This window comes from Kitasatospora brasiliensis, assembly GCF_032654805.1.
Taxonomy (GTDB): Bacteria; Actinomycetota; Actinomycetes; order Streptomycetales; family Streptomycetaceae; genus Kitasatospora; species Kitasatospora brasiliensis.
In genome coordinates this window covers 54,860-167,736 of record NZ_JAUOOW010000007.1, presented here as the reverse complement: position 1 = coordinate 167,736, position 112,877 = coordinate 54,860, and the positions used below count along the sequence as shown (strand labels likewise).

At 72.2% G+C, this 112,877-nt stretch carries 110 protein-coding genes and 5 pseudogenes (1 of these 115 cut by a window edge); 44 read left to right on the top strand and 71 right to left on the bottom strand.

The genetic code is table 11. The features are described from left to right. Positions 1–99 precede the first annotated feature (99 nt). Entirely contained in the window at positions 100–1,722 is a 1,623-nt protein-coding gene (locus tag QWJ13_RS26730; RefSeq protein ID WP_316527608.1) for an FAD-binding oxidoreductase, read from the top strand. A 49-nt stretch (positions 1,723–1,771) separates the two neighbouring features. On the opposite strand, the gene QWJ13_RS26725 is transcribed toward QWJ13_RS26730, so the two are convergent. Beyond that, entirely contained in the window at positions 1,772–2,500 is a 729-nt protein-coding gene (locus tag QWJ13_RS26725; protein WP_316527607.1) for an ABC transporter ATP-binding protein, read from the bottom strand. Positions 2,501–2,915: 415 nt separating this feature from the next. On the opposite strand from QWJ13_RS26725, the gene QWJ13_RS26720 reads away from it, so the two are divergent. The 3 genes from QWJ13_RS26720 to QWJ13_RS26710 all read left to right on the top strand — a co-directional run bounded on the left by QWJ13_RS26720 (position 2,916) and on the right by QWJ13_RS26710 (position 10,151). Further along, the gene (locus QWJ13_RS26720; RefSeq protein ID WP_316527606.1) at positions 2,916–6,245 is read left to right on the top strand and encodes an FtsX-like permease family protein; all 3,330 of its coding nucleotides are present in this window, start codon (positions 2,916–2,918) and stop codon (positions 6,243–6,245) included. Further along, positions 6,242–9,085 (top strand): ABC transporter permease family protein, encoded by a 2,844-nt coding sequence (locus QWJ13_RS26715; protein ID WP_316527605.1) that lies wholly within the window; start codon positions 6,242–6,244, stop codon positions 9,083–9,085. The genes QWJ13_RS26720 and QWJ13_RS26715 overlap by 4 nt, the downstream gene beginning before the upstream one ends. 79 nt (positions 9,086–9,164) lie before the next feature. Then, positions 9,165–10,151, top strand: a complete 987-nt coding sequence (locus tag QWJ13_RS26710) for an ABC transporter ATP-binding protein (protein ID WP_316527604.1) — start codon at positions 9,165–9,167, stop codon at positions 10,149–10,151. Between the two features lie 43 nt (positions 10,152–10,194). Here QWJ13_RS26710 and QWJ13_RS26705 read toward each other — a convergent pair whose 3' ends face one another. Together QWJ13_RS26705 and QWJ13_RS26700 are read right to left on the bottom strand one after the other, a co-directional pair. Beyond that, positions 10,195–10,377 carry a hypothetical protein gene (locus QWJ13_RS26705; protein ID WP_316527603.1) on the bottom strand — a complete coding sequence of 61 codons (183 nt, stop codon included), beginning with the start codon at positions 10,375–10,377 and terminating at the stop codon, positions 10,195–10,197. Positions 10,378–10,542: 165 nt separating this feature from the next. Beyond that, a complete protein-coding gene (locus QWJ13_RS26700; protein WP_316527602.1) occupies positions 10,543–12,093 on the bottom strand; it encodes an AMP-binding protein in 1,551 nt (516 codons plus the stop codon). A gap of 163 nt (positions 12,094–12,256) precedes the next feature. On the opposite strand from QWJ13_RS26700, the gene QWJ13_RS26695 reads away from it, so the two are divergent. From QWJ13_RS26695 to QWJ13_RS26665, 7 genes are all read left to right on the top strand, one after another. Further along, on the top strand, positions 12,257–12,889 hold the full coding sequence (locus QWJ13_RS26695) for an AAA family ATPase (RefSeq protein WP_316527601.1): 633 nt from the start codon (positions 12,257–12,259) through the stop codon (positions 12,887–12,889). A 132-nt stretch (positions 12,890–13,021) separates the two neighbouring features. Further along, entirely contained in the window at positions 13,022–13,774 is a 753-nt protein-coding gene (locus tag QWJ13_RS26690) for a thioesterase II family protein (protein ID WP_316527600.1), read from the top strand. A gap of 136 nt (positions 13,775–13,910) precedes the next feature. Further along, positions 13,911–15,149 (top strand): styrene monooxygenase/indole monooxygenase family protein, encoded by a 1,239-nt coding sequence (locus QWJ13_RS26685; RefSeq protein ID WP_316527598.1) that lies wholly within the window; start codon positions 13,911–13,913, stop codon positions 15,147–15,149. Between the two features lie 88 nt (positions 15,150–15,237). Further along, positions 15,238–15,693 carry an archease gene (locus tag QWJ13_RS26680; protein ID WP_316527596.1) on the top strand — a complete coding sequence of 152 codons (456 nt, stop codon included), beginning with the start codon at positions 15,238–15,240 and terminating at the stop codon, positions 15,691–15,693. A gap of 50 nt (positions 15,694–15,743) precedes the next feature. After that, complete coding sequence (locus QWJ13_RS26675; protein ID WP_316527595.1) at positions 15,744–17,171, top strand: RtcB family protein; 1,428 nt, start codon at positions 15,744–15,746, stop codon at positions 17,169–17,171. A 114-nt stretch (positions 17,172–17,285) separates the two neighbouring features. Then, on the top strand, positions 17,286–18,281 hold the full coding sequence (locus tag QWJ13_RS26670) for an ABC transporter ATP-binding protein (RefSeq protein WP_316527594.1): 996 nt from the start codon (positions 17,286–17,288) through the stop codon (positions 18,279–18,281). Next, positions 18,278–19,108 (top strand): ABC transporter permease subunit, encoded by an 831-nt coding sequence (locus QWJ13_RS26665; RefSeq protein ID WP_316527593.1) that lies wholly within the window; start codon positions 18,278–18,280, stop codon positions 19,106–19,108. The genes QWJ13_RS26670 and QWJ13_RS26665 overlap by 4 nt, the downstream gene beginning before the upstream one ends. Before the next feature lie 21 nt (positions 19,109–19,129). On the opposite strand, the gene QWJ13_RS26660 is transcribed toward QWJ13_RS26665, so the two are convergent. Next, positions 19,130–20,041: a LysR family transcriptional regulator gene (locus QWJ13_RS26660; protein WP_316527590.1), complete on the bottom strand. Its 912-nt coding sequence runs from the start codon at positions 20,039–20,041 to the stop codon at positions 19,130–19,132. 209 nt (positions 20,042–20,250) lie between these two features. Here QWJ13_RS26660 and QWJ13_RS26655 point away from each other — a divergent pair, with 209 nt between their 5' ends. Then, complete coding sequence (locus QWJ13_RS26655) at positions 20,251–20,931, top strand: type 1 glutamine amidotransferase domain-containing protein (protein WP_316527589.1); 681 nt, start codon at positions 20,251–20,253, stop codon at positions 20,929–20,931. A 36-nt stretch (positions 20,932–20,967) separates the two neighbouring features. Here the strand turns inward: QWJ13_RS26655 and QWJ13_RS26650 are convergent, their stop codons facing one another. Further along, a complete protein-coding gene (locus tag QWJ13_RS26650) occupies positions 20,968–22,497 on the bottom strand; it encodes a carboxylesterase/lipase family protein (protein WP_316527588.1) in 1,530 nt (509 codons plus the stop codon). 185 nt (positions 22,498–22,682) lie between these two features. Here QWJ13_RS26650 and QWJ13_RS26645 point away from each other — a divergent pair, with 185 nt between their 5' ends. The 6 genes from QWJ13_RS26645 (at position 22,683) to QWJ13_RS26620 (ending at position 27,286) form a co-directional block, all read left to right on the top strand. Beyond that, positions 22,683–23,303, top strand: coding sequence for a TetR/AcrR family transcriptional regulator (locus QWJ13_RS26645; protein ID WP_316527586.1), 621 nt, complete (start codon positions 22,683–22,685; stop codon positions 23,301–23,303). 87 nt (positions 23,304–23,390) lie between these two features. Beyond that, on the top strand, positions 23,391–24,437 hold the full coding sequence (locus QWJ13_RS26640) for a TIGR03617 family F420-dependent LLM class oxidoreductase (RefSeq protein ID WP_316527585.1): 1,047 nt from the start codon (positions 23,391–23,393) through the stop codon (positions 24,435–24,437). Positions 24,438–24,731: 294 nt separating this feature from the next. Then, positions 24,732–25,223 (top strand): hypothetical protein, encoded by a 492-nt coding sequence (locus QWJ13_RS26635; RefSeq protein WP_316527584.1) that lies wholly within the window; start codon positions 24,732–24,734, stop codon positions 25,221–25,223. After that, complete coding sequence (locus QWJ13_RS26630; protein ID WP_316527583.1) at positions 25,220–25,837, top strand: NAD(P)-binding protein; 618 nt, start codon at positions 25,220–25,222, stop codon at positions 25,835–25,837. The genes QWJ13_RS26635 and QWJ13_RS26630 overlap by 4 nt, the downstream gene beginning before the upstream one ends. After that, positions 25,834–26,052, top strand: coding sequence for a hypothetical protein (locus tag QWJ13_RS26625; protein WP_316527581.1), 219 nt, complete (start codon positions 25,834–25,836; stop codon positions 26,050–26,052). The genes QWJ13_RS26630 and QWJ13_RS26625 overlap by 4 nt, the downstream gene beginning before the upstream one ends. A 79-nt stretch (positions 26,053–26,131) precedes the next feature. Next, positions 26,132–27,286 (top strand): tyrosine-type recombinase/integrase, encoded by a 1,155-nt coding sequence (locus QWJ13_RS26620; RefSeq protein ID WP_316527580.1) that lies wholly within the window; start codon positions 26,132–26,134, stop codon positions 27,284–27,286. Between the two features lie 54 nt (positions 27,287–27,340). Here QWJ13_RS26620 and QWJ13_RS26615 read toward each other — a convergent pair whose 3' ends face one another. Further along, positions 27,341–27,532 (bottom strand): helix-turn-helix transcriptional regulator, encoded by a 192-nt coding sequence (locus QWJ13_RS26615; RefSeq protein ID WP_316527579.1) that lies wholly within the window; start codon positions 27,530–27,532, stop codon positions 27,341–27,343. 198 nt (positions 27,533–27,730) lie between these two features. On the opposite strand from QWJ13_RS26615, the gene QWJ13_RS26610 reads away from it, so the two are divergent. Both QWJ13_RS26610 and QWJ13_RS26605 read left to right on the top strand, forming a co-directional pair. Next, on the top strand, positions 27,731–29,116 hold the full coding sequence (locus tag QWJ13_RS26610) for an MBL fold metallo-hydrolase (RefSeq protein WP_316527578.1): 1,386 nt from the start codon (positions 27,731–27,733) through the stop codon (positions 29,114–29,116). A 289-nt stretch (positions 29,117–29,405) separates the two neighbouring features. Next, on the top strand, positions 29,406–32,291 hold the full coding sequence (locus QWJ13_RS26605) for an NACHT domain-containing protein (RefSeq protein WP_316527577.1): 2,886 nt from the start codon (positions 29,406–29,408) through the stop codon (positions 32,289–32,291). Between the two features lie 391 nt (positions 32,292–32,682). Here QWJ13_RS26605 and QWJ13_RS26600 read toward each other — a convergent pair whose 3' ends face one another. The 3 genes from QWJ13_RS26600 to QWJ13_RS26590 are packed head-to-tail and all read right to left on the bottom strand — an operon-like array spanning position 32,683 to position 36,516. Beyond that, on the bottom strand, positions 32,683–33,276 hold the full coding sequence (locus QWJ13_RS26600) for a PIG-L deacetylase family protein (protein ID WP_316527576.1): 594 nt from the start codon (positions 33,274–33,276) through the stop codon (positions 32,683–32,685). A 25-nt stretch (positions 33,277–33,301) separates the two neighbouring features. Then, positions 33,302–35,536: an HAD-IA family hydrolase gene (locus QWJ13_RS26595; RefSeq protein ID WP_316527575.1), complete on the bottom strand. Its 2,235-nt coding sequence runs from the start codon at positions 35,534–35,536 to the stop codon at positions 33,302–33,304. Next, entirely contained in the window at positions 35,533–36,516 is a 984-nt protein-coding gene (locus QWJ13_RS26590; RefSeq protein WP_316527574.1) for a hypothetical protein, read from the bottom strand. The genes QWJ13_RS26595 and QWJ13_RS26590 overlap by 4 nt, the downstream gene beginning before the upstream one ends. Positions 36,517–36,662: 146 nt before the next feature. Here QWJ13_RS26590 and QWJ13_RS26585 point away from each other — a divergent pair, with 146 nt between their 5' ends. After that, positions 36,663–37,157 carry an NUDIX domain-containing protein gene (locus QWJ13_RS26585; protein ID WP_316527573.1) on the top strand — a complete coding sequence of 165 codons (495 nt, stop codon included), beginning with the start codon at positions 36,663–36,665 and terminating at the stop codon, positions 37,155–37,157. An 8-nt stretch (positions 37,158–37,165) separates the two neighbouring features. Here QWJ13_RS26585 and QWJ13_RS26580 read toward each other — a convergent pair whose 3' ends face one another. The 9 genes from QWJ13_RS26580 to QWJ13_RS26540 form a co-directional block, all read right to left on the bottom strand. Continuing rightward, positions 37,166–37,834 (bottom strand): 3'-5' exonuclease, encoded by a 669-nt coding sequence (locus tag QWJ13_RS26580; protein WP_316527572.1) that lies wholly within the window; start codon positions 37,832–37,834, stop codon positions 37,166–37,168. Next, positions 37,822–38,904, bottom strand: coding sequence for a DegT/DnrJ/EryC1/StrS family aminotransferase (locus QWJ13_RS26575; protein WP_316527571.1), 1,083 nt, complete (start codon positions 38,902–38,904; stop codon positions 37,822–37,824). The genes QWJ13_RS26580 and QWJ13_RS26575 overlap by 13 nt, the downstream gene beginning before the upstream one ends. Further along, complete coding sequence (locus QWJ13_RS26570) at positions 38,897–39,946, bottom strand: radical SAM protein (RefSeq protein ID WP_316527570.1); 1,050 nt, start codon at positions 39,944–39,946, stop codon at positions 38,897–38,899. The genes QWJ13_RS26575 and QWJ13_RS26570 overlap by 8 nt, the downstream gene beginning before the upstream one ends. Next, complete coding sequence (locus QWJ13_RS26565; protein ID WP_316527569.1) at positions 39,943–40,608, bottom strand: thymidylate kinase; 666 nt, start codon at positions 40,606–40,608, stop codon at positions 39,943–39,945. The genes QWJ13_RS26570 and QWJ13_RS26565 overlap by 4 nt, the downstream gene beginning before the upstream one ends. Next, positions 40,605–41,237 (bottom strand): GTP cyclohydrolase I, encoded by a 633-nt coding sequence (folE, locus tag QWJ13_RS26560; RefSeq protein WP_316527568.1) that lies wholly within the window; start codon positions 41,235–41,237, stop codon positions 40,605–40,607. The genes QWJ13_RS26565 and folE overlap by 4 nt, the downstream gene beginning before the upstream one ends. Positions 41,238–41,325: 88 nt before the next feature. Beyond that, positions 41,326–42,426 carry a glycosyltransferase family 4 protein gene (locus tag QWJ13_RS26555; RefSeq protein ID WP_316527567.1) on the bottom strand — a complete coding sequence of 367 codons (1,101 nt, stop codon included), beginning with the start codon at positions 42,424–42,426 and terminating at the stop codon, positions 41,326–41,328. Continuing rightward, positions 42,423–42,971 (bottom strand): phosphoribosyltransferase, encoded by a 549-nt coding sequence (locus QWJ13_RS26550; RefSeq protein WP_316527565.1) that lies wholly within the window; start codon positions 42,969–42,971, stop codon positions 42,423–42,425. The genes QWJ13_RS26555 and QWJ13_RS26550 overlap by 4 nt, the downstream gene beginning before the upstream one ends. A 49-nt stretch (positions 42,972–43,020) precedes the next feature. Then, entirely contained in the window at positions 43,021–43,755 is a 735-nt protein-coding gene (locus tag QWJ13_RS26545; RefSeq protein ID WP_316527564.1) for a 7-carboxy-7-deazaguanine synthase QueE, read from the bottom strand. Continuing rightward, positions 43,752–44,171 (bottom strand): 6-pyruvoyl trahydropterin synthase family protein, encoded by a 420-nt coding sequence (locus QWJ13_RS26540; protein WP_316527563.1) that lies wholly within the window; start codon positions 44,169–44,171, stop codon positions 43,752–43,754. Before QWJ13_RS26540 ends, QWJ13_RS26545 begins: the two co-directional genes overlap by 4 nt. A 257-nt stretch (positions 44,172–44,428) precedes the next feature. On the opposite strand from QWJ13_RS26540, the gene QWJ13_RS26535 reads away from it, so the two are divergent. Continuing rightward, a complete protein-coding gene (locus QWJ13_RS26535; RefSeq protein WP_316527561.1) occupies positions 44,429–45,727 on the top strand; it encodes a helix-turn-helix domain-containing protein in 1,299 nt (432 codons plus the stop codon). Here the strand turns inward: QWJ13_RS26535 and QWJ13_RS26530 are convergent. From QWJ13_RS26530 to QWJ13_RS26470, 13 genes are all read right to left on the bottom strand, one after another. Next, positions 45,695–46,327 (bottom strand): HAD family hydrolase, encoded by a 633-nt coding sequence (locus tag QWJ13_RS26530; protein WP_316527560.1) that lies wholly within the window; start codon positions 46,325–46,327, stop codon positions 45,695–45,697. The genes QWJ13_RS26535 and QWJ13_RS26530 overlap by 33 nt on opposite strands. 213 nt (positions 46,328–46,540) lie before the next feature. Next, on the bottom strand, positions 46,541–46,702 hold the full coding sequence (locus QWJ13_RS26525) for a hypothetical protein (RefSeq protein WP_316527559.1): 162 nt from the start codon (positions 46,700–46,702) through the stop codon (positions 46,541–46,543). Beyond that, positions 46,699–47,529 (bottom strand): hypothetical protein, encoded by an 831-nt coding sequence (locus tag QWJ13_RS26520; RefSeq protein ID WP_316527558.1) that lies wholly within the window; start codon positions 47,527–47,529, stop codon positions 46,699–46,701. Before QWJ13_RS26520 ends, QWJ13_RS26525 begins: the two co-directional genes overlap by 4 nt. Before the next feature lie 437 nt (positions 47,530–47,966). After that, entirely contained in the window at positions 47,967–49,829 is a 1,863-nt protein-coding gene (locus QWJ13_RS26515) for a glycoside hydrolase family 15 protein (protein WP_316527557.1), read from the bottom strand. A gap of 140 nt (positions 49,830–49,969) precedes the next feature. Then, complete coding sequence (locus tag QWJ13_RS26510; protein ID WP_316527556.1) at positions 49,970–51,454, bottom strand: helix-turn-helix domain-containing protein; 1,485 nt, start codon at positions 51,452–51,454, stop codon at positions 49,970–49,972. Between the two features lie 91 nt (positions 51,455–51,545). Further along, on the bottom strand, positions 51,546–52,052 hold the full coding sequence (locus tag QWJ13_RS26505) for a helix-turn-helix transcriptional regulator (RefSeq protein ID WP_316527555.1): 507 nt from the start codon (positions 52,050–52,052) through the stop codon (positions 51,546–51,548). 47 nt (positions 52,053–52,099) lie between these two features. Continuing rightward, entirely contained in the window at positions 52,100–53,563 is a 1,464-nt protein-coding gene (locus QWJ13_RS26500; RefSeq protein WP_316527554.1) for a Mur ligase domain-containing protein, read from the bottom strand. Then, the gene (locus QWJ13_RS26495) at positions 53,560–53,946 is read right to left on the bottom strand and encodes a roadblock/LC7 domain-containing protein (protein ID WP_316527553.1); all 387 of its coding nucleotides are present in this window, start codon (positions 53,944–53,946) and stop codon (positions 53,560–53,562) included. The genes QWJ13_RS26500 and QWJ13_RS26495 overlap by 4 nt, the downstream gene beginning before the upstream one ends. 297 nt (positions 53,947–54,243) lie before the next feature. Next, entirely contained in the window at positions 54,244–55,128 is an 885-nt protein-coding gene (locus QWJ13_RS26490) for a phosphotransferase enzyme family protein (protein WP_316527552.1), read from the bottom strand. Continuing rightward, on the bottom strand, positions 55,125–56,426 hold the full coding sequence (locus QWJ13_RS26485; protein WP_316527550.1) for a helix-turn-helix domain-containing protein: 1,302 nt from the start codon (positions 56,424–56,426) through the stop codon (positions 55,125–55,127). The genes QWJ13_RS26490 and QWJ13_RS26485 overlap by 4 nt, the downstream gene beginning before the upstream one ends. A 119-nt stretch (positions 56,427–56,545) precedes the next feature. Continuing rightward, on the bottom strand, positions 56,546–56,812 hold the full coding sequence (locus tag QWJ13_RS26480) for a DUF397 domain-containing protein (RefSeq protein ID WP_316527549.1): 267 nt from the start codon (positions 56,810–56,812) through the stop codon (positions 56,546–56,548). Then, on the bottom strand, positions 56,809–57,039 hold the full coding sequence (locus tag QWJ13_RS26475; RefSeq protein WP_316527548.1) for a DUF397 domain-containing protein: 231 nt from the start codon (positions 57,037–57,039) through the stop codon (positions 56,809–56,811). Before QWJ13_RS26475 ends, QWJ13_RS26480 begins: the two co-directional genes overlap by 4 nt. Next, positions 57,036–57,938: a helix-turn-helix domain-containing protein gene (locus tag QWJ13_RS26470; protein ID WP_316527546.1), complete on the bottom strand. Its 903-nt coding sequence runs from the start codon at positions 57,936–57,938 to the stop codon at positions 57,036–57,038. The genes QWJ13_RS26475 and QWJ13_RS26470 overlap by 4 nt, the downstream gene beginning before the upstream one ends. Before the next feature lie 392 nt (positions 57,939–58,330). On the opposite strand from QWJ13_RS26470, the gene QWJ13_RS26465 reads away from it, so the two are divergent. Further along, positions 58,331–60,085: an SUMF1/EgtB/PvdO family nonheme iron enzyme gene (locus QWJ13_RS26465; protein WP_316527545.1), complete on the top strand. Its 1,755-nt coding sequence runs from the start codon at positions 58,331–58,333 to the stop codon at positions 60,083–60,085. On the opposite strand, the gene QWJ13_RS26460 is transcribed toward QWJ13_RS26465, so the two are convergent. Then, positions 60,080–60,508, bottom strand: a complete 429-nt coding sequence (locus tag QWJ13_RS26460; protein WP_316527544.1) for an NUDIX domain-containing protein — start codon at positions 60,506–60,508, stop codon at positions 60,080–60,082. The genes QWJ13_RS26465 and QWJ13_RS26460 overlap by 6 nt on opposite strands. A 44-nt stretch (positions 60,509–60,552) precedes the next feature. Between QWJ13_RS26460 and QWJ13_RS26455 the strand changes: the two genes are divergently transcribed. Next, entirely contained in the window at positions 60,553–61,377 is an 825-nt protein-coding gene (locus tag QWJ13_RS26455; protein ID WP_316527543.1) for an NTP transferase domain-containing protein, read from the top strand. Between the two features lie 39 nt (positions 61,378–61,416). Here the strand turns inward: QWJ13_RS26455 and QWJ13_RS26450 are convergent, their stop codons facing one another. Continuing rightward, positions 61,417–62,229, bottom strand: coding sequence for a helix-turn-helix transcriptional regulator (locus tag QWJ13_RS26450; RefSeq protein WP_316527541.1), 813 nt, complete (start codon positions 62,227–62,229; stop codon positions 61,417–61,419). A gap of 399 nt (positions 62,230–62,628) precedes the next feature. On the opposite strand from QWJ13_RS26450, the gene fabG reads away from it, so the two are divergent. The 12 genes from fabG (at position 62,629) to QWJ13_RS26390 (ending at position 72,553) form a co-directional block, all read left to right on the top strand. Beyond that, positions 62,629–63,333, top strand: a complete 705-nt coding sequence (gene fabG, locus QWJ13_RS26445) for a 3-oxoacyl-ACP reductase FabG (RefSeq protein WP_316527540.1) — start codon at positions 62,629–62,631, stop codon at positions 63,331–63,333. A 254-nt stretch (positions 63,334–63,587) separates the two neighbouring features. Continuing rightward, complete coding sequence (locus tag QWJ13_RS26440; RefSeq protein WP_316527539.1) at positions 63,588–64,385, top strand: IclR family transcriptional regulator; 798 nt, start codon at positions 63,588–63,590, stop codon at positions 64,383–64,385. 712 nt (positions 64,386–65,097) lie between these two features. Next, positions 65,098–65,412: a transcriptional regulator gene (locus QWJ13_RS26435; RefSeq protein WP_316527538.1), complete on the top strand. Its 315-nt coding sequence runs from the start codon at positions 65,098–65,100 to the stop codon at positions 65,410–65,412. Between the two features lies 1 nt (position 65,413). After that, the gene (locus tag QWJ13_RS26430) at positions 65,414–66,463 is read left to right on the top strand and encodes a hypothetical protein (RefSeq protein WP_316527537.1); all 1,050 of its coding nucleotides are present in this window, start codon (positions 65,414–65,416) and stop codon (positions 66,461–66,463) included. Next, positions 66,463–67,170 (top strand): ATP-binding protein, encoded by a 708-nt coding sequence (locus tag QWJ13_RS26425; protein WP_316527536.1) that lies wholly within the window; start codon positions 66,463–66,465, stop codon positions 67,168–67,170. Before QWJ13_RS26430 ends, QWJ13_RS26425 begins: the two co-directional genes overlap by 1 nt. A 110-nt stretch (positions 67,171–67,280) precedes the next feature. Then, positions 67,281–67,847 carry a WhiB family transcriptional regulator gene (locus tag QWJ13_RS26420; protein WP_316527535.1) on the top strand — a complete coding sequence of 189 codons (567 nt, stop codon included), beginning with the start codon at positions 67,281–67,283 and terminating at the stop codon, positions 67,845–67,847. Beyond that, complete coding sequence (locus tag QWJ13_RS26415; RefSeq protein ID WP_316527534.1) at positions 67,844–68,806, top strand: DUF2637 domain-containing protein; 963 nt, start codon at positions 67,844–67,846, stop codon at positions 68,804–68,806. The genes QWJ13_RS26420 and QWJ13_RS26415 overlap by 4 nt, the downstream gene beginning before the upstream one ends. A gap of 84 nt (positions 68,807–68,890) precedes the next feature. After that, positions 68,891–69,115: a hypothetical protein gene (locus QWJ13_RS26410; RefSeq protein ID WP_316527532.1), complete on the top strand. Its 225-nt coding sequence runs from the start codon at positions 68,891–68,893 to the stop codon at positions 69,113–69,115. 179 nt (positions 69,116–69,294) lie between these two features. Beyond that, positions 69,295–69,720, top strand: a complete 426-nt coding sequence (locus QWJ13_RS26405) for a MobC family plasmid mobilization relaxosome protein (protein WP_316527531.1) — start codon at positions 69,295–69,297, stop codon at positions 69,718–69,720. Continuing rightward, positions 69,717–71,453: a relaxase/mobilization nuclease domain-containing protein gene (locus tag QWJ13_RS26400; RefSeq protein ID WP_316527530.1), complete on the top strand. Its 1,737-nt coding sequence runs from the start codon at positions 69,717–69,719 to the stop codon at positions 71,451–71,453. The genes QWJ13_RS26405 and QWJ13_RS26400 overlap by 4 nt, the downstream gene beginning before the upstream one ends. 94 nt (positions 71,454–71,547) lie before the next feature. Then, entirely contained in the window at positions 71,548–71,946 is a 399-nt protein-coding gene (locus QWJ13_RS26395) for a hypothetical protein (RefSeq protein ID WP_316527529.1), read from the top strand. 445 nt (positions 71,947–72,391) lie between these two features. Further along, positions 72,392–72,553, top strand: a complete 162-nt coding sequence (locus tag QWJ13_RS26390; RefSeq protein WP_316527527.1) for a hypothetical protein — start codon at positions 72,392–72,394, stop codon at positions 72,551–72,553. A 186-nt stretch (positions 72,554–72,739) separates the two neighbouring features. On the opposite strand, the gene QWJ13_RS26385 is transcribed toward QWJ13_RS26390, so the two are convergent. Then, on the bottom strand, positions 72,740–72,925 hold the full coding sequence (locus tag QWJ13_RS26385; protein WP_316527526.1) for a hypothetical protein: 186 nt from the start codon (positions 72,923–72,925) through the stop codon (positions 72,740–72,742). A 772-nt stretch (positions 72,926–73,697) separates the two neighbouring features. After that, positions 73,698–73,865 carry a hypothetical protein gene (locus QWJ13_RS26380; RefSeq protein ID WP_316527525.1) on the bottom strand — a complete coding sequence of 56 codons (168 nt, stop codon included), beginning with the start codon at positions 73,863–73,865 and terminating at the stop codon, positions 73,698–73,700. A 116-nt stretch (positions 73,866–73,981) separates the two neighbouring features. On the opposite strand from QWJ13_RS26380, the gene QWJ13_RS26375 reads away from it, so the two are divergent. Continuing rightward, a complete protein-coding gene (locus QWJ13_RS26375; protein WP_316527524.1) occupies positions 73,982–74,941 on the top strand; it encodes a hypothetical protein in 960 nt (319 codons plus the stop codon). 134 nt (positions 74,942–75,075) lie between these two features. On the opposite strand, the gene QWJ13_RS26370 is transcribed toward QWJ13_RS26375, so the two are convergent. The 3 genes from QWJ13_RS26370 to QWJ13_RS26360 all read right to left on the bottom strand — a co-directional run bounded on the left by QWJ13_RS26370 (position 75,076) and on the right by QWJ13_RS26360 (position 76,469). After that, entirely contained in the window at positions 75,076–75,453 is a 378-nt protein-coding gene (locus QWJ13_RS26370) for a hypothetical protein (protein ID WP_316527523.1), read from the bottom strand. A 43-nt stretch (positions 75,454–75,496) separates the two neighbouring features. Beyond that, positions 75,497–75,727 (bottom strand): MarR family transcriptional regulator, encoded by a 231-nt coding sequence (locus QWJ13_RS26365; protein WP_316527522.1) that lies wholly within the window; start codon positions 75,725–75,727, stop codon positions 75,497–75,499. A gap of 529 nt (positions 75,728–76,256) precedes the next feature. Then, positions 76,257–76,469, bottom strand: coding sequence for a hypothetical protein (locus QWJ13_RS26360; protein ID WP_188306326.1), 213 nt, complete (start codon positions 76,467–76,469; stop codon positions 76,257–76,259). A 581-nt stretch (positions 76,470–77,050) separates the two neighbouring features. Here QWJ13_RS26360 and QWJ13_RS26355 point away from each other — a divergent pair. Further along, positions 77,051–77,308, top strand: coding sequence for a hypothetical protein (locus QWJ13_RS26355; protein WP_316527520.1), 258 nt, complete (start codon positions 77,051–77,053; stop codon positions 77,306–77,308). 7 nt (positions 77,309–77,315) lie between these two features. Here the strand turns inward: QWJ13_RS26355 and QWJ13_RS26350 are convergent, their stop codons facing one another. The 32 genes and pseudogenes from QWJ13_RS26350 to QWJ13_RS26195 form a co-directional block, all read right to left on the bottom strand. After that, entirely contained in the window at positions 77,316–77,798 is a 483-nt protein-coding gene (locus QWJ13_RS26350; RefSeq protein WP_316527519.1) for a hypothetical protein, read from the bottom strand. A 79-nt stretch (positions 77,799–77,877) separates the two neighbouring features. Beyond that, positions 77,878–78,687 (bottom strand): winged helix-turn-helix transcriptional regulator, encoded by an 810-nt coding sequence (locus QWJ13_RS26345; protein WP_316527518.1) that lies wholly within the window; start codon positions 78,685–78,687, stop codon positions 77,878–77,880. 160 nt (positions 78,688–78,847) lie between these two features. Further along, the gene (locus tag QWJ13_RS26340; protein WP_316527516.1) at positions 78,848–79,039 is read right to left on the bottom strand and encodes a hypothetical protein; all 192 of its coding nucleotides are present in this window, start codon (positions 79,037–79,039) and stop codon (positions 78,848–78,850) included. A gap of 5 nt (positions 79,040–79,044) precedes the next feature. Then, positions 79,045–79,548 (bottom strand): hypothetical protein, encoded by a 504-nt coding sequence (locus tag QWJ13_RS26335; RefSeq protein WP_316527515.1) that lies wholly within the window; start codon positions 79,546–79,548, stop codon positions 79,045–79,047. Next, positions 79,545–80,174: a hypothetical protein gene (locus QWJ13_RS26330; RefSeq protein WP_316527514.1), complete on the bottom strand. Its 630-nt coding sequence runs from the start codon at positions 80,172–80,174 to the stop codon at positions 79,545–79,547. The genes QWJ13_RS26335 and QWJ13_RS26330 overlap by 4 nt, the downstream gene beginning before the upstream one ends. Further along, entirely contained in the window at positions 80,174–80,662 is a 489-nt protein-coding gene (locus QWJ13_RS26325) for a hypothetical protein (RefSeq protein ID WP_316527513.1), read from the bottom strand. Before QWJ13_RS26325 ends, QWJ13_RS26330 begins: the two co-directional genes overlap by 1 nt. Beyond that, positions 80,659–81,405, bottom strand: coding sequence for a glycosyl hydrolase (locus QWJ13_RS26320; protein WP_316527511.1), 747 nt, complete (start codon positions 81,403–81,405; stop codon positions 80,659–80,661). The genes QWJ13_RS26325 and QWJ13_RS26320 overlap by 4 nt, the downstream gene beginning before the upstream one ends. Beyond that, positions 81,402–81,995 carry a DUF4913 domain-containing protein gene (locus tag QWJ13_RS26315; protein ID WP_316527510.1) on the bottom strand — a complete coding sequence of 198 codons (594 nt, stop codon included), beginning with the start codon at positions 81,993–81,995 and terminating at the stop codon, positions 81,402–81,404. The genes QWJ13_RS26320 and QWJ13_RS26315 overlap by 4 nt, the downstream gene beginning before the upstream one ends. A 139-nt stretch (positions 81,996–82,134) precedes the next feature. Continuing rightward, entirely contained in the window at positions 82,135–82,848 is a 714-nt protein-coding gene (locus QWJ13_RS26310; protein ID WP_316527509.1) for an HAD family hydrolase, read from the bottom strand. Positions 82,849–82,877: 29 nt separating this feature from the next. After that, positions 82,878–84,080: an MFS transporter gene (locus tag QWJ13_RS26305; RefSeq protein WP_316527508.1), complete on the bottom strand. Its 1,203-nt coding sequence runs from the start codon at positions 84,078–84,080 to the stop codon at positions 82,878–82,880. Positions 84,081–84,236: 156 nt separating this feature from the next. Continuing rightward, positions 84,237–84,374 carry a hypothetical protein gene (locus tag QWJ13_RS26300; protein ID WP_316528069.1) on the bottom strand — a complete coding sequence of 46 codons (138 nt, stop codon included), beginning with the start codon at positions 84,372–84,374 and terminating at the stop codon, positions 84,237–84,239. Positions 84,375–84,872: 498 nt separating this feature from the next. Continuing rightward, a pseudogene (locus QWJ13_RS26295) lies at positions 84,873–85,235 on the bottom strand (DNA cytosine methyltransferase); the annotation flags it as partial. Between the two features lie 16 nt (positions 85,236–85,251). After that, positions 85,252–85,362, bottom strand: a pseudogene (locus QWJ13_RS26290) (DNA cytosine methyltransferase); the annotation flags it as partial. Positions 85,363–85,439: 77 nt separating this feature from the next. Then, positions 85,440–86,012 (bottom strand): hypothetical protein, encoded by a 573-nt coding sequence (locus tag QWJ13_RS26285; protein WP_316527507.1) that lies wholly within the window; start codon positions 86,010–86,012, stop codon positions 85,440–85,442. Beyond that, positions 86,009–87,178 carry a DnaB-like helicase N-terminal domain-containing protein gene (locus QWJ13_RS26280; RefSeq protein WP_316527506.1) on the bottom strand — a complete coding sequence of 390 codons (1,170 nt, stop codon included), beginning with the start codon at positions 87,176–87,178 and terminating at the stop codon, positions 86,009–86,011. Before QWJ13_RS26280 ends, QWJ13_RS26285 begins: the two co-directional genes overlap by 4 nt. Next, positions 87,178–87,411: a hypothetical protein gene (locus tag QWJ13_RS26275; RefSeq protein WP_316527504.1), complete on the bottom strand. Its 234-nt coding sequence runs from the start codon at positions 87,409–87,411 to the stop codon at positions 87,178–87,180. The genes QWJ13_RS26280 and QWJ13_RS26275 overlap by 1 nt, the downstream gene beginning before the upstream one ends. A gap of 26 nt (positions 87,412–87,437) precedes the next feature. Then, complete coding sequence (locus QWJ13_RS26270; protein WP_316527503.1) at positions 87,438–88,451, bottom strand: hypothetical protein; 1,014 nt, start codon at positions 88,449–88,451, stop codon at positions 87,438–87,440. Further along, complete coding sequence (locus tag QWJ13_RS26265; RefSeq protein WP_316528055.1) at positions 88,448–89,323, bottom strand: adenine nucleotide alpha hydrolase family protein; 876 nt, start codon at positions 89,321–89,323, stop codon at positions 88,448–88,450. The genes QWJ13_RS26270 and QWJ13_RS26265 overlap by 4 nt, the downstream gene beginning before the upstream one ends. Positions 89,324–89,506: 183 nt before the next feature. Next, positions 89,507–91,298 (bottom strand): annotated as a pseudogene (locus tag QWJ13_RS26260) (type IV secretory system conjugative DNA transfer family protein). Between the two features lie 103 nt (positions 91,299–91,401). After that, a complete protein-coding gene (locus QWJ13_RS26255) occupies positions 91,402–91,818 on the bottom strand; it encodes a hypothetical protein (protein ID WP_316527502.1) in 417 nt (138 codons plus the stop codon). A gap of 30 nt (positions 91,819–91,848) precedes the next feature. Continuing rightward, entirely contained in the window at positions 91,849–93,132 is a 1,284-nt protein-coding gene (locus QWJ13_RS26250; protein WP_316527501.1) for a hypothetical protein, read from the bottom strand. 46 nt (positions 93,133–93,178) lie between these two features. Continuing rightward, positions 93,179–93,682 (bottom strand): hypothetical protein, encoded by a 504-nt coding sequence (locus QWJ13_RS26245; RefSeq protein ID WP_316527500.1) that lies wholly within the window; start codon positions 93,680–93,682, stop codon positions 93,179–93,181. Positions 93,683–93,758: 76 nt separating this feature from the next. Continuing rightward, the gene (locus QWJ13_RS26240; protein WP_316527499.1) at positions 93,759–94,256 is read right to left on the bottom strand and encodes a hypothetical protein; all 498 of its coding nucleotides are present in this window, start codon (positions 94,254–94,256) and stop codon (positions 93,759–93,761) included. Positions 94,257–94,290: 34 nt separating this feature from the next. After that, positions 94,291–95,049 carry a hypothetical protein gene (locus QWJ13_RS26235; RefSeq protein ID WP_316527498.1) on the bottom strand — a complete coding sequence of 253 codons (759 nt, stop codon included), beginning with the start codon at positions 95,047–95,049 and terminating at the stop codon, positions 94,291–94,293. A 275-nt stretch (positions 95,050–95,324) separates the two neighbouring features. Then, positions 95,325–96,830: an ATP-binding protein gene (locus QWJ13_RS26230; RefSeq protein WP_316527497.1), complete on the bottom strand. Its 1,506-nt coding sequence runs from the start codon at positions 96,828–96,830 to the stop codon at positions 95,325–95,327. A gap of 22 nt (positions 96,831–96,852) precedes the next feature. Then, the gene (locus tag QWJ13_RS26225) at positions 96,853–97,302 is read right to left on the bottom strand and encodes a DUF6238 family protein (protein ID WP_316527496.1); all 450 of its coding nucleotides are present in this window, start codon (positions 97,300–97,302) and stop codon (positions 96,853–96,855) included. A gap of 34 nt (positions 97,303–97,336) precedes the next feature. Beyond that, positions 97,337–98,806 (bottom strand): SCO6880 family protein, encoded by a 1,470-nt coding sequence (locus tag QWJ13_RS26220; RefSeq protein WP_316527495.1) that lies wholly within the window; start codon positions 98,804–98,806, stop codon positions 97,337–97,339. A gap of 148 nt (positions 98,807–98,954) precedes the next feature. Further along, complete coding sequence (locus tag QWJ13_RS26215; RefSeq protein ID WP_316527494.1) at positions 98,955–100,391, bottom strand: SCO6881 family protein; 1,437 nt, start codon at positions 100,389–100,391, stop codon at positions 98,955–98,957. A gap of 14 nt (positions 100,392–100,405) precedes the next feature. Continuing rightward, positions 100,406–101,101 carry a hypothetical protein gene (locus QWJ13_RS26210; protein ID WP_316527493.1) on the bottom strand — a complete coding sequence of 232 codons (696 nt, stop codon included), beginning with the start codon at positions 101,099–101,101 and terminating at the stop codon, positions 100,406–100,408. Beyond that, positions 101,101–101,409, bottom strand: coding sequence for a DUF6112 family protein (locus tag QWJ13_RS26205; RefSeq protein ID WP_063346628.1), 309 nt, complete (start codon positions 101,407–101,409; stop codon positions 101,101–101,103). Before QWJ13_RS26205 ends, QWJ13_RS26210 begins: the two co-directional genes overlap by 1 nt. A gap of 80 nt (positions 101,410–101,489) precedes the next feature. Further along, the gene (locus tag QWJ13_RS26200; RefSeq protein ID WP_316527492.1) at positions 101,490–102,665 is read right to left on the bottom strand and encodes a C40 family peptidase; all 1,176 of its coding nucleotides are present in this window, start codon (positions 102,663–102,665) and stop codon (positions 101,490–101,492) included. A gap of 578 nt (positions 102,666–103,243) precedes the next feature. Next, on the bottom strand, positions 103,244–104,443 hold the full coding sequence (locus QWJ13_RS26195; protein ID WP_316527491.1) for an IS110 family RNA-guided transposase: 1,200 nt from the start codon (positions 104,441–104,443) through the stop codon (positions 103,244–103,246). A gap of 231 nt (positions 104,444–104,674) precedes the next feature. On the opposite strand from QWJ13_RS26195, the pseudogene QWJ13_RS26190 reads away from it, so the two are divergent. Both QWJ13_RS26190 and QWJ13_RS26185 read left to right on the top strand, forming a co-directional pair. After that, positions 104,675–105,516, top strand: a pseudogene (locus QWJ13_RS26190) (IS5 family transposase). Between the two features lie 37 nt (positions 105,517–105,553). Beyond that, positions 105,554–106,278: pseudogene (locus QWJ13_RS26185) on the top strand (DNA-methyltransferase). A gap of 86 nt (positions 106,279–106,364) precedes the next feature. On the opposite strand, the gene QWJ13_RS26180 reads toward QWJ13_RS26185, so the two are convergent. After that, a complete protein-coding gene (locus QWJ13_RS26180) occupies positions 106,365–106,640 on the bottom strand; it encodes a hypothetical protein (protein ID WP_432277610.1) in 276 nt (91 codons plus the stop codon). Between the two features lie 654 nt (positions 106,641–107,294). On the opposite strand from QWJ13_RS26180, the gene QWJ13_RS26175 reads away from it, so the two are divergent. From QWJ13_RS26175 to QWJ13_RS26160, 4 genes are all read left to right on the top strand, one after another. Further along, positions 107,295–109,337, top strand: a complete 2,043-nt coding sequence (locus QWJ13_RS26175) for a S8 family serine peptidase (protein ID WP_316527490.1) — start codon at positions 107,295–107,297, stop codon at positions 109,335–109,337. A gap of 470 nt (positions 109,338–109,807) precedes the next feature. Further along, on the top strand, positions 109,808–109,990 hold the full coding sequence (locus tag QWJ13_RS26170; protein WP_316527489.1) for a hypothetical protein: 183 nt from the start codon (positions 109,808–109,810) through the stop codon (positions 109,988–109,990). A gap of 205 nt (positions 109,991–110,195) precedes the next feature. Beyond that, entirely contained in the window at positions 110,196–110,369 is a 174-nt protein-coding gene (locus QWJ13_RS26165; RefSeq protein WP_316527487.1) for a hypothetical protein, read from the top strand. Positions 110,370–110,440: 71 nt separating this feature from the next. After that, positions 110,441–112,877: the 5' portion of a lantibiotic dehydratase gene (locus tag QWJ13_RS26160; RefSeq protein WP_316527485.1), read on the top strand. Its footprint extends 716 nt past the window's final position; only the first 2,437 of its 3,153 coding nucleotides appear in the window; the start codon lies at positions 110,441–110,443; its stop codon lies beyond the right edge, outside the window.

Genomic DNA, 112,877 nt, shown 5'->3' with positions numbered 1-112,877 from the left:
TACTGTCACACTATTCATTAAGAGATTCCCACGGTCGGAAATCCGTGTTAGCGTGCGGCCGCCAGCTGCTCGCGAGCTACGGGAAGTGGGGACCGGTCAATGCAGTTCGAATTCTCCCGGCGGGGATTCCTCGGCGGCGCCGGCGCGGCGGCCGCCGGGATCACCGCGGGTTCCGCGGGCGTGGCGGCGGCCGAGGGCGCGCATCGGGAACTGCCGAAGGGGCAGTCGGTCCTGCCGGGCGATCCGCGCTACCAGACGCTCAGTCAGGGGTTCAACCAGCGCTGGAGCAGCAGCCCCGCCTACATCCGGCTGGTGGGCAACGAGGCGGACGCGGTCGCCGAGGTGAACCGGGCGTTGGACCGCGGGCTGCGGCCGACGGTCCGCGGCGGCGGGCACTGCTACGAGGGTTTCGTCGACAACGACCGGGGCGTCATCCTCGACCTCAGCACCATGCGCGGCGTCGCCGCCTCGACCGACAAGTTCGGCCGCCCCACGTACAGCGTCGAGGGCGGCGCGACCAACTGGGACGTCTACACCACGCTGTTCCGCGAGCACGCCGTCACCCTGCCCGCCGGATCCTGCTACTCGGTCGGCGCGGGCGGGCACGTCTGCGGAGGCGGGTACGGTCTGCTCTCCCGGCGGCACGGGCTCACCGTGGACCACCTCGTCCAGGTCGACGTGGTCACCGTTCGGGGCGGCACGGCAGTGGTGACGAAGGCGCACCGCGAGGACGCGAAGGGGTCGCCCGAGCAGGACCTCTTCTGGGCCCACACCGGTGGCGGCGGCGGGAACTTCGGGGTGGTGCTGCGGTACCACTTCGCGTCGGACGTGCCCCAGCCGCCGCCGCGGGTCTGGCTCAGCAGCGTGGCCTGGCCCTGGACCGAACTGCTCCAGCGGCCCGCCGACTTCGAGACCCTGGTGAGCAACTTCGGCGCCTTCATGGCCGAGCACAGTGACCCGCAGGAGTCGGTGTACCAAGGGCTGTTCGCCATCCTCAAGCTCACCCACCACTCCAACGGCAACGTCGTCCTGCTCAGTCAGTGGGACGGTGAGGACCCGGCCCCGCTCGACGCCTTCGTGGCGGCCGTCGAACAGGGGGTGACGACGCCTTCGGTGGCGCAGACCCGGCCGGCCGGCGGGCTGTTCCTGCCCTACCCGGAGAAGCGGCGCCAGCTGCCGTGGTTCCAGGCGACCATGACGCTCAACCCTTCGGGTGACAACGAGCGCGGCAAGTACAAGTCGGCCTACCACCGGGAACCGTTCGCCCCGGCGCAGATCGCCTCTTTCTGGGACTGGCTGGTGCGGGACGTGGAGGGAGCCGACCTCTCGGACACGCTGATCCAGATCGACTCCTACGGCTGCCGGATCAACACCCGCCGCCCCGAGGAGACGGCCGTCCCGCAGCGCGACTCGATCATGAAGTTGCAGTACCAGACCTACTGGACCGATCCGGCGGAGGACGACAAGCACCTGGCCTACCTGAGCGGGCTGTACCGCGACGTCTACCGGGAGACGGGCGGTGTCCCGGAGATCGATACCGCGACGGACGGCGCCTACGTCAACTACCCGGACACCGACCTGGGCACCGTCAACCAGCCCGACCCGGCCTATCCGCGCCTCTACTACAAGGGCAACTACCCGAGGCTGCAACGCGCCAAGGCCTACTGGGATGGGGAGGAGGTGTTCCACCATGCCCAGTCGATCACCCCGGCCGCGAGCTGAGGCCTGAGGCCTGAGGCCTGGATCGGACCCCGCCCCACGCTCCGCCCCGCTACGCGGCGCGCTCCGTCCCCTCCTCGACGATCCGCCCGTCCCGGACCTCGATCACCCGGTCGGCGAGCCCCATCAGCGTCGGGTCGTGGGTGGCGACCAGCACCGTGACGCCCTCGCTGCGCACCACCGCGCGCAGCAGTTCCATGATCGAGCGCCCGGTCTCCGAGTCCAGCTGGCCGGTCGGCTCGTCGGCGATGATCAGGCTGGGTTCGTTGGCCAGCGCGCGGGCGATCGCGACGCGCTGCTGCTGTCCGCCGGAGAGCTCGCCGGGGCGCTGGTTGGCGTGGTTCGCCAGGCCGACCAGGGCGAGCAGGGCGTGCGCGCGCTCCTCGCGCTCGGCGGCCGGGGCCTTGCGCAGCCGCATGGGCACGCCGACGTTCTCGGCGGCGGTGAGCATCGGGATCAGCCCGAAGGACTGGAACACGAAGCCGATCTGCTCCCGTCGCAGGGCGAGCCGGCCGTCCTCGTCCAACTCGGCGAGGTCGACGCCGTCCAGGGCGATGGTGCCACTGGTGGGCGTGTCCAGGCCGCCGACCAGGTTGAGCAGGGTGGTCTTGCCGGAGCCGGAGCGCCCCTTGAGCGCGGCGAGCTCGCCGCGGGCCACGGTGAACGAGACGCCGCGCAGAGCGTGCACGGCCCGCTCGCCGGTGCCGAAGCTCCGGCGGAGGTCGGTCACGGCCACCATCGGTGGGGTGGTGGTTGCGGTGGCGGCCTGAGGCTGCGTCATGCGGCGTCCCCCTGTGGGCGTGGTGCCCGGTTTCTGCCGGGCCCCATCCGGTCCTACGGATATGACTGCTTTGCTGGTTCACCTTCCCGGACAAGAATCCGCGGAGACGGTGTCCCGGGCCAAAGGAGCGCGCTGAAGCCGGATTTGTGAAGTGTTCATGGCATTCAGCTGGGGCATCCCTTGGCGGGGATGCTACCAATGAAAGGAATTTGTTCACTGGTTACTTCATTCGCGCAAGTCCCTTCCGTTCCTGGATCGAATCTGACAGCATCGTCCGCTATCCGGCGACTGATTGCCGGTGATCAATGCGCCGGCGCGCTCACGATATGTCCGCCTGTGGCCGCTTTGTGCCCGGACCGGATCGATGAGCGGGGCCGGGACGCAACCGGGGACATGGTCCGGGGGAGGAACTCTGATGCTCGGCTTCGTCATGCGCCGACTGCGCGGGCGAGTGCCGCTGGCTGCCGCTGTCCTGCTCGCGGTGCTGATCACCACGTCCGTGCTGACCGCCCTGGTGGCCTTCAACAGCAGTGTCGGCGAGGCCGGCCTGCGACAGGCGCTCCAAGGGCCCGGTCACGCGCGGACCACGGTGGCGGTGACCGGCGAGCACGGACTCGGCCAGCGGACGAAGGACGAGGAGGCACTCGCCGGCTACCGGCAGAAGCTCTTCGGTGACCTGCCCGTGCACACCGACAGCCTGATGCGCAGCCGCTCCTACGGTCTGCCAGGCTCCGTCAGTCCGGTGGCCGGCAACGGCTCCGGCACCGCCGGAACCGCGGCCCCCGCAGGCGCCGCGACCCCGGCCGTTGCAGCTGGCCAGGCCCCCGGCACCCAGCTCGACCTGACACTCCTCGCCGACCTCGACCGCGGCCGGGTCCAATTGCTCGCCGGCGCCTGGCCGGGAGCCGCCACCGGGCCGGTCCAGTCCGCCGCCCCCGAAGCCGCCGTCCCGCAGAGCCTGCTGCGCCGACTCGGCCTCACCGAGCAGGCCCTGCCCGCCGAAGTCCCGCTCACCGACCGGGTCGACGGCAAGCCGCTGACCGTCCGGATCACCGGCGTCTACCGGGCCACCGACCCGACCGCCCCGTACTGGCGGATCGACCCGGTCAGCGGTCACGAGATCGAGGTCGGCGCCTTCACCACCTTCGGTCCGATGATGGTCGACCAGAGCGCCTTCACCACGGCCGGCCTGGTCCAGAGCGGCCGGAGCTGGCTGCTGGACGCCGACTTTTCCAGCGTCGGCCAGGCCTCCGCCCAGGCCATCGGCGACCGTGCCCAGCGCCTCGGCGAGGAGCTGCGGACCACCGGCACGCTCACCGCGAAGACCGAACTGCCCGACATCGTGCACGAGTTGTCCGACGGCATGGTGGTCGCCCGGTCCACGCTGCTGATCGGCGCCCTCCAACTGGCCGTGCTCGCCGCCGCGGCCCTGCTGCTGGTGGTCCACCTGATCGCCGCACGGCAGGAGTCCGAGAACGAGATGCTCGCCGCGCGCGGCGCCTCCGCCGTCAGGCTCGGCTCCTTCACCGCCCTGGAATCGCTGCTGCTGGCCCTGCCCGCGGCGCTGTTCGCGCCACTGCTGACCCCGTTCCTGGTCCGCGCGCTGGCCGGCCTCGGTGGTTCCCACCAGGTCGCCCTGGACACCGGCATCAGCTGGTCGCTCTGGCAGGTGGCCGTGGTCTGCGCGTTCGCCTGCGTCGTCCTGGCCGCCGTGCCCAGCGTGGTGCGCGGCGTCGGCGCCGCCCTGCGCCGCCGCACCGGCCGACGCCAGGCCGTGGTCTCCGGCGTCGCCCGCAACGGCGGCGACCTCGCCGTGCTCGCCCTGGCCGCGCTCGCCTACCAGCAGCTCGACCAGTACGGGGGCGGGCTGTCCACCGACTCCTCCGGCCGGCTCGACGTCGACCTGCTGCTGGTGGCCACCCCGACGCTCGCCCTGTGCGCCGGCACCCTGATCGTCCTGCGCCTGCTGCCGTTCGTGGCCCGGCTCGGCGCGCGCGCCGCCGCCCGGGGCCGCGGCCTCGGCCCCGCCCTGGTCGGCTGGCAGCTGGCCCGCCGGCCCGGCCGCGCCACCGGTCCGGTGCTGCTGCTCGTGATGGCCGTGGCCACCGGTGTCCTGGCGCTCGGCCAGCACGCCACCTGGACGGCCTCCCAGCGCGACCAGGCGACCTTCGCCACGGCCGGCGGCCTGCGCATCTTCGGCTCGCACAACTCCCCGATGGGCCAGGGCGGCCGCTACGGCAGCCTGCCCGGCGGCGACCGGCTGGTCCCGGTGGTGCGCGACGAGCAGCCCTTCCAGGACGGCAACGGCGGCCAGCTGCTGGCCGTGGACGGCGCCGCCTTCGCCGACCGCGTCCGGGTCCGCGCCGACCTGCTCGACGGCCACACGTCCGCGGACGTCTTCGGCACGCTCGCCGCGGCCGGCGGCGCCCAGTCCGGCATCCCGCTGCCCGGCCACCCGCTGCGGATCGACGCCGAGATCGCGGTGCGCCAGCAGGACGGGGACAGGAGCCCGATCCACCCGGAAGTCCGGCTGCTGCTGCGTGACCGCTTCGGCCTGGTCCACAAGGTCGTGTTCGGGGACCTCCCGCTGAACGGCCAGGTCCGCTCCTCGATCCCGCTCGGCGCGCTGGTCGACGCCCCGGTCGGCTCCGTCGCCGCCCCGCTGACCGTGATCGGCGCGACCGTCTCCTTCGGCGACAGGGGCGACGGCGACGTCACCGTGCGGAGCCTCGCCGTCTCCGAGACCGCGGACGGACCGGCCACCGTCGTTCCGGTGCCGGCCGGTGCCGGCTGGAGCCTCAAGCCCCCGGTGAACCCCATCAGCCCGAACAACTCGCCGTCGGCCGATCTCGCCTCCGAGACGGCCACCGCCGACGCGCTCTTCACGGTCCGCTACCACTCCAGCCGCGGCATCGGCAACGCGCTGCGCGCGGTGCTGATCCCGGCCGGGGCGGCCGCCCCGGCCGCCGTCAACGGTGTCGCCACCCGCGACTACCTGAAGGCCGTCGGCGCTTCCGTCGGCGACACCCTCCAGGTGCCGTTCAGCGGCATCGTCGTCCCGGTCAAGGTGACCGGCGCGGTGGAGGCGGTCCCGGTGGCCGGCCGACGGGCGCTGGTGATGGACCTGGGCTCCGTCGCCCGGGTGCTGATCGCCCAGGACCGCAACCTGCCCACCCGCACCGAGTGGTGGCTGCCCGCCACGGGGCCGGACGACCGCGCCCCGGCCGAGGCCGCCGCCGCCCTGCGCGGCGCGCCCGGAAGCCAGGACCTCGCGCTCGACGGCGAGGTCGCCGAGGGCCTCCTCGGAGACCCGATCGGCGCCGCCCCGCAGAGCGCGCTGCTGGCCATCGCGATCGTCACCGCCGTACTGGCCGCGATCGGCTTCGGCGCCTCCGTGGCCGGCTCCGCCCACGAACGCTCCCGGGACTCCGCGCTGCTGCTCGCCCTGGGCGCCCCGCGCAAGCAGGTCACCCGCACCGCCGCCGCCGAGAACGCGGTGCTGGTCGGGCTCGGCGGGGTCGTCGGCCTCGCCCTCGGTGCCCTGCTGGTCCACCTGATCGTGCCCTTCGTCGTGCTGACCCCGGCCGCCCGCCGACCGGTACCCGAGGCGCTGGTCCAGCTGCCGTTCGGTCAGTCGCTGCTGTTCGCGGCCGCGATCGCCGTCGTACCGCTGCTGTCGTCCTTCCTGATCGGACGCCGGAGTCGAGAAGTGGCCGCCCGGCTGCGCCACGTGGAGGAGATGTGACCACCAAGGACGGCACCACCGTGCCCACCTCCGCGCCGGCGCCCGCGCCCGCGCCCCCGCGCGCCCACCGCCCCGCGCCCTGGGTCCGCACCAGGCTGCGCGCGATGCCGCTGGCGGCGCTGCTCACGGCGGCCCTCGCCCTGGTCACGGTCTTCCTGGCGGCGGCCTTCCCCCGCATCGCGGACCGGGGCGCGGACACCGCGCTCCAGGAGTTCACCCGCGGCCTGGGCGCCAACGTCACCAACTTGGAGGTCACCTCCGAGGTGATCCGCGACGACAATGCCGCCAACCTCGACGGCGTGCGGAAGAAGCTCGTCGAGCAGATCGGACAGCGGCTGCCGCTGAGCTCGTCGGGCCAGGTCTTCGGCACCCGGATCAAGACCGAGCGCCAGATGTTCAACCCGGAGTACACCCGGTTCTCCGAACACGCCCCGGGGCTCAACCTGTTCTACCTGGACGGCCTCGCCGACCGGGTGACGCTGACCTCGGGCACCTGGCCGGGCCCCGCCCCGGCCGACGGCGGTCCGCTGCCGATCGTGCTGAGCCAGAAGGCCGCCGAGGCCATCAACATCAAGCTCGGCGACGTCATCGAGAGCGGCACCGACGGGCCCGTCACACTGCGCAGCACCGTGGTCGGCTTCTACCAGGTGAACGACCCCCAGGACCCGTCCTGGGAGACGCTCGGCTGTCCGGCCAGGGCCTGCCTGGGGCTCAAGGGCCTCGACGCCTGGTACTGGACCAGCGGCTTCGTCGACGGCGGCAGCCTCAGCGCGCTGGCCCGCTGGGGTTCGAGCGGCCAGAACTTCTGGCGGCTGCCCGTCGACCCCGGTTCGCTGCGCGTCGACCAGCTCGACCGGACCCGCGGGGCCCTCGGCTCGTACACCGCGGGCCCCGGCCTGACCAGCCTGATCGACACGACCCTCCGGGCCGACCTGCACGCCACCTCGCTGATGCCGGACGTCCTGAGCCGGGCCGACGCCCGCTACCAGGCCGCGGCCCCGTTGGGCGCCGTCGGGCCGGCCGGCGTGGCCGGCATCGCGGTCGTGGTGCTCTGCATGGCCGCGGCGCTCGGCACCGACCGGCGCACCACCGAGATCCGCCTGCTCCAGGCCCGCGGCGGCTCGCGCGGCGGAGTGCTGCTGCGGCTGATCGGCGAGGGCTCGGTGACGGTCGTGCCGGCCGCCGTGCTGGGGACGACCCTCGCCCTGGTGCTGCTGCCCACCCCGCGGTGGGGAAGCTCCGTGCTGCTGGCCCTCGCCGTGACGTTGCTCGCGGTGCTGGCCTTCCCGGCCCGGGCCGCCCTGCTGTGGTCGCGCCCGCGGGCGGCCGGCGGCTGGCGCCGGGCGATCGGCGAGCTCGCCGTGCTGGTCGTCACCGCCGCCGCGGTGGCCGAGGTCCGCCGCCGCGGTGTCGGCCACTCGGGCAGCGGCGTGGACCCGCTGCTGGTGGCCGCCCCGCTGCTGCTCGCCATCTCCGGGGGCCTGCTGCTGGCGCGGATCGAGCCGGTCGTGGTCGGCTGGCTGGCCGCCCTCGCCGCGCGCGGCCGCGGGCTGGTCGGCTTCCTCGGACTGGTCCGGGCCGCCCGCGACAACTCGGGACGGCGTCGGCCCTCCGCGCTGCCGCTGCTCGCCCTGCTCATCGCCGTCACGGCCACCGGCTTCGGCGCCACCGTGCTCGACACGGTGAACCACTCCCGGATGCGGGCCGCCCGGATCTCGGCCGGCGGCGACGTGTCCGTCAGCGTCCCGATCTACGCCACCCTGCCGGACGACTTCACCAAGGCCGCCGGCGAACTGCCCGGCGTCCGGGCCGCGACCGGCGCCTGGATCGAGGAGCGGGCCACCTTCATCGGCGGCGACCGGTCCACGGCCGACGCCATCCTGGTGGTGGTCGAGCCCAAGGCCTACGCGGAGATCGCCCGCACCATCGGGGTCGGCGAGTACGACCCGGCCAAGCTGGCCGACGCCCCGTCCGGCCAGGACGCCCCGGTGCCCGCGCTGTTCAGCCGGGACCTGGCCCAACGCCTGGCCGGCGGTGCGCCCCAGGTGCGCACGCCCAACGGCAGTCAGATGACCACCAGCGTCGCCGGGATCGTCGCCGCCACGCCCGCCCTGCCGGACCCGGGCAAGCCCTTCGTGGTGGTGCCGTCCGGCCCCGCCACGGAGCACCTGCCGGAGCTCAAGCGGGCGACCAAGGTGAACAAGTGGTTCGCGGTCGGCGACGTCGACCCGGACCAGGTGCGCGCGCTGCTGATGGAGCGCGGCCTCGGCGGCCGCGAACTGTCCGGCATCGTCAAGCTGGTCAACGACGAGGCCACGGCGGCGGGGAAGACCAGCTCCGGGCTGCCTCCCGGCTACGTGGTGCACAGCAGCGGCGAGAAGCTCGCCGAACTCGACGCGGACCCGGTGCAGCGCGCCGCCGGACGGCTGTTCTGGTACGCGGGCGTCGCCGCCGCCGGATTCGCCCTGCTGGCGGTGCTGCTGACGCTGCTGCGGGCCGCGCCCGACCGTACGGCGGTGCTCGCCCGGCTGCGCACCATGGGCCTGCGGCCCCGGCAGGGGCTGGTGCTGGTGATCGCCGAGGCGCTGCCGCAGACCCTGGCGGCGGCCGTCGGGGGCGGCCTGGTCGCGCTGGCGGCGGTCGCCCTGCTGGGCGGCTCCCTCGATCTCTCGGCGCTGGTCGGCGCCCCGGTGGGCAAGACCCTGGCTCCCGCGCTGATGCCGGTGCTGCTGCCCACCGCGGGTCTGGCCCTGGTGGTCTGCCTGGGCGTGGTGCTGGAGACGCTGGTCACCGGTCGGCGTCAGATCGCCACCGAACTGCGAGCGGGGGAGCGGTCATGAGGCCGGGCAGGGCATGGGCGGTCGGGACAGTGGAGAGCGGTGCGATGACGCAGACAGTCGAGACAGGAGACGAGCGGTGATGAGCACTTCCCAGGAGCGGACGGTCGCCGAGGCGCCCAGCCTCCAGGAGCTCCAGCAGCGGGCCCTCGCCGCCGCGTCGCCCAAGGCGTTCGGCGAGGGCGCGGCCATCGTGTGCGACCGGCTGGTCCGGATCTTCAGCGCGGAGGGGGTCGAGGTCCAGGCCCTCCAGGGCCTGGAGCTGACCATCCAGCAGGGCGACCTGGTCGCCCTGGTCGGCGCCTCCGGCAGCGGCAAGTCCACCCTGCTGACCATCCTGGCCGGGCTGGACGTGCCGACCGCCGGCACCGCCACGGTGGCCGGCTGCGACCTGCTGGAGATGTCCGTCAAGGAGCGGCTGCGCTACCGGCGCGAGGTGGTCGGCTTCATCTGGCAGCAGACCGCCCGCAACCTGCTGCCCTTCCTCACCGCCGCCGAGAACATCGCACTGCCGATGCAGCTGCGCGGCCGCCGTGCGGGCGCCGGCGGTGCCAAGCAGCAGGCGGGCCGGGTGACCGAGCTGTTGGAGGCGCTGGAGATCGGCGACCTCGCCCACCGCAAGCCCGGCGAGCTCTCCGGCGGCCAGCAGCAGCGGGTGGCGATCGCGGTGGCGATGGCCAACAACCCGCCGGTGCTGCTCGCCGACGAGCCCACCGGCGAGCTGGACTCGGAGACGGCCGGGAACATCTTCGAGTCCTTCCGCACCGTCAACCGCGAACTGGGCGCCACCGTCGTGATCGTGACCCATGACCCGATGGTCGCGGGCGAGGTCCGGCGCACGGTCGCCATCCGGGACGGGCGGACAGCCAGCGAGGTGCTGCGCCGCACCGTGACGGACGAGCACGGCGAGGAGTCGGTGAACGAGCGCGAGTACGTGATGCTGGACCGCAGTGGCCGGGTGCAGCTGCCGGTCAAGTTCCTGGAGTCGCTCGGGATGGAACACCGGGTGGCGGTCGACCTCGCGGCCGACCACATCGAGCTCCGGCCGGACGACCTCGCCGGGCACTGACCCCGGGGCGCTGCCCGGGAGGCCCCGTCGCCTCCCGGGCGGGTCAGCTGTCGCCGCCCATCCGCTGGAAGAGGCCGCTGCCCTCGGCGTCCGTCCGCAGGTCCGGCGGCGCCTCCTGGGCGGCGCGCTCGCCGCGGGAGGTGGCGGTGCAGAGGGCGAAGACGATCAGGGCACTGGCCGCCACGGCCAGGATGCCCAGGGCGGTCAGGACGCGAAGCCAGGTCAAGGGGTGCCTCCTGGTGGGACGGTGCGGCCCGCACTGACGTGCACGACGCCGCCGGGATGCATCGGCAGGTCGTGCCGCACGGTCGAGTGCCCACGGACGGTTCTTCCCGTCGGGTGGCGCGCGAGAGGTCGCCCGCGTGGGCGCTCGAAGCACTCGCAGGGCGCGTCAAGCCGTGTCGCGCGCCCCTGCGGTGGCGGAAGCCCGTCCGGTCCGGTCGCCCACCTGGGCCCGCAGCGCGCCGAGGTCCGGCTTCCCGAGGCCGTTCAGCGGGATCGCGGGCAGTAGCAGGAGGGTGTCCGGGGCGCACCGGCCGAGGCCGTGCGCCCGGCTCCAGCGGTGCAACTGTTCGGCCGTCAGCCGCGAGCCGGGGGTGAGGGCGACCGCGGCGTGGATTCGCTCCAGGCGGTCCGGGTCGGTGGTCGTGAACATCACCGCCTCGCGGACCTCGGGGTGGGTGCGCAGCGGTTCCTCGATCTCGCGGGGGAACACATTGTGCCCCTCGACGATCGCCATCGGGTCCCGCCGCCCGGACACCGTCAGATAGCCGGTCGCGTCCAGGCTGCCCAGGTCACCGGTGTGCAGCCAGCCGTCCCGGAGCACCCGCTCGGTCAGCTCCGGGTCGCGCCAGTAGCCGGCCATCACGGTCGGCGTGCGAACGCAGATCTCCCCGGTCCGGCCCGGCGGCAGCTCGCTGCCGTCCTCGTCCAGGACGCGCAGCCCGGTGTCGGGATACGGGCGGCCGGCGGTGGTCAGCAGCCGTGGTGCCAGGTGCTCGTCCGGGCTCAGCCGGGTGACCGGCCCGCACTCCGTCAGGCTGTAGGTCTGGTGCAGCACCCGGCCCAGCCGCCGGGTCGCCTCGGCCAGGCGCCGCGGCGAGGGCGCGCAGCCGGTGTAGCCGACCCGGCGCAGGCTGCCGGTGTCGGTCGTGGGCAGCAGCGGGTGGTCCAGCAGCCGGTACAGCAGGTGCGGCGGCAGGTAGGTCCGGGACACCCGGTGCCGTTCGACCGCCGCCAGCACGGCCCCGGCGTCGAACCCGTCCTGCATCACCACCGTGCCCCCGGCCGCCAGTGCCAGGTCCGCCGTGGTGCCGCCGCCGTGGCAGAGCGGGGTACAGAGCAGGAAGACCGAGCCGGACGGCAGCGGTGGGCGCGGCGGACGGGCGAAGCGGCGCAGGACGCCCTTGGGACGCCCGGTGGTGCCGCCGGTGAACTTCACCGCCATCACGTCCTCGGGGCGGCACCGGGGTTCGAGCGGGGCGGGGGAGCGGGCCGCGGCGAGGTCCAGCAGGTCGGTGCCGAGCCCGAGCGGTGACGGGCCCAGGGAGAGCAGAGCCGCGGAGGGCAGAGCCCGGGCGATCCCGTCGGCCGCCGCCGAGCAGCGGACCGGGTCGAAGACCAGCGCGGACGTTCCGGCGAACTCCGCCAGCGCCATCTGCTCCGCGACCGGCCCGTCCGGGAACGGCATCGCCACCCGGCAGCCCAGCAGGTTGGCGGCCAGCCGCACCAGCAGCGCCTCCGGCCGGTTCCCGGCCAGCACTGTCACCCCGTCCCCGCGCCCGAGGCCGATCCCGTCCAGTGCGCGGGCCGCTCGGTGGACCAGGTCCAGGCACTGCTGCCCGCTCCAGGCGTCGGTGCCGTACCGGATCGCCACCCGAGCGGGATCGCGCGCGAGCCCGTCCAGCACCCGCGCGGTGTACGTCGGAGCCGCCTCGGCCATGGCCCGCCCTCCTGTCTGACGGTGTGTCAGCCTAGTGGATGGGCGGTCCCGCGGACGCACTGCGGTGCACCTCGGCCCCACGGGCACCGGCGGGCGCAGCCGGGGGCGGTTGTCCGACGGTGTTGTTAGGGTTCCGGTCGGACGTGAACGGGGGTGCGGGCTGATGGGCGGTGGGGTGGACGCGGTCGTGACGCCGCGCGGCGTGGTCGATCTGCGGGGCGAGGCCGGCGCGGGGTTCGTCACCGCCTATCCGGCCGACGCCGTGGTGGTGGTGTCGGGGCTGCCGGGGGCCGGAAAGAGCACCCTGCTGCGGCGCTGGTCCGGGGCGGCGCTGCGGGCGGTGGACCCGCGGACGGTGCACGAGGCCTGCGAGGCGGTGATGCCCGCCGCCCTGCCGTACGCGGTCTACCGGCCGTGGGCCCGGCTGGAGCACTTCCGGCTGCTGCGCTCCTCGGTGCGCGGCGGCGGCCCGCTGCTGGTGCACGACTGCGGCAGCCGCGCCTGGATGCGCCGCTGGCTGGCCAGGGAGGCGGGGCGGCGGGGCCGCGAACTGCACCTGGTACTGCTCGACGTCGGCGCCGCCACCGCGCTGGACGGGCAGCGGGCCCGCGGCCGGCACGCCGCCACCCGGGTCTTCGCCCGTCACCGCCGCGGCCTGGAGCGGCTGTTGGCCGCCTTCACCCGCCATCGGCGGTCCGGCGGGCCGATGCCGACGCCGGAGGTCTCGTCCGTACTGCTGCTCGACACCGTCTCCCGCTCCCGCGCGGAGTCGGTGCGGTTCGGGCCCGCGGGCTGACCTCGCCGGCCTCGGACCGCGGCCCCCAGCCGGCCGGCCGGGATCCATGATCGTCACAACGCGCCCCCAGCCGGCCCCGGCACTGCCAGACTGGTCCGGCACAGTTCGTCACGGAGAGAGGTCACACCCCGCATGCCCAGCAGCGCCGCCGTCGACAACCCGTGGTTCCGCCGGTTCAACCCGTCCGACTCCGCGCCCGCCCGGGTCGTGATCTTCCCGCACGCCGGCGGCTCGGCCAGCTACTACCTGGAGTACTCCAACGCGCTGGCGCCGTACGCCGACGTGCTCGCCGTCCAGTACCCGGGCCGGCAGAACCGCATCGCGGAGCCGACGATCGACTCGGTGACCGGGCTCGCCGAGGAGCTCTTCCGGGAGCTGCGGGAGTGGGCGGACCGGCCGCTCGTCTTCTTCGGGCACAGCATGGGCTCGGCCGTCGCCTTCGAGACCGCCCGGCGCTTCGAGCGCGCCGGGGTGAAGGGGCCCGAGCGGTTGTTCGTCTCGGCCGGTCGCGCCCCCTCGCTGGGCCGGGAGACCGCGATCCACCGGTTGCCGGACGCGGGACTGCTCGCCAAGTTGGTCGAGCTCGGCGGCACCGACGAGCGGGTCCTCGCCATCCCCGCCCTGTGCGAGATGATCCTGCCGAGCCTGCGGGCCGACTACACGGCCATCGAGACCTACCGCTGCGCCCCGGACGCGACCGTGTCGGTGCCGATCACCGCCCTGGCGGGGGAGTCCGACAAGAGCGCCACCGTCGACCAGGTCGGCCAGTGGGAGCGGCACACCACCGGCCCCTTCGACCTGCGGGTCTTCCCGGGCGGCCACTTCTACCTGGCCGACCGGACCGCGGAGGTGGTGGAACTGCTCACCGCGCGCCTGGGTCGCTGAGTCGCCGTGGACAGGCGCCCGGTCCGGCAATCGCACCGACTTGCGGGCGGATCCGTCCGCACCCGGTGACCGGAGCGCGCCCGCTCGGCTACTGTGCCTGCTTGACGTGCCGTCAGCAGATCACCAGGAGGCAGTCGTGCGCCGGATCGCCGTCGTCGGAGCGGGCCAGGCCGGCCTCCAGCTCGCCCTCGGGCTGGTGGAGGACGGCTACCAGGTGACCCTGGTCGCCGAGCGCACCCCGGAGCAGCTGCGCGGCGGCCGGGTGCTGTCCACCCAGGCGATGTTCGGCCCGGCGCTGCGGATCGAGGCGGCGGCCGGGCTGGACCTCTGGGCGGCCGAGGCGCCGGCCGTCTCCTCGGTGGCGGCGGTCCTCGCGGCGCCCCCGGGGGTGCGGGCGCTGGAGTACACCATGACGCTGGACGATCCCGCCCAGTCCGTGGACCAGCGGCTCAAGCTGGCCGGCTGGCTGGAGCTGCTGGTCGAGCGCGGCGGCCGGGTCGAGTACCGCACGCTGGATCCGGCCGCACTGCACGAGCTGGCCCGCCGGCACGAGCTGACCGTGGTGGCGGCCGGGCGCGGCGCACTGGCCGGGATCTTCGAGCGCGACGCCGCCCGCTCGCCCTTCGACCGGCCGCAGCGGGCGCTGTCCTGCCTGTACGCGCACGGCGTCGGCTCGCCCGACCCGGCCGCCCCGCCGCAGGCCCGGATGAACGCCCTGCCGGGCCTCGGCGAGCTGTACCTGCAACCGGCGCTCACCCTGTCCGGCCCCTGCGACATCCTGCTCTGGGAGGCGCTGCCCGGCAGCCCGCTGGACGCCTTCGGCGACACCCCGCCGCCGGACGTCCAACTGGCCCGGATCCGCAAGCTGTTGGGCGAGTACCTGCCCTGGGAGGCGGAGCTCTGGACGGAGGCCGAGCCGACCGACGCCGGAGCCGGGCTGGCCGGCGCGGTCACCCCGGTGGTCCGGCGCCCGGTGGCGGAACTCGGCTCGGGCGTGGACGCCGTCCACGTCCTGGGCATCGGCGACGCGGTGGTGGTGACCGACCCGATCACCGGACAGGGAGCCAACAACGCCGCCCGGGCGGCCGAGGCCTACCGCCGGGCGATCGTCGAGCACGGCGACGCCCCGTACACGGCCGACTGGATGTGCCGCACCGCCGAGCGGTTCTGGCAGCAACAGGCCCGTCACAGTGTGGATTTCACGGCCGCGATGCTGACCGTGCCGGACTACCTCCAGGGGGTCTTCACGGCCGCCGCCGAGCACCCGGAGGTCGGCCGCCGGCTCGCCAACACCTACGCCGAGCCGAGCGACTACGCGGCCTGGCTGGCCACCCCCGAACTGGTCGACGCGTACCTGGCCTCGGTCGGCGGCTGAGGCGTCCCCGGCGACCGCACTTGCCCCCGGACGGTCCGCGGGACGACGCTGGAGTGAAGACGGCAAACCGGTGCGGGAGGCGTCGTTCGTGGACGGACGCGAGCCCGCGGGCCGGTCCGGGCGCGGCCACCGGAGCGTGCCGCACACGGCCGACCTGCGAGTCGAAGCCTGGGCGCCGACGGCCGAGGGCTGCATCGGCGAGGTGGTGCATGCCGTCGTGGGCAGCTTCGCCGACCTCGCCGGCGCACGGATCACCGGCGAGCGCGGCTGCACCGTCCTCGCGGTGAGCGACCCGGACCTGCTCGCGGGCGTCCTGGAGGAGGTCATCTACCGGATGGACGCCGACGGCGAACTGCCGGTCGCGGTGGCGGTCGCCCCGATCGAGGGCCTGGACGGAGCCCGCCGGGTGACGGTCCGCTTCCGGATGGCCGACACCGCCACCGCCGCACTGATCGGCGCCGTGCCGAAGGCCGTCTCACTGCACGACCTGGACCTCAGCGCCGGGCCGGACGGCTGGACCTGCCAGGTCACGGTGGACGTCTGAGCCCGGCCCCTGCGGCGACCGGGTGGACCTGCGGAAGCGGGGTGAACGAGGTGGAGATCGCACTGGCCGAGGCGGGCCGCCATCGCTGGCGGATCGAGCCGCACCCGCCGATGCGGGTGCCCGGCGTGGTGTTCGCGAGCGGCGCGCTGCTGCCGCAGGCCGCCGGGGACAAGGCGCTGGAGCAGGTGGCGAACGTGGCGACGCTGCCCGGCATCGTCCGCGCCTCCTACGCGATGCCCGACGTGCACTGGGGCTACGGCTTCCCGATCGGCGGGGTCGCCGCCACCGATGTCGAGCGGGGCGGGGTGGTCTCGCCCGGCGGGGTCGGCTTCGACATCTCCTGCGGCGTCCGGCTGCTGGCCGCCGGCGTCAGCCGGGACGAACTCGACCCGGAGCGGATCCGCCGCCTGATGGACCTGCTGGACCGCACCGTGCCGCGCGGCCTTGGCCGGGGCGGCCTGTGGCAGCTGTCCGGGGCGCGGGAACTGGACGAACTCCTGCTCGGCGGCGCCCGCTACGCCGTCGAGCACGGCCACGGCGTACCGCGCGACCTGGAGCGCTGCGAGGACCGCGGGGTGCTGTCCGGCGCGGCCCCCGGGGAGGTCAGCACCCGGGCCGTCGAACGCGGGCTGCAGCAGGTCGGCAGCCTCGGCTCGGCCAACCACTTCCTGGAGGTGCAGGCCGTCGACCGGGTGCCCGACGAGCGGACCGCCGCCGCCTTCGGGCTGCGGCCCGGCCAGGTCTGCGTCATGATCCACTGCGGCTCGCGCGGCCTCGGCCACCAGATCTGCACCGACCACGTCCGCGCCATGGACCGCGAGCTGCACCGCTACCGGATCGAAGTCCCGGACCGCCAGCTCGCCTGCACCCCGGTCGACTCCCCGCGCGGCCACGCCTACCTGGGCGCCATGACCGCCGCCGCCAACTACGGCCGGGCCAACCGGCAACTGCTCTCCGAGGCCGCCCGCCGGGCCTTCGCCACCGCACTCGGCGTCGGCCTGGAGCTGGTCTACGACGTCTCGCACAACCTCGCCAAGCTGGAGAGCCACGAGGTGGACGGCGTGCCCCGCACGCTGTGCGTCCACCGCAAGGGCGCCACCCGCGCGCTGCCGCCCGGCGACCCCGACCTGCCCGCCGACCTGACGGAGGCCGGGCAGCCGGTGCTGGTCCCCGGCACCATGGGCACCGCCTCGTACGTCATGGTCGGGCTGCCCGGCAACGAGGCCTTCCGCTCCGCCTCTCACGGCGCGGGGCGGGTGCTCAGCCGCCACCAGGCGCAGCGCACCGTCCGCGGCGAACGGCTGAAGAGCGAGCTGGAGGCCCGGGGCATCGCGGTGCGGCCGACCTCCTGGCGGGCGCTCGCCGAGGAGACGCCCGAGGCCTACAAGGACGTCGACGCGGTGGCCGCCGTCACCGAGGCCGCCGGGCTCGCCCGGCCGGTGGCCCGGCTGGTGCCGCTGGGCGTGTGCAAGGGGTGAACCGCGGGTACGGGCCCGGGCACGTCCCCCGACTCCTCCGGCCGGGCGCGCTTGGCTGTCGGACGCCTCCGCCGCGGCGTTCGATACAGGAAGGAACCGTCACAGGAGGTGGTCATGCCGGGGAGACCGGACCGAACCGTGGACCGCGGCGGCAGCGGAGGCGGCCCGGTGATCGAACTGCGCTCGCTCACCAAGCACTATGGCAGCACAGTGGGCATCGAACAGCTGGACGTGTCGGTGGAGGCCGGTGAGGTGTTCGGCCTGCTCGGGCCGAACGGCGCCGGCAAGACCACCACCCTGCGCTGCCTGGTCGGGCTGCTCGGCCCCACCGCCGGGCAGGTCCGGGTGCTCGGCCTGGACCCGGTGGCCGACCACGGCCGGCTCGCCCCGGCGATCGGCTACCTGCCCGGCGAACTGCGGCTCTACCCCGAACTCACCGGGCAGCAGACCCTCGACCTGCTCGCCGCCCTCCAGGGCGCCCCGGTGCCGCGCCAGCGCGAGCTGTGCGACCGGCTGAAGCTCTCCCGGGCCGACCTGGCACGCCCGGTGGGGGAGTACTCGCGCGGCATGAAGCAGAAGCTCGGGCTCGTCCAGTCGCTCCAGCACCGGCCCCCGGTGGTCGTCCTGGACGAGCCCAGCGAAGGACTGGACCCGCTGGTCCAGGAGACCTTCTACGAACTGCTCGCCGAGGAGACCGCGGCCGGGCGGACCGTACTGCTCTCCAGCCATGTGCTGCCCGAGGTGCAGCGGACCTGCGGCCGGGTCGCCATCGTCCGCCAGGGCCGGCTGGTCACCGTCCGCTCGGTGGCCGAACTGCGCCAGGCGCGGGCCCGTAGGGTCCGGCTGGTCCTCGCCGACGGGCGGGGTGCCAGGCCGCTCGGCGCCGCCGAGCGCTGGTCCCCGCGCTGGGACGGCCCACGGGTCGAGCTGCTGGTGCCGCCGGACGAGGTGGTGGAAGCGGTGCGCGCCCTGCTCGCCGCACTGCCGGTGGCCGACCTCACGGTGGAGGAGGCGGGCCTGGACGAGGCCTTCCTCGACCTCTACCGCTCCGTCGGAGCCGAGGAGAACGCCGACGGCGGCCGGCCGGCGGCGGAGGAGGAGCGGCCGTGAACCCGGGCACCGTCAACCGCCGCCTCCCGCTGGTCTGGCTGGCCCTGCACCGCCGCCGCCGGATGCTGCTCTCCCTGCTGTTCGGCATGGTCGTCTTCGAGACCCTGATCGTGGTGATCACCGCGACCATCCCGACCGGCGACCTGTTCGGCGAACGCACCCCGCCCGGCGCGTTCAAGGCCTTCAGCGGCTCCAACGGCGATGTCTCCATCGCCAGCTACCCCGGGCTGCTCGGCGCCGGGCTCACCCACCCGTTCTGGATCGCCCTCCAGCTCACCGTGATCGGCTCGCTCGGCGCCGCCGCCGTCGCGGCCGACGTCGAGTCCGGCACCATCGAGCTGCTGATGACCCGGCCGGTCTCCCGGCGCCGACTGCTCGCCGAACGGGCCGGCGCCCTGGTCGCCGCCTCGGTGCTGCTCAACGCCGCCGCCACGGTGACCCTCGCCCTCGGGGTGGCGTTCTCCGCGAAGCTGCGCGAGGCCATCCCGGAGACCGCGGTCCTCACCGCCGGACTGCTCGGCTGCGCCCTCGCGTTCTGCCTGACCGGACCGGTGCTGGCGGTCTCCGCGCTCAGTCGGCGGCGGGCCCATGTGATCGGCGCGGCCGTCGCCTTCGGCGCCGTCGGCTTCGCGCTCAACTTCGTCGCTCTGGCCTGGTCCCCGGCCCGGGCGCTGCGCTACCTCAGCCCGTTCCACTACTACGCCCCGGGCGATGTGCTGGGCCACGGCGGCGTGCCGTGGGCGGCGTTCGGGGTGCTGCTCGGGGTGGGCCTGCTCGGGCTGGTGGCGGCGTTCCGGCTGCTGGAGCGGCGGGACCTGGCCGTCTGAGACGGTGGTCGGCCCCGGACGTCAGCCCCAGGTACGGGCGGCGGCCAACAGGCGTTCGCGGACCAGGGCGACGTGCGGATTGGTGGAGCCGGTCGGACGGCGGACCAGGTAGGCGGTGTTGATCGGCGGATCGGCCGGCTCGTGCAGCAACCGCAGGGCCCCGGAGGCCAGTTCGGCCCGGCACAGATAGCCGGGCAGCACGCTCCAACCCGCGCCCGCGGTGACCGCCGAGAGCACCGCCCGCAGGTCCGGCACGGTGACCGCCGCCCGGGCGTGCAGCCGACGGTCGAAGACGTGCCGCCAGTAGCGGCGGGCGATCGGCAGGTCCTCGGCGTAGCTGAGCAGCGGCACCTCGGCCAGTGCGCCGGGCAGCTCCCGCCCGGCCAGCCGCGCGGCCCAGACCGGGGCCGCGACCAGGACGAACTCCTCGTCGGCCAGCGGCTCGGCGAGCAGCGTCCGGCCGCGCGGACGCCGGGTGGCGATCACCAGGTCGTGCCGTCCGGCGCGGAGGTCCGCCAGCAGCGGGTCGGTCAGTCCGGCGGTCACCCGCAGCCGGACGCCCTCCGCGACCAGCGGGGCCAGCTCGGCCAGCACCACCGTACCGAGGAACTCCGCCGGCCCGGCGAGGTGCACCGGCTCCGGCACCGCGCCGCTACGCCCGTCGGCGAGGCCCGCGAGCCGGTCCAGCGGTTCGGAGAGGTGGCCGGCGAGGTCGTCGGCGTACGGCAGCGGACGGACCCCGCGCGCCTGGCGTTCGAACAGCTCCCGGCCGAGCCGCTGCTCCAGTGCCCGGATCTGTGCGGTCACCGTGGACTGGGACAGGCCCAGCAACTGCGCGGCCGCGGTGAAGGTGCCCGCGCGGTGCACGGCGAGGAAGGTCCGCAGCTGGTTGAGGTCCAGCGGCCCGGAGCCGGTGGCCGGCCGATCGCTCATGCCGGGGAGCCTACGGGATCCCGATGGCTCGCCCCGGCCCGAGCGGGCAGCGGTGAGGCAGCGGTGAGGCAGCTGTGAGGCAGCGGAATTCCGATGGCTCGTATCGGATCACCCATTGGCTCCCGCGGGCCGGGCGCGTCTAGCGTCGACGGCGTGAGCGCCGCGGCAGGGCCGTCGCGGCGGAAACCGCACCCCTGGAGGCACACCCCATGGCCGACATCCTTTTCGTCCTGACCGGTTCGAAGGTCTGGACGCTGAACGACGGCACCGCCCACCCGACCGGCTTCTGGGCGGAGGAGGCGGTCGTCCCGTACCGGGCCTTCACCGAGGCCGGCCACCGGGTCACGGCCGCCACCCCGGGCGGCGTGGTCCCGGTCGCAGACGGCGCCAGCCTGACCGACCCGGAGACGGCGGAGGAACTGGCGAAGATCGCCGAGTTCCGGCAGCCGCTGGTGCTGGCCGAGGTCGACCCGGCCGACTACGACGCCGTGTTCTACCCCGGCGGCCACGGCCCGATGGAGGACCTGGCGGTCGACGCCGACTCCGGCCGGCTGCTCACCCGGGTGCTGGCCTCCGGGCGTCCGCTCGGGGTGGTCTGCCACGGCCCGGCCGCGCTGCTCGCCGCGCGGGCGGAGGAGGGCGGCTCGCCCTTCGCCGGGTACCGGGTGACCGGCTTCACCAACGCCGAGGAGACCCAGGGAGGCTTCGCCGACCGGGCGCCGTGGCTGCTCCAGGACCGGCTGGTCGAGCTCGGCGTGGACTTCGAGGAGGGCGAGCCCTGGGCGCCGCACACGGTGGTCGACCGCAACCTGGTGACCGGCCAGAACCCCGCCTCCTCGGCCCCGGTGGCCGCCGAGCTGCTGAAGCTCCTGCGGGCCTCGGCGGCGTAGCGGCCGGAGGGCGGGACCGCCTGCCCCGGTCTGCCGTCAGCGCAGGTCGTAGGCGGTGAGGGGATGTCCCGCCCAGATCCGGCTGGCAGTCTGCTCCGGGTAGCGGACGGTCTCCGAGCGGGCGTCCAGCACCCGGGTGAGCTGCCGGTCCGGATCGAAGGCGGGCCACCCCGGGTCGCCGGTGGTGGCGAACCGGACCCAGGCCTGCCGCAGCTCCGTCGAGACCAGGACCGCCTCCGGCGCGGGCGGATCCCCGAGGAACTGCCGACCCGTCGGACTGCCCAGGGTGCCGAAGGCGAGCGGCACGTCCAGGCCGTGGCAGGCGCCGAGGACACCGCCCAGGGCGGGCGCGGGCAGGGCGAGCTCGAAGAGGTACGAGCTGCCGCCGGCCGCCGCATTGGCCTCGGCCAGGCGGAGCGACGGCACCCGGAACAGGGCGTCCGAGTGGACCGCTTCGACGAGTTCGGAGGGCGTCGCCCCCCGGAGGGCGGCCCGGTAGGCGTCCGGGCCCGCCCCGGGCGGGGCGAACAGTTCGAGGGCGAGCCGGGCCTCCTCCTCGCTGAAACCACCGTGCCGCCCGCTGAGGACGCTGAACAGCCGGAACTCGTCCCGGGTGTGACCGACCAGCAGGTCGACACCGCCGTCGGTGACCGCCGACCACGGCGAGCCCGGCAGGACCTCGCCGTCGACCACCGGGACGGTGGCGATGCCGGTCTGCGCGAGCCGCCCCCAGCGCCCGAGGTGCTCCGGCAGCGCGGCGCCGAGTTCGGTGACCGCCGCGGCCAGCCGCCGGGGGCGCACCTCGGCCAGGGCGGCGGCGGTCGGGGCCGTACCGAGCAGCTTCGCCAGCTCGGCGGTGACCTCGGCGGCCAGCGCGGGGGTGCAGTGGTTGCCCGGGACGGTGTGGGCGACGGCCCGCCGGAACAGCCCGCGGGCCGCGTCCATCGCCAGCAGCGCGGCGACCGAGCCGGCGCCTGCGGACTGCCCGGCGACGGTCACCCGGGCGGGGTCGCCGCCGAAACGGGCGATGTTGCGCCGCACCCAGCGCAGGGCGGCGAGCTGGTCGAGGAAGGCCCGGTTGGCCGGGGCGCCCGCCAGCAGCATGAAGCCCTCGGCGCCGACACGGTAGTTGACGCTCACCACGACCAGTCCGGCGGACGCCAGGACGGTCGGGTCGTACAGCGGGTCGCCGGAGGTCCCCGAGATGAACCCGCCCCCGTGGATCCAGACCAGGACCGGCAGCCCGGCCGAACCCGGATCGGGCGTGCAGACGTTGAGCGTCAGCCAGTCTGTGCCCTCGGACGACTCGGCGGATTCGGTGGATTCGGCGGGCATCGGACCTGACTGCGGGACTACGGGGCCGAAGGCGGCGGCCTCGCGGACACCGTCCCAGGGCTCGGGCTCGGCGGGGGCGGCGAAGCGCAGGGCCCCGACGGGCGGCCGGGCGTAGCGGATGCCGCGGAAGACCGCGAGGCCTCGGCCCTGCGGCGGCTCCTGCGCGCGCCGCTGCTCCCAGCGGCCGCGGACGAGTCCCTCGGTGGTGCGGACGACGGGCTGTGCCGGCATGTGTCCTCCCTCGTAGGCGTTCCACGTAGGCCCTTCCACGTTATCGGTCAACTGTATTATGTCAAGTGTATTGGAACGAACCTCGCAGGGCCCGTTAGAGTTCCGACGCGTACGGACGGGGTCCGTGCGGGGTTCGTGAGGGCCCGCGCGGCTTCGTACGAGAAGAGTTCGAGGAGCCGCCGCCCATGCCCAAGCAGGTCGACCACCAGGAACGCCGCGAGACGATCGCCCGTGCGCTGTGGCGGGTCGTGGAACGGCGCGGCGCCACGCACCTGACGATGCGCGAGGTCGCCCAGGAGGCCGGCATCTCGCTCGGGCAGCTCCAGCACTACTTCGGCTCCCGGGCGCAGATGCTCTCCTTCGCGATGGACTTCGCCGGTGAGCAGAGCGGGCTGCGGGTCGGCCGGGCGCTGGGAGCGCTCGGGGAGCGGCCGCACCCGCGGGACGTGCTGCGGGCGATGCTGGTCGAGCTGCTGCCCCTGCACGCCGACGCACGGGCGACCAGCCGGATGAGCGCCGCCTATGTGCTGGAGGCACTGCACGACGAGGAGGTCCACGCGCGGGCGCGCGGCGGGCTGCTCCAGGGGCGGGCGATGGTCGAGCACGTGGTCCGGCAGGCGATCGCCGACGGACACCTGGCGGCCGACCGCGACCCGGTGGTGGAGACGGACCTGCTGCTCGCGCTCACCGGCTTCACCACGCTGCTGGAACTGGACGTGGTCGAGCCCGCCGCCGCGCTCACGGCCGTCGACCGGTACCTGGACCGGCTGTTCGGGGTGACGGGCGTCGCGGGCGTCAGTGGGTGAAGCGGTGACGGGCCGTCCGGCCGACGGGCCGGGGCGGCGTGGCAGGCTACCCGGGTAGCACCGCCGCCCTCGACCAGGAGCATCGCCATGGACCGACCCGCCGCCCTCCGCCTCGACGTCACCGCCTCCGGACATCCGGCGGGCATCCTGGACGCCGCCGAGCAGGCCGAACGCCGGGGCATGGACCGGCTGGTGGTCGCCGAGACCGCGTACGACCCGTTCCTCCAGCTCGCCCGCGCGGCCGACCGGACCGAGTCGATCGAGCTGGCCACCGGCATCGCGGTGGCCTTCGCCCGCACCCCCATGACGCTGGCCTACCAGGCCTGGGGGCTGCACGCGGCCTCCGGCGGACGGGCCGTCATCGGGCTGGGATCGCAGGTCAAGCCGCACATCGAGAAGCGCTTCGGGATGCCCTGGGACCGCCCGGCCGCCCGGATGCGGGAGTACGTCCACGCGGTGCGGGCGATCTGGCACAGCTGGCAGACCGGCGAACGGCTGCGTTTCCGGGGCGAGTTCTACACCCACACGGTGATGACGCCGGTGTTCTCGCCGGACCCGGTCCCGTCCGGGGTGCCGCGGATCCTGCTGGCGGGCGTCGGGCCGCTGATGACCCGGACCGCCGGAGCGGTGGCCGACGGCTTCCTGAGCCACCCGTTCTCCTCCACCGCCTACCTGGCCGAGCAGGTGCTGCCCGGCCTGACCGAGGAGCGGGCCCGGGCCGAGGCGGAGGGCGCCGTCTGGACGGAGCGGCCGTTCGAGATCGTCGGCAACGTGCTCACCGCCACCGGCCGTACCGAGGAGGAGCTGGCGGCCAACCGGGCGGCCACCCGCGAGCGGCTCGCCTTCTACGCCTCCACGCCGGCCTACCGCCCGGTCCTGGCGCAGCACGGCTGGGAGGGCCTCCAGGAGGAGCTGCACACCCACTCGGTGCGCGGGCGCTGGGCGGAGATGGCCGCGCTGATCGACGACGAGGTGTTCGACACCTTCGCGGTCTGCGGTTCGGTCGAGGACGTCGCCCGGGAGATCCACCGCCGCTACGCCGGCCTGGTCACCCGGCTGTCCGTCAGCCTGCCCGAGGACGCCGACCCGGCGCTGGGCCTGGACGTCCTGGCGGCGGTGCGCGCGCTGGACTGATGGGGGCCGGACGGGCGGAAACCGGATCGGCCGTCAACGGACCGGCCGGAAGCGGACACCGGGTGACCGTGGTGGGCGGCTGATCGGGCAAGGGGCGACGAAGTCCGAGCAGATTCGGGCAACGCGTTTCCGGAGGTGAGGACGGGCGGCAGGATCGCCGTGGCAGACCCGGCCGGGCGCTGCGGCCCGGCGCTCCGGACCTGCCGTGTTGTGGGGCCTGTCGCGCCGTCCGGCCGTTGCGCCGTACGGCCCGTCGGGCCCCGGCCACCCGTTGCCGATCGTGGGGGTGCCCGCGTGTCCGTGTCCGACGACCGCCCGGCCGACTACGACCTGGCGGAGTGCTGGGACCCCGTCACGAACCGGTACGTCGACGCCCTCGCCGACCTGGACGAGTTCCTGCGCGTCTGTGCCGAGCTGACCGGCTTCGACGTGCCCGAGCTGCGCGCCACCGGCATGGCGGACGAGCACCACCGCACCACGCTGGCCCACCGGGTCCGCGACGAGCATGCCCTGGTCCACCTCTGGTACGTCGGCGCCTGGCCCGGCGAGGCGCCCTCCTCGGCCCGCGCCCACGACCAGGGGCTGGTCTGGCGGACCTTCCACGCCCGCCCGCCCGGCTCCGCCGCCCCCGGCCACGGCAGCTGGGCCGAGGCGCCGCCGGGGGCGGAGACGCCGGGCGGAGCGTCGGTGCCCGCGCCGGCGGCGGGTGACCGGTCGGGCGGCACCGGGCCCGGGCCGGGGAGCGCGCTGCCGGGGAGCGCAGCACCCGGGAGCGAGGGCCGATGAGCGCGCGCCGGGACGCCGTCGTGGTCGGTGCGGGCTTCGCCGGGACGCTGGTCGCCCACCGGCTCGGCGCACAGGGCTGGCGGGTCCTCGCCCTGGAAGCCGGGCGGGCCGCGCCCACCGGAGCCCAGGCCGCCACCGCCCACCTCGCCGGCGGCGGCGGACCGCCCACCTCGCCCTACCCGCACAGCCCCGACGCCCCGTCACCCGACGTCACTGACCTCAGCGGCCTCCCGGACGGAGGCTTCACCGCCACCGGGCACCTCCGCCAGTACGGTCCGTTGCCCTACGCCAGCGGCTACCTGCGCGCCAACGGCGGCACCGGCCTGCTCTGGACCGGCGTCACCCCGCGCATGCACCCCGAGGACTCCGCACCGGCGACCTCGGCCACGGCCGCAACTGGCCGATCGGCTACCACGACCTGGAGCCCCACTACCGCGAGGCCGAACGGGAACCCCTCGCTCACCATGGCCGCCCTCGCATTACGCAGCGCCGAACGGATGCACCGCGACCTGCTGGAGCTACACCGCCCGGCGGCCGTGCCGCCACCCGCCGCCGGTACGCCCACACCTTCCTCGTCCTCTCCTTCCTCCCTCTCGCCCTCGGAGTCCTCATGACCGGCCTGCCGCTGCCGCCCGTACCGGAGCCGTACCACCTGCCCTTCCACTACGGCGCGTTGCACAACATCGGCGTCGACTACCTCGTCGACCTCGATCGGGCCCGAGAACTGCTCGCCAAGCGCCACCCCGGACTGAGCACCGCAAGATTCGACGGCGGAGCCTGTGTCTCGCTCAACTATCAGCTCTACTTCGCCCAGTTATCACGAGTCTGACGTTTCTGCCCAGCTCAGGGTCATGATCGACCATCCGGGGTCAGCAAAGGGTCAGCAAGATTCCCGGAGGAACCACCAGATGGCAACCACAGGCCTCACCCGCGGCATGGGCAGCTTCTTCAAGGAGTGCGAGCACCCGGAGTCCCGCTGGAGCAAGTGCCCGCACGAGTACAAGATCAGGTACCGCAACGCGGCGGGGCGGCAGACGGAGGAGTCCGGCTTCGCCAACCAGGACAAGGCCAAGACCCGGCTCGCCGAGGTCTACCACGCGCGGAAGAACGCGCCGCAGAGCCAGCGAAAGGCGGACCGCATCAAGCAGTACGGCGGGATGGCGTTCTCGGCCTACGCCGCCGAGTGGCGGAAAGGCCAGCGCCACCAGAGTCCGACCTCGCTGCGGAACATCGACTCCATCCTGAAGAACCACCTCCTTCCGGCCTTCGGCAGTCGCCGCATGGGCACCTTCGACCACAAGGTCGTGGAAGCGTTCATCGAGACCATGGAGCGGAACGGCGTCGGCCTGGCCGCCCAGACCAACGCCTTCGTCAGGCTGAAGGTGATCCTGTTGGACGCGCACAGGCTCGGCCTCTACGAGGACAGCCCGCTGCTCGGCGTCCAGCCTCCTCAGTACGACCCCGAGCGTGTGGTGATCCCCTCCGTCGGTCAACTTCAGGAGATCCGGAGCGCCGGCGACGACGCCTTCCGGCTGGTCGCCGAAGTCATGAGCGGCTGTGGGCTGCGCAACGGCGAGGCGTACGCCGTCAACATCAACAACATCGTCGCGGACGACGTCTACCGCGTCACCGAGCAGGTCAACCAGGCGACCAAGACCTACGCGCGCCTGAAGCACCGCAAGGCCGGCGAGTACCGCGACGTACCGCTGCCGGCGCGTACCAAGCACGCCATCGAGTGGTACGCGGACACGTACGGGACCGTGGACGGCTACCTCCTGCGCCACCCCAAGGACATCAGCCAGGCCATGCCGCACCACACCATCTACAACCAGTGGCAAAGGATCAAAGCACGTGGACACATCGACATCCCCGAGGGCATGGTGCTCTACGGGTTGCGCCACTTCTTCGCATCGAACTGCCTCAGCCGCAACATCCCGATCACCGATGTCGCGGAGTGGATGGGTCACCGCAACATCGAGATCACCTTCAAGATCTACCGCCACCTGATGCCCGGCTCGATCAGCCGCGCGGCGCAGCTCCTCGACCTCGGCCTGGCCGCGTAAAGCGCGCGAGGGGCCCGCCCTGTACCGGCGGACCCCTCGCGTGCAGGGCAGGTCTCACGGGCCGGACAGTCGCTGCTGCCTCACCCACGCCTGTACCTCGGACACCTTGAACTGAAGCTTCGCGTTCCGGCCGCTGCCGAACCGGTAGGGAACGAGTCCCACCCGCGGCGCTTCCCGGTACACCCATGCGACGGACATGTTCAGGTACTCGGCGGCCTGCTTGGCGCTCATGAACTGCTCAGACATGGGCTCCTCCTGGGGTGATCAACCGCGTTCACGGAGCCCGAATATCGGGGGAGAAGAGCGGTTCGGTCGCGCCGCCGTCGCGTGATAGGGCGCCAGAGGCGAGCGCTTCGAGCAGGTTCGTTTGTCGGAATTAATACCCCCCTGGGTATGCTGGAGTGTGTGGCCGGCTGCTCAGACCCCAACGAAGGAGACAACCCCGTGATCTTCAGCCAGTACTACCTCGACTGTCTCTCCCAGGCGTCCTACCTGATCGCCGACGAGACCAGCGGCCAGGCCGTGATCGTCGACCCCCGCCGGGACGTCGACGAGTACCTTGCTGACGCCACGGCGCGAGGCCTGACCGTCGTCGGTGTCATCAACACCCACTTCCACGCCGACTTCCTGGCCGGCCACCTCGAACTGGCGGACCGCACCGGCGCCTGGATCGGGTACGGGCAGCGGGCGGAGACCGAGTACCCCATCCGCAAGCTCGCCGACGGCGAGCGGATCGAGCTCGGCGACGTGACCCTGGAGATCATGGAGACCCCCGGGCACACCCCCGAGTCGATCAGCATCCTGGTCTTCGAGCACTCCGACGACACCGTCCCCTACGGTGTGCTGACCGGCGACGCGCTGTTCATCGGCGATGTCGGCCGCCCGGACCTGCTCGCCTCCGCCGGTGTCACCGCCGAGGAACTCGGCGCGATGCTGTACGACAGCGTGCACCGCAAGCTGATGGGCCTGCCCGACGAGACCCTGGTCTTCCCCGCCCACGGCGCCGGCTCGGCCTGCGGCAAGAACCTCTCCAGCGAGAAGAGCTCCACCATCGGCGCGCAGCGCCGCACCAACTACGCCTGCCAGCCGATGGACCAGGACACCTTCGTCCGCATCGTCACCGCCGGCCAGTCCGCCGCCCCCGCCTACTTCGGCCACGACGCCGACCTCAACCGCCGCGAGCGCGAGCTCTTCGACCGCGCCAACGCCGCCCGTCCGCTGTGCCCCGAGGGCTTCAAGGAGGCCCGCGCCGCGGGCGCCGTCGTCCTCGACGCCCGCAGCCCCGAGGACTTCGGCGCGGGACACGTCCGCGGCGCCGTCAACGTCCCCCTCGACGGCCGCTTCGCCGAACAGGCCGGCACCGTCCTCACCCCCGACAACACCCTCGCGATCATCGCCCCCCAGGACCGCGAGGACGAGGTCGTCATCCGCCTCGCCCGCATCGGCTTCGACCGCGTCGCCGGCTACCTGCGTAACCCCGCGGGCGCCCTGCCCGCCCTCGCCGACGACCTCACCCCCGCCAGCCGCCTCACCGCCGACCGGCTCCGCACCGCCCTCGCCGGCGAGCAGCCCCCCACCGTCCTGGACGTGCGCACCTGCGGCGAACGCGAAGCGGGCGCCGTCGAAGGATCCCTGCACATCGCCCTGGCCGAACTCCCCGCCCGCCTGGCCGAGATCCCCACCGACCGCCCCCTGGTCGTCCACTGCGCCGGCGGCCACCGCTCCTCCATCGCCGCCAGCCTGCTCCGCCACCACGGCCACCCCGACGTCTCCGACCTCCTCGGCGGCTACGCCGCCTGGGATGCCCTCACCCACCCCACCCGAGGCTGAGCCCGGCCGTCTCGGCCCCACCCCCGGCCGGGCGGCCGACGTTCCTCAAGGTTGCTCCCACCGCGTGCCCCCAGGACGCCAACCCCTCGGCGCCCGGGCCGGGGGCGGGGGCACGGCCGCGGCGGACGCGAACCGGCCACCCCTTCGGCCAGCGTGCCGTCGGCCGCTGCGGCGGTGACTCGGGGCGCGATGTCCAACCGGGGCTGCGTAATTCGGGACCCGTGGTGGCCAGCTTGCTGGCTGGGTTCACGACTTTGGGATGGTCGGCGGGCTCTGCCAGGATGGCGGGGTGCCTGACTATGACCTGACGCGGCTTGGTACTCGTGCTTTCGAGCAAATGGTGGTTGCGCTCGCGCGGGAGGAACTCGGCTCCGCAGTGCAGGCGTTCGGTGATGGCCGCGACGGTGGGCGCGAAGCCACCTTCGAGGGGACGATCACCTGGTCGAGGACTCATGTCGGGGAGATCGCGGAGCCGGACGCGTGGTCGGGCTTCACCGTGCTGCAGGCGAAGTTCCAGGTGAAAGCGAAGTCGTTTCCGCAGGACAATGCGATGTGGCTGCAGCAGGAGATCCGTTCGGAGATCAGCAACTGGGTCAAGGCCGCCAAGAACGGCGCCCGGACCCGTCTGCCGGACTACCTGATTTTCGTGACGAACGTCGAGCTGTCGGCCGTGGCCCGGGTTGGCGGGATCGATACGCTCACCAGTTATGTGCAGCGGAAGCTGCGCAGCAAGGATGCCGTTGAGGCTGGCCTAAGGGTCAAGGGGTTCGCGATCTGGCACGCGGACCAGCTCAGGTCGATGCTTGACGCCCACCAGGGGGTCCGGTGGGCGTTTCCGGGCCTGCTGACGGTGGGGGACGTGCTGTCGATGCTGAGCAGGGACTCGGTGCGCCTGGGGTCGCTGGAGGTCTGTGATCCGCTGCGGCAGGAGTTGTTGTTCGCGCTCAAGGCGGACCGGTGGGTGCGGCTGAGCCAGTCCGGCGGTGCCGGGGATGCGAAGCTGTGGCTGGACGACATCGCGATCGACCTGCCCGCCAAGGTCGAGGATGGCGGCGGGAGTGTGCAGGCGGTTCGGCATGTGCTGGAGATCGGGGACACGGTACTGCGGCCGCGCACGCCTGGCCGTTCGCGAATGCCGCATGTCGTGGTCGTGGGCGGACCCGGGCAGGGAAAGTCGACGATCAGTCAGCTCATAGCCCAGGCTTACCGGGCGGCGATGCTCAACGCCGTGGACCTCGGCCCGAGCACCCGGGAGATCGTAGCGGGCACCCTCGCGGCGCTGGAGCGGCTCGGGCTGTCGGTGCCGGGGAACCTGCGGTGGCCCGTGCGCATCGACCTGGCCAAGTATGCGGAGGAGTTGGCGGCCGGGTCGGATGTGACGCTGCTGCGCTGGATCTCGCAGCAGCTGTCCAAGCGCACCGAGGGGGAGGTGACGGCGCAGGAGCTTCGGGGGTGGCTGGCGGCTTGGCCGTGGGCGCTGATCCTCGACGGTCTGGACGAGGTGCCTTCGCAGGCGTCGCGCCGGGCGGTCTACGAGAAGATCGACGATCTTCTCACCCTCGCGGAGGACTCCGACGCGGACCTGCTGGTGGTGGTCACCACGCGTCCCACCGGCTATGACGAGCGCCTGCCCGCCGACGCCTTCCGTCACCTTTTCCTGCAGCGACTGCCGGCGGAGCAGGCCGCCATGTTCGCTCAGCAGATCACCGACAAGCGCTTCACCGACGACGATGAGATGCGCGCCAAGGTCGCCGAGCGGATGCGCGAGGCAGCTCAGGACCCGGTCACACAGCGTCTGATGGAGACACCTCTGCAGGTGACGATCATGTCGTTCATTGTGGAGAAGTTCCCTACCCTGCCGCCGGACAGGTTCTCCCTGTTCAACCTGTACTACCGGACGATGTTCGAGCGGGAAGTCGCCAAGGGCATTCCCATCGCCCGGTTCCTGTCTCAGCACCGCATCGACATCGACCGGCTCCATGCACTGGTGGGGCTGCACCTGCAGGCGGCTTCGGAGGAGGCCGACGGCGCTGAAGCGGTCATGAGCACCGAGGACCTTCACGCACTGGCCCGACGGCAGTTCGTGGACAAGGGCTTCGGCAGCGAGGAAGCGGGCCGGCACGCCACCGACCTGGCTCAGGCCGCTACTCACCGCTTGGTCCTCCTGGCGCCGCGTGACGGAGGCGTTGGATTCGACGTCCGTTCGCTGCAGGAGCTGATGGCCGCGCGCTCGATTACTGAAGGCGAGGACCTCCAGGTCCTGGAACGACTGCGCCTGATCGCCCATCACCCTCACTGGCGAAACACCTGGCTCCTGGCGGCCGGCCATCTCTTGGAGAGCTCGTCGCGTTTCCAGAAAAGCATTCTGTCGCTCCTCGGGAACCTCGACAGTGATCCGCACCGGCTGAGGAACCTCTTCCCGACCGCGCCCTCCCTGGCCAAGGACATCCTCGAAGACAATCTGGCCCGTATCCATCCGAGCTTCGAACTGGGCCTGGTCCAGGTCATGTTCGGTGCTCTGCAGCGACCGACCGCCACCGACGTGGCCGGTCTGTGCGGCGGATTGGCGAGGCTCGCTGTCACCTCCCATCGCGCGGTGCTCGTCGAGCGTCTTGCCTCAGCGGCAGCAGGTAACGTCGAGCAGCGTGCCGCAGCTGGGGTCCTGCTCGGCACCGTGGCCAGTGCCTTCACTGATCACCCCAGTCTGGAGGTTGCCAGGAGAAACCTGGCGCTGAGCGAGGTCGAGAAGCAGGCGGTTGATCTCTGGATCACCCGGAGCGATGGGGCCGGACAGATCCCTAAGGGGCAGACTGTAGCTTCCTATTTCAAGGCCCTTACGGCGCCGTTCGAGCTCTCGTCGGACAACCGGCGGGCTCTGGAGGACGGCTTGGCTGTCCTGGACCGCCACCACTACGTGATGAAGGGGACGGCACCCGGCACGGCCTGGGCGGACATGAGCATCCACTACGCCCCCGTTCCGGAGCTTCTCCTGAAGGCCTTGGCCAACGATGAGATCGCCCAGGTCCTCGATGTTGCGCTCGGACTCGCGCCGCCCCCGCACTGGGCACTGGTGACCGTGCTCGGCGCCGTTCTCAAGCCCGCGCAGGACCGGCTGCCGGTGGGCCCCGCGCTGCTGGAGGCGATCGACCGCGACACCGAGGCCAACCGGTTGTAGCGGCAGCGGCCGAAGTCGGCGTGCTGGGGAGCTGGTGGAGGTGTCTATGCTCCACACCACACGGAGGTCTTCGTGTCCCCACCGTAATGCCCGGCTGACCGTGCACGGCAAGCAGCTCCGCGGCGTTGGCGGACCGAAATCGAGGCAGGCCTGCTGGACCGCTCCAGCTGCCCCGCGGGTCTTGCCGTTGGGCTGGCGGTAGGTGACGGGGACGGTGACGCCGGAGCGGACCTTGCGATGCGGGCGGTCTTCAGTTCGGTGGCGCTGGTGACCGGGTGTTTGTTGAACGAGGTGATGACGAGCGGACCTGTTCCCTTGCCAGTGGGGGTTCGTGAGGCAGGCAGCGTGGCTGGTGCCGGGCTCGGGCGCTTCGGCCCGGCCCCGACGGACGTCACAGGTGGGTGGCGCCGGGCAGGCGGCCTAGGACGGGCAGGGCGGTGAACGCCTCGGCGTAGCGGGCGCCGCTGCGCCGTCCCCATAGGCGGGCGATGTCTTCGGCCATGGGGCCGAAGTGGCTGTCGATGGGCTGGGATTCGTGGCAGCGCAGCGCGCGCATCTTGGTGTCGAAGGTGTCGGTGACATCGACCAGTGTGGTGGGGGCGAGCGGTCCGGTGAGGGTGAGGGAGTTGTAGGTGTCGCAGGTGTAGAGGCGGCGGGGTTGGCCAGTGGCGATCTTCGCTTCGGGCAGGGCTTCGAGGACGGCTTCGCTGACGTGCCGGTGGTCGGCGTGGATGTCGAGGACGGGGTGGGTGATCACCACGTGCGGCTTCAGTTCGACGAGCAGGTCCCTGACCGCTTCCGGGATGAGCACGGGGAGCTGGTGGAGGGCGGCTCCGAGGACGGCGGCTCCGGCCCGAGCTTCGGCGTCGCGGACCTCGTCGTGAACGGGGACGGCGATGTGGACGGGTGCGTGCTCGGCGTGGAGGGCGAGAGTGCCGCCGGCCCAGAGTTCGGCGTCGTCGGGATGGGCGAACACGGCGAGCACGGACTGAGGTCCGGGAAGTCGGTCGTCAGGGTTGCGCGGCACGAGGGCCTCCCGGGACGCCGGCGGCCGTGGCGGGGACGAGGCGGCCGTGGTGGATGGTGAGGGTGCGCATGCCGGCGGCGAGGGCGGCGGTGATGCCGTCGGCGGCGTCGTCGACGGCCAGGCACCGGGCTGGATCGGCTCCGAGGCGGCGGGCGGCTTCCAGGTAGGCGTCGGGGGCGGGCTTGCCGCAGGGCACGTCGTCGAGGGTCACGACGACGGGCAGCAGCGCCTGGAGCCCGAGCCGCTGGATGCCGTCGTGGACGAGGACGGTGGCGGCGCTGGAGGCGACGGCCACCGGGATGCCGAGGGCGTTGGCGGCGCGGAGGAGGTCGACGGTGCAGGCGATCGGGAGCGGTGCCGGACCGGCGAGCAGCGCGGTGCGGCTGTGCGCGACCACCTCCTCGACGGGGGGAATCGGCAGGGTGAGGTCGGCGGCGAGCTGGACGATCACGTCGCGGACCGGAAGGCCGGCCAGCGCTCGGTAGCGGTCCGCGGGGACCGGGATGCCGTACGGGGCGAGCGCGGCCTGGAGGGCTCGGTGGCGGGCGACGGTGTTGTCCGCGACGGTGCCGTCCCAGTCCACGATCAAAGCCTGCGCGTCGCCGAGGAGGGCGGCAGTGTCGGTCATGGTCCTGCGGTGGAGGACCTGTCCGTCGGGCCCCAGGACGGCGATCTCGGCGGGCGGGGGCGGGGTGCCTCGGGGCCACAGCAGGGTGCCGAGGCCGTGCAGACGGATCGGGCGGATGCCGGGTGGGGCGGTGGCCGGGACCGGGAGGTCGCCGGGCAGTAGTACCGCGACGGGGTGCGGTCCTGCGGCCGCGAACGGGGTGAGGTCGGGGGTGGGCCCGTCGGGGTCGAGCCAAAGGACGGTGGCGGCGCGGCCGTCGGCGGGCAGCGGGTTTTCGAGGGTGCGGGTGAGGACCGCGGTCATGGCGAGCGGCAGGGCGTCCTGGGCGGCGCGTTGGGCGGGAACGGCGGTGGTGGGGCGGACGGTGCCGGTGTTTCCGTCGACCTCGACGATGGTGGCGGGGGCGATGGCGGTGAGGGCGTTGGTGACGTTGGTGACGCAGGGGATGCCGAGTTCGCGGGTGATGATCGCGGTGTGGGAGAGCTCGCCGCCGGTGGTGGCGACGACGGCAGCCGGGCCGGTGAGCAGCGCGGGGACGGCTTCGGGGCCGAGTTCCCGGCAGAGCAGCACCCGGCCGGAGATGTCGGCGGTGCCGTTGTCGGCACGAGTAGCGGGTCCGATGACGACGCCGGGGGCGGCGGCGATCCCGTGCAGCACCAAGTTGTCGTCGACGGTCGTAGGGGCGCCGGTGGTGCGGCCGGTGAGGGGGGCGGTGAGCGGGCGGGCCTGGATGAGGTGGAGTTCGGCGCGGTGGTCGATCACCCACTCGACGTCTATGCGGTCCAGGCCGAGCACCGTGGCGGCGAGAGCGGCCGTGGTGAGGAGCCGCCCGCGGGCCCCGGCGGCGAGCACAGGATGGCCGGCCAGCTGGGCCGGGGTGTGCAGGTGCAGGACGCCCGCCTCGGACGTGCGGATCTTCGCGCGGGTGCCGCTGTCCGGAACAAGGTCCACCCACTCGCCCGGCGGCATATCCAACTCGTCCGGGGTGCCGGGGAGTTGGATGGTCTCCTGGACGGCCGGGCGGGTGCCGGCCTCCTGACCGCGGCCGCCGGTGTGGATCTCGCCGGTCTGGGTGCCGGAGACGAGCGGTTCGGCCAGGCCGCGGACGGCCTCGATCCGCCACCGGGTGCAGCGGCCCTCGGCGACCTCGGCGGCCAGGACGCCCGAGCAGACCGGGCGCAGGGCGGCCTGGACGAGCACGGCCATAGCCGGATGGGCTGTTATGCCCCTGGCCCGGCCGTAGGTGGCGACGGTCGGGTGGTGGGCGGAGGCACGGACGGCGCGGAGCGCGTCGAGCAGCGCGGAGGGGGCGGCCGGGGTGATGCGGGAGGTGAACAGGCCGGCGAAGGACGCGCTGTGGCCGTCCTCGGCGACGGCGGAGGAACGGGCGATCAGCCCGTGGGGGGCCGGGCAGCGGGTGAGGATCTCGGCGACGGCGCCGGGCAGGAGGTCGTCCGGGTGGTCGACGGGGACGACGACGCCGGCGGGGACGGGCAGGCCGGCGGCGGCCAGGCGTGCGAGGGCGGTGGCCTTCGCTCCCGCGGTCTCGGTGCGCAGGTCCTGGTCGAGCGAGGGCAGGGTGGCGGTCATCGGGTGACTCCCCGGGTGAGCAGGTCGGCGGTGGTGACGGTGGCGGGGTCGGCGCCGTGGTACTCGCACCAGCGGCGGGCGGCGGCCAGGTAGCGGTGCCGCTGGACCTTGCGGCTCTCCTCACTGTCAGCCGCCCAGCGGCACACCGCGGTCAGTGCCGCCACTCGCGCGGTGGCGACCGGGTCGCCGGCGGCGGCGAGACGGGCGGCGAGGACCCAGGCGTCGCGCAGCCCGACGGCGCGGCGGCGGGCGTCGTCGATGACGGCGCGCTGGCTGCCGGTGTCGGTGATGGCGGTAGCGGTGAGCAACGCGGCGGCGCGGTTCCGGTCTTCGAGGGGCATTGCGGCGGCAGCCGGGGAACCGTCGCCGTACAGGGTCCCGGCGCGGGCGGCAAGGGCGTCGGCCGCAGCGGTCAGGTCGGCGCCGCCGGTGAGGGTGTCGGCCCCGTCCAGGAGTACCAGGTGGGCGTCCAGGAGATGGCCGGTGGCATCCGGGGTGTTCAGCGCCAGGCGGCAGGCCCGCCCGTCGGCGGCGCCTCCCAGGAGTCCGGCGAGCAGCTGCTGCCACTGGTCGTCGGGCAGCAGCCAGTTGACGATGTGGGCACTCATCACGCCGAGGAACGCCTCGGTGGCCCGCGCGAGCGGCAGCTCGGCCGCGCCGCCGCGGTCGAGTTCGTGTTCCGTGGCGTGCAGAGCCGTGTCGGCAAGCAGCTTGCGCTGCTCGGCGGCGGCGACCATCGCGCTCGCGTACGCGGGATCAGCGAGCAGGTCGTGCCATCGGCGGGTGAGGACGAGGTGATCCGGCTCGGGGATGTCGACAATGCCCGGGCGGCGCACTCGCCCGTACGGGCGGGGATCGTCCATGAAGATGAGCGGCCAGCGCAGGAGCGAGGCGGTGTAAAGGTCGAGTTCCAGCAGGGTGCTGCCGGGCCTGGTGTGCTCGTAGTCGCAGGTGAGCTGGCCCTTCCAGACGGGCTCCACGGAGTTCTCCTCTGTCGATGCAAGGCGGCGTGCAGGTGGCATTGGTGACGAGCGGTCAGATGGGTGGCTCAAGGTGTGAAAGGCTCGATCCCAGCCGCCGGGCCGGTGAGCCAGGGCGGCGCTGTGGCCGAGTGTCGGGAGTTGAAGTGATCAAGGAATTGACGGCCAGCGCGTTCGTTTTCCGCATCGGCGAGGACGGGGTGTGCCGCGCGGCTCTGGTGTGGCACCCGCGGTTGGAGTTGTGGCTGCCGGCCGGCGGGCACGTCGAGGTGGACGAGGGTGCGGCCGAGGCCGCGCTGCGCGAGATCGAGGAGGAGACGGGGCTGCGGGCTGAGCTGCTGCCCGGTCCCTCGGTCCCGCTGCCCGCCGGGTTTCCGCACAGCGCGCCGCCCGCGCCGTGGTGGGTGGTGGAGATGGACGCCTGCGCGGACAACCACACCCGGGAGCCGCACCGCCACATCGACCACGTCTACGTCGCCAGGGTGGGCGACGCGGAGCCGGCCGCCGGAGCCGTGCACGAGGTGCGCTGGTTCACCGAGCAGGACATTGCCGAGTTGGAGGGCCTGTCGGAGGACTCCCGCCTCCAGGTGAAGGAGCTGTTCGCCCGGATCGCGGACGGGTCGCTGCGCCTGGCGGCTTGAGTTCGCGGTCAGAACAGGGCGTTCTGTTCCGCCTCTGGCGTCGCCGGCGGGAGTCGTTTGGGCTGCAGCCCGGCAGCCATGTCCAGTTCCAGCAGGGTGCGCCACCGGCCGGCGGCGCACCCTTGGGCGAGCAGCCGGGCCAGGAGCTGGGCGGTGACTTCGACATCGGGCATCGCGCGATGCCGGTCGACCGGCTTGGCGATGCCGTAGTGACCGAGGAGGTTGTCCAGGCTGTACGAGCCGAGCCCGGGGGCGACTGCCTTGGCGAGGCGGATCGTGTCGAGCAGTGGCGTTGCGGCCAGGATGGTGCAGTGCGCGGCCTGGTGGGCGATCATCCCGGCCTCGGTGGAGGCGTGGTGGGCGACCAGCCGGTACGGCGGCCGGGTGAGGTTGGCGTCGAGCCGGGCCATCACCTCGGCGGCCGGGGCCGCGTCGGCGAGCAGGGCTGCGGTGATGCCGGTCTGGGCGGTGTCGAGCGGGGTAACGGGGACGTCGGCGGGCGGGCGGATCAAGGACTCGAACCGGCCCGCCTCCACCAGGCGGCCGCCGTCGGCGCGCAGTGCGAGGGCGGCGACCTCGATCGGCTCGGCCGGGCGTCCGGCGGGGGTGAGGCCTTCGAAGTCGATGACGACGAAGGTCGTGGCGGCGAAGCGCGGGTCCTGGGTCAACTGCTCCACGAGGCGGCCTCCTGTCGGATCGTCAACGCCCGCTGTTCGATGTCTCGTTCGGAGTCGTGTGCGGTGAACGGGACGGCCAGCAGGGTGTCCACCGTAGCCTGCGCGCGGGGGAGGTCGCCGGTGGCGTAGCCGGAGCAGGCCGGGTGGAGGTGGGCTGCGGTGAGGTGGTGCGTGCCGGTGCTATTAGGGACGCCGAGGCGGGCGAGGCGGGCGGAGAACTCCCGGGGCCCGGGCAGGGTCAGGCGCCACAGCGCGCTGTAGCCGTTGGGCGTCTCGCCGCCGGCTGCTGCGAGCGGGACCACGCCCGGGGTGTCGTCGACGGCGTGGTGGAGGGCAGCGGCCTGGCGGCGGCGCAGCGCGAGGGCCTCGGGGAAGTGCGCGAGGTGGTGGCGGGCGAGGGCTGCGAGCGGTTCGGCGAGGCGGTGGTTGACGCCGAGGCGGCTTCCGGCCGGGGTGCCGGGGGCCGACGTCTGCCAGTGGGTGCGGTGGGCGGCGGCCCGGTCGGCGAGGGCGTCGTCGTCGGTGAGGAGGTAGCCGCCTTCCCCGCACGAGATGATCTTGCCGTCCTTGAGAGAGAAGCAACCGATGTCGCCGATGGTGCCGGCGTGGCGGCCACCGGTGGTGGTGCCCTGTGCCTGGCAGGCGTCCTCGATCAGCCGCAGTCCTGCGGTGCGGGTGTAGGCGACCAGGTCGTGGATGCCGTCGGTGCGGCCGGCCAGGTGCACGGCGACGACGGCCTTTGTGTCGGGGCCGGTCTTCGCCGCGAGGTCGGCCAGGTCCATGCTGCGGCCGTCGGCGGTGGTCTCGACGAACACGGGGCGGGCTCCGGCGGCGACGACCGTCATGACGACGGTGACGGCGGGCACCAGGACCTCGTCGTCCGCGCCGACGCCGCATGCGGCCAGCGCGGTGGTGATCGCTGCGGTGCCGGAGGAGACGGCGACGGCCCGGCGGGCGCCGAACGCGGCGGCCAGGTCCGTCTCCAGCGCCGCCACTTCGCGGTATCCGGTCGGGTCGGGCATACGGGCAATGGCACCGGCCATCGCCCGGTGGCCGGTGTTCTCACGCACGGGAGGCCTCCTGCCCGGTGGACGCGAGGGCAGGGAAGCCGGCGAGCGGCCACATGTTGACGCAGTCCACGGAGAACAGCGCGCAGTCGTTGCCGCAGCCGGTCGGGGCCCGGAACAGCTCCCGGGCGGTGGCACCCTTGAGGCTGCGGTGCCGCTGCGGCGGGGTGGCGGCGATCTTCAACCCGGAGGGGCAGTCCCACACCGTGCCGTCCGGCTGCACGAAGTACAGGGTGTCGCCGCCGAAGCAGCCCGGCACGAGGTCGGTCGGCCGCCGCACGGCGGAGGCGACCTGGTCGGCGTACGCGCGCTCGGGCAGCACCAGCGGCAGGTCGGCGGCGTACAGGTCGTCGAACCGGGCGGTCAGCTCGGGCAGCAGGTCGGAGGTCAAGGACAAGATGGCCGACAGGCGGTGTCCGGTGTCGAGGGCGATCGGCTGCGGGACGGCGTAGTCACAGCCCAGGCCCGCGGCGAGTTCGGGGACGGCGACGATGTCGGCGAGGTTGCGGCGGGTGATGACGCTGTAGATCCCGACCTTGGGCCGGGGCGCGCTCCCGCGGGCCTCGATCAGCGCGATGATGCCCGACACGACGGCCTCCCAGCCATCGCCTTCGCGGCGCGGCGGCCGCCACCGGTCGTTGTGGACGGGGTCGGCGCTGTCCAGCGACACCGACACGGCGTCGACGCCGAGTTCGATCAGCGGTTCGCGGATCTCGGGCCGGTTCAGGGCGACGCCGCTGGTGCACACCACCACCTCCAACCCGCCCGCCTTGAGGATCCCGATCAGCCGGTTGATCGGCTTCCACAGCAGCGGCTCGCCGCCGGCGAGGAAGACCCGGCCCACCGGCGAGTCGGCAAGCGTGGCCGCGAACTCCAGCACCTGGTCGGTCGTCAGGTCGTTCGGCGACAGGTGGGAGAGCACCCCGAGCCGGGTCGGCACCTGCTCGCGGTGCTCGTCGTCCGTCCCGAAGTAGCAGTACAGGCAGCCGTGGCTGGCGCAGTGGGATCGCAGCCCCCACAGCAGGCTGATCGGCTTCTCCCTCACGATGCCGCTCCTTCCCCGGCGGCCGCGCGGCGGCACGCCTCAACGATGCACTCGACCGCGTCGGCCTCGCCGACGGTGCGCCGGTCGAGCACCAGGTACTGCTCGGGCCGGTCTGCCGCGAGGAGATGGTAGATCCGGCCGGCCCGGGCCATCAGCGCGCACTCGTCGGCGCTCGCCGGCAGGCCGGTGCGGTCCTCGAAGCGGGCCAGGCACACCGCGGGGTCGTCGGTGAGCAGCACCGTCGTCGTGGGAACCGGCCGCCACGCCTGGATGGTCCGCTCGATCTCCAGGGCCTGCTGCAGCGCCCAACCGTCCGTGGAGGCCTTGGACTCCGCGAGCACGGCGGCCTGGTAGACGGCCACGGAAGTCGGACCGCGGTCCTCCAGCACGGTGCGCCCGGCGCCGACGGGCGGCAGCGACTCATACCGGTGCACCTGGAGCGCGGCCAGCAGCAGCGTTTCGGTGGCCGGGTGCCCGGTGCGCAGGAACCGGTCGCCCCCGGCGTACAGAGCCGCGACGACTTGCCCGGGCAGGCCCGCGGGCGCGGAGTCGGGCAGCTCGACCAGCGGTACACACACCACACCGAGCGCGGCGGAGGCGAGCCGCCCGAGGTGGCTCTTGCCGACCCCGTTGACGCCTTCGAGGGTCACCCAGCCGCTCACCGCACACCGCCGGCCATCGCGGCGACCCGGCGCAGCCGCTCCACCGTCACCAGGTCGCCCGCCAGCGTCTGGCTCAGGTACTCGGTGGCGGTTCGGGCACCGTGCGCGGTGACACCGCGCGCCGTCATACACAGGTGCTCGCCGACCATCCACACGGCCACCGCCTTGCTATCGGTCAGCCGAGCGACCTCCTCGGCGATCTCGGCTCCCAGCCGCTCCTGCAACTGCAGCTTGTGGGCGTGCTTGTGGGCGATCCGCACCAGCTTGGACAGGCCCAGCACCCGGCCGGCGGGCGCGTACGCGATGCACACCTCGGCCGTGAAGGGGAGGAGGTGGTGTTCGCAGGTGCTCGTGATCCGGATGCCGCCGACGGCGACGCAGCCCTCGCCCTCGGCCTGGTGGTCGAAGACGGTGTCGGTGGTGCCGGGATCGTAGTCGAGGACCTCAGCCCAGTACCGGGCGACGCGGTCGGGGGTGTCCACGAGGCCGGGCCGCTGGGGGTCCTGGCCCAGCGCGATCAGCAGGTCGCGCACGATGCCAGCGACCTTCGTGGTATCGATCGGCGGTCGGCCGACGGCCGGCTCGATGCCGGACCGGGTCGGGCTGGGGTCGGTCAGGGTGGAGTGCACGGGAGGGTCCTCCTCTTTTCCGTGGAAGGAGACGACGGGGTCGCACGGTGCGCCCGTGCGGCGAAGCGGTCCGGAGGTCGGGGGCGAGCTACAGGCCCAAGGCGTCGAGCAGGGCCCGGGCGGACTTCTCGGGGGTGAAGCGGTCGATGCGGCCGGGCGCCGCGGTGGCGGCCCTCCGGTAGCCGTCCGGGTCGGCGAGCAGGTTGGCCAGCAGCTCCCACAGCGCGCCGGGGCCGGCATCCAGGGGCACCGTGCGGCCGGCCGGTCCGGCCAGGCGCGGCACGTTTCCCAGGTCGAAGCCCACCACCGGGGTGCCGACCGACAGGGCCTCGGCCGCGGTGAAACAGAACGTCTCGGGCACGCGGGTGGAGATGACGGTGGCCGCGCCGCCCGCGAAGAAGCCGGGCACCTCGTTCCAGCCCAGCGGCGGCAGGATCCGCACGAGGCCCGGGCGGGCGGCCTCCACCCGGCGGCACGCGGCCAGCGTCCGCTGCTGCCCTCCGGGTTGGAGTTCGAACCCGGCCTCCGCGAGGACCACCTCGACGGGCCTGGTCCAGGTGTCGGGCAGCGCCTCCATCAACTCGGCCAGGCCCTTGGCAGGGTCCGCGCGCGAGACGATCCGTACCGGGCCCGTCCCGCGCAGGTGCTCCCGCCGCTCGGCCGAGGTCGGCGGGATGAGGGTGTGCAGGGCGTTCGGAACGGTCGTCCACCGGCTGGTGTCCAGGCCCGCTTCGGCGCCGCCGTCCGCCAGGTAGTCGCTGGCGGGGCAGACGACGTCGGCCGCCGCCAGGGCGCGCCGCCACCGGTCCTCGCCGCTGGGCCGGATCTTGTGGACCATGAGCGCTGTCGTCACGCCATCCGGTGCGGGGGCGAGGTAGCCCAGGCCCCACAGGGTGTCGCCCCAGCAGGCGGCGTCCACTTGGTGCTCGGCCAGGATCCCGCCGACCTCCTCGACCACGGGGCGCGGGTCGGCCAGCGCGGACAGCACGTCGGCGTTGGTCGCCGGGTGCGGCAGGACAACGCTCTTCAACCGGATCAGACCCGGCTCCCGGTCGCCGGGAGGGCCAGCCGCCAGGACTAGCGGCGTGTGGCCCAAGGCCCGCAAGCCCTCAACCAACGCGCCGACGGACCGGTCGATGCCCGACGGCTGATCGGGCCGGTACGACAGGAGGCACAAAGCGATCTTCATGCTGCTTCCCCTCCGGTGGCCGGTCCGGCGGCGGCACCCTCCCAGGGGAAGACCACCCAACCTCGCACCGTCACCCCGATGTGGTTCACGGTCTCGGCCGGCGGCCGGCCCCGGGTCCAGTTGGCCTCGTTGACCACCAGCACCGCGGTGCGCACCCGGGCGGCGCCGGCCTGCCGCACCAGGTCCGCGACGGCTTCGAGCGTCTCGCCGGTGCCCGCCACGTCCTCGACCACCAGGACGTCGAGCCCCGGCAGAGCGCCCAGCGACGCGGGATTGCGGATCTGCGGACCGGCGGTCTTCACCGCGTCGACGGCGTCGTCGACCGTGTGGGTCACCTCCAGCGCCCGCACGTCGCGGACACCGAGCCGGTGTGCGGCCATCACGGCGGGCACCAGCCCGCCGCGCACCACGCCGACGACGGCCTGAGGGTACCCGTCCGTCGCGACCCCGCGGGCGATCGACTCGACCTGCTTCTCGATGTCCGGCCAGGACAGATACTTCGGACCGGCGGCCGGGTCGCGGCCCGCGGCGGCAATACTCGTCACAGCGTTCTCCTTCCAGGAGAGGGAGGTAGGGGGGTGGTTCGCGGGAGGGTCAGCGGCCCTTGGCGTTCTCGAACGCGAGGATGTGCAAGCGGGTGCCCAGATGCCAGCCCCGCTCGGCGACCTGGTCCGCGATGGCTCGGGTCGTCGTGACGACGGCCTCGATCGTGGTTCCCTCCGGGATCACCCACACCGGCGCGAGCCGGTGCGCGTCAGCCACGGCGGCGATCCGGTCGAGATCCACCGCCGACGAGGCGACGAACTTGAACACCGCGCAACCGCCCGCGGCGAAGGCCTCCAACGTCTGCGGCACGATGCTGCGCGCCTCGTCAGCCCCGAAGCTCGCCAGCTTCGGGGAGACGTTGAACCGGACGCCGTCGACCAGTAGCGCCGGCTCGGGGATCAGGGTGCCGTTGGTCTCGAACTCCACCCGCTTGGCGGCCGACAGCAGCAGCGGCACCAGGACGGCCAACTGGCGCTGCTGGATCAGCGGTTCGCCGCCGGTGATCACCATCAGCTCGACGGGAGAGGACGCGGCCCACTGCGCCAGGTCCGCCACCGTCTGCTTCGTGGATACCTCACGCGGGTCGTACTGGCCCCAGTCCCACGTCTCCTTCGTGTCGCACTTCGTACAGGTCAGGTTGCACCGCGACAACCGGATGAAAAGAGCCGGGTGACCGGTACTGGGCCCCTCCCCCTGGAACGTGGGCACCTCGACGCCGAATCGCTCCGCGACCAGCAGCGTGACGTCGGCCGGGGCCAGGCTGGGCAGCGACCGCCCGCTCACGGCGCGGCCACCTCGAACCGGGCCCAGCTGCTCTCCGTCTCGCGTACCCGGACGGCGGCCAGGCGCCCGGGAATCCCGGGCTGGACGTTCAGGATGAACCAGCCGGCCAGGAACTGCGCCAGGAGCTCGGAGGTCGGTTCGAACGAGAGAACCTCGTGCAGGTTGTGGTGGTCCAGCTCGGAGTCGAGGAAGCGCTTGAACGGCGCCAGCGCACCGAAGTCCGTGACGAAGCCCGGCGCTTCAAGTCCCACAGCGGACACGGTCAGCTCGACCTGGACCTCGTAGCTGTGGCCGTGCTGGCGCGAGCACTTGTGTTCGACAGGCAGTCCGGGGAGCCGGTGGCCGGCCTCGAAGGCGAAGGTCTTCGCGATGCGAAACGTTCCGGGCGGGATCGGAACGGAGCTCGGATCCATCATGACTCCTTGGGGCGGGCGGCGCTCAGCCGCGCGAGGTGGCGTGGGGCAGTGTCGAACGGAGGGCCGGTTCAGGGGCCGCGTCTGTCGGCGGGTTGGGCATTTCGGAGACCTCTGGCAGGCTGTGGCGCAGAGATCCGCGGGCGTCCGACCCGCGAGCGCGACTGCGATCTGTGCAGAATCGAGCACACACCGTCAGTGGCGTGATGACAATGCTGTGGCGCGATCCAAAAGCGATCCCACTTCCGAGGAGCGCCCCGATGCCCGATCAACTGCGCGACGATATGCGGGAAGCCCGCCGCGTATCCGGCATGGGCTGGGCCGAATTCGCCCGCATGAGCGGATTCGGAGTGCCGTACCTGCGCAACGTGGAGAACGGCAACCGCCGGGTGACCGAGCCGGTCGCCACCGCCTACGACCAAATCCTCAAGACGGGCGGAAAGTTCGCCGCTGCTCTTGCGGATGCCGCCCCTGCGGACATTCCTTGGAACCAAGCCGGGGCGACACTGGCGGTTCTCACGAGCCTGATGGAGGGGAGACGAGTGGATCGCAGAGGGTTCCTAGCGGCCGGTGTCGCACTGTCGGCGTCGACAAACAACTGGGCCACCGCCATCAGCTGCACCCTCCTGGAACCGCGGGCCAGGGCTGTGGACGGTTCCTCCCTTATCGCGGGTCTGGAGGGCCGGCTGGACCACCTGCGCCATGTGGACGACGCGCTCGGGAGCGGCGAGGTCTACATGGCTGCGCGCAGCGACCTCGCCTTGGCGGTGGCAGCGATCAAGTCCCGGCGCTACCAGGGGGACAACCTGTCACGGATGTATGCGATCGCCGCCGAGGCGGCCAGGCAGGTTGGCTGGTCGGCCTTCGACCAAGGCCGCTTCGGCGTAGCCCAGTCCTACTTCGACGCGTCCTTGCGGGCCTCGGCGGAGTGCGGTGACGCGGTCGCCGGCGCCTACACGCTGTCCTTCGCCGCCATTCAGTGCTATTCCTCTCCGGGCCTGGCCAACCGGGCGGTGTCCTTCGTCGACACGGCCAGGTCCCAGGTACGCGGCAGAAGCACCCCCCGGATGGAGGCGATGCTCGCCGCCCGCGCCGCCCGGGCGTGGTCGAAGGACGGGGCGAAGGAGGAAACGAAGCGCGAACTCCACCTCGCCCGCGCGGCGCTGGACAAGGGCCGGCGGGAGGGCGATCCCAACTTCCTCTACTGGGTGGACTACGGCGAGGTCGAGATGATCGCCGGCTCGTCCGCCCTGGATCTGGGAGATCCCGCCGAGGCCTTGCGGTGCTTCGAAGCCGGCATGCAGGCATATCCGGGTGACGAGCAATACCCCCGCAGCCACGCCATCTACCTCTCCCGTGCTGCGGAGGCGCACCTCGCCCTGCACGACTTGGACGCAGCCGTGGCCACGGGACGGCACGCGGCGGCCTGCCTCGGGTCGGTCGACTCTGCCCGGTCGGCCTCTCAGCTGCGGGGCCTGCGCGAGAAGCTGGCTCCGCACCGAGCCTATGCCGGGGTCCGCGACTTTCTAGACGCTGGGCAGGTGCAGAAGCTCGCGTAGTTGCCGGGCGACAACCTCCTCGTCCAGCCCGAGCAAGGGGGTAAGGCCGAACCTGCGAGCGGCGGCGAGGTTCTCCTCGCTGTCGTCCACGAACAGGCAGTCCTCGGCACTGACGCCGAGACGCTCCAGCACCAGCCGGAAGGCCGCAGGTTCGGGCTTGCGAACGCCGTGGTCCGCCGACAGCACCACCGCGTCGAAGGTGCCGTGCAGATCGAAGCCGGCGTACGGGTCGTAGGGCTGTCGACCGAGGCTGTTGGACAGTACTGCGGTCCGTACACCGGCTGCCCGGGCTTCTCGTGCGGCCTGGAGGACCAGGTAGGCGGGGAAGGCGTCGTGGAGGTATCGGTCGAGGAGGTTGTCCGATGTCACACCCATCAGGGCTGCGAAGCCGGTGTTCCAGTCCTCCTGGCGGATCTGGCCGAGTTCGAGGCGCCGGAACAAGTCCTGACCGCGAGGATCGGCCCAGGCGCGCAGGAACGTTCCCTGGGGGATCTTCTCCCGGTTCTCGAACCACGTGATGACCTCGACCATGTTCGACGTCAGGACGCCGAAGAAGTCGAAGATCACCGCCCGAAACGAAGTCGCTTCCGCTCGCTCCACCCGCACAGCCTACGAGGAACCTCCCGCCGACCAACACCCCGCCGGGAAGGTCGTCAACCGACCCAATGCAGCCGGTCAATCCGACACTATGTCGGGTTGACCGGCCGTTTTGCTGTTCGAGTGGGCCGTTGAGCCCACGCGTGATTGCGAGGCCCTGGTGGCGTTGTGGCTGGTCAGGCGGGGTGTGCGAGGCAGGGTGGGTGTGCCTGGTAGTCAGGGCTGTGCGTTGTCCGGGAGGGGCACCCCGCAGCGGTCGAACAGGTCGGCGAAGAACCGCTGGAGAAGGGGGTGTGCCCGGTTGAGGTTACTCAGCTCGGTGGATCCGAAGCGGAAGACGTCGTAGCCGCGGAGCTTGAGGTCTCGGTCCGAGCTCACGGTGTCGGCGTAGGCGCTTGCTTCGGCGTAGTGGTGGCGGCCGTCGACCTCCAGGACCACTCGCCGGCCGTTGGGTAGGAGCATGAGGAAGTCCATCCGGTGGCGTGCAGGGCGTCCACACCGCGTTGGCGGACGGTCCTGGGGTCCCAGTGCAGCCAGACTTCCGGAAGCAGGGCGGGCAGGTGCGGGATGTGCCGGCCGTGGATCCTGTGATAGAGGCGGAAGAGGTGGATCTGCGGGGAGTTGTTCTCGTCGGGCTGGCAGGCCATCAGGCGGTTGTAGAGGGTTGCTTTGGCGTCGTCGTCGTCGGTTGTGCCGGTGGCGTCCTGCCACCATTGCAGCAGCTCGTGCCAGCGCAGGCCGTCGGGTCCGGTCGGCCGGTCGTAGTAGAGAACCTCGTCGAGGCCCTGGACAACCTCGATGTCGTTGTCGACGGCGCTGAGGAAGCGGATGTCCGGCTTGGTGGACGAGGCGAAGACCAGGTTCTTCGGGCTGCGGCCCGGCGCGGAGCCGGCGTGCAGGAGCCGGAAGTACGGGTAGCCGTCCTGAAGGTCGGTCTGCTCCAGACTGGCGGCGGCGCGCACCCGGCCCTCGCCGAGGATCCGGCCGAGCAGCTGGACGGCATGGACGGGCGCGAGCAGGCCCAGCTGGTGATGGTGAGCGCCGAGAGCGGCGAGTGCGGGCAGCGGCGAGCGGCTGGTGACGACGACCAGGCACGTACTGGTGGCGGGGATCAGAGGCACCACCACTTGGTCGGCGGTGGCGGCGTCTTCCAACACCACCAGCAGCCGCCGGGTGGCGGCGATGGACCGCCACAGTGCCCGCAAGTCCGTTTCCTTCCAGGGGAGTTGATCCACGTCACGGTCTCCGAGCCCACGGAGCAGGGAACGGGCGGTCTCGACAGCGGGTGCTGAGCCGCCGACGTCTCCCGTGCGAAGCTGGACGAGGAGTTGCCCGTCCGGGGTAGCGATCGGCGTGTCGGCAGCCCCAGCGCGAGACCAAGGCACTTTTGCCGGCCCCGCCGGATCCGGTAATCACGATCACCGGGGCGGTGCCCTCGGGCAGGTCGGCGACCAGCCCGTCCAGAGCGGCGACGTCGTGCTCTCGGTCAGTGAACACCCTGGGCGTCGAAGCGAGTTGTCGAGGAATCGGCCGGTCCTGTACGCCGGGGTGGAACTAGATGGCGCCGACCTGGCCGGCCTGGACGGCGTGGCGGACCTGGGCGCCGTCGATGTGGTTGGAAACGGTCGGCATGGGACGGTCGTCAGAACGAGGCAACGGCGCCGGTCCGGGGGCTCGGACGGCCAGGGCTGGGCGGTGCTCCGAGAGCAACGGCGGCGTTGACCAGTGCCAGGTGGCTCAGCCCCTGCGGCGTGTTGCCGAGCTGGCGGCCGGTGGCGGGGTCGTACTCCTCGGCGAGGATACCGATGTCGTTGCGCAGGGCGAGCAGCGCGTCCATGCGCTCGCGGGCCTCGTCGGTGCGACCGATCAGGGCGAGCGCGGTGACCATCCAGAAGGAGCACGCGAAGAACGCGCCCTCCTCGCCGGCGAGGCCGTCCACGTTGGCGTCGGCGTCCTGGTGGGTGCGGTAGCGCAGCACGAGGCCGTCGTAGGTGGCGAGTTCGCGTTGGACGGCCTCGACGGTGCCGATCACCCGTTTGTCGTCGGGCGGCAGGAAGCCGGCCTGCGGCAGGAGCAGCAGGGAGGCGTCCAGCTCACGGCTGCCGTAGGACTGGGTGAAGGTGTTGCGCTCCTCGTCGTAGCCTCGGGCGAGGACGGTGCTGTGAAAGAGTGCCGCGACCGCGCGCAGGCGGGCCAGGGTGGCCCGATCGTGGTCCGGGCGGCGCTCCAGGAGCCGGACGGTCCGGTCGATCGCGACCCACGCCATGATCTTGGAGTGGGTGAAGTGGCGCTCGGGCCCGCGGATTTCCCAGATTCCCCGGTCCGGCTTGTGCGCGGTGGCGACGACGAGTTCGGCCAGCCCGAGCAGCAGCGCGTCGGCTGCGGGATCGGGTTCGAGGCCGGCGTCCTCGGCGGTCAGCAGGGCGTCCGCGACGTACCCGAAAACGTCGAGCTGGCGCTGGCCGGCCGCGCAGTTGCCGATCCGTACCGGGCGTGAGCCCTGGTACCCGGGCAGGTGGTCCAGGACGGTCTCGGTGAGCTCGCTGCTGCCGTCGAGTCGGTACATGATTCGCGCGGTGAGCGGGTCGCCGATCGTGTCGACCAGCCACGTCCGCCAGGCACGCGCTTGCTCCAGGAAGTGCCCGGCGCGCACCAGCTCCCGGACAGTGAGCGCGGAGTCGCGCAGCCACGGGTAGCGGTAGTCCCAGTTGCGTTCCCCGCCGATCTCCTCGGGCAGCGAGGTGGTGGGCGCGGCGATGACCGCGCCGGTCGGGCGGTGGACGAGGGAGCCGAGGACGGCCACGGAACCGACGACGGCGTCGCGATAGTGCCCGGCGTAGGTGACGTTGGCGCTCCAGCTGGCCCACTCCCGCTGCGTTTCAGCGAGTGCCTGGCCGGCGCCCGGTACGGGCGGGACGGGGGCGTCGGACTCCTGCCAGGTCAGGGCGTACGTGGCCTCCTGTCCCGCGGTCAGGACGGTTTCGGCGACCGCGGCTCCACGTCGCCGGGGCCGATGGTCGGGACCGTCCAGCCACAAGGTGGTGCCCTCGTGCTTGGCGGCGAAGCGTCGCACGCCGTCGGGGCTGGTGATCTCGCGCAGGACGGCGTGGGTGCGGCCGTAGCCGGGCGCGACGACGATGCGGGAGGTGATGCTCACCCGGCCGCGCAGACACCGGGCGATCCGGATCACCTGGGCGGGCCGCTCGGCACCGGATGTGGGCATGAACTCGGTGACCTGCAAGGTCCCCTCGGGTAGCTCCCAGACCTGGTCCAGGACGAGGCCGCCGCGGCGGTAGGCGCGGCGGGTGACGGGGAGGGGCTGAGCGGAGGTGGGGGAGAGCGACCAGTAGCCGTGGCGCCGGTCGCCGAGGAGCGCGGTGAACACCGCCGGCGAGTCGAACTCCGGCAGGCACAGCCACGGGATCGCGCCGTGGAGGTCGACGAGGGCGGTCGAGCGGCCGTTGCCGATCGGGGCGTAGCCCTCGATCGGAAGAGGAACGGGCATGCGAAATCCTGGCGTTGGTGGAGTGGTGGGAGGTCAGGGGTGGGAGCGGGTGCGCGCGACGGGCTGCTCCAGCAGCCGCACGGCCCCGGCTGCGGCGGGCCGGGACGGCGGCCGGGAGAGACCCGTCCTTGCAGCCGGGTTCACGCCACCGGGCAGATCGGCTCCAAGTAGGGGATGTGGTTCGGCGGGGGCAGGGTGACGATCCCGGTGAGCACGGCGACGGCCGCAGCATGGGTGCGGCTGCCGCGCCGGGAGAGCGTACGGACGACTCGTCCTTCGACCGTGCGGGCCGTACGCAGGTTCAGGCCGACGGCGTTCGCCCCGGCCTCGCTCAGCGTCCCGGTGCAGATCAGCGCCGCCACGGCTCGCCCCGCCTGGTCCAGCTCGGGGACGGATCCGGGTAGATCGGCGCGCAGCCGCTCGGTGTCGATTGCCTCGGCCGTGATCAGGCGGACGACCAGGTGCGCGTCGTCCACGGCACCAACGCGCCGGCGTAGGTTGGCCAGGCGAGTCCGGACCAGGTACTCCCCGGTATGGACGTGGTCGCCGATCTCGGTGACGCCCAGCCCCTGGGCGGCCAGTTCGGCGATCCGGCGCTCCAGCGCGTTCAACTCGGGCCTCGGGGCACGCCGAGGCCCGGTGTCCGGCACGATGCTCGGGGTCGTCAGGATCCGGCGGACCCCGGCTTCTCCCACCACGGGCGCCTGGTCGGCGGTGCACACGACCAGCAGCTCGTCGAGCGGGGCCCCGAGCAGGTGAGCCGCTTCCAGATAGGCGGCGGTGCCGCGGTCGTACGGTCCCTGGCGGACCGCGCACGACCAGGCCGCTCCCAGACCAACCGCCTCGACGGCACGGTTGGCATCGACCGCCACCGTGGGGAGCACCAGTGCGCACGGAACGCCGAGGGCCAGCGCCTGGTGCACCAGCCGCACGACGGCCGGCGCTGTCCCGCGGGGCGGGGCCCCGGCCAGGATTGCCGCCAGCGACGGCACGTCCGGTAGGCCGGCCAGCACGCCGAGGTGCATGGCCAGGCCCTGCGCGGAGCGCAGCATCGCGACCGAGCGTCCCAGCGGATCAGGGTGTTCGGGTTCAGCGTGCGCTTCGTCTACGGGTTCGGATGCACTGGTCCCTCCCCTCGTTCGGTGGTGCAGGGCGCGGCCCTGGCCCGAATCGGCCGCCATGGGTGTGGTGAGGTCGGCCAGGGTGTCCCCGGCCGGATCGATCAGCTGGTGTTCAAGCCCCCGGCGGACGGCGACAACGCGTTTGTGGGTACCGAGCGCGTCGAGCACGGCGTCCTCGTAGAGCTCTGCCACGCTCTCCCGGACCTCCAGCGCGCGGGCGACGTCACGGCGATTCCCACCCTGCCCCCAGATCCGCAGGATCAACTTCTGCTCGTCCGACAGCACCGGAGCAACACCCACCGAGGCCGAACGGGGGAGCAGACCGGACTGCCATGCCCGCACGAAGGCGTGAACCCGGTTCGTGGTCTTCAACCGGTCGTACACCTGGCGCAGGTAGCCCTTGACAGTGTCGACACCCAGGTTCATCGCCGCGCCGATCTCCGCGTTCGTCATGCCGAGGCCGGCCCTGTCCAACACCGCGACCTGCCGCGCGGTGAGCGCCATGGGCGGCACCTTCGTCCGCATCAGCGGATCCCCCCAAGCATGGGAATCAGCAGCACGCTGGGATCTCCGGCCTGCCGGATGCGGCGCGGCATCAGCGCGCCTCCGCCGATTGCCGGAACTCGCTGAGCCTCACGTCGGGCCAACCGGCACCCAAGGCCCGCAGCGGCACCAGGTCGGCCAGCACGGCCGCCGCGCTCGCCTGCTCCCTCGACCGAACCCCGAGGGCCCGCAGGATCATCTGGATGTACGTCTTCACCGTGTTCACGGTCAGCCGCAGCCGCTGCGCGATGGTGGCTGCGTCCTCGCCGGCCACCAGGCCGGCGAGGATCTCGACGTGTTGCGCCGGTAGCGGCTTGCCGGTGGGGTTCATCACGTGCACGTCCGTCACTAGGCCCCAGGCCGCGCCCAAGGCGGAGGCGTGGGAGCGCGACGTCGCATCGACCTTCGTCAGCAGAGCGAGGACGGCGGCGCCGACCTTGGGCTCCTCGATACCGGTGGCGCGGCTGGTTGCGCCGTGCAGGGCGCCGCGGGCCACCTGTTGCAGGAGGAGGACGTCGGTGTCGGAGAGATCGGGCTTGACGGGAACGGGCGAGGGCATGGGGGACCTCCAACAGGAGCGGGGTCGTGATGGGGTGGGGGTGTGGGCTATCGGGCGGGCTTCGGCCGGTCGAGGGCGGCCAGCAAGGAGGGCCCGATCCGCCGGGCGGCCTGGGAACCGATGGTCAGGATGAGGTCGCCCTGCTGCACGAGGGAGGCCACGAGGGCCGAGGAGCCCTGCCGGTGCAGGTCGGGCTCGAAGCGGATCACCGTGCCGGTGGAGCAGACGTTGAGGATGGATTCGCCGCCGTCGGCGTGGTTCTGACCGCGGGGGAACGTCGAGTGGACGGGAAGCAGTACGGTCCGGTCGGCGGCGCCCAGGGCCTCGGCGATCAGACTGGCGAGGGCGTTCGACCGCAGGTGCCCGGAGGGCTCGTACACCGCCACCACCGCGCCCTCGGTGAGCATCCGGGCGCCCTGGAGGTCGGCAGCGATCTCCCCCGGGTGCACAGCCCTGGACTCGACGACGTCGACGCCGCCGTTCGAGCCGAGCCGGGTCAGCGACCGTTCGACGCCCGCGAACGCGCTCAGCCCGTCCACCAGTTCGTGGCCGGGAACACCGAGGGCCCAGCCCGCGGCCCACGCCGCCGCGACGGCCATGGCGTTGTTCGTCCCGGTGACCGGCACGGTGAACGTGTGCCGCTCGCCGCCGGCCTGGACGGTGACGCGGTGGTGGTCCCCGGTCCAGAACGTCCCGAGGACCTGCACGTCCATGTCCGTGCCACGGCCTACGGTCACCACCCTCGGCCCGGGGCGCCGGTGCAGCCGGTCCGCGAGCTCCTGGCACCCCGGCTGGGCGACCCACACCACCACGGTGTCGCTGTGCCTGGCGAGGGCCTCCATCTGGTCCAGCGCCTCCGCCTGGTTCCAGAAGGCCGGCGGCGCCGCATCCACGGCGGTGATCAGCGTGACCGTCGGGCTCAGCCCGTCACCGAGGGTGCGGAACCGCCAACCGGGCGGCGAGGTCTCGTGGCTGGAGCCGTCCGGGCAGAGGTCCACCACCAGGACCTCCCCGCCACCGTCGTAGCCCGCGGAGTCCCCCTTCGGAGCCTCGGCGAGGATCCACCCGGCATCGCGGCTGACGAGCGCACAGGTGAGCGCGGCGGCAGCCATGGTGGTCGAGTGGCTGCCGGCGACGGCGACCGTGATCGGTGCCGTGCCGGCCAGCAGCTCGACGGCCCGCGCGTAGCCCATCATGGGCAGGCCGCGGCCGGCGATGTGGCTGGTGAGGTCGTGGGTCACGGTGTTGTCGCCGCCCCAGATCAGCGAGGCCGTACCGGGGGCGGCCGCTCGGAGTGCGGCCCCGCGACGCTGAAGCCGCTCGACCAGCTCGGGACGAAGGCTCGCCTGCACGGGGGAGATCGTGACCCGGGCCTGTCGGCGGGTGAGGTAGGAGGCCAGTCCGGCCATGCCGGGGCTGAGCGGGTCGGGGATGTGCACGGTGCCGAGGACATCGGGCAGCGGCAACGGGCGCCGCGGGCGGGTCGGGGCCTTGGTCGAGATCGCGTTCACGCCGCAGCCCCCACGGCGACGGTGCTGTCCGCCAGTTCGACGAGCCGGGCGGCGATGTCACCCAGCTGGGCGTTCTTCCCGCACACCGTGGCGAGCATCGAGCCGTCGTTGGCGCCGACGAGAATCAGCGTGCGGCCGGACCGGTCCTCGATCACGCTGTGGCCCCAGAGGCCCCGCTCGGCGGTGCTGAGCCCGATGATCTCGGTGCTGCGGTTGCTCACGGCGTGCAGCGCCGCCATCACGGCCGACCAGCGGTCGGCGTCGTCTTCGTCGACCCCGGGCGAGCAGCCGAGGACCAGCCCCTCGGGGCTGACGTGGATGGCGGCGAGGGCGCCGGCGGTGCCGGTGACCAAGTCCTTCAGGAACTGCGGATGGCGCAACACGTGAGCCTCCTTGGCCAGAACGAACGCGGGGGAGGTGGGGTCGGAGCGCGAGAGGATCGGCTGGGACCCGAGGGATCGCCGGGGCGGCGTCTCCAACACGTTCAGAGTGGCCAAGGGGACGGTGTGAGCGGGAGGGGGGCGATGGGGACAACCCCGGCGTGGCCCAGTTGTCCCCATCGACGGAGCCGGGCAGCCTCGAAGACCTGTCCGAACAGCGACTGGTGAGGTGCAGCTTGAGCCGCGCCGGCGAAGCGGCCGATGTGGTGCGGCCGGAGCCCGGCCCAGATGGCTACGGGGTCAGATGGCAGTCCAGCCCCAAGGCCGGCCGCCTTCCCGGCCTTGGATACAGGCGAGGCGGTAGTGGGCCTCGGCGCGATGCCGCGCGGGGTCGGCCGCGGCGAGCTGGAGGGCGAAGCAGGTAACGCGCAGCTCGCGGATGTTGCGCAGGACCGGATAGCTCGGCCACTCCGTGACGTCGGCACCGTAGGCGGTGCAGATCGCCTGGTACTGCTTCGCCGTCACGCTGCCGAAGCTCGTGAAGCCGGCCGCCATCGTCGCGAGGTCGTACTCTCGCCGTCCTCGGGAGGAGCGCTCGAAGTCGAGCAGGTACGTGGTGGTCGGGGTGACCGCGGTGTTGCCGCCCCAGGCGTCTCCGTGGACCACGCAGAGCGGCCGTCCGGCGGGGAGCTCGTCCCATGCGGTCTGAAGGTCGGCCAGGTACCCCCGCAGCCAGTGCCGCTGGTGCTCGTCGAGGGTGACGGCTTCGTCGATCCGTTCGGCGAGCCGGACGAGCGGATCGAGGAGGCCGAGGTCGATGTGCCCGGGCACCGGCAGCTCGTGCAACCGGCGGAGGAGGGGCGCCATGTCGGCGCCTGTGCCCGGTCGGTGGGGCGGCAGTTCGTGCCAGAAGGTGACAGGCCGGTTGCCAACGAGGGCCGGAGTGGAGAACATCTCCAGCGGACGGACGACCGGCAGGCCGCACTCGTGGAGCCAGCGGGCTATCGCGATCTCCTGCACCGCCGCGGACCACTGGCCGGGCCGGGCGACGCGGGCCACCACACCGTCAGGAAGACGCCACAGGGCGTTCTCACCCAGTCTGATCAGCTCGGCACCGTCGGCGGACAGACCGGCGTCGGCACATGCGCTGAGCAGGACGGCGTGGGAGCCGCTGGCAGTGGTCACTCACCTACCGTAGCGGCGATCTGGATACGCAGGCCTTCGAGCCTGGCGTGCTGTTCGTACCGACGTGCAAGCTTCGCCAGGTCCTGGAGGTCCCGCACAGCTCGGTGCGAACGGAGCTGGGCGATCTCGGCCACGGCCCGCTCGGCCTCTGGAAGCGCGGAGTCGGGGTTCCCCATGATCAGCAGCAGCCCGGCGAGCTTGGTGCGGCTGAACGTCCTGGACCGGGCGAAAGGTTGGGCGTGCCCGTCGACGGCGGTCCTGAGCCGGCCGAGCGCATCGTCGACGGCGTGGCCCGCGAGCGCGAGGTCGTAGACGGCGTGACCGGTGTCGCCGTGGTGCTGGGCTTCGTCGTAGTAGGTCATCCAGCGCGACTCCTCGCCGGTCTGGAGCTGGGCGTACGCTTCGTCGGACCGTCCGATGGCCGTCAGCGCCGCTTGGCGGTTGCCCAACCTGGCGTGCCCTCGCGCCGCGGCGTTGTGCAGCATGGCCCGCTCGGCCGGGGAGAGCCGGTCGGACCGAACGAGGCCCAACTCGGCCAGAGTCACGCCGTCGTCGTAGTGCTCGCACCAAGTGGCGAGCCGGGAGCGCAGGTTGTACGAGACCGCACGTGCGGACCAGTCGCCCGCTTCCTCCGCGAGGTCGGTCGCCCATCGAAGGCGCCGGCCGGCCTCGGCGAACTCCCCGGCGTCGAGCAGAACGGCGCCGGCGGCCGAGGCGAGACGGCTTGCCGCGGTGAGCAACTCCGGACGCAACGCGCTGCTGCACGGCGCCGAGGTGAGAGCCTCGGCCCACCGGAGCTGCGCGACGGCCGTCTCCCGTACGAGCCCGCCTCCGCCGTGCAGGTTGTCCCAGCTGCGCAGGACCGCGGCTGCGGATCGTACGTGGGCCACGTCGCCCGAGCGCACTGTCGTACCTGGTTCCGGGGTGATGGGGATCGTCGGGGCCACGTCGGGGGCGGAGGAGTCCAAGGGGGCGGTTGAGGGGTGCGGGCCGGGTGCCTTCGTCGTCGTGACGGCGGCGTCGTCTCCGCTATGGAGGTCCACCCGCATGTACACCAGCACCAGGCTGCGCGTGAGCGCTCCGCCGGTGTCCAGAGCGACGTCGAGTGCTTCGGTGTGATGCCGCAGGCACTTGCGCTCACCGCGTTCCATCTTGCCGATCAGATCGCCGCTGAGGTGTGCCCGTTCGCCGAGCTCGTCCTGTCCGTAGCCCCTCAGCGTGCGCCACTGCCGGATCTCGTTGCCCAGCCATTCCTCGGGCGAACGCTCCGGGTGCAGCGTGTTGGGTCGTGCCGCCATATCGGCCCCCTCAGCCCCGGGATGGGGACAAGCGTGTTGTCCCCATCCCGGGGACGTTCTCTTTCCTGGACTGGGAACCAGCGGTTCCGTGCATTGCCGCGATGGACCCGGCGTCAACCTCAGCGCCGGACGGCCTGGTGCTCGGCCTCGTCGATGTCCGGCTCGAACTCGCCGTCCTGGCATCCTCGAACGAAGGCGATCCACTCCGCCGAGGTGAAGAAGAGCACCTTCCCCGTGGCCGAGTGCCGTAGTGCGGCGGCGCCGCCCGGAAGGTACGCGACCTCCAGACGGTCCGAGGGATCGCTGCCCGGGGCCGCCATCCACCGGGCCGTGCGGAGGTCGAGTGCGTAGAGGTCGGCCTTGGCGACCGGCGCGTCCGTCGTCACGCTTCGACCAAGGCATCGGCCGCGAGGGCGCGGATGAACGACCGCACCTGACCGGCATCGGACCGGAGCGCCGGGATCTCCGGGTTCTTCGAGTCGCGGATGGCGACGGCCGGCAAGTCCGGGACGGCCGCCACCTCGACGCAGTTGCCGTTGTTCGCGGTGTAACTGCTCCTGTGCCAGCGCACGTTGTCGAGCGGTGCGGCGTAGAGGCGATTCGTTTCGATCATGATGCGGTCAGTCTTCTCTCGGTCTGCTCGATGAGTGCCAGCGAATCCTGGGGGCCGAGGGCGGCGCGCAGGAGGTAGGAGTGGAGGCGGGCAAGACGCCGAAGTCCGAGCGCGTCGTCGACCACGATCGTCCCCGTGACAGCCTCGGCGAAGGCGGTGTCCGGTGCGTCCTGGCCGCCGCCCTGGAACAGGGTGAACGCTCCGGTCAACGCGCCTTCGGCTCCGCGGTCGAACGGAACGACTCGAAGGTCCACGGTCTCCAGACGGCAGACGTCCTGGAGATGGCGGAGCTGCGCGGCCTGGACCGCCGGCCCTCCCACTTCGAACTCCAGCGCCGCCTGGCTGATGACGGCCGTCAAGCGCAATGGGACTTCGTCGCGCAGGCGACGCTGCCTCATGTTCTTGACCTCGACCAGACTGTCGACCTGGTCCGGGCCGAGCGCCGCGAAGCCGACTTCGGTGACGGCGCGGGCGTAGGCCTCGGTCTGTAGCAGGGCGGGTATGTACGCGATCTGGTACTCGGTCGCGGAGAAGGCCTCGTGCTCGTAGGAGATGAACTCCGTGTACCTGCTGCTGAGGACGTCCGCGTAGGTGTCCCACCACATGGCCGTGCGTGTGCGTCCTCGACGGAAGAGCGCCTCCAGGTGCTCCCTGTCTGGCTCGGAGACCTCGAAGAGGTCCATGAGGGCCTCGAAGTCGGCCGGGGTGGCGCTGCGTTTGCCGGTCTCGACCCGCGTGATCTTGGAAGTGCTGCACCCGATCCGGCTGCCGACCTCTTCGGCCGTCCAGCCGGCGGCTTCGCGTCGACGTCGGAGATCGGCACCGAACTTGCTGCGTGCGGCGAGGGGTTGCTGCGGGACGGCTGGCGCCATCGATCCCTCCGAGAAGCCGTGGTCCAAGGGAGTCTGTCGTTCCGTCAGCTTAGCGGGAGCCTGTGCACCGCACATGCGCGGCAAGAGAATTGGCATTTTGCCAATCACGTGCTTGACGGCGCGAGGGGAAGGCGGGACCCTGATGGCGGTGACACACCGCAGCGAATCGGATGCGGATTGCCACCTCTCATTCGCTTGTGCCCCAGCGACCTCGTGACGTCTTGCCGAGGTCTGCGCCAGGGTCTTCACCCTCTCCGCCCCAGGGCGACCGGCCGGTGGACATGACCCGCTCTCGGCCTGGTGTGCCTCGCCGCCACACGTCTCGGTCGGCGCGCACCTTCATGGTCCGTTCTGTGGGGCCAAGCGCAGGCCATGGCCGCGGCGGCAACGCCGGGGCACACGATTGGAAGGGATGACGTGTGGACCAGGAGACACGGACGGATTCGTCCGGCGGGGGCGGCGCGGCGGAGGGCACGATGCTGGCGCAGATCGTGAAGGCCGCAGGCCGTACAGGCCGGGCACCGCTGCTGATCCTCGGCGCCTTCGAACGCGTGGGCTCGAACTGGGTCAGTGATCAGCTTCGAGCCTCGATGCAGCAGCACAACGAGCCCTTCCGGCAACAGCTCGGTGCGGCGCACCCGCTGTCGGCCCTGAACCCGCGGCCGGACTCCGAGCTGACCGCACTCAACCGGCACCACCTGGCCTGTGCACTCCACGACCTCCACGGCTCGGAGCGGCACGCCGTCAAGGAGACCAATCTGTTCTTCGCGTCCAGGTCGGTCACCGGGCTGCTGCCGGAGTCCCCGGTCCTGGTCCTCACCCGCGCACCGCTCGGCATCGCGTCCTCGTTCGAGCGCGGCGGCTTGTGGCAGCGCTGGGTGTACGCGGAGCGCTACCTCGGCCTGGCCCGCACCGCCAGGACGCCGCGATGGCGGGACTGGTCGCCGCTGCTGCCCCTGGACGATCCGCAGCCGCCGGTGGCGCTCGCCCGGATGATTGCCGTCAACGCCCTGCTGCTCGCCGAGGCGTTGCGCGCGGACCTCGCCGGATGCGGTCGCGCCCTTGCCCACCTGCAGTACGAGCGGCACGTCACCGCGCCCGAGGAGGTACGTTCCGGGCTCGCCCGATTCCTGGGCGTCCCCCTGGCCGCGCCGTCCGGTATGCCGAAGCGCGGGGACGGCGGGGACTTCGACACCAGTCGACCGAAGAGCGAGCTGGTCGCCGAACTGCCGGCGAGCAGTGCCGCGCTGGTCCGTCACCACGTCGCCACCGCCCTGGCCCGCGCCACCGCGATCGTGGACGCGGCGACCGTGAACACCGCGAGCCACTGGCTGGCCGGAGACGACGAGTACGAGCTGCGTGAGCCCCAGGAACGCGCCCGGCGTCGAGCGGCGGCGCCGGCGCAAGCGGGCTCTCGGCTGCCGAGCGTGGGCTACCGTCGAAGCGGTCTCAGCCCGGTGACGTGGCGCAATCTGCTGATCTCGAACCTGGAGATGGCCGATCTGCTGAACGCCCTGCTGGAAGCAGGCATGGAGAACACCCGGCACGGCACGCACCTGCTGATCAACCCAATGCCGCACGAGCGCGGCGGCCGCCTTCACCTGGACCAGGGGCGAAGGTGGAGGCCGAGCCCCGGGTTCGAACGCCACCCCGCCTACTGGGTCACCTGGTTGGGCGCCGCCGCACTCGCGGCCTGGCACGGTGCTCGACTGCCGACCCGAGAGGAGGCCCTCGCCGCGGTCGCCATGGCTGGCCCCGGGCACAACACCGGCTACACGTTCGGAGACACCACCCCGGTGGTGGAGCCCGGAAGGGGCGCCGGGCAGATCCACCACCTGACGGGAAACGTCCAGATCTGGTGCGCCGACGGACCGGACACCGGCGACGAAGCTCCGCTCCGCCGGTACCTGTTCGGTTCCGCCTGGAACACCCCGGGCGACAGCGAGACGGTCGAAGAACGCCGGTCACGCTTCCTGCTCGGCTCCTCGCGCGGCGTCGGGGTGCGTCTGGTGCGCGGCCCGGAGGCGTGCGCCGCCGACGCACTCGGCGCCTGGGAGATCGCGCAGCGGATCGTCTGCTGGATCGGTGAAATCGACGATCCGGACCGGACGCCGGGCGAGCTGGACCGCTGGCTGGTGTACGTGCTCACCCGGCCCTCCGGCACGAGGTCATAGCCCGATATTCGACTTCGGCCCCATGTACGAACCGGCACCCGGCCAGCCGGCCCTGGCCAGTTCCACGAACCGCTCGGAGAAGCCGTGACCGGGAAGGTCATCGACCTTCACCCACTCCACGCCGCGGATCGGCCGGGTGTCAGCACCGTCCATGACGTCGCCGATCCGGCCGCCGGTCACCTCGACCTCGAACGAGATGTGCACGACGCCGGCGGCGGTGACGTCGCAGACGTACAACAGGCGGCCGACCTCGACGTCGAGCCCGGTCTCCTCGCGCATCTCCCGGCGCAGGGCCTGGGCCAGCGTCTCGCCGTCCTCGGCCTTCCCACCGGGCAGGGACCACGTCCGTGGCCCCTCGGTGTCCTGGTTCAGCAGCAGCATCTGGCCGTCCCGCACCGCGATGCCCGTCACACGTGTATGCATGCGCGCACCGTACCGCGCCCCAACACCCCTAGGAGAACAGTCCGTTGAAGAATCCCCCCATCCCCGTGGTCATCGCCGCCGGTGGGCTGGGCACCCGGGTGGCCGGCTGGTCGCGAATGCTGCCCAAGGAGTTTCGCCCGGTCGGGGGACAGCCCGGCCTGCTCCACGTCCTGGAGGAGGCGGTGGCCGGAGGCGCCGAGCGCGCGGTCGTCGTCCACCACCCGTACTACGCGGGCTTCTACGCCTGGCCCTGCCACGTGCTGTCGCCCGACGCCCACCGGCGCTACCAGGAGGCGGCCGGCACGCGGCCGATCGGGCCGCGGCCGGCCGCCGGCCTGGACGTCGAGTTCGTTGCGCAGCGCGGACGGTACGCCGACCTCACGTCGGTGCTCAACGGATCCGTCCACCTGCGCACCGGCAACCTGGCGTTCGCCTTCGCCGACAACGTCGACCTCAGCCACTCCGCGCTCGCCGCCCTGCTGGACCAGACGGACCCCGCGCATCCGGCCGTGCTCACGGCACCCTTCGACGCGGCGGAGGCCGCTCACCACGGTGTCGTCGTGTGCACCGGTAGCGGGTCGGTGCGAACCATGGCGGGCCTGGTCGAGAAACCCGGTGCGGTCGAGGCCGCCCGCCTGCTGGACGAGCACGGGCAGGACAACCTGCGACTTCTCCAGGGCCGGGGGCGTACCACCTCCGGCCTCGTGCATCACTTCGCGGCCACCGCCCGTCACGCCGGTCGCGCGGAACCGAAGCTCTCCCTCGCCGTCGCCGGCTACGCCCGCAAGCACGTTGTCCAGGTGGTCACTGCTGAGTTGATGGTGGACCTCGGTGCCCCCGAGCCGTCCGGGGAAGTCGGCGTCGCATGAGGTGCCGCCGCCTCGGAGCGGCACCGCGCGGGGCGGTGGTCAGACGCCGTGGAATGCGACGATGAACCGCAGTTGCCTGTTCCGCAGCGGGGCCAGGGCCATAATCCGGACGGGGACCTCGCCGGCGCCGCCGTGCGGGATGCGCATGTGCCTGATGTCGCCGTCAGGGTGCTCGTAGAAGTCGTGCCGGTCCCACAGTTCCTGGGCTTCGGGGCAGCCGTCCAGGATGTCCTCGACGAGCTTCTTCAACTGCTCGTGGTCGGGGTACTGGGCGGCGGCGGTGCGGATCTGGGCGAGGAAGGGGACGGCCCAGCTCTCCTTCCAGTTGACCAGCTGCTCGCGGGCACCGGGGTAGAGAAACGCCCACCGCATGATGTTGCGCTCGTAGACCCAGGGGTACATCTCGCGGGACGGATTGTTGTGCGCCACGACGTTCCAGGCGACGTCCGATATGTACGCGGGGTGGGGGAGCATCTTGTCGAGAAGGCGCTGCATGTCTGCGTCCATGGCCGCCATGGCGTCCGGCTCCGTGTCTCGTGGGGCGGGGGCTCGCCCGGTGGCGTGGTGGTACAGGGCGAGGCGCTCCGCATCATTGAGTCGGAACGTGAATGCCAGGCGTTCGAGAATTGCATCGGAGAATTGGGCGGATTCTCCGGCTTCCAGCTTCGAGTACCACTTGACGCTGATTCCAGCCAGTCGGGCGACCTCCGTCTTGGAGAGTTCTCGCGTGCGGCGGGTAGGGCTTGTGACCAGGCCGGGGATGGAGTTGGGATCTGTCCGCTGACGCCAGCACTGAACCATGCTGGCGAGCGTCTGATCGCGAGCCGCAAGGCGCTCGAAGTCGGTGCTCATGGCAACCGATTCTAGGCATTGCCGCCAGTCGGGTCTGAGCCGATCTGAGTGTGGGGAAAGCCACATCAGCACAATCGCGGCATTGTTGTTTGAATTTCAACAAGCCCCCGTCCTGGAGTGATGAATCATCATTTGACCAAGCGTTTGAGGTGAGTGGGTGACGGGTCGTCAATCGCCTCCGGCTGTCATCGCGGTGGCGAAAATTGGGGCGTTGCGGAAAATATTCGTTAAATTACACTGGGTTATCTACGCGCGTAGCCTGGAACTCCGAGTTCGCGAACTCTCACTTCCGGAACTGGCACTTCTGGAAGTGAGAGTTCCAGTGGAGGGCTGGCATCGTGAGGGCCGCCGGGCTGCGGACGCACCGCTCGGTGACCCGCACCACGAAGGAGATCTCCCATGTCCCGCTCGGCCCTGGTTGTCGGAGGTAGTCGAGGTATCGGCCTCGCAGTGGCGCAGAGGCTTGCCGCGGACGGCGCCGCCGTGGCGGTCGCCTCCCGCAGCGGGTTCGCCCCCGAGGGGCTCCTCGGCGTGGAGTGCGACGTGACGTCCACCGAGTCCGTCGACGCCGCGTTCACCGCAGTCGAGGCCGCCCAGGGGCTGGTCGAGATCCTCGTCGTCAACGCGGGCATCACCCGGGACACGCTGCTGCTGCGCATGTCCGAGGACGACTTCGACGCCACCCTCCAGACCAACCTGGCCGGCGCCTTCCGGGCCGCCAAGCGCGCCGCCAGGGGAATGCTGCGCGCGAAGCACGGCCGGCTGATCTTCATCTCCTCCGCCGTCGCCATGACCGGCGAGAGCGGACAGGCCAACTACGCCGCCTCCAAGGCCGGCCTCGTGGGCTTCGCCCGTTCCCTGGCCCGCGAACTCGGCCCGCGCGGCATCACCAGCAACGTGGTTGCCCCTGGCCTGACCGAAACGGACATGACCGCCGCCCTCTCCGAGGCCCAGCGCGAGGCCCTGCTCCAGCGGGTGCCGCTCGGCCGCATGGCCCAGCCGGAGGAGATCGCCGCCGCGGTGTCCTTCCTGGCCAGTGACTCCGCCGCCTACCTGACCGGGGCAATCATCCCCGTGGATGGCGGCGCCGGCATGGGTCACTAACCCGCTCGCCGGGCCTGGGTGCACGAGGGGACGTCCAGGCCTGGTGAGCATCCCCCCGTTGCTCGCAGGCCCGGCGCACTCACGGCTCCAGCTGCGACCACCTTGTACTGGACCCGTCACGGGACCAGGCGGCCCGGGTGAGGCCATCGGCCGTGTCCACCCACACCGACCAGTGGTCGGGTACGGCCAGTCGGTCCCCGGCACTGCACACCTGCGAGATTTCCTTGCCCTCTCCCGCAACACCAGCACCCTCGATGGCCCGCCGACAGGCAGCCCCGGCAGTCGGCACCCACGCCCGAGTCCTGTCCGTCCTGCGGGCGGTCACCCAGGGCGGCGGCGTCCAAGGCGTGCTCGACCTCACCAGGTCCACCGGCATCCCCGACTCCACGGTTCACCGCATCCTCCAGGCCGGCGTGGAGACCCGTGCGGTCGACCAGGTCAGCCGAGGCCGCTACCGGCCGGGCCCCGCGATGATCGAGATGGCCCTGCAGGCCATGACCTCCGCCCCCGCGGCAGCCGACGTCCAGCAGATGCTCGACGACCTCCAGAAGAGCGCAGGCGGCGTTGCTCTGCTGTTCACCGTCACCGGCTTCGGCGGCCTTCGTCGGCTGTGCACCGACTACACCCTCGGTGACCGTGACCCGGAGACCCTCAGGGCTCTGACCTACAAGATCGGCTCCATGCCGCGCTCGCTGCGCGTCGGAGCAGCGGGGCGCGTAATCCTGGCCCACCTGCCGGCCCATATGCAGCAGGCGGTGCTCGCCGAGGGCCCGCCGCAGTCCCCGGCGCCGGGTGCGATCCGAGACGAGGCCGCCCTGCTCGCCTCCCTTGCCGACATCCGCCGGCGCGGCTACGCCATCGGCCGTCAGGAGGCGCTGGCCGGATGGGACGGCATCGCAGCGCCTGTTATGTGGGGGTCGACGGTGATGGGATCAATCGGTCTGGGGCTGCCTGTCGAGGAGATGGGGGGCGACCTGCGCGAAGCGATCCGGCGCACCTGCGATGCCGCCCGCGCAATGAGTTTGATTCCCGGCGGGAAAATGGCTGTGTAGTGCGGCCCTTCGCCTTGGCTGTGACTGAATTGGCGGCCTGCAGGAACCCTGTCGGCCGCCAATTCATTTTTTGGAGCGTCGGGATCTATCGGAGGCCATGGGGGCACCACTTGATGGCAGCCTGGGGCGACAGAATGGTTGAGCAATCGCGGCCGGTGAGGTTTCTCCTATTCATTAGTCAAGATCATTTCCCGCCAGGCGGGAAATGGGGGTTGCTGCTCGCGTAGATGGCTTGAATTTCTTGACCGGAATCGAGTGGCGATCATAAGGTCTATTTGATGTCGCGGGCAGCGGGTGGCCCGGAATTCCCGGTGCAGCCTTTGGTCCGGGGTTGCCGCAGGCGACGGTGGCCGGTGCCTGCGGCAAGCCGAGACCTTGAAGCTTGACTCGAAGGAGGGTCGGGCGGCTCGTGGCGCGGCGAGGGGCGCGGGGCGGTGCACGCACAAGTCTTCCCCGATGGGGAGTTAAGGACTGGATGTGTGGCGCCGAAGGCCCTAAGGTTCTCACCCCGCCGCGGAGGTGACAGGTGGGCAGAGAGGGGGAGTCGATGCAGTAGGACACGTCCGGAAAAGAGACCGGCGCCCTGGAGCTACCAACTCCTGGACGCCGGGCCAGCGCCCCGAAGGTCGCTGATTTACTACCGCGCGAGCGGCGGGACTTCTTTTGCACGAGAGGCCGCCGCGCGCGTTTCCTACGAAACACGGAGTATCGCATGCCTGCCCTGTCCAGGGGAACCCAGTACGTGGAGCCCCGCCCGAGCCAGCAGCGGCTCGGGGCCAAGCTCGCGGACATGATCCCCGGTGCGGTCGCCGTCCGCGTCAGCTTCGCCCACCCCAGCCGCCAGTGGCCCCACCCCTACACCGTGGCGGTCGACGGGCACGGCGAGCAGCTCACGCTGAGCGGCAACACCACCAAGGTCGCCGCCCGCTGGGTGCTGCGGTCCTGGCCGGAGGCGGACTGGTCGCACCCGCACAGCTTCGACCTCGCCACCGGGCGGCTCGCTGTCACCTCGGTCCGGGGCCGCTGACATGGCGCGCATCCGACCCGTCAAGCCGGAGACCTGGGTCTCCGAAACGCTGGCCGAGGTGTCCATACCGGCGATGCTCACCTTCATCGGCATGACCAACCACTCCGACGACAGCGGCCGGCACCGCGACAACGCGGCGGTCGTCTACGGCCTCATCTGGCCGATGCGCGACGAGATCAACCGTGCGGAGGTCGAGGACCACCTCCGGCAGCTCGCCACAGTGGGCGCGATCTGCCGCTACACGGGCTGCGACGGCCGCCGGTACTTCCACTACCCGACGTGGCGCAAGCACCAAAAGATCGACAAGCCGTCGCTCAGCCGCCTTCCCGCGTGCCCGCACTGCGAGCCGGAGCGGTGCGGCGTCTGCAAGGGCCCCTGCATCCAGCGGGCCGCCCTCGCAGATACCCCGGGGTCCCGACTCGGCGACGCCGCGAGCGCTCCCGGAGTGTTCGGCGAAACCTCGGCGAACACTCCGGCAGCCCTCCAGCAGCCTCACGAGTCCTTCCCTGCACCCGCCGCGCAGACGGTTCCGGGTACCGCGGAAACGGTCGCCCCGGTAGTCGAAGCCGAGCGCAAGCCGGTTCCGTCCCCCAGGAAAATCGCAGGTCAGACGGCATTCGGCGAAGCCTCCCCGAAGGCTCTCCGAACCCTCCCGGAGCCCTCGGCGCCTGGATCTAGGATCTTGGATCCTGGATCTTCTTTCCCTACGGGGCGCCAGGCGCCCGACGCGGACACCGTTTCGGCCGGCCAGCTGATCGGCGAGTACGTCGCCGCCTGCGTCGAGCGCCCGCCGGGCAGCTTGCTCGGCCACCTCGGCAAGGTCGTCAAGACCCTGCTGGACGAGGGCATCGCCGCCGAGCACGTCCGTGCCGGGCTGCGGCGGTTCGCCGAGATCCAGGGCCACCCGTCCCGGCTGCCGAGCCTGGTCAACGACGCCATGAACGCACGAGGCTCCGGTTTGGCGCGGCCGGGATTCCGGCCTAACGTGCCCGCTCACCAGGCGTGGACCAACCCGGTCGACGCCGTCGCCGCCTACGCCGAGGAGCTGTGATGCGCACCCGCCGCGACCCGCAGACCCTTGCCGACGCGCCCTCGGTCCTCGACCGGATGGCCCGCATCCTTGCCGCCCGGGGCATCGAGCAGTACGTGGTCGACGCCCTCCCGGACGAGCCGGAGTCGTACTCGGCGGAGGAAGCGCTGTCCGCCGGGCTGCCGCTGCGCTACCGCGAAGCGGTCGCCACGAACCCGCAGGTCCTGGCCTGGGTGCGGCAGGTTGCCGCCGAGGCCACCGCACCGAGCCTCGGTGCCCGACGCCAGGTCGCCACCGGTCCCAGCCTGCTGATGGCTGGGGTCGTCGGCGCCGGGAAGACCCACGAGGCGTACGGCGCCGTCCGCCGCCTGGTCGAGGCCGGCATCGGTGTGCGCTGGCGCGCCACCACCGCCGCGGACCTCTACGCCGAACTCCGGCCCGGCTCGGACACCGACGCCGAGCGGGTCCTCGCGGCCTACAGCCGGGTGCCGCTGCTGATCCTCGACGACCTCGGCGCCGCCAAGTCGAGCGAGTTCGTCGAAGAGCAGACGTACCGGCTGATCAACCGCCGCTACAACCACCTGCTCCCGACCCTGATCACCAGCAACCTGCCGATCAAGGACCTCCGCACCTGCCTCGGTGACCGCGTCACCTCCCGGCTCGCCCAGATGACCACCCGGGTCAGCTTCGAGCCGGTCGACCGCAGACGCCTCCAGCGCGCCGCCTGAGCCGCCGCCGCGCCCGGCCGCCCCACGGCGAGCCGCCCGACCATCACCGACCCAGCGCCCTCTCCGCCGACGCTGACCTCGCGCGCGGAGAGCGATCGGAGCGACCCCGCATGACCACCACGACCCGCCCTGTCCGCCACCGCGCGCTCGGCGACCAGACCTGGCAGGACCAGGCCGTCTGCACCCCGACCGAGTACAACCCCGTCGACCCCGAGGTGTTCTTCCCCGGTCCGGAGGACACGGCCGCGATCACCACCGCCAAGGCGCTGTGCGCCCAGTGCCCGGTCGCCCGCGCCTGCCTGGACGCCGCGCTGGAGACGGGCGACACCCACGGCGTCAGGGGCGGCCTCACCGAGGAGGAGCGCGAACCTCTGCACACCAGGCTCAACGAACGCCTCGACTACAGCCGGGTCAATGCCGTGCTGGCCGGGCGCGACATCCACATCACCCGCGCCGAGCGCCGCGCCGTCGTCCTCGCCGGATACCGCCAGGACGTGCCGGTCGAGCGCCTCGCCTGGCTCCTCAAGATCAGCCCGGAGCACGCCCTCAAGCTCTACCGCGAGACCCGCCGCGCGATTCGCCACCGTCAGATCGCCGAACAGGGCACCCGTACCGCCTCGGCCGACCAGGGCGCCGCCGACCAACTGCACCGCGACGACTTCGGGACGGCCGCGTGAGCACCAGCACCGCGACCACCCCGAACTCCGTGCACGTCACCGGCTGGGACCGGGGCGTCGTCATCGCCCTCGGCGGCGCGGGGTGCGCGCTCTCGTACGACGCGCTGCAGCAGATGGCCGTGGCCATCCACGTGCGGGGCCTGCTCACCTACCTGTTCCCGCTCGTGATCGACGGCTTCATCGCCTACGGGGTGCGCGCCCTGCTGGTGATGCGGGACGCCCCGCTGCGGGCCCGCATGTACGTCTGGCTGCTCTTCGGAACAGCCACCGGAGCGAGCCTGTGGGCCAACGCTCTGCACGCCGTGCGGATGAACGAGCAGAGCGCCACCACCGGCCTGCGGCTCGGTGACTCGGTGGTCGCGGTGCTCTCCACGATCGCCCCGCTCGCCCTGGCCGGCGCCGTACACCTCTACATCCTCATCGCCCGCGGACCGGTCGGCCCCGCTGACCGCGACGGCCAGGGTGGCCGAGTGAGTGACCGAGTGACCGAGGCCGACCGAGGTCAGGTCACCCCTGACCTCGGTCAGGTCAGTGTCGAGGCCGGTCTGACCGAGCGGCTGGCAGCGCTGACCAGCGGTCAGGACAGTGGAGGTCACCTCGGTGCGGAGCGGCCGGTCGGCGGCCCGGTCACCGCACCAGGCGGTCAGCCGGTCACCGGCCGACAGGTCAGTGACCGACCGGCGGACAGCGGGCCGGTCACCATCGCGACGGTCAGCCTCGCCGAGGTCACCGACCCGCCGGTCACTGACCGGGACAGTGACCGCCGTCCCGACCTGGACACCGAGGACCTGCTGGCCATCGCACGGAAAGCCGCGCCGGAGAACGGCAGGCTGACCCGCAAGGTGGTCGCCGAGGCGATCCGAGGTCAGAAGATCCCTCTGTCCAGCGCCACGCTGACCGAACTGATGGCCCAGCTCCGTCCGCAACCCGGTCAGCCGGTCACCGCCGACCGGAACTGACCGACACCCGAGCGCCGGGGTGACCGATCAGGTCACCCCGGCCGGTCACCTGCCCGCACCACCACCATCCGGGAGCACCCCACCATGCGCACCACCCCTGCCACCTGGGCCGAGGCGGACTCCTGGCTCGCCGTCCTCACCCAACGCGGCCACCTCCACCGCGTCGAGACCGGCCCGGACGGTGCCCGCAGCGTCCAGCGCGACCGGCACTCCCGCCCCTGGACTCTCCACCACCCCGTCCTCGCCGTCGACTACGTCGAAGATCTCCTCCTCGACCTCCGCCAGCGCGACACCGGGGCCAGCCGATGACCGCGCCCGGCCACGACGGCACCGTGCAGGCGCCGGGGAACGACCCCAACACTGCCCCTGGCGGAGCAAGTTGTGGGGTAAGCGATGCTTACCCCGCCCGCGCCCCGAAGGGGGCGCGGGCACCCCGGTCGCCAGCGGACCCAGGGGGGCCCACCGACGATCGGGGAGTCGACCCGGGGGTGTCGACGGCCGGGACAGACACCGCGCCCGCTCCACAGCGCGCCGCCTCCCGACGCCGCCGTCCCCGCCACGCCACCCAGCGCCGCACTTGCGTCAGCCTGCGGTTCAGCGAACCTGAGTGGGCCGCGGTCCGGAAGGCCGCCGACCACGCCGACCTCGCCCCCGGCGGCTTCTCCGCCGCCGCCACCCTGGCTGCCGCCACCAGCACCGACCCGAGCGCCGCCATCGCCGACTACCGGCGCGGCATCCAGGAACTCATGGAGTCCAACCGCCAGCTCGCCGCCATCGGCAACAACGTCAACCAGGTAGCCCACTTCCTCAACGCCGGCGGCCAACCGGCCTCCGACCTCCAGCAACTCCTGCACCGCGTCGAAGCCTCCATCGGAGCCGTCGACGAAGCCGTCGCCTGGATGGTCCGCCGGTGATCCCCAAGATCCGTACCGGCACCGGCGGCACCTACGGCCTCATCCGCTACCTCTACGGACCGGGCCGACGAGACGAACACACCGACCAGCACCTCGTGGCGAGCTGGAACGACTTCGCCCCCGACCCCGGCCGCAACCCCCACCACACCATCGCCCAGCTCGCCGCCCAACTCGACCAGCCCGTCAAGGCCATCGGCGACCGCGCCCCGGCCGACACCATCTGGCACTGCTCCGTACGCGCGGACCCCGGCGACCGCCACCTCGACGACAACGACTGGGCGAACATCGCCCGCCGCATCGTCCACGCCACCGGCATCGCCCCCGAAGGCGACACCACCGCCTGCCGCTGGGTCGCCGTCCGCCACGCCGACGACCACATCCACATCGCCGCCACCCTCGTACGTCAGGACGGCCGCCTCGCCAACCTCTCCTTCGACCGACGCAAAGCCCAGGCCGAAGCCCGCCTCATCGAGAAGGAGTACGGCCTGCGCCAGCTCAACCCCGGCGACGGCACCGCCGCCCAAAACCCCACCAGCGCCGAGCGCTTCAAGGCCGAACGCACCGGCCGCACCGAGACTCCACGCGAGACCCTGCGGGAAGCCGTCCGCCAAGCCGTCGCCGGAGCTGACAGCGAAGCCGAGTTCTTGACCCGCCTGCGCGAGGCCGGCCTGCGGGTGAAGCTGCGGCACGCCCCCTCCGGCGACGTCCTCGGCTACAACGTCGCCCTGCCCGGCGACCGCAACCGAGACGGCGGGCCGATCTGGTTCCCCGGGTCCAAGCTCGCCCCAGACCTCTCCCTCCCCAAAATCCGCCACCGCCTCGACGCCGCACCCGCCACCGGCGCCCCCGCGCCGGACGGCCGCCCGACCCGCCCTGGCCGCTCCGCTCCCGCGCGCCGCCGCCGAGACGCCGCCCACGTCGCCGAGCGCACCGTCGCCGCCCTCGACCAGGACGACGACGAAGCCGCCGCCCACCTCCTCGGCGCCGGTGAACTCCTCGACGCCCTCGCCCAGACCTCCCCAGCCGCCACCCGCGCCGAACTCCGGGAAGCCGCCCGCGCCTTCGAACGCGCCACCCGCAGCCACGTCCGCGCCGAGAACGCCGACATCCGCGCCCTGCGCTCGACCGCCCGCGGAATCGTCCACGCCGGCAGCGCGCTCGGCCGGGGCGAGGATGGCGGCGCCACCGCCATGGTCTTGTCCACCTTCGTCCTCGTCACCCTGGCCGCCGCCCGCTGGCACTCCGCCCGAGGCCACGCCCAGCAGGCCGCCGCCGCCCGCAAGGCCGCCGACCACCTGCGCTCCGCCTACCAGCAGGCCGCCGCCACCCCCATGCGCACCATGCGCGAGATCGGCCGCACCCTCCCGGACGGCGAGCGCCGCCGCCACGACACCACCATCCGCACCGTCCTCGGCGACCCGGCCAGCCCGAAGGGCCCGGCCCGCGAGCACGATGCCCTGGCCGCCGTCCTCGCGGAAGCCGAGAAGGCCGGCCACGACCCCAAGGCCCTCCTGGAGAAGGCCGTCGACCGGCGGGAGCTGGAAACCGCCCGCAACACCACCGACGTCCTCGTCTGGCGCATCCGCCGCCTCGCCGACCTGCCCGCCAACCCCGAACACCCCCGCACGGCCCCTGGCAACCAGGCCCGGACCGAACCGGTACGGCCCCGCGCCACGCAGCCGGCACCGGCCCAGCCCGCCACTGACCCGCGCCGCCCGGCACCACGCCGCTGAACCGGCAACCCGCCGGGCGGCCCTCCCGGAACCCCTCGACACCCGCTTCCACCAGGTGTTACGCAAGTACCCGAGCACCACGAACGGAGAGCCCGTGACCAGAACCACCGAGAACACCAACACCGCCCCGGCCCCGATCACCACCCCGGTCCCGGCCGGCTCCGACCCGCTCCTCCAGCTGGAGTACGAGACCCAGACCCCCAGCGGCCCCGAGGCCGTCCGCGCTCTGCTGCACCCGGCCGAACTCGCCCTGCGCGGCATGCCGGTGACCTGCTCCGCCTGCCGGGCCCGCCGCGACTGGCTGCTGCTCAACCACCGCCGCAACGTGTGGGTGCGGTGCCGCTGCGGCAACGAGTGGCTGGAGCCGGAGATCGCCCGCAAGGACTTCGACGCGATGATCGCCAACCCGACCTGGACCCACCACCCCGACACCGACGCCGCACGGGTGGCCCTCGGCTTCGACGGAACCTTTGCCGGCATCTACCTGGGCTGACACGCCAACTGGTCAGCCGATCCGGCTGACTTGCGGCTATGCCGAAGCACGATAGGCGTCACTGCTGTCACCAAGATCGAATCGGCGTGACGACGGCGAGGGGCCCTGGGCTGATGCCCTACGGGAGTTGCTGGCCGTCGCGAGCCCTGACGAGGCTGCCTGGCGTCCACGTCCTCTGCACCGCCGCCGACCGGCCGTGAATCTCCTGTTCTTCCCGGGGATGCGGCTCCAGGACCTCCGTGAGTCTCCTGGATAGGGCATGGTGCAGCCGCCGACAGCACTGTGCTGCGTCCGTCGCGGGCGGCGACGCACACGGCGGCGCCCGGATGGGGGCGGTTGGCAGGTGAGAGCTCCTGGACGTCTCTACGGTGAAAGGACCGTCCCACATCATCTGGAGGTGCGTATGTCTGTCCCGGAAGACGCGGTAAAGGGGCTTGTGGACTCGATGAATACGATCGGCCAGTCCCTGGAGGCCGACTTCGTCGCCGCGCTGCGGAGCATGAGCCCGGAGGAGAAGAAGAAGTATCTCGACGCCCATCGTCGCGGGGTCGAAACACTCGGCGGCCGTGACGGGTGGAAGGACCCGCTCAACCCCGAAAGCAGCTGACAGGCCAGCGGTCCGCCGAGGCAGCCCGCTCATGCCGCTTCAGCCCACACCCGCCCCGCGGCCCGCCGTGGACACGCCTGAGCGGTACGCGCTCGCTCTGCCCGGCGCTCCGGGCGGGCACGCTCCCCCGAAGGTCGTCGTCCACCAGCACAGGCGAGCGCACCGCGGGTGGGTGCCGTGGGTGGTTCAGCTGCCGAACAGATCATCGGGGCCGGCGGCGCTGCCGTCGTAGCCCGCGTAGGACACGCCGTTCGGTGAGACGCTGATGTCGGTGCTGCTTTCGAAGCCGTAGTCGGCCGCGGCGCTGCCGGCGCTGGCGAGCACGGCTGTCGCGGCCAGCAGTACGGCGGCCAGCACAGTGGGAATTCTCATGGGAGTCCTCACGGGTCGGGGCTGCTGGTGCGGCCCGGGATGAGGGTCACGATGCCGGGTCCGGCAGCGGTCGCAGTGCTGTGGCGCGGCCTGGCGTCGGGCACCACTCCAACAGCCCACGCGCGCGTCCGGCGGGGCGATGGCCGCCGACCCCGACCTGATCGAGTCGATGCGGGCTGCGGCCCTCCGCGTGGAGAAGCTCGTTCGCCGCTCGGCCCGGGCCCGCGCGGGCACCGACAGCCTTCCCGCCGTTCGCGCCGCGCGCCTATCCGCAGCCCCGCGCACCCGTCCGCCCGCGTCCCAGGGTGTCCGATTCAACTCCTCCTGGTGAGGGGTGGCCCCGGGCTCCCGCTGGGACAGGTGCTGGGACATCCTGTCCGGTGGGCGGTTGCCGGGTCGCCGCACGGCTGCCGCGCCTACCGCCGCCCGGACACCACTGCCCCGACCTCGCACCCGCCCGCGCCGGGCCGCTAGCCGTCGGGACTATCCCACGCGCCGCCAGGTTCGCGGGGCAAAACCGATGTCTCTGAGACATAGCGCAGTCTGGAGGAGGACGGGCACCGGTGACAATTATCGTCCGTAGACGGTGTCAGTTGTCACGCCTCAGCCTCCGCCTTCGCCCAGGCCGTCGGCGCACTCGGTGACAGGTATCACGCTTCGGCACAGCGGCGCCGTGTGAGGTGCGGGCGACCAACCTGCCTCTCGCACGGCGCCGCGCGGGTGCTTGCGCGACCGGCCGGGGCAGTTCCTCCGTCCCGGGACCGGACCGGTATCAGCCGAGATGGGCGAAGTGCAGCAGAGCGCGGACCAGGCCGCCCGCGAGGGCGCTGGCGGCGGAGACGATCGCGGCGTGCAGGAGGGCCTGGCGCAGACGGGGTCGGCGACCGAGGGGCTGTCCAGGGCGGTGCAGGGTGCGGGAGCGCTGGTTACGGTGGGACATGGCATCTCCTTCCGAGAGATGGTCGGGTGCCTCCGCGCCGCTGTTTCCTGGCGGGACCTTCGGCGCGGAGCACTTCCTTGTTTCTGTCCCCTCAGCCTTGCGCCGGCCGCCGTTGGATGCTCGCCGTGAAGCCCGAATCTGGGTGTAAGTTCTGCGGCATGACGGACCCCCACGACGGCAGCTGGACGGAGGGCACGGCCACCGACCTGGTGGCAGACGCGCAGGCGTTGGGCGTGGAGAAGGTCAGCGTTCGGATGGTGGGCGACTGGGTCACGGACGGCCTTCTCGCGAACCCGCAGTTCCGTAAGAGCACCCGTCACGGCAGCGACGAGCGGGCCTTCACCCCCGAGCAGCGGTGGCTGTTCACCGAACTGCTCAAAGCCCGTCAGCGCTCGCCCCTGAAACGAGTTCCGCAGCGCGTTCTGGTGCGACCGGTCCTGTACCTGTGGCTGCTGGACGACACCGTGGTGCCGACCGAGCAGGCACGGCGGGCCTGGAGCACTTACGCCCGCGCCACCGGGCTGCACACGGCACTAGGCCGAAGAAGGGCCGCCGAGCAACTCGTCGAACAGTTCGCTCACCCGACCGCCACCCACAAGCAGCGGCGCACCGCGCTGTTGCTCATCGAGGCCGGGGAGAAGAGTAGGCGGCCCGACTGGGCCAAACTCGCCTCGGTACTGACGCAGCTGGCCTCACCCTGGATCGTCCCGGGCTCCCGGGGCATCGAGCGTTCCCTCGGCCCGGTCCAGCTGCCGGCCACGGCGACCCAGATTGTCGCGCTGTGGTTCGCCACCCACCAGGTGACAAGGCGTCTTCTGGCCGAGGGAGTCGACGAGAAGGCTCTGGAAGAGGCCCGGTCCGTGTTCCGACCTTCCTGGGCCGACTACCAGGCACAACGGAGCGCGATGGTGACCGGTGCCGGTGAGCTGGGCTACCTGTTCGATTCGCCGGTCAGCGCAGAGGGCCAGGTGAAGGAGACGGTGGGGGCCTTCGTCGGTGAGCTGGCAGGCGTGCTCGGCCTGATCGGGAAGGCGGCCGGCGCCGCCGCGGTCGGCCAGCTTCCCGGAGTCGTCTGATCACCTGGGCGGTGCCCAGGGTCATTGCCTCCACGGCGTCGAGGTGCCTCGCTCTGCCCCGGGCACCGCGGTTCGGCCCGGGACGGCATGCGGCTCCAGAGCGGGCCGGAAGCAGAAGAGGACCGCCGTCAATATCAACGGCGGTCCTTCTCGCTGCTGGTCAGCGTCCCGAGTCGGGAGGGGCTGTTGGGGGGGAGCTGACGGGCGGCAGCCAGTCGGTGAAGACTGAGCCAGACGGTGGCCGGGCGCAGCCCGAGGTCGGCGGCGATCCCCTCGGCGGTGAGACCGGGGCTGCGCTGCAGGCGTTCGAGGACGGCGTGGTCGGTCCGGTTCTCGGTGACGCGGACGGTGCGGTAGGCGGCCAGCGCTCCGCCACCGAGGGCGAACAGCCCTGCGGTACACACCGCGTACGTGCCGGTCGCCGCAGCGCCGATCGCGGTGGCGGCGCCGATCGCAGCGGCGCAGCACCAGGCGACCAGCGCGACGGGACGGCGGACCAAGCGGTTGGGCATCGGCAGGTCGTCCTCTTCGTGCTCGTCGGCAGACGCCAGCCGGTCAGCCGGAGGCGGGCTCGGACGGATCGCCGTGCAGGTCGCTGCGGTGGCCCTGGCCGAGGGGCTTCCAGTTCTGGAAGGTGGAGGGCTTCCAGCGGGGGCGGTCCGGGATGCTGGTGTCGTCGGGAGCCGGCAGGGTGCCCCGGTTCTTGCGGTTGCGGGCGGCGCCGACGCTGATGCCCAGGTGCTTGGCGACCTCGGCGTAGCCCCAGAGCTGCTGGTCGTCGGCCATACGGGTGTCCTAATCCTCGGTGTTCCGGTGACGAGCGTACGCGCCGCCGGGCGGGCCGGTGAACGCCGAGGCCGCCCCGGCTGGTCGGCGCGGGGCGGCCTTGTGCGGTGGTGTTCAGGAGTCGGCGAGGTGGTTGGCGAGTTCGAGGGCGGCGGTGGCGACGGCGAGGGCGGAGCACAGGCCGGTGACCTCGTGCAGTGTGGGGCGCACCAAGTGGGGCCAGTCGTCGGGGGCGGCGGGCCAGGTGGCGAGGTGGACGTCGGTGGTGGCGAGGCCGAGGCGGGCGGTGACGTCCCAGCCCGCCCCGGGGGCTTTCTCCCACCGCAGCAGGATGCGGCCGAAGGGGGGTCTGGGGGCGCTGTCCGGGAGCCATAGGACCTCGATCGGCTGGCCGGGGTCGGCGGGGACGCGGCGGACGAGTGCTCCGCTCGCCCACGGCGGCAGGGGGTGAAGCGCGAAGCGGTCGAGTGGCTGCGGGCGGGTGGGGCGGTGAGCGGTCGGGATGCGGCTCTCCTTCGAGCGGGGTGGTTCAGGCCCAGGCGAGTTCGTCGCGGACGGCGGTGGGCAGGTAGCCCTCCTGGCCGTCCTCGGCCAGGTAGACGAGGCCGTCGTGGACGACGACGTTCGAGGCGAGCAGGTGGGAGAACGGGAAGTCGGGGTTCACGGCGAGGCGGACCCGCAGGCTCGGGTCGACGTTCTGGAGCTGGGCGATCAGGTGGGCGACGGTCAGGTACTGGGGCACGGTGATCTCCTGGGTGTCCGGTGGAGGGGAAGGATGAGGACGGGTTCGTCGGCGGGCCACGGGTCGCAGCACTCCCAGGGGACGTCCCGGGTGAGGACCACGGTCCCCTGCGGGCCCTCGACCTCGGGCAGACCGCAGACGCCGCACCCGCACGCCGGGTCGTACGGTCCGGGGGCGGCGGGGTAGGGGCCGCTGGCGAGGTAGTCCGTGCGGCACAGGCGTCCCGGGGCGGCGGGTGCGAAGGCGGAGACGATCAGGTCGCCGGGGCAGACCTCGTCCGCGCGGGCGGCCCGCAGGGCCGGGCTGGCGAGGACGTGGCGGGCGGCGCGGTGTTCGGTGGCGGCGGTGACGATGAGCGGGTGCAGGACGACGCGGTGGGTGTTCGCGGCGGTGTCCCTTCGTTGGCCCGCCGTTTCGGCGGGATCCGTACTTTGACATGCAGCATCCCGAAGTTGCTAGTCCTTTTTCGGGACCGGTGGTCTGCCGTTGGCGAACCGGACGGGAATGCATCGCGGGCTCGGAGTGCTGAACCGAGGTTGCGGCGCAGGGCCGCACGGAGTCGGAGGGGGGCGAAGGCATTGGTGACGGGCAGAGGCCGGGACATGGCGGCGCTGGAGCGCAAGATCCGCAGCGCAGGCCGGGCGTGGACGATGGGCGACGTCGCGATCATCGGCGAGGGCCATTGGGCCGTCGCCACGGACCGGGCCGAGCGCGAGCAGACCGTTGAGGTCGAGGACCGGCTGGCGGACGGCCGGCGGGTGGAGCTGACCCTGGAGGAACTGGCCCGCGTGGTGGGCGCCACCGACCTCGGCGCCCACCACGACAGGGCCGCAGACTGACCGGTGGCTACCGCCGGTTCGCGACCAGCGGGGCCGGAGCGGCAGCCGGCAGGGCAGGTCGGTCGGCAGACGGCCCCAGGGGTCGAGTCGCCTGCGAGGTGCGGGCGGTGGCGACCCGGACCCGTTCGGCCTCCGGGCCGCCTGCCGCCGTCAGCGCGTGCTCGCGGGCGTCGACAACGTGGCGGATCATCTGGACGGCCGTGTTGCTCTCGGCGTAGGCCGCACGTAGGGCGCTCGCCGAGGTGGTGATCCGGTCGAGGTCGTAGAAGGCGGGGACATGGCCGGGCCGGGTGAGGGCATGAAGCCGATCCTGGTGCACGGCGATGGAGTTGGACACCACGACCAGATGGGCCCGGTGGTGCATGGCCGAGCGCAGCATCGGGTCCGTGGCGGCCACGCGGGATGTGGACTTCTCCAGGTCGGCGATCGGCCGTCCCCAGGCTTGCTCGATCATCGCGTCCGCGCAGTCGAGGGCGGTGGCATCGGACACAGTGCTCTCCGGTTGGTGACGGGGCGTCAGTGGGCGGGGCGGGCGGTGGAAGCCGTTCTGGTCCTGCCGCTCATGGAGGTCACCGGCCACGCGAGGGGTGGGAAGCCGCAGTCACGGCGGCGGGGACACGCAGCGGCGGCACCGGAGGGTGGCTGAACATCGTGGAGGGGGCGGCGCTGCGGCGCAGTGCCGCTGCGGTTCGCGCGGACTGTGCGGGGGAGGTGAGGGTGCGCTCGGCGGCCGGCACCGCAGGGGCCACGGGGGTGGTGTGCCGGTGGTCCCACTGCTGGAGGGCGGTGTAGACGGGGCCGAGGGCCGCTCCGGCGTCGGTGAGGACGTACTGGGCGCCGTGCCGGTCGCCGGTGCGGGCGACGAGGCCGTCTGCCTGCATGCGGTTCAGCCGGGTCGCCGCGAACTGCTCGGAGGCGCCGAGGCATTCGGCCAGGTCGGGCAGGCGGATGCTCCCGTGCTCCGAGAACAGGCGGACCGTCTCGGTGGTGCCGGCGAGCTGCAGGCGCTGAAGGGCGTCCTCGACCCGGTCGTACCGGCCCTGCGGGGTGTGGTTGACGTGCTCGGAGGACCACTGGGCGAGCGTGCGGTAGACCGGGCCGAGGGTGCGGGCGGCGGACGAGAGCCGGTAGGGCGCCGCACGGTCGAACGTGCCGTCGCGGGTCACCAGGCCGGCCTCGGACATCGACGCCAACCGCTTGCTGACGTACGACGGGGACAGCGCCGTGAGGTGCTGGGCGACGTCGGCAACCCGCATCTCCGGGCCGTACTTGGCGATCGTGTGGACGACGTGGGTGGTCCACTTCGGCGCGATCCGGTGCAGCACGGTCTCGACGCGCTGCGAGTCGGCGGCGCTCATGGGAGTGATCTGGGCGGACATGGCCGGGAGTTCCTTGCTCAACGGGTACGGGCGGAGACGAAGGGGCGTGCCGCTCCTGGCGAGGGCACGGCCTGGGCGGCGCCGGCCGAGATGGGGGTGATGCCGCGGTAGAGGGCGGCGACCTGGCGAAGCCGCTCCGTGCGGGCGGCGGAGTTGACCGCTACGCCTTCGGGGGTGAGGGAGAGCTGTGCCCCATCCGGGAGGCGGAGGTGTTGGTGTTGACGGCGACAAGGCCGGCGCCGATCAGCCGCTCGACCGCCTCGGCCTCGATCGGGGCACCGCGCCCGGAGCCCCAGATCACGTACCTGTCGCCGTGCACGCTCTCGCGCAGCCACAGGTCCCCGTCCTCCATCGCGTTCAACGCGGCCCGGGCGGAACCCTGCTTGTCGTCCCAGGCGGCGGTGGCGGGTTGTGTTCGCTGGTCGGCCGGGGCCGTGGTGCCGTTGGTGTGCGCGGAGTTGTGCTGGCGCCGCGCCGCGCCGTGGCGGTCGGCGGGTCGGTCTCGGCGCCGCGCTCGTAGGCGCTGAGGACCTTGTCGAGCTGCTCGTAGGTCGCTCCCCTGCGGGCGGTGAGCAGCTCGACCTGGAGCCCCGCAGACTGGATGATGCCGTTGACGCCGCGCATGCTCGCGTGGTCGCCACGGGCGATCGGCTCCAGACGCTCGATCACCGTCCGCGCGCGCTCGGTGAGGTCCCGGTGGAGCCGGTCGACGTCCCGGGCACACGAGGCGACCACGGAAGCGAGGTGAGCCAGCGGGCTCGGGTACGGGTGCCGGCCGGACAGCTCCCCGGCATCGCCGACGCCGAGGCGTTCGTGGACGAGGTGGGCGCCGGGGTGGGTGAGCGGGTTGTGCGGGTTCACCGGGCCGCCTCCAGACGGGCGAGGAGGGTGCGGACCAGGGTCGGCAGACTGTCGGGGCCATCGCCGTCGAGGCGCACCGCGCTGACCGACTCGTCCAGGAGGCGGTGGGCGTCCTCGGTCAGCGCGCCGATGATCTCCGAGCACGCTTCCGTGAACTCCGCGCGAGCGAGTAGGGCCCGGCCCAGGAGCCGGAGGTAGAGGCCGGGCGGCAGGGCGGCCTCGGCGGCGAGGGTGGCGATGGCCTGCCGGTCCTGCGGGGCGGAGTCCGCCAGGTTGAAGCCGGAATCGCCGTCGTCGGCGGTCGGGTGGCCGGCCTCGGTGACCAGGGCGTCGACGGCCTGGGTGAGGTCGGCGAGCGACTCGGTGAGCCAGCCCAGGGCGGAGACGTAGGAGGCGAGGGTGAACAGGGAGGCGGGGGTGGTCGGCAGTCGCGCTGCCTGCAGGTGCTCCAGGCGGTCGGCGAGCGCGGTGATCGCCTTGGGCCCGGCGGTGAGCGGCCCGAGGACGGGGTGGAGGTGAGAGCGCGAGGGCGGGGCGGTGTGCCGGGCCGTGGCGATGCCGGAGACGGCCTCGGCGGCTTCGACGAGCCAGAGGGCGAGGTCGGCATGGGTGGGGGTGGTGGTCATCATCGGGCCCTTCGGGCGGCGGCGCTGGTGGCGAAGCCTGGGGAAGCGGTGGTGTAGGCGGGGCTGGCGCCGGCCTGTGCGGGGCGTACGGACCGGGCGCGGGCGGCCCGGACGCGGGCTTCCTCGGCGGGGCCGGGGCCGGTCGGCAGGTTGAGCCCGGTGCGGCCCAGGCGGTTCTGGGCGGAGCGGTACACCTGGTAGTCGAGCCGGGGGCCGGCGGCGACGAGGTGGACCTCACGCCGGTGCTGGGACTCGGGCGGGGAGTCGCGGAACTGGACGACCAGGCGGTGCGAGGCCCAGTTCTCGGCGACGCCGAGGTAGATCTTGTGGCAGCCCTCCAGTCGGCCTTCGAGGCGCTTGGCGACGCGCTCGCCGCGGACGAGGTCCTGCAGGTGCAGCAGGGCCTGGTCGCGGATGGCGTCGGGGAGCTGGCGCAGGTCGGAGATCGCGTCGGGGTGGGCGGAGAAGCCGAACTTCGCGCGGGTCACAGCGATCGCCCCCGGTCGGGCTGCGCGAGGGCGGCTGCCGCAGGCGCGGCGGCCGTGATCTCGGCGACGCCGGGAGCGGCCGGGGCGGCGCTGCGGGCGAGCGCGGCGCGGGTGCGCAGCGCGTCGGCGTCGGTGCGGTACTCGGGCGGCTCGGGCAGCGGGGTGTTCCGCTCGGCCAGCCACGCCTCGGCGCCGGTGCGGTCGGGGAAGGCGCCCTCGCGGATGGTGTAGGTGTTCTGCTCCGCGTCGGAGTGCTCGATGAAGAGCCGTACGGGCAGTTCGGTGGCGTTCCTGTCCGTGACCATGGTCCACGCCTCGCCCGGGCTCTCGCGGGCGGCTGCGAGGGCGATCAGGTCGTAGCGCTCGCCCGCGCGGTGGATCTGGTCCTCGATCCGGTAGGTGAGTTCGTCGGCGCCGATGAGGTCGCCGTCCACGGTCATTGCTTCCGGCGGGCAGCCGCGCTCGGCGAGCCACTTCTGCGCGAACGCCACGCCTGCGTGCGCGGCGGCGTCCAGCGCGAAGGTGCCCTGGGCCTGGTCGCGCCGGACGTCGAGCGTGAAGAGGTCCGGCATGTTCAGCGCCTTGCCCTGCAGGGTGCCGTTGTCGAAGGCGAGCAGGTAGCTGCGGTTGCCGACGTCGTGCCGGGCCAGGAGGTCGAGGTCGCTCTGCGCGGCGATGTCCCGCAGGAGGCCGGAGCGGTCGTCGGCGGGCGACAGGTCGCCGAGGTCGAAGTCGGCGCTCATGCGGCGAGTCCCAGCTGGTCGGGGGTGGACAGGACACGGTGGGCGGGCCGGGCCGGGCTGGTGGCGCACGCCGCGAACGGGCCGTCCGGGGCGCGGAGCTGGGCGATGGCGTGGTCGAGGTGGTCGCGGTGCCAGGTCGAGGGTCCGCTCTGGCCGGCCTCGGCGGCGGTCAGCTGCTGCCACGCGAGCCACAGCGCGTGGAGGCGGGCGACGGCTTCGGGGTGCTCGTGCCACTTCGCGCACCAGGGGCGGGTGGAGCCGATCTCCCGGCCGTAGACGGGCAGCAGGAGGTGGGTGACCCAGGCCGAGAGCTCGGCCAGCTCGGCGGCGTACTGCGCGCCGCCCATGGCGAGGATGAACAGCGGTGGGGCGGAGCCGGGTTCGTCCCCGGCCCCGGGGTCCGGCCCGGTTGGGCCGGACCCCGATTCGTCGTCGTCGGCTTCGGAGCCGAGGCGGTCGAGGATCACGCCGTGCTGGCGGACCTCGGCCATGGTGCGGTTCAGGGCGCTGACGAGGTCGTCGAGGTCCTCGTCGGCGATGCGGATCGGCTCGGGCTCGGAGGAGCCCGGCGGCGGGATGGACTCGGACATGGCACATCCAGGAGGTTCGGACGAACGGGGAGGGAGAGGCCGGAAGGCGTTCTTCGGGTCATGGCGGGGCTCCGGTGAGGTGCGGTGGTGAGGGACAGGATCCGCGGGAACGGCGGTTTGGTCGGGCCGCCGACTCGTGCTAAGCGCAGGCCAGTTGGGTGCCGCGGTCCTGGACCAGGCGCAGGCCCAGGGCGACGGCGTCGGCGAGGGTGTCGGTGAGCGGGTGGCCGGCGGCGGCGAGCTTGGCGGGGTGGTGCAGGCCGCCGGTGTGCAGCACCGCGTACGCGCCGTTGGCGTGCGCGGCGTCCGCGTCGTCGACGGCGTCGCCCACCAGCAGCACCCGGTGCGCCTGATCGGTGAGGCCGAGGGCTTCGAGGTGGGCCGTGAGCGGGGCGGCCTTGGTGCCGCCGGAGGGCCCGGTGCGGCCCTCGATCCGGGTGAAGAAGTGCCCGATGCCGGCCTGCTCGACTTCGCGCACGAGGGTGTCGTGCGGGCACAGCGACAGCAGCGACTGGGTGTGGCCGGCCTCGCGCAGCGCGGCCATCAGTTCGGCGGCGCCCTCGCGCACCCGCACCGGCTGGCCGCGCAGGTGGTCCAGGAAGGCGTTGTCGCTGGAGATCCACTCCTGCTCGGTGATCGTGCGGCCGAGCAGGCGGGCGTAGAAGTTGGGGATCGGCACGGTGTGCTTGGCCCGGTAGGTCTCCCGGTCGACCGCCTCGCCGCCGAGGGCGGGCAGGGTCGCGTTCAGCGCGGAGACGTGGTCGTCGAGGTCGTCCTTGACCGTTCCGTTCCAGTCCCACACGACGTGCATGCGGATGGCGGGAGTTGCGGCGGCGAAGAGGGCGGTGTTCACGGCGGTGTCCTTCGGGTTGAGCGTGGTGGTCAGGCGGAGAGGCGGTCGTTGAAGCGGTGCAGCAGCCACAGCGCGAAGGCGGCCCCGGCGAGCGGGACGGCGGCGACGAGCAGCGGGGCGGGGTCGAGGGAGGTCAGGGCGGTGCCGGTGGCCTGGCCGATGCCGATGCAGGCGATCAGCCAGGCGAACGCCTCCGTGCTCTCGCCGTACGGGGCGAGGCGGTCGACGGTGAGGAAGGCGGCGGTCAGCAGCGGCGCGAGGAAGGTGCCGGGCAGTACGGCGCCGAGGACGGCGACGGCGGGCGCGGGGTCGGGCAGCAGGGGCAGCCACCCGGCGGCGAAGCCGATGGAGGCGGCGACCAGGTGCCGGGCGGGGGTGCCGGGCCAGGCGTGTCGGCCGTAGGCGAGGCCGCCGAGCATGCTGCCGATGGACAGCGCGGCCGGCATCACCCCGGCCAGCCATCCGGCGTGGTGGCGCTCGGCGGCGGACAGGGCCAGGACGTTGACGGCGCCGAGCGCGACACCGGTGCCGATCAGCGCGGCGAACAGCACCCGCAAGCCCGGCACCCGCAGCGGACCCGTCCAGTGCACCCGTTCGGTGAACTCCGCAGGCGTCCAGGCGCGGGAGGGCTGGGCTGTGACGACCAGACCGGTGCCGAGCAGTCCGAGCGCCGCGGTCGCCACCAGCGCGGTGGTCACTCCGGCTCCGGCCGCGAAGCCGGTGGCCAGCAGGGGACCGGCGACGAACACCAGGCCCTGGGTGCTGCTGTCCAGCGAGAGCGCGGTGCGCTGGCGCCCGGCCTCCGGCAGCAGCACCGGCCACAGCGCCCGGAGCCCGGCCTCCAGCGGCGGCGTCGCCAGCCCCGCCACCAGCACGGTGAGCGCGGCGAGCACCGGGTGGCGCGCCGGGCCGGTGCACGGCAGCAGCAGGAACGCCGTGCTCGCCGTGGCCGTGGCGGCGACGAGGACCCGGATCTGGCCGTGGCGGTCGACCAGGCGCCCCAGCAGCGGCTGCCCGAGCGCGCAGGCGAGGCCGAACAGGGCGCCGAGGGCTCCGGCCAGGGCGAGCGGGCCGTGCTCGGCGCGCACCAGCAGCAGGATCGCGATCGGCGCCATGCCGGTGGGAAGTCGGCCCATCAGGGTGCCGCCCAGCAGGCGGGCGACGTACGGCGCACCCAGGACAGCTCGGTATCCGCTGTCCTGGGCGGGGCCGCAGGCGGTGGTGGTGCTCAAGGAGGAGGTCCTTCGGTCGTACGGCCGGCGGCGCGCGGGCGCGCCGGACCGGGGCATGCGCAGGCATGACAGCCCCCTCGGGTCGGTGCGGCTGCGGGGAGAAGAGTCCGCGGATTCCGGGATTTGGTACGGCCGGGAAAAGCAGGTAGAAGCCCCTCAGCCGGTACGGCAGCGCGGGCAGCGAGCGAAGGTCGGGGTCAGCAACTCCAGAGCCTTGGCCGCCTGTTGGGGGACGACACCGTTGCCGAGGGCGGTGAGCTGGGCCGGGCGGCCGAGTGCGGGGGTGGCAGTCACCCAGCCTGCCGGAAGCCCTTGCATCCACTCGACGAACTCCGCGCGCAGCCGCCCACCTTCGTCGGTGGGCGGCGGCGCCGGGCGGGTGAGCGTCTCCCATCGGGCGACGGCTGCGGCGTACGGTCCCCACCGTCCGGGGTCGAGCCGTCCTGCGGTGCGGCCTCCCCCCACAGGGGCAGTGCCACCGCTTCCGTCGCGGGCGCGGCCGGCCGCCTGCGGGAGCGCGAGGCCGGGTTCCGGGGTGAGGAGGGCCGGAGTGAGGCCGCTGCCGAGGGCAGGGTCAGGTCCCCGCCGCCGTGCCGCTGGTTCGGAGAGCCCTTGATCCCGTCCGACGCCTTCGGCGTGGGCAGCAGCCACTCCACCTCGTCCGCCAGGTTCGGGCCGTGACCGCCGCGCTTCCTCTTCGACGGGTGCTGGCTGCCGCCGTTCGTCGCGATGTTGCTTGTGGGGGTCTTGAGCAGCGCCGCTGTCGGCGGGCCAGGCGGTGAGGAAGACCCTGGCCCGATGGTGGGGTGCTCCGACGTCGGAGGCGCGAAGCACGAGCCACTTCGCGTCGTACCGGAGCTGGGCCAGGGTGCCGAGTACGGCGCCAAGTGCCCGCAGATCAGACTGAGCTGGGTCGTTTCCCAGACACCACGGGCAGCGTTCCACGTCGCCAGTGGAGGCGGCGACGGCGGGGGAGGTGAGGAGTCCTCGTACATTCTCGACCACCAGGAGGTGCGGGCGCAGGGCCTCTACCGCACGCGCTACGTGCAGCCAAAGACCCGATCGGGTTTCGGCGTTGAGCCCGGCGCGACGGCCGGCGACCGAGACGTCTTTGACAAGGGAAGCCCGCCGTGAGGACGCACACCCGCTCAGCATCGGCCCAGTTGACCTTGGTGATGTCGCCCAGGTTCGGCACGCCCGGCCAGTGCCGGGCCAGGATCTTCGAGGCGCCCGGGTCGACCTCGGCGTGCCACGCGACGGAGCCTCCGAGCGCGGCCAGCACCCCGAGGTCGAGTCCCCCGTACCCGCTGCACAGGCTCCCGATCACCGGCCCGGGTCCGGTGGCCGTGGGGTTCGGCGTCACCGCCGGTGCCGGGTGGTGTGAACGGCTGCCGGAGCCGGAGCCGGAGCGGGAGCGGTCGGAGCAGTTGGAGCAGGCGCGGCGGTCGAGCGGTGTGCCGCCGCCAGGTGTCGACCGGCGGCCAGCCAGGGCAGGATCGTGGCGGTGTTGTTCAGGACTGTGACGGCCTGCAGGAGTTCTTCGCGGGCGCCCGCGATGGCCTGGCGGCTCACCGCCGGGGCCTTCGCGCGCAGGTTCCGGGCCCACGGCAGGTGCTGGTCCTCGTTGGTCCTGGCGATCAGGGCGATCTGGCCGGCTGCGTCGCTGAGCTGGGTGGATGCCCGGCTGACGTGGCTGATCGCGTTGGTGTACGCCTCTGCGGCCTGGGCGATGTGCTCCGGGGCGGAGGGCGCGGTGGAGAGGAAGGCGAACGCGTGGCCCATCTCGTTGATCAGGGAGCCGAGGTGGGCGACCTGGCGGCCGAGCGCGACGGCGTCCGGCAGCTCGTCGGGCGCCACGTCGGGAAGCCTGTCTGCCTGGTCCCGCAGGGTGTTCGCGTGTGCGATGAGGGCGGCGGCTGTGGCGGTGGTCACGAGGAACTCCGAAGGTGATGGCGGATGGCGGGGAGGCGACCTCCCCCGGGGAGCGGAGGCGCTGATGGACTGGGCTCCGGGCCCGGTCGCGGGGACGGCTGCGTGGGGCTGCGGGCGCGGGCGGCTTTTACGCGGGACTCCTGATCGGGGGCGAACCGGGGTTGGGCTGCGGGAGGCGAGGTGGCGGTGCGCCAGCGGGCCCGTACTTCCTCCAGCGGGCCGAGGGCGTGCAGGGCGTGGCTGATCAGCTGCCCGGGGGCGAGGCGCCGGTCGTCGGCGTGGGCGGCGATCTGCTGCGCGGCGCCGGCGGCGGTGCGGGTGAGGGAGGAACGCAGGAGCTGCTCGCCCAGCCACTCTGCCGACCCCGCCGCGCCGTCGCGCAGCACCGGCCCCAGCTGTTGCTCGGTGAGCACGCCTTCGGCGAGCAGGCCGCGCCGCTGGACCTCCCACAGCGTGGTGACCGGGTCGATCGGCTCGCCCCGGTGGTGGAGCGCACCGAGGCAGCGGTAGAGCTGGCCGTGGCCGGGAACGGCGAAGTCCTGGGGGCGCAGCCAGTCGAAGACCTCGCCGATCGCGCCGTTCTGGTGGACGAGCAGGGACAGCAGGAACTGCTCGTCCTCCGTCTGCGCCGCCGCGGGAGGCTCTCCGGCGGCAGGGAGGGAAGGTGTCCTGGGAGCGGCGGCCCGGGGGCGGGTTCCCCAGCGCGTGGCGAGGTCGTCCAGGACGCCCGCGAGCACGTCGGCCTGGGCGGCGGTGCCGTGGACCTCGTGCTGCCCGGCGTCCTCCCGGGCGACGGCGAGCAGACGGCCGGCGTGCTCGGCGACGGTGCGGTGGATCGACCCCTCCAGCACCATCCGCCCGTACAGGGGCGCGTGGGCGGGGCGCGGGCAGGCGGCGACGAGGGTGTGCAGGTAGGAGGCGGTGAGCCCGCGCACCTGCTGGCCGGCCTCGGCGAGGGTGTCGGTCAGCCACGCCACCGGCACCGCGCCCTGCGTACTGAGGGCCGGGTGGTCCTCGGCGCGGAGCTTGCGCAGCGCGGCGAACAGCGCCTGGTGGCCGGGCCGGTAGAAGTCGCGCGGCTCCAGCCAGTCGAGGCCGCCGAGCTGGCGGGGGTCGAGCAGGACCGCCCCGAGGACGGCCTGCTCGCCGGTGAGCAGCGGGTCCATCACCGGCTCCGGCGGCGACGGGTGCCGCGGTCGGCGCGCAGCTGGGCCACCGCGAGGTCGGCGGCGGCCTTCGCGGCGGCGAAGCGGTCCAGCTCACCGCTGAACGTCGGGTCGGTAGCCAGGATCGAGCCTTCGCCGGTGATCAGCCACCACTGGCCGCCCCGGCGGACGACCGGCGCCCCGGTCAGCGGAGCCGGACGGCGCTGGGCAGCGGAGGAGTTGGTGTCGGACACGGGGACCTTCCGGGGAGTCGAGCGGGTCATCGGCTGCGGCGGGCGACGGCCGGGCCTGCCACCGGGCCGGCGCCGGGCGGGGGCGGAGGCGGCGCCTTTCGGCCTGCGGTGCGGGAGGGTGAGGAGGCGGTGGCGGCCCGGACCCGGGCCTGGTCCGGGGCCTCGCGCACGGCCTGGGCGGTGTCGGCGAAGCGGCGCCAGCCGTACTCGCTGCGGTCCCGGGACCACGCTTCGGCCTTGGCCGTGAGCGCCGGGGCCAGGGCGGCGACCTCGTCGGCCGTCGCCGAGCCGAAGGCGAGCAGCTGGCCCTGCGCGGACCACAGGTCCAGGTACCAGTCCTCGCCGCCCATCGGGTACGCCTTCACGTGTGCACCGGAATCGGCGTCCTGGAAGGCCCACAGGCGCCCCAGGTCGTTCCACCCGGGGCCGGCGAACGGCGGCGCGGCCACCGGCACCTCAGGTCGGGGGCCGGCGCGGTCGGCGATCTCGAACACGGCGCTGGGCGGCTCACCCGCGAGCACGTCCTTGACCAGGCCCAGCGTCTCAGCGCCGTCCAGGCCCGGCCGCCCCTCCAGCACGCCGACGACGCTGTGCACGGACCGCAGGGTGGCGCGGGCGCCGTCCGGGTCGATGAGGTTCTCGGCCGGGCCCGCGTCCCTCAACTGGTGGGCCACCCGCACCCCGACCGAGCGCAGATCCTCCACCTGCTGCACGCCGGGCCGGTCCGACAACTTCTCCACGCGGTAGAGGAGTTCGTGGAAGGGACGCATGTGCTGGCGCACCGCGTCCTGCGCGAAGCGGTCGGCGTGCTCCTTGAAGGAGGCGACGGCCGCCGTACGGACCTGCTCGTCGTGCTTGCGCAGCGAGGTCAGTAGCGTCATGTAGCGGTCGCGGGTGTCGATCTGCTCGCGCAGCAGCGACTCGTACGCGGCGTTGAGCAGTTCGAGGTCCGGCAGTGCGGCGGACGGGTCGCCGCAGCGCTCGGCCTGCTCGCGCAGCGCGGCGGCGCGGTCGGCGGCTGGAGTGCTCCACACGCTCATGCCGCCAGCCCGAAGGAGTCACGGCCGACGCTGACCGGCTGACCGGCACGGCAGGCCCAGGGCGAGCAGCCGTCCACGTCACCGGCCTCCAGCTCGGCGTCCGCGAGCGCGTCGAAGACGTCGGTCTGCCGGCCCGCCCACTCGTGCGCGGTGACCCGGTCGATCGGCGCCTCGTCCAGGGGGCGGCGGCTACGGTGCAGGTACGCCTGCCCGAGCAGCGGGGTGCCCTCCGCGGTCGCCCGCGCGTTGCCGTTGCGGATGGCGCGGTCGAACGCGACGACGTCCTGCCACTCCTTGGGCGAGCCGTCGCGAAGGGCCCGCCACTGGGCGTTTCCGTGGAACGGGCACCCCAGGCAGCTGCTTTTCGGCGTGGACTCGAAGCCGCGCGAGCGCAGCAGCCGCAGGCAGTCCGCGCGGGAGAAGCCCTCCTCGATCAGAGGGAAACGATTCTTCATGTAGGCGACATCAGCGTCCTTGGCCCGGTGGAACTCGTCGGTGGAGATGCCGATCCACTGCTCGACGAACACCCCGGCCGGCACCCGCTGCGGGTACGGGTGGCCGAGCAGGGACCGGACCTGCTCCTTGATCAGCTTGATCTTGTACTGGCCCGTGCACTGGCGACGTGAAAGCCCCTCGGTGCCTTGGGGGTTGAGGATGTGCAGCGGCATCGACGCGAAGCGCTTCGTCGGGTCGAGGGCGTCGTCGCGGATGTTGCCGGAAGAGACCCGCAGGATCGGGATGCCGGCGGGCTCGGCGACCTCCCGCTCGATCCGGTCGAGGTGTGCGTAAACGGAGGCGGCTTCCCAGCCGGTGTCGGCGAAGATCGCGTAGTCGAGGCCGGGCAGGTGGCCTTCGGCGGCCAGGAGCAGCAGCACACTGCTCTGAACCCCTGCGCCGAGTGAGAGAACTCGCAGGGCGGGAGCGGTCGTTGTGGTCACGGAGGTGTCCTTGGCGTGGGCGGGTGGACGTGGCACACCCGGTTGGAGCGGATGAGGGGAAGTGGCGGCGGCGCCGGCCGAAGAGGGGCGGACTCGTGGTCGGCGCCGCCAGGTGGGTCAGGCCGAGAGGGTGAAGTCGCCGGGGGCGGCGGTGTCCTTGGCGAGGGCGCGTTCGGTGATGGCCTTGGTGGCGCGGGAGGATGCCGGGCCGATCTCCTTGGCGGAGCGCTCCTTGTACCAGGGCTTGAGGTCGAGCATCGCCACCCGCATGCCGGTCGCGAAGAGCAGGATCTTGCCCTTGGGGAGCGCGCGGATCTCGTCGGGCGGCAGGATGCGCTCGGTGCGCATCGACACCGACGTCGACTTGCCGCTGCCGGAGTCGGACACGGAGACGGTCTGCACGTTGTGCTCGCCGATCTGCCGCGACAGCTTGTCCGCGAAGTCGGCGTCATCAATGCCGCTGCCGATCACCTTGACGGTCGCCGCGGACCAGAGGGCGTCCATGCCCGCCTCGCCCCAGCAGCGCTGGCCCTGGCGGTAGGACTGCAGGATGGTGATCGGGATGACGCCCCGGCTGCCCAAGTGGCTGTACAGGTCCGGGAGGTCCGAAATTTTGCAGACGTTGGCGGCCTCGTCGAGCACGCACAGCGCGGGCGGGTCGAGCCGGCCGCCGGACCGCTCCGCCACGATGACGGCCGCGCGCATCACCGCATCCGCCGCAGCCGCGATGATCGCGCTGGCGCTGCCGCCGCCGTCCTTGCTGAGCAGGAACAAGGTGTCGCGGGAGGAGGCGAAGTCGAACGGCTTGAACTCCGCAAGGCCGGGTGTGGGGGTGACCCAGGCGGCGATCTCCGGGTCGAGCAGGCAGCTCGCGTACTGGCGCGCCGTCTCGTAAATACCGTCGCGGGTCTCGGTGGCGCCGGTAACGGTGCCCTGGAGCTGGGCGGCGACCGCGTGGTGCCCGGCGTCGGTGAGCAAGTCGACGGGGGTGCGGTCGGAGGGCGAGGCGAGCCAGGCCAGCACGTCGGTGATCGGGCGGCGGTGGGCCGCTGCCGCGAGGAACAACGAGCCCAGCGTGTTGCTGGCGGCGGTCGACCAGAAGTCGGAACCGGCGGACTCGTCGACGGAGGCGGTGACGAAGTGCCCGGCGAGGCGCTTGGCGCCGGCGAGGTCGCGGGCGTCGGCGAGGATGTCCCACCACATCTCGCGCGGGTGGTGTGCGATCTGCTGCGGGTCGAGCGTCCAGACCTTGCCGACCTTCGCACGGGCGTCAACGCAGGCGGTGAAGGCGTCGTTGGCGGCCTTGTTGCTGGTCAGCAACACCGGTCCGGGGGCTGCCAGGATTGCGGGGATCGCGATGCCGCTGGTCTTCCCGGAGCGGGGCGCCATGATGGCGACCATCACGTCCTCCCACGAGGCGCGGACCTCGGCCCTGCCCGGGGAGAGCGTGCCGATCAGGATGCCGCGGTCGTTCGGCTCGACCTCTTTTACACTCCCGGCCGTTCAGGCTCGGGCGCAGGCTGCGGGCCTTCTTGGTGATCTCCGCGTCCAGGAGCGGCGCTATGTCCGCCTTGCGGGCCAGGCCGCTCCTGGCGCCGGAGCGGTGGCGCAGCCACAGCACCAGGACGGTGACGGCGGTGGCGAGGGTGAAGGCGCCGGGGACGATGCGGGCGCCGACCAGGACATCGGCCGGGCCGAGGTGGGGCCATAGCCGGTCGGGGTGAAGGAGGGCTTCGGTGGCGCGGAACGGCGCCCAATCACCGGACCCTACGAAGTAGTTGGCGACGTTGCCGGCCAGCCAGGCGAGGGAGCCGAAGGCGAGGGCGGCGCCGACGACGGCGAACAGGAGGTAGAGGAGCGCGTCCGAGCCGGAGGTGGTCGACGGCGCGCCGGCGCGCGGGGCAGGCAAGAGGAAGTCCAGGAGGGTGCGAGCGGACGGCGGCGGGCGGGGCGCGCTCGGCTCTCGTACGGATCACGATGCTCTCCTCGGGAGGCGGGACTGACGGAACGTTTCAGCGGGTGCGGGCGGCAGACCGGACAGACGGCGGCGCGGGTGGACCGGAGTGCTTGGGGGTGGCCCCGGCGGCGGGGGTGCGGCGGGTGGCGGCGAGGCGCTGTACCTCGGTCTGGACGATGCAGTTCTCGCCGACGTACCCGACGACCAGGTGGGGCACGATTCCGACCCGGTACCCGGCTTCGTCCAGGCGATCGGTTGCCATGGAGGCGGCCTTCATCCGGTCGGGGAAGGACAGGTAGTCGGGCAGCTGGTAGCAGCAGAGGTCGTGCGACTCGGACGAGGTGAAGCCGCACTGGCGCAGGAGTTGATGGACCTGGTCGGGGGCGTCGGTGCGGCAGTAGGCCCGGACCACCTGGTCCGAGCGGCTGATGATCTCGACGTCGGTGCCGTATACGTCGGCGAGGGTACGCATGATCGTGTTCCTTCGATTCGGTCAGCGGTTTCAGCGGGCTCGGCCGGCAAGCCCTGCCGATGCGGCCGGTACGGACGGCGCCCGGGCGGGGACAGCTGCGGTAAGCGGGCCGATGGACCGGGGTGCCGGGGCAGCGGCACTGCGGGCGAGCGCTGCCCGGGTGCGCAGGGAACCGGCGGCCTGCACCGGGTGGCCCGGCTCGGGCCCTGCGGGCGCGGCGCCTATGGTCCGCAGATCGCTGATGGTGTCAGCCAGTTCGGCCTCGGCGGTGCCGATCAGTTCGGCGCCGGAGGAGAAGCGGTCGGACAGCTCGTACTCGTCGGGGGCCAGGTCGGTGACCTGCTCCGCCGCCGCCTCCAATGCTTCCCGCAGCCGGGCGAGGACGCCGTCATCGGGGTCGAGGAGCTGGTCCAGGGCGTTGGCGGCGTCGGCGGCGCTGGAGGCGCCGCGGATCTGGTCGGCCAGCTCCAGGACCTGCCGGCCAGCGGCCTTGAGGCCCTGCGGATCGGTGGGGGTGGTGAGGCGGCCGGTGTCGAGCTTGGGGTCGAGGTCGACGTTGTAGCGGGCCGCGCGCAGCATCTCGGCGGCGTGCGTGGCGACGGCGACCCGGTCGGCGTGGGCCGTGGTGGTGGGCAGCCGGTGCCGGCGGCCGTACCAGTCGGCCTTCTCCTGGAAGCCGGCGTGCTTGAGCAGGGCGGCGGACAGGTCGTCGCTGGAGCCCTTGGCGGAGACGCTGCCGCTCGGCTCGATGCTGATGCTGATCGCGGGGGTGGGCATCCGGTAGTCCTTGGCGGTGGTGACGGAGGGGACGGTCCGGGTGAGGTGGCCGAGTTCGGCGGCGATGCGGTTGCACTCGGCCTGTACGTGGAAGGCGTCGCGGTAGGTGCCGTGGATGCGGCCGTCCTCGCGGACGACGGTGGCGACGATGTGCACCGAGTGGTCGAGGTTGCGGATCGCGGCCCACCGGCAGCCCTCCGGGTCCCCGGCGGGGGCGAGACCGGTCGCGGAGACCAGGCGCCTGGCGACCTCGGCCCACTGGGCATCGCTCAGGTCCGGGTGCCCGGGGTCGGAGCGCACCGAGCACATCCACACCGGCCGCTCCGGTGCCCGGGCGCCGATCCGCTGGGCGGGGGCGTCCAAGACGCCGCCGCCGAGGACCTCCTGGGGGTCGCCGAACAGGGGCAGCTGCTTGTCGGCGCCCCGGTAGTCGGCGCCGATCAGCCTGGGACGCAGCTGGTGGCGGGGGTCGTCCGGGCCGTAGAGCGCGGGGATCAGCGCGGCAGTGGTGGCGGCGCGCTGCAGGTGGGCGATCACGGCGTTCCCTCTCAGGCGGGGCGGCAGCCGGGCTGTTCCGCGAGCGTCAGTGCTGCGGGGTGAGCCCGCGGTCACGGGCGAAGTCCTCGCAGGCGAAGCGGGCCCAGCGCTGGTCGTTGTGCAGCCGGGCCCAGCGGCCGTCCTGGCGGATGACGGTGGCGACGAGGTCGAGCCGGTCGGCGGTGTTGCGCAGGGCCACCCACCGGCAGGCGTCGGGGTCGCCGTCCGGTTCGATGCCGGTGGCGTCGAGCACCTTCCAGGTCAGCTCGAACCACTGGTCGTCGCTGAGCGCGCCGCTGCTGCGTATCGAGCAGTGCCAGGTCAGGCGCCGGGACGGGGTGTGGCCGGTGCGGGGCTTGCGCAGCGTCAGCGGCTCGATCAGCAGTGCCGCCAGGGCCGGCAGGACGATGTCCTCCTCGGCGGGCGGGCCCGGTGACCACGACGCCAGCAGGTAGGACTCGAAGTCGGGATCGTCGTCGTTCAGCACGGTGAGCAGGTCGGTTGTGCTCTCGGTGCGGCGAACGGTGCAGGACAGCGGGGAGGAGGACATGGCGGGACTTTCGAATCGCTGTGAGGAAGACGGGAGTTGGCGAAGGCGCTCCGGGCCGGGACAGGGCCCGGGCAGGTCAGACGAAAGGGTTCTCGGTCGGCCGGTCGGTGTCGACGGCCGCCTCCAGCAGTTCGGGCAGGTCGCCGGGTTCGCAGGCGCGCTGGTCGATCCACCAGCCGGCGCGGGTGATCGTGCGGGCCTGGTCTTCGATCTGTTCCCACTCGGGTTCCGCCATGTCGGCGTCGAGGACGAGTGCGGTGTAGGCGGCGGCGAGGACCTGGTGGCGGCACCGGACGCCCCAGGCGATTCCCTTGGCGGTGCCCTCCAGCGGCGGCATCCGGTACTGCTTGGACCAGTCGTCCGACTCGGCCTGCTCGGTGGCCCGCTTGGCCTCCAGCCACGCCGTCTTCTCGGCCTCGTCACCCGCCTTCGCCGCGCGCCAGCAGTCGGTGCACTCCTGCCTGGCCAGCCACTCGGCGAAGCCGGCCCGGCGGTCGGCCGGACGGTCGCCGAGGTCGCGTTCGGCCTCGTGCCCGCACGAGTGGGTGATCTGCCAGACCTTCTTCACGGCCATGCGCTCTGCTCCTTGAGGGGTGGGGTGGGGGTGGTCAGCGGGCGCGGGCGAAGGCGATGCGCGGATCGACCGCTGCTGGTGGCGGGCTTACCGCGATGGCGGTCGACACGGTGGCGGGTGCCTTGAGCGCGGCCTCGTCGACGCGGAACTTGTGCGTGGTGAACGCCTGCCGGACCGCTGTGCGGTGAGCGGCGACGTCCTCGGCGAGCTGGGGCTGCAAGGCGACCTGGAAGTTGCCGCGCCGCAGTCCCATGACGGTGTGGGCCACCACGTCGAGGGACTCCTCCCAGGTACCGGCCGGGGGGAGGTAGACGTCCAGGTCCCGGTGATGGCGCCAGCCATCGGTGTCCAGGAAGATGCCCGGGTTGAAGGGCAGGTCGTCGTTGACGGCGGCGACGATGCCCAGGCTCGGGTGCTCGGCGATGGCGACGTCCGGGCCCGCACTCGGGGCGGGGGTGCGCTGTGGCCCGGGGACCTCCAGCGTGGCGTCGGCCGGCCTCGCTTGGGCCCGGTGCTGGCCGTTGGCGGGTTCGGAGGCCAGGGCCATGTCGGTGTCGACGCGGTAGCCGGCGCCGGTGAGGAGCTTGGCGGCCCAGGCGGCGCGCTCGGGGGCTTCGCGGTGTTGGTCTGTGAGCGCGAAGAGCTTCGGGTTGCCGGGCAGGCGCTGGAAGTCGAGGCGTTCCAGCATCCACTCGGCGGCTGGCGATTGGGTGGGTAGGGAGGCGACGATGCCGTGGGTCGAGTGGTGCCCGATAGCGACGTCGGGAAGCTGGGTGGGTTCGGCGGCAGGCACGGGGGCTCCGCTTCGCTGGTACGGACAAGGGCTGCCGGGGCCGTGAGGACGGCTTCCGGCGGAGCTGATGATGCGGAGAACCGAGAGTTTGGCCCGGCCGGAATCTGCTGGTAGAGCGCATGGCCACCGGGCCGGGCGCTGCACGGCCGGGTGCTCTGTCCTCGGAAGCGGCTGACGCGGATGAGGGTGGCTGCGACCAGCTCCTCGCGGTCCGGTGCGAGGAGCGAGCCGTCCGTGGTGGACCCCTAGGTTCAGGATTTCTGAACTCAGGCCGGTCAGGCGGCCATGCGGAAGTCGGTGTCGTACAGCGTCCGTTCGCGGCTGTGGAGGAGGTGCTGCACGATGAAGGACAGGCTGGCGACCTTCCACAGGCCCCGGCCGCGGGTGAGGGCGGCGATGGCCTGGGCCTCGACGCCGGTGAGGCCGAGCAGGGCCATGGCTGCGGGGATCTGGTCGGGTTCCTGGCGGTAGATGATCCTCGTGCTGCAGTCGGCCAGGAGGCCCTCGGCGAGAACCCGCCCGCGAGATCCGGCGTCGCCGGCGGAGAGCAGGTCGGAAAGCCGGTGCAGGATCAGCAGGTTGGCGATTCCCAGGCCGCGGCTGAGCTTCCACTGCTGCTGCATGCGCTCCAGCAGGCCGACGTGGCGCATGATCCGCCACGCCTCGTCGTAGACGACCCATCGCCTGCCGCCGGAGGGGTCCGCGAGGGCTGCCTCCATCCAGGCGCTCGCGCAGGTCATCGCGAGGACGAGGGCGGTGTCGTCGCCGCTGCTGCCGAGTCGGGACAGGTCGATGGAGAGCATCGGCGCGTTCGCGTCGAAGACGACGGTGGACGGTGCGTCGAACATCCCACTGAGATCACCGTGGACCAGGCGGCGCAGGGCGTGGGCGAGGTCGTCGGCGGCGTGGCCGAGGCTGCCGGCCTGGCCGCCGAGGGCGGCGTCGAGGCGATCGGGGCGGCCGAGGACGTGGGCGATGTCACCGAGCAGCGGCACGGTGCCGGCGGCGTCGGTGTCGGCGACGACCAAGTCGAGCGCGACGTCGAGGCCGGTGTGCTCCATTGGCAGCAGGTCCCGCTTGAGCACGGTGGCCGCGAGGCTGGCCAGCAGGAGCAGGCGGCGCTTGCGGACCTCGCTGCTCCAGTCCTCCTCGCTCACCTCCTCCGGGCGCCGCGGGGCGTCCAGCGGGTTCAACCTGCCCGGGAGGCCGGGCCCCAGGGCGATGGTCTGGCCGCCGAGCGCCTCGGCCAGGCCGGACCACTCGCCCTTCGGGTCGCTCGGCACGTAGATCTTGTAGCCGTGGGCGACGGCGCGGGTGGCGATGGACTTGGCCAGGGCGCTCTTGCCCATGCCGATGACGCCGCACAGGATCGCGTTCGGGTTCGTGAACCCTTCTATTCGGCCCGAGTTGTAGAGGGTGAAGGGGTCGTAGCAGAAGCTGCCCTCGGCGTGGAGGTCTCGGCCGATGAAGATCCCCTCGGCGCCGAGGCCGGCTTCCGCGAGGAAGGGGTAGGCGCCGCCTGCGACAGCAGTGGTCAGGCGGTGCTTGGGCAGGCGGAGCTTGCCGCCGCGGGCGGAGGCCGGGCCCAGGCGGCCGGCGGCAGGGTAGACGGGCTGGAGGTCCGTGTCGGGGCCGCTGTTCTGGGTGCGTTCGGTGGCGGGCTGCGCGTGGCGGGCCTTGGTGCGGGCCTGGGCGAACTCGGCTCGGGCGGCGCGCTGTTGGGCGCGGGTGGTCTTGCGCGGGACGAACAGGGGGCTGGCGGTGGCGCGGTTCCTGGGCATGATCACGGATTCCGGGTGGGGGTCAGCGGCGGACGAGGCCGGTGAACGGGGTGTGCAGGTTGGCGGGGGTGGTGCGGCGGCGCACCAGCTGCGCGGTCTCCTGATGGCGGCGGCAGATGGTCAGCTCCGGCGCGCCTTCGGGCAGTCGGGCGCGGCAGGCGTCGGGGCCGGGGACCTCGCCGCTGCCGGGCCGGGGCGAGGCGTGGTAGGCGGCGTGGAGGTGGTCGGCGGCCTGCCACAGGCGGGTACGTGCGGCCTTGAGGTGGTCGCCCTCGACGGGGAGCAGCGGCGCGGTGCGCTGGGCGTGGGCGTCGAGGAGCCCGTGCAGCGCGACCAGGTGCTCGTGGAGCGAGTCGAGTTCGGCGCGGGAGGCGACCAGCTGGCCGGTGGGGATGTTGAGCGCGCGGTGGAAGTCGATCGCGGCGGTCGCGTACGGGACGAAGTCCTGCGCGACGGGGGTGGTGGCCGGCATCAGGGTGCTCTTTCGGAAGGCGGGAGGGCCGGCATTAGGCGGCGAGGGCGAACGGCAGCGCGGAGGCGGTGAACGCCTCGGCCTGCTGCCAGGTGAGCGGGCGCAGGTCGAGCTGGGCACCCACGGCGGCGGTTTCCACCACGGCGCAGGCGGAGCGCAGTTCGTCCTCGGTGTCCGCGGAGACTGTCAGCAGCCCGGTGAGGGCGACGTCGGCGTGGCCGGCGATCAGCTGGCGCTCGCGGTCCTGGATGTCCTGGTACTCCACGGAGTCGGCTTCGCTGGAGACCTGGCCCTTGCGGGCGCGCTCGGCGGAGTCGGCGATCACGCTGGCCTTCTTGCGGCGCACGTCGCGCAGCGCCGAGTCGAGGTCCTGCGGCTCGTAGGCGAGGGAGACGGTGCGGCGCACGCCGGAGGCGAACATGACCTGGTGGAGGAAGCCCGGGTTGACCTGCGTCCTGGGCCAGTTCTCCACCCAGTACGTGGTGTGGTGGGCGGAGTCGGTCGAGATGTGGTCGGCCTTCTCCACCACGACCACCGGACCCGCTGCCGCCGGGTCGGCGGACGGGCGCCCGTCCTCGGACCAGCGGTCCAAGGCCGCACGGGACTTCGGGTCGTACGCGGTGCGGGCGACGGCGGCGATCTCGCCCGCGGACAGCCAGCCCGCCGGGGCGAGGCCAGCAGCGCGGGCGGACTGCTCGAACGCGGAGGTGAGCTGGGCCAGGACTGCGAAACCGCCGGTCAGGCCGCCTCCGGCCTGGTTGATCAGCCGCCGCGCGCTCTTGAAGTCCAGGGCGATGGCGACGTACGCCTCGTGCGGGGCGGCGGCCGGACCGGCGCCGCGGATCAGCTCCCCGTACAGCTCGCCGGCGAGCGGGGCGTCGGGGCGGCCGTGCTCCTCCCAGTAGCGGCGCAGCGCGTCGCCGGTGTCTGGGACGGTGCGCTCGATGACCTGGATGCGGGCGACCTGGCCGGTGCGGGCGAGCGCCGCGAGCGAGCGTCCCCACCCGCTGACGTTGGCGTTCTGGGCGCCGGCGTCGAGCAGCGCGTACGCACGGGAAGAGACCTTGACGATCGCGGTGAGGGTGCCGGCGTGCGGGTCGTGGACGGCGCCGTAGCGGCCATCGGGCGCGGTGACGACGCGCAGGCTGGCCGCGCTGCCAGGCAGGTGGAGCAGGCCCTCGCGCACCGGACGGGAGGAGGGGCGGGCGAGCCAGACCAGCTGGCCGCGCAGGCGCCGCAGTCCGTAGCGGGCGGCGACGGGCGCCCAATCGGCGAGGGTGCGGCCCCGGTAGCGGATGAACACCAGGGCGGCGACACCCCCCCACAGGGGTATGAGCTGCAGGGCGCCGGTGATGCCCCAGGTGACGAGCACGGCGAGCAGCAGCAGGCCGGTGGCGGCGCAGGTGGTCAGCTGCGGGGCGCTCAGGCCGAGCAGCACGCCTCGGCGGCTGCGGTGGGGGAACTTGACGGACGCAGGGGTGGCGTCGGGCGTCGAGGAGGACATCGGTGTTCCAGAAGGGGTGAGCGTGCGGGCGGCGGGCGGGGGCGCGGCACTCTTCTGGACGTCATCGCAGGGGCTCCTTCGAGGGTTCGAGATCGGGCGGTGGGCCCGGGGCGGGCGGCGGGCTGCTGCCCGCCCCGGGGTGTGTCGGTCAGGAGCCGGGCTGAGTGGGACCGGGGTAGACGAATCGGGCCGGTTCCGGAGCAGGTACTCCGTCTGGGGCCGGTCCTGCGCTGGCCGGTGCCGGGGCGCCGGGGCCGGCGGGGGCCGGGCCGGGCGCCGAGGGGGCGGGTGCGGCCGGGGCCGTCGAGACGCCCGGCACGGACGGTGCGGCGGGCTGGGCTGCGACGCCTTCCTGGCCGCCGCTGGTTGCCGACTCGTCACCGCCGCCGCCGGGGGCGGCCCGGGTGATCAGGGCCGGGATACCGGGACGGGTGACCAGGGCGCGTCCGCGATCGCCGCCGGCGTTCGTGTCCTCGCCGAAGCGGAACTTCGTCGGCTGCTGCGCGGGGCCGGCGTCGATGCCTTCCTTGCTGATCCGGCCGGTCGGGTCGATGCCGGAGGCGGCACCACCACCGCCCATGCCCGGGACCTGGGCCGCGCCCTGCGGCGCCGGGACACCGATGCTCATCTGCATGGCCAGCGAGCCGGCGGTCTTCGCCGCCCCGGCCGCGACCGCCATGCCGGCCATGCCGGTGCGGTGCGTGTCGTCGTGGCCGCTGCCGTCCGTCGCCCAGTGGACGAACTTGTAGACGGCGTACGGGCACAGCAGAACCATGACCATGATCACGACTCCGGCCATGGCGTCGGACAGGGCGGCCATGCCGTCCTTGGCGTCGGTCTTGCCAAGCGCGGAGACGCCGACGAGGAAGACCACGGTCATCAGCAGCTTGGAGACGATCAGGGTGGCGGTGGCCTCGATCCAGCCGCGCCGCCACCGCTGGGCGACCTCCCAGCCGCCGCCGGCCCCGGCGAAGGCGGCGAGCGCCACCAGGATCAGCACGCCGACCTTGCGGGCGACCATCACGCCCCAGTAGAGGAACGCCCCGATCGCGCTGCCGACCGCGACCAGGGAGGGGATCGCCCAGCCGAGCGGGAACATGGCGCCGAACTGCGACACCTTGATCATGCGCCTGACCGCGTCGGCCACGCTGGTGTGCGCGGCTTGGAACAGCCCGGCGGACAAGGCGTCGACCACGGTGACCGCGATCGCCGTGAAGCTGATCGCGCCGAAGGCGAACAGCACGCCGGTCATCGTGCCCCAGCCGGCCTTGGCCAGCGCCCGCTCGTCCCGCCGCCAGGCGGCCAGGACCAGCTGGGCGCAGAACGTGCCCACGGTCAGGATCAGCCCGATCGGCAGGATCAACTGGTAGTTGTCCCGGAACCACGGCGCCGACAGGTCGATGGCCGTGGTCTCGTCGACTGCCTTCGCGCACAGGTCGACGGCGCTGGCCGCCAGCTCGCCCATGCTCTTGGCGATCCACGCGCCGATGCCATCGGTGATCGACTTGCCCGGGTCGCTGACGAAGTTGATGCCGTCGACGACATCGCAGACCTGGGAGACCATCGGGAGGTTGCAGATATCCACGAGGAACTCCCAGGTCAGGGCGCCACGGCCGGCAACACACCGGCCAGAGCACACGGACGGTCAGGACGGCACTGCACGGCGAGGGTCGCCGAACGGTCCTCGGCACCACCGGCCGGGGCGCCGTTCCAAGCGATCGACTGCTTCCCGGAGACGGTCACGGCGTAGACGTACGCCTGCGTGATCGCCCCCGGATCGGCCTGCAGCGCCTTGGTGAACCGGTCCGGGAAGTGCGCCTCGTCCGCGGTCGCGGTGGCGAACTGCCCGGAGTCGGCCATCCGCCCCCACAGCACCGGGGAGGGAACCAGGCGATCAACCGAGTCGGCGTCGACGTACTGCCCCTCGCTGGTCAGCCACCGGTGGAGGGAAGCCACCAGCTCCGGCTGCGAGGACGAGCGGGTGTCGTACGACCAAAACGCCACCGCCGCCGCCTTCGCGAACGCGATCGGATCGTGCGTCGAGGGCGGACCCGGCGCCATCTTCGGACGCCCACCCGGCGAAGCAGAAGTCACCGGCGCGGAGGGCGCCGCCGAACCCGCAGCCGCCGTAGCCGGGTTGGCGGACTCTCGTCCGTCCCGGGTGACGTAGGCCAGCAAACCGGCGAAGGCGACGAGCACCACCAGGACCAGCGAGCCCAGCAGCGCCCGGCGGCGAACCAGCACGCCGCCAGAGCCCCCTGTATGAGGGCTGGGATTGAAGGACCGTTTCTGCATTACTTGACCTGGCTTCCGAGGGTCGAGAAGAAGGAGACGACCCCGTTGGCCGCGCCGAGTAGCAGTGCCGCGCCAGCGCTGACGAGGACGCCCTTCTTCCCGTTGGCCTCCGCCTGGTGCCCGCCCGAGTGGTGGCCCCAGGCCCATACCCCGGCGCTCACCGCGAGGGCGCCGACGACCGCGATGATCCCGAAGAGATTCAGGCTGCCCATCACCTGCTTGAGGACCGAAAGGCCAGGCAGACCACCTTCGTTGGGGGTGATGCCGGGGTCGTAGGCGAGCTGTACGACTGCGTCCGCGAGATACAAGGGAAGCTCCAGAGCAATTCAGGGCGCGCAAAGGCAGCCCGAAGTAAGGGGGGAGGGGAGAGGGGAGGCGAGGGCGCGGGTCAGGCGACCCGGCGGACGGCGAGGATCTCCGGCCGCCACGAGGCCAGGGTCGAGATCTTGACCACGTCGCCGGTCTTCGGTGCGTGCACGATCAGCCCGTTGCCGATGAACATGCCCACGTGCTCCGGCGCGGCGGCACTGCCCCGCGTGAACAGCAGGTCGCCCGGCTTGAGCGCGTCCGCCGAAGCAGCGGTGCCCTGCTTGACCTGGTCGTACGTGGTCCGCTCCAGCGAGACGCCGGCCGAGCGGTAGGCCATCTGCATCAGCGAGGAGCAGTCACACCTGCCCATCGGGTCCGCACCGTGCGAGTTCGTGCAGGTGCCGCCCCACTGGTAGGCAGTGCCGAGTTGGCCGAGCGCCCACCGGATCGCCGTCTGCACCGGCTGCGGTGAGTCGGCCGGGATCGTGTAGCCGCCTGGCAGCGAGCCGGCGGGGATCGTGCCGAAGTCGCTGCCGTCACCGCCCGCCGTGGGCGTCCCGCAGCCGCCACCCGCGGTCGGGCTTGCGCTGGCCGTTGGCGTCGGTGCCGGTGTCGGCGCGGGCGCGGGTGAGGCACCGGCGGTGGGGGCGAGCAGCGGGGCAAGGGCCTTCTGGAGCGCCTCCGCCAAGGGCTGCCACTTGGCGTACGCGTCAGGGAATCCGGAGCGCTGCACCGCCTGGGCGGCCTGGGTGACGGTCATCGACTCCCAGCCGTTCACCTTCTGCAGTGCCTCGTAGAACTTCGTCGAGGCGTACGCCGGCTGCATGATCTGCTCCGGCGTGCCCCATCCCTGGCTCGGCCGCTGCTGGAACAGGCCCAGCGAGTCCCGGTCACCGCCGTTGACATTGCGAAGTTCGCTCTCCTGCAGCGCCGTTGCCAGGGCGACGACCTGCCCGCGCACCGGGATGTGCATCGCGACGCCGGTGGCCTGGATCGTCTTCGCGTTGGGGATCTGCTCGGACGGCTTGCTCAGCCCAGACACGGTCGGCGCCGACAGCGGACTGGAGCCCTTGAGGATCGCCTCGACCTGCGCCGCCACCGCCGAGGAGTCCACACCCTGCGGATTCCCGCCGGGAGGGCAGGAACTGGACGCGGCGGCCGAAGCGTTGCCCGCGCCGACGATCGCGACGGGCAGGGCCAGCACCAGCGGACCGCAGGCGACGACGCCGACGAGCGCGCCGACCGTCTTCTTCACGACGGCCCCCGGTCACCGGGCAGCGGCAGACCGGGTGGCGTAGTTGGATGAGGGCACGGGTGTGCCAGGGCATGCTGCATCGCAGCGGCTCCTCGGGGGTTCGTAGGAGAACGCGGTGCCGGCCTCTCGTGCGAAGAAGTCGCCGGCACCGCGCCGGTGGTGAAACCGCCCCCGTTCAGGGCGGGCCCGGGTCACGGGAGTTGGTAGCTCCAGGACGCCGGTCTCGGGTCACGCGCGGCAGCCGGCCGCGCTCGTAATCTCAGCCGGAACACGACGGCGCTCCTCGGGATTCAGAGGGAAGGGGATGCCGCCCGCACGTGGTCACGCCTGCACTGGGCAGCACGGACCAACACGCGCCGGGCCAGGGCCGTTTGGCCTGCTGCCCGGTCGGCATGGCGAGACAGTAGACGCGAAAGTCGGCCGCACCAAATGACCCCGACCAGGCCCAGCCAACGCCCGTTAGGTACGGCCGTCGATCGCGGCTACCTTCCTCGGCATCCCCGCTCCCGGCGGCTGCCGTCCGGCGCCGCCCGGAGCCGGCCCAATCGCCATGCCCCGAAGGAGTCTCAATGATTGAGTCAAGCCGTCTGCGCGACGGGATCGGGGGTGAAGACCCGGTTGTCGCGCAGGAGGGCCCACAGGACGCTGACCCGTCGGCGGGCCAGCGCGATGACGGCCTGGACGTGTTTGCAGCCCTCGGCGCGCTTCTTGAGGTGGAAGTCCCGGTTGGGGCCGTCCTTGATGATGCTGGTCTGCGCGGAGAGGTAGAACACCCTGCGCAGGCGGCGGCTGTAGCGTTTGGGCCGGCGCAGGTTGCCGGTGCGGCGTCCGGAGTCGCGGGGGACGGGCACGAGCCCGGCCGCCGAGGCGAGGTGCCCGGCGTCCGCGTAGGCCCTCAGGTCGCCGGCCGCGACGACGAGCTCGGCGCCGAGTATCGGCCCGATCCCGGGCAGGGACTCGATGACCTCGGCCTGCGGGTGGGCGTGGAAGGTGTCGCGGATCTGCTTGTCGATCCGCTTCAACCGGTCGTCCAGGGCCAGGATCTGCGTGGCCAGGTCGGCGACGATCGTGGCGGCGACGTCCTCGCCGGGCAGCACGGTGCGCTGGGCCTCGGCGGCCTCCAGCGCGGTTACCGCAACGGCATCGGCGCTGCGGACGCCGCGGTTGGCCAGCCAGGCCGTCAGGCGGGCCCGGCCGCGGCGGCGGAGGGCGGCCGGGGTCTGGTAGCCGGTGAGCAGGACCGGGGCGCCCTTGTGCGCGGAGTAGTCGAAGGCCCGCTCCAGGGCAGGGAAGATGCCGGTCAGCACGTCGCGGAGCCGGTTGATCATCCGGACCCGGTCGGCGACCGGGTCCGAGCGGTGGGCGGTCAGCAGCGCGAGGTCGGCCACCAGCTGGGCCGGCACGTCGATCGTGGTGAAGTCCCGGCGGTGGCGGGCGGTCTCGGCGATGACGTAGGCGTCGCGGGCGTCGGTCTTCGCCTCGCCCCGGTAGGCGCCGGCCATGCGGTTGACGGTCCTGCCGGGCACGTAGACGGCCCGTTGACTGTGCGCGGCGAGCAGCGCGAGCAGCAGGGCGGAGGACGTGCCGCAGATGTCCACCGCCCAGTGCACCTGGTCGGCCAGGGCGAGGATCTCGCCGAGCGCGGTCAGGATCGCGGTCTCATCGTTGTCGACCTTCTTCGACCACAGCCTCGCGCCGCCCTCGTCGACCACGGCCGCCCAGTGATGGCCCTTCCCGGCGTCAACACCCGCCCAGACGCAGGCACTTCGCTCACTCACTCGCCCCTCCTCGCTCCCACCGGCATCACGTTGGCCCGAGGAACACCCCGCCGTCGTCTCCGTAAACAGCGACCGCACACAGCGCGCACATCTCAATCAGCAGCCAGGGCGCCCCGAAGAGCCGGACGGCCACTCCTCAGGAGCCACTGAAGGCAAGACCCCATAAGCCACATCCGGCCCTCCTGGGCCGCCTAGGCAGTTTCGTTTGGATCATCTGCTCGTTGGTCTGGTGTGCCTTTGACTGACGCGCAGTGGGCGCGGATCGAGCCGTTGCTGCCGGACCGGACACCGAAGCGTGGTGGCCGGTGGCGTGACCATCGTGAGGTGATCGACGCGATCGCCTTCAAGTTCCAATCCGGGTCCCAGTGGGTCCACCTGCCGGAGAAGTACGGCAACTGGCGGGGCATCTACAACCGGCTGAGGATGTGGGCCGTCGACGGGACCTGGGAGAGGGTCTTCGTCGCGCTGATGGCCCAGGCGGACGCCGACGAGGACCTGGACTGGGCGGTCTCGGTCGACTCCACGATCGTCCGCGCCCACCAGCACGCGGCCGGGGCCCGCAAAAAGGGGCCCCGGCCGGAGAACCGGTCGACCACGCCATCGGGCGGTCCCGCGGCGGGCTGACCACGAAGATCCACCTCGCCGCGGACGGCCGGTGCCGCCCGCTGGCCTTCGTCCTCACCGCGGGCCAGGCGGGCGACGCGCCCGCTTTCCCGGAGGTGATGGCACGCCTGCGCGTTCCCCGGCCACTGGGACGGCCACGCACCAGGCCGGACCTGGTCCTGGCCGACAAGGCGTACTCGTCTCGCGCCATCCGCGACCACCTGCGCAGGCGCGGCATCCGCACGGTGATTCCCGTCCCGGCGGACCGACGGGCCCACCGGTTGCGCCGGGGGAGCCACGGAGGCAGGCCACCGGCCTTCGACCGCGAGACCTACAAGCGCCGCAACACCGTCGAGCGCTGCATCAACCGCTTGAAGCAGTGACGAGGCATCGCCACCCGCTACGAGAAGACCGCGACCATCTACCTCGCCGGACTCCACATCGCGGGCTTCCTCTGGTCCGCTCGATGATCCAAACGAAGCTGCCTAACACTTTACGGAAGACCTCATGAGCTACAAGCTGCACCGAGGCGACGCCCTCACCGTGATGAAGACCCTCCCGGACGAGTCCGTCAACGCCGTCATCACCGACCCGCCGTACAACAGCGGCGGCCGGACCAGCTCCGAGCGCACCAGCCGCGACGCCCGCGCCAAGTACGTCACCAGCGGCAGCAACCACGACCTGAAGACCTTCCCCGGCGAGAACCGCTACCAGCGCTCCTACCGGGCCTGGCTCACCGAACTGCTCACCGAGGCGTACCGGGCAAGCACCGAGCACGCGGTCGCCAGGAACCGACGACGAGCGACGCACTGCAGATGGCGGGCTGGACGTGGCAGGGCACCATCCCCTGGATCAAGCCCGCCAGCCGCCCGCGCAAGGGTGGCTTCAAGCAGACCGCGGAGTTCATCACCTGAGGTGTCAAGGGCACCCTCGACAACAGCCGCAACCTCTATCTGCCCGGCCACTTCATCGCGAGCCAGCCCCGCAAGGACCGCGTCCACATCACCCAGAAGCCGCTGGAGATCATGCAGCAGCTTGTCCGGATCTGCCCCGAGAACGGCGTCGTCCTCGACCCCTTCACCGGCAGCGGCTCTACTGGCGTCGCCGCCCTACGCGAGGGCCGGCGCTTCGTCGGTGCCGAACTCTCACCCCACTACGCCGAGGTCGCCGAACAGCGGCTGCGTGCCGAGCTGACCAAGGACGACCTTGTTCTCGCCGGACCGGAGGCGTGAGCGTGAGAACCGCCACCCGGCCAAGTGGCCGAGGACGCGAAAGGGGCGGCCGGAGCACCAGACTCCAGCCGCCCTTCCCCGCCCCGTCAGGACTCCTCGACCGCCCGCCCGATCAACGGCGGCGCCTTCTCCACGTCCGCCGACGAGACGAGCCGCACCTCCAGATCCCCCGTCCCCAGGTGCCCGATGCCGCGCACGTCCCGGGTGAAGCCCTCCTCCAGCTCCACCGTGTCCGGGTCCAGCCGCAGGTACACCAGCAGCGCCCGATGCGACGGCGAGGGGCGGAAAACCACCGACGCCACGATCAGCAGCCGCTTGTAGGCGATGTAGTGCTTGAGCACCACGACCTCCAGCTCGCCCACCGCGGTCAGCGCCTCGTCCAGCTCGTCGTACAGCTTCCGCAGGCATCAGCCGAGTATGTTGAGGACACCGAAGTGACAGCCGGGGCGCCGGGCCGAGACGACAGCGCGACGGCGTCGTACGTGACGGCTTGGGGAGCCCCGACCCGGCCGGCGGCCGATGGCGCAGGCACTCTGCGTGAGTGCGCCGCTTCCACGTGTTGCCTGCAGATGTGATTTGCGCGCTAATGGAGTGAGTGGGGCGCGCCGAGACCTCTCCGGTCTGCTCGAGAGGCAGATGTCCACGGACCTCGTGGGGCGGAGAAAGTCATGGCCGCGTACAAAGTCCCAGGCATCTTGAGTTGACGAGAGTATGACCCGACTGCTGCGTTCTGGATGAGCTTCCCTTGTGCGCAGCGAGGCGTCCGGCCGGCGACCGTGACAGACACAACGACCGGACGCCAGCGGCACCCCGGGAGGCAAGTTCGGGACCTGCCGCGCAACCCCTACGGCGGCTTTGCAGAGGGCGGTAACGCAGTGTACAGGCTTGTGCGAGTCCGGCTATCCGGTGAGGAGTGGAGCTATGCCGAAGGCGAATGAATTTCGTGGAGAAGCTCCTCATTCTCGTGGAGGAAGTTACTGGGGCCGCGGATTCACTCTCAGCTTGCGGAGGAAGCCATGGCCATCATCACGATCAACGGCGTATCGATAGATCCTTTGTCTCAGTCCGCGGAATTGGCTCGCGCGTCCCTGGTCCCAGAGGATGCGTCCACGTCGGACTACATACTCGTTCAGACCACTCATGTGCCTTCCGGGGAAGAGAAGGACGAGCTGGCGCGTCATGGAGTGGTTATCCATGAGTACATTTCAGAGAGCACCTACTTGTGCGGCTACCGCCCCACGGATCTGGCAGTCGTACGTGGGCTGACGTTCGTGGCGTGGGCGGGCGTATATCCGAATGGCTTCAAGATTGCCGAGTCGCTGAGAGCAACGCGGCCGCGGACCGGCGTTGCCGTTCTGACAGATCCCTTGGAAGGGGCGCCGCGGGGGAATCGCCCCGTTGACGTGATCCTTCACGAGGGTGTGGATGCCGAGGCGAATGCGCTGCGAGAGCGCATCTCGGAGGCAGCTGGAGTCGGCATCGCTGGGGTGCGGCTCAATCGTGGGTCGGTGCGCTTGGAAGTCTCCGAGGCAGGCGTGCTGGCGCTGGCCTCACTCGATGAGGTGCGGCAGGTGGAGGAGGTGCCAGAGATGGTGTTCAACAACAACGTCGCTGGCGAACTGCTGCACGCCAAAGTTGCTCTGAACGGGACTAGGTACCGAGGCGAAGGACAGGTCGTGGCTGTTGCCGACAGTGGCCTCGACAACGGTGACCCGGAAAGTATCCATCCCGCTTTCACCGGCAGGGTCAAGCGTCTGACAGCCCTTGGGCGCACCAGCCCGGACTGCGTGGATGATCCTGATGGCCACGGGACGCACGTCGCGGGATCTGTTCTGGGCAACGGGGCGTCGAAATCCATGGGGGGCGCCATCTGCGGTACCGCACCCGAGGCCTTGCTGGTACTCCAGTCGACGCTGGACACCAAGGGCGGACCGGGTGGCCTCCCACAGGACCTGCACGATTTGTTTGAGCCTCCTTACCGAGAGGACGGAGCGAGAATTCATACCAACTCGTGGGGTCCGAAAGCCCCCGGCAAAGCATACGACAAGCGTGCGACTGACGTGGATGACATGGTCTGGGAATATAAGGATCTTGTTATCTGCTTCTCGGCGGGCAACAACGGCACCGACGGCAACGGTGATGGACGCGTTGACTCGGCCTCGATCGGGGGTGTCGCAGGGGCGAAGAACTGCATCACCGTCGGCGCGAGTGAGAGCAATCGCCCGCAGGCCACCAGGACTTATGGAGACATATTTCCCAAGCGTTTCCCTGCCAATCCGATACGCGACGACAAGATGGCAGACAACCCGACAGGTATGGCCGCTTTCAGCAGCCGAGGTCCTACCAGGGAGGGTCGCATCAAACCTGACGTCGTAGCACCCGGCTCCTCCATCCTTTCGGCCCATTCGCGCAAGGCGCTACCAGACCTGAGGATTTTCGGTACCTCCACCGACCCTGACTACCACTTTGACAGTGGTACCAGCATGGCCACCCCCCTGGTCGCGGGATGTCTTGCAGTGCTCCGCGAGACCCTCGTAAAGAACGGCGTGGTAAAGCCGAGCTCGGCCCTACTGAAGGCCCTGCTGATTAACGGGGCGGACGACCTGCCCGGCCAGTACACGCCGACCGAGGCCGGCTCCTCCCCGAACAATGACTCCGGCTTCGGTCTCGTCAATCTCCAACAATCCATCGTCATACCGGACGACAGCAGCACGGCTGGATTCATCGACGCGGCGGAGCTCAAGCAGGGGCAGGAGCACACGTTCAAGGTCACTGTTCCACAAGGCATCAGCCACACCTTGAAGGCCACCCTGGTCTGGAGCGACCCGCCAGGTGCCGATCTGCAGAACGATCTCGACCTGATTGTCCGAGCTGGGGGTCTGGAGCGTCACGGCAACATGGGCACTGGAATCGGGTTCGACCGGGCCAACAATGTTGAACAGATCTGTTGGGATGTCATCCCGGCAGGGGAGGCCGAGATCACTGTTCGAGCCCACCGCATCACGAAGCACGCGCAGCCCTACGCGGTCGTCTGGCGCTTCGTCTGGAGTACTGCCTGACGCATTTGGAGGTTGCGGTCTATGAGGTGGACGTCGGCCCAGCGGAGGGCGAGGTCCTCGGCACGGTGCATGCCGTACCGAACATGGCCTTGAACAGATCGGCGTAGCACGCCGTGTGTGGCGCAGGAACGTGGCTGCCTCATCGGGCGTTCAGTGAGTGCGCGCGGCGGCGCGTTTCCGGTAAGGCTATCAACGACCGGCTGTCCATTCGGATATTCGGCCCCCCTGGGATCGCAGCGGTAGGCATGTCGAACTCTGGCGGCCGAGTGGATTGTCTACGGCACCACGATCGACACCGATGTGATGCTCTACCGACTCGCCGAGAGCCATGGGGCAGTCCAAGCGGCCGTCGGCATCGACCTGCTCACCCTCTGGCGGCCGACAGCGCGATCTGCGATCAAGGTGGTGTCCGCTCGCTGGCGGACCATCGACTCGTGCAACGTCGACAGCTTCGCCTCAAGGCTGCGCGAGTGCGCCTGGACCTGGAAGGAATCGGCGCGTTACACCCTGGCGTGCAACGCCCCTGCGGCGCTTCCGGCTTCTCGGTGATTGACGCCGGCAGTGGCCTGGTGGTCGCGATCCACAACACCGGCAATAGGAACGGCGAGAGCGGCAACGCGTTCGTCCGTCAGGACGTCAACTATGCAGTGTAGATGTAATATTCCAGCTTGCTTTGCGGTGGGCGGCAGCCTCGACCTGACTCGGACGAGGATGGTGTCATTCCCACATACCCCTCCGATCGAGTGACAAACTCCAACCTTCAAGATGCGGAAGCTTGTTCGAGTACGTAGGCTTGTACTTGCAGGGTTGGCCATCTTGCACAGCCCATTTCTCGAACCACAGAAGAGAGGGAATGTCATGCCCGTCGAAATGCTGGCGATCCCGGATGAGGTCGAGGACGTTTTCGACCTCGACCTGAAGGTGGACGAAGAGGCGATTCAACCCGACGCCATGGACAGCTTCCCGCCGACCGGGTGTTCGTGGGGATGTACCCAGTGCTTCTGCACTGACATCACCTGCGCAAACTGCTGACAGTGTCACTGTGACTGCTCGGGTGTCCCGCCCTTCCGGGGGCGCCCGAGCAGCCCGCCTCAGGAGCCCACATGGCCGAGAACCCCGAAAGCCCCGTGTTCGCGTGCGCGAATTTTGCTCTGCTGCGCGCCCCGGTTCACCCGACTGAGCGGGTCGCTGACATCCGGCTCCCACCCGCCGAGGATTTCGACGACGAGGCCGAGCGGCTCACCGCGTATCTGAGCGAGGCAGCGGGGGATCACCTGACGCGCGAGGCGCTCGCGGTGTCGAGCCCGTCGCTGGCGGGGTTCCTGGACGGTCTGCTCAGTGGCCGCCCCGCCCGGCCGGCCGACCTCCACCGCGCGGTACGGGCGGTGACCGCCTACCGGTTGCGGATGGCCACCCGGCCCACGCCTTTCGGGCTGATGGCCGGAGTCACGGCTGCCGACTTCGTGGCCGACCCTGCCGACGCGAAGGTCAGGTTCGGCCGTCAGCACCAGCGGCGTGCCCGGGTGGATCGAGGCTGGCTGATGTCCCTGGTCGTCGACTGGGAGCTCCGGCCGCAGGTGCTGCGCGCCCTCAGGGTCACGGTCAACAACCTGTGCTTCGGGCGAGGCGGCCGACTGGTGCTGCCGTATGTGCCGGGCCGTGAGGCGTACAGTCAGCGCCCTGGCGCGGTGATCCGCGAGGCCACCATTCGGCACACGGCCGCGGTGCGGGAGGTACTGCGGTTCGCCCGTCGTCCAATGCGGTACGAGGCCGTGGAACGGCATCTGGCGGAACTCTTCCCCCAGGCCTCGGAGCAGGCGATCAGTGGGATGCTAACCCAGCTGGTGGCCAAGGACTTCCTGCTGACCGATCTGCGCCCGCCGATGGAGGCCGTCGATCCGCTCGGGCACGTTCTCGACGTTCTCGCAGGTCTGCCGCCTGCCGCCATACCGGAGTTGGCACGGCTGCGGGAGATCGGCCGGGCACTGGCCGACTACGCGGCTACCCCGCTCGGCGCCGGTCTGGAATGCTGGGAGGCGGTGACCGGACAGCTGCGCCGGCTGCGGTCCAACGACCGTCCGGTGCACGTGGATCTCGCCCTGGATGTGGAGGCCCGCCTGCCGGCCGCGGTCGCACAGGAGGCGGAGCGGGCCCTGACCGTGCTGTGGCAGGTGGCACCGAGCTCTGCGGCCGGAGATCCTCTCGCGACTTACCACGCCGAGTTCGTCGAGCGCTACGGACTCGGCCGTGCGGTCGGTGTACGGGAGTTGCTCGACTCGGACACCGGGCTGGGCGCGCCCGCGGGCTACCAGGTGCCGCCGAGCCGACGTCGGCCTCCCCCGCCGGGCGAGCAGGATTCCGCGCGCGACCAGCTGCTGATTGGCCTCGCACAGGATGCGTTGCTCGGCGGCGAGCGTGAGGTGCGGCTGACCGAGGAGTTGATCGCTCAGCTCAGCCACGACGGCAGCGGCGTCCCGCCCGCCTCGACCGAACTGTTCGCACAGCTGCTGGCCGAGTCGCCGGCCGCGCTGCAGTCGGGCGACTTCCAGCTTGCCGTCGTCGGGGGTTCCCCGGCTGCCGGTGCGACCTTCGGGCGGTTCGCGGACCTGCTGCCCGAGCGGGTCCGGACCGGCCTGGCTGGCCTCGTGGGCACGGAACCGCCGGACACGTTGGCGGCCCAACTGGTGTTCCAGCCGCTCAGCGCCCGCAGTGGCAACGTGACCCAGGTACCGCAGTGGCTGGCGCGCCGGCTCCCGGTCGCCGCGTTCGCCGACCGCGAGTCGGCGGACACACTGGACCTGGACGACCTCGTGGTTTGCGCCGACGCCGACCGGCTGTTCGTCGTGGAGTGCAACAGCGGCCGCGAGGTCGTGCCGACCGTCTTCCACATGCTCAACACCCGTGACCAGGCCCCGAACGTGGCCCGATTCCTCAGCGAGATCAGCCGCAGCGGCGGACGCGACTGGCGGCTGTGGAGATGGGGCACAGCCGAGGCGCTCCCGTACCTCCCGCGGGTTCGGTACGGACGCACGATCCTCGTGCCGGCCCGCTGGCGGCCGAGTCGCGCCGTACGCGATCAGTGTTCCCCGTTGGTGGAGTGGACCGCGGAGGTGACGACTTGGCGCGCGCGGTGGCAGGTGCCGGACCGGGTCTGCCTGGCCCGCTCCGATCACCGTATCGATCTGGATCTGACCGAACCGCTCCACCTGATCGTGCTCCGGCACGAACTGGGACAGCACGCGGATGCGGTGCTCCAGGAGATTCCGGGTGACGAGCTGGGGAACGGGTGGTTGACCGGCCCGGGCGGCAGGTATCGCAGCGAACTCGTGTTCCCGCTCACCACGGCCCGCCCTGCGCCGGCCCGCCCGGTCCGCCCAATTCGGCGGCGTCCGCGGTGTGCCGAACACCTTCCCGGTGGGCAATGGCTGTACGCGTGCGTGTACTGCCCGCCGGGCCGTCAGACCGAAGTGCTGACCGGCTATCTGCCGCAGCTGCTCGCCGAACTGCCCGACGAGGTGGACCGGTGGTTCTTCCTCCGGT

Bases quoted from the DNA above. Each gene is read 5' to 3' on its own strand.
- QWJ13_RS26730 (WP_316527608.1), top strand. From the start codon at position 100: ATGCAGTTCGAATTCTCCCGGCGGGGATTCCTCGGCGGCGCCGGCGCG.
- QWJ13_RS26725 (WP_316527607.1), bottom strand. From the start codon at position 2,500: ATGACGCAGCCTCAGGCCGCCACCGCAACCACCACCCCACCGATGGTG.
- QWJ13_RS26720 (WP_316527606.1), top strand. From the start codon at position 2,916: ATGCTCGGCTTCGTCATGCGCCGACTGCGCGGGCGAGTGCCGCTGGCT.
- QWJ13_RS26710 (WP_316527604.1), top strand. From the start codon at position 9,165: ATGAGCACTTCCCAGGAGCGGACGGTCGCCGAGGCGCCCAGCCTCCAG.
- QWJ13_RS26700 (WP_316527602.1), bottom strand. From the start codon at position 12,093: ATGGCCGAGGCGGCTCCGACGTACACCGCGCGGGTGCTGGACGGGCTC.
- QWJ13_RS26695 (WP_316527601.1), top strand. From the start codon at position 12,257: ATGGGCGGTGGGGTGGACGCGGTCGTGACGCCGCGCGGCGTGGTCGAT.
- QWJ13_RS26690 (WP_316527600.1), top strand. From the start codon at position 13,022: ATGCCCAGCAGCGCCGCCGTCGACAACCCGTGGTTCCGCCGGTTCAAC.
- QWJ13_RS26670 (WP_316527594.1), top strand. From the start codon at position 17,286: ATGCCGGGGAGACCGGACCGAACCGTGGACCGCGGCGGCAGCGGAGGC.
- QWJ13_RS26660 (WP_316527590.1), bottom strand. From the start codon at position 20,041: ATGAGCGATCGGCCGGCCACCGGCTCCGGGCCGCTGGACCTCAACCAG.
- QWJ13_RS26655 (WP_316527589.1), top strand. From the start codon at position 20,251: ATGGCCGACATCCTTTTCGTCCTGACCGGTTCGAAGGTCTGGACGCTG.
- QWJ13_RS26650 (WP_316527588.1), bottom strand. From the start codon at position 22,497: ATGCCGGCACAGCCCGTCGTCCGCACCACCGAGGGACTCGTCCGCGGC.
- QWJ13_RS26645 (WP_316527586.1), top strand. From the start codon at position 22,683: ATGCCCAAGCAGGTCGACCACCAGGAACGCCGCGAGACGATCGCCCGT.
- QWJ13_RS26640 (WP_316527585.1), top strand. From the start codon at position 23,391: ATGGACCGACCCGCCGCCCTCCGCCTCGACGTCACCGCCTCCGGACAT.
- QWJ13_RS26630 (WP_316527583.1), top strand. From the start codon at position 25,220: ATGAGCGCGCGCCGGGACGCCGTCGTGGTCGGTGCGGGCTTCGCCGGG.
- QWJ13_RS26625 (WP_316527581.1), top strand. From the start codon at position 25,834: ATGACCGGCCTGCCGCTGCCGCCCGTACCGGAGCCGTACCACCTGCCC.
- QWJ13_RS26620 (WP_316527580.1), top strand. From the start codon at position 26,132: ATGGCAACCACAGGCCTCACCCGCGGCATGGGCAGCTTCTTCAAGGAG.
- QWJ13_RS26615 (WP_316527579.1), bottom strand. From the start codon at position 27,532: ATGTCTGAGCAGTTCATGAGCGCCAAGCAGGCCGCCGAGTACCTGAAC.
- QWJ13_RS26595 (WP_316527575.1), bottom strand. From the start codon at position 35,536: ATGACCGCCACCCTGCCCTCGCTCGACCAGGACCTGCGCACCGAGACC.
- QWJ13_RS26555 (WP_316527567.1), bottom strand. From the start codon at position 42,426: ATGAAGATCGCTTTGTGCCTCCTGTCGTACCGGCCCGATCAGCCGTCG.
- QWJ13_RS26540 (WP_316527563.1), bottom strand. From the start codon at position 44,171: ATGATGGATCCGAGCTCCGTTCCGATCCCGCCCGGAACGTTTCGCATC.
- QWJ13_RS26535 (WP_316527561.1), top strand. From the start codon at position 44,429: ATGCCCGATCAACTGCGCGACGATATGCGGGAAGCCCGCCGCGTATCC.
- QWJ13_RS26515 (WP_316527557.1), bottom strand. From the start codon at position 49,829: ATGCCCGTTCCTCTTCCGATCGAGGGCTACGCCCCGATCGGCAACGGC.
- QWJ13_RS26510 (WP_316527556.1), bottom strand. From the start codon at position 51,454: ATGGCGCTCACCGCGCGGCAGGTCGCGGTGTTGGACAGGGCCGGCCTC.
- QWJ13_RS26505 (WP_316527555.1), bottom strand. From the start codon at position 52,052: ATGCCCTCGCCCGTTCCCGTCAAGCCCGATCTCTCCGACACCGACGTC.
- QWJ13_RS26485 (WP_316527550.1), bottom strand. From the start codon at position 56,426: ATGGCGGCACGACCCAACACGCTGCACCCGGAGCGTTCGCCCGAGGAA.
- QWJ13_RS26475 (WP_316527548.1), bottom strand. From the start codon at position 57,039: ATGATCGAAACGAATCGCCTCTACGCCGCACCGCTCGACAACGTGCGC.
- QWJ13_RS26460 (WP_316527544.1), bottom strand. From the start codon at position 60,508: ATGCATACACGTGTGACGGGCATCGCGGTGCGGGACGGCCAGATGCTG.
- QWJ13_RS26450 (WP_316527541.1), bottom strand. From the start codon at position 62,229: ATGAGCACCGACTTCGAGCGCCTTGCGGCTCGCGATCAGACGCTCGCC.
- fabG (WP_316527540.1), top strand. From the start codon at position 62,629: ATGTCCCGCTCGGCCCTGGTTGTCGGAGGTAGTCGAGGTATCGGCCTC.
- QWJ13_RS26440 (WP_316527539.1), top strand. From the start codon at position 63,588: ATGGCCCGCCGACAGGCAGCCCCGGCAGTCGGCACCCACGCCCGAGTC.
- QWJ13_RS26435 (WP_316527538.1), top strand. From the start codon at position 65,098: ATGCCTGCCCTGTCCAGGGGAACCCAGTACGTGGAGCCCCGCCCGAGC.
- QWJ13_RS26430 (WP_316527537.1), top strand. From the start codon at position 65,414: ATGGCGCGCATCCGACCCGTCAAGCCGGAGACCTGGGTCTCCGAAACG.
- QWJ13_RS26425 (WP_316527536.1), top strand. From the start codon at position 66,463: ATGCGCACCCGCCGCGACCCGCAGACCCTTGCCGACGCGCCCTCGGTC.
- QWJ13_RS26420 (WP_316527535.1), top strand. From the start codon at position 67,281: ATGACCACCACGACCCGCCCTGTCCGCCACCGCGCGCTCGGCGACCAG.
- QWJ13_RS26410 (WP_316527532.1), top strand. From the start codon at position 68,891: ATGCGCACCACCCCTGCCACCTGGGCCGAGGCGGACTCCTGGCTCGCC.
- QWJ13_RS26390 (WP_316527527.1), top strand. From the start codon at position 72,392: ATGAATACGATCGGCCAGTCCCTGGAGGCCGACTTCGTCGCCGCGCTG.
- QWJ13_RS26385 (WP_316527526.1), bottom strand. From the start codon at position 72,925: ATGAGAATTCCCACTGTGCTGGCCGCCGTACTGCTGGCCGCGACAGCC.
- QWJ13_RS26380 (WP_316527525.1), bottom strand. From the start codon at position 73,865: ATGTCCCACCGTAACCAGCGCTCCCGCACCCTGCACCGCCCTGGACAG.
- QWJ13_RS26375 (WP_316527524.1), top strand. From the start codon at position 73,982: ATGCTCGCCGTGAAGCCCGAATCTGGGTGTAAGTTCTGCGGCATGACG.
- QWJ13_RS26370 (WP_316527523.1), bottom strand. From the start codon at position 75,453: ATGCCCAACCGCTTGGTCCGCCGTCCCGTCGCGCTGGTCGCCTGGTGC.
- QWJ13_RS26365 (WP_316527522.1), bottom strand. From the start codon at position 75,727: ATGGCCGACGACCAGCAGCTCTGGGGCTACGCCGAGGTCGCCAAGCAC.
- QWJ13_RS26345 (WP_316527518.1), bottom strand. From the start codon at position 78,687: ATGTCCGCCCAGATCACTCCCATGAGCGCCGCCGACTCGCAGCGCGTC.
- QWJ13_RS26340 (WP_316527516.1), bottom strand. From the start codon at position 79,039: ATGGAGGACGGGGACCTGTGGCTGCGCGAGAGCGTGCACGGCGACAGG.
- QWJ13_RS26330 (WP_316527514.1), bottom strand. From the start codon at position 80,174: ATGACCACCACCCCCACCCATGCCGACCTCGCCCTCTGGCTCGTCGAA.
- QWJ13_RS26320 (WP_316527511.1), bottom strand. From the start codon at position 81,405: ATGAGCGCCGACTTCGACCTCGGCGACCTGTCGCCCGCCGACGACCGC.
- QWJ13_RS26315 (WP_316527510.1), bottom strand. From the start codon at position 81,995: ATGTCCGAGTCCATCCCGCCGCCGGGCTCCTCCGAGCCCGAGCCGATC.
- QWJ13_RS26280 (WP_316527506.1), bottom strand. From the start codon at position 87,178: ATGGACCCGCTGCTCACCGGCGAGCAGGCCGTCCTCGGGGCGGTCCTG.
- QWJ13_RS26270 (WP_316527503.1), bottom strand. From the start codon at position 88,451: ATGAGCGTGTGGAGCACTCCAGCCGCCGACCGCGCCGCCGCGCTGCGC.
- QWJ13_RS26255 (WP_316527502.1), bottom strand. From the start codon at position 91,818: ATGCGTACCCTCGCCGACGTATACGGCACCGACGTCGAGATCATCAGC.
- QWJ13_RS26245 (WP_316527500.1), bottom strand. From the start codon at position 93,682: ATGTCCTCCTCCCCGCTGTCCTGCACCGTTCGCCGCACCGAGAGCACA.
- QWJ13_RS26240 (WP_316527499.1), bottom strand. From the start codon at position 94,256: ATGGCCGTGAAGAAGGTCTGGCAGATCACCCACTCGTGCGGGCACGAG.
- QWJ13_RS26230 (WP_316527497.1), bottom strand. From the start codon at position 96,830: ATGCCCAGGAACCGCGCCACCGCCAGCCCCCTGTTCGTCCCGCGCAAG.
- QWJ13_RS26225 (WP_316527496.1), bottom strand. From the start codon at position 97,302: ATGCCGGCCACCACCCCCGTCGCGCAGGACTTCGTCCCGTACGCGACC.
- QWJ13_RS26220 (WP_316527495.1), bottom strand. From the start codon at position 98,806: ATGTCCTCCTCGACGCCCGACGCCACCCCTGCGTCCGTCAAGTTCCCC.
- QWJ13_RS26210 (WP_316527493.1), bottom strand. From the start codon at position 101,101: ATGCAGAAACGGTCCTTCAATCCCAGCCCTCATACAGGGGGCTCTGGC.
- QWJ13_RS26175 (WP_316527490.1), top strand. From the start codon at position 107,295: ATGGCCATCATCACGATCAACGGCGTATCGATAGATCCTTTGTCTCAG.
- QWJ13_RS26165 (WP_316527487.1), top strand. From the start codon at position 110,196: ATGCCCGTCGAAATGCTGGCGATCCCGGATGAGGTCGAGGACGTTTTC.